Consider the following 113,640-nt stretch of genomic DNA (forward strand, 5'->3'; position numbering starts at 1 on the left):
TGGGGTGATGAACTGCGCCAACGCCAAGCCCATCCCCAGTTGACCGGCCAGTTGGGAACTTCCCCCGCCAGAGCCCAGCATCCAAAGTGAAGGCATCGACTTGACCGGCAAATCGAAGGTAAGGACGTCATAGCCGTGCCCAATGGGGAAGCCGCCTCGCAGAAATGCACACAGCATGGCAGCCTGAGCAGGGAACTGATCGACATCCGGCACGCGCCCTGGCATGGCCAGCGCGTGGCTGCTCATGGTGCCGCCGCCAGGTGCGCGTCCGATGCCAAGATCCACCCGACCAGGAAAAAGTCCGCCAAGCAATGCAAAGGTCTCCGCCACTTTATAGGGGCTGTAATGGCTCAGCATTACACCGCCGCTCCCAACGCGCATGCTGCGAGTAGCGCTGGCGATACGGGTGAGGAGGATCTCCGGCGCCGTGCCACTGAACTGGATACTGTTGTGGTGCTCTGCCAGCCAGTGCTCATCATGAGGTCATTAAATTGTTAACTATTCTGCCGTTTTGAAGGCAGAATGTTAAGAAGTTATCGAATTCATCTCACCTGACGGAGCACAGATGTTGAGTAACCCTGGTCGCCTGATCGTCCTGCTCGCAGCCCTTGTGGCGTTCGCCCCCCTATCAATCGACACGTACCTGCCGAGTCTGCCGACCATTGCGGCTGATCTGGGAGCAAGCGCCAGTAGCGTCCAGCTCACCATTGGCGCGTTTCTCGCCGGCTTGTGCATCGGAATGCTGTTTCATGGACCCTGTTCGGATCGCTTCGGACGGCGGCCGGTCCTAATTTGGGGGATGGCACTGTATCTGGGGGCAACAGTTGGTTGTATGTTCGCCGAAAATATCGAAGCACTGGTCGGATGGCGCTTTTTGCAGGCACTGGGTGGAGCTGCTGCGTCGGTGCTGGCCCGAACGATAGTGCGTGATGTTTTTTCGATCGGTCAGGCAGCACGTACGTTATCGCTCATGCACCTAGTAACAATGTTAGCGACACTCGTCGCACCCTTGGTAGGTGGGGTATTGATGCAGTTGCACAGCTGGCGAAGCATCTTTGCCGCGTTATTCGCTTTTGCCGCCGTATGCCTGCTTGCCAGCTTTCGCTATATAACCGAGACTCATCCTGCCGAGCGACGAGCTGGAACGCTCGGTATCGCCCTGGCAGGTTATTGGCAGATCGCGCGGAGTTCCCAGGCGCTCGCATACATCCTGTGCATGGGCTTGTCGTTTGGCGGTATGTTCGCCTTCATCACTGCGTCGCCGTATGTGTATGTTGAGTACTTTGAAGTCTCCCCTCAAGGCTACGGCTGGCTCTTCGGGCTTAACATTTTCGGAGTGATCATAGTGACGCTCATTAACGCGCGTCTGGTGACTCGTTTCGGCCCGCAGGCAATGCTTGGCGTTGGTGCAACGATCGTCAGCGTCGCTTCTATCGGGCTGGGGGTGATGTCAAGTACCGAGGCGCCTGGTTTGGCCGGAATCGTGCTGCTGGTCGTGCTGTTTGTCAGTGTCACTGGCTTGACGGGCGCCAACTGTGTGGCAAGTTTGCTGAAGCTATTCCCAGCCAACGCTGGTGCCGCAGCTGGGCTTGCGGTAGCTAGCCAATTTGCACTCGGTGCGGCATTTAGCGCATTGGTAGGGAGTTTGGCCGACGGCTCGCCCCGCCCCATGTGCTTGGTAATTGCAGCGGCAGGGGCGGGTTCGGTTTTCTGCTATCTGTGGCTCAGAGCGCGCTCAATGACAGGTGAGCAAAGCCGAACGGCATAATTACCAGGCTCAAACCTTAAACCGGCCGAGTAGTGTCTGCTGACCAACGGCAAGATGATTTAATTGCTGGCTGACGGCAGATGATTGCTCGGCTTGGTCTGACAATGCGCTTACCACCTGGTTGACTGCTTCGACATTTCGGCTGATTTCCTCAGCAACGCTGCTCTGTTGCTCAGCGGCGCAGGCGATCTGTGTATTCATGTCGGTAATGGTACAGACTGCCTGGTGAATCTGGTCAAGCGCATCGAGTGCCTGGAGCGTTTGTTCGACATTGCTGTGCGCCTGGTCATTGCTCTGCTGCATGGCTTGGGTCAGGTCATGCGTACCTTCGCGGAGGTTGTCGATAAACCCGGCAATCTCACCCACTGAGGCCTGTGTGCGCAGGGCCAATGCCCGAACCTCGTCCGCAACTACAGCGAAGCCTCGTCCGGCATCGCCAGCCCGGGCTGCCTCGATCGCTGCATTCAGCGCGAGCAGATTGGTTTGCCGGGCGATTGACAGAATCACTTCAAGCACTGACCCGATTCGCTCGCTGCTGGCCGCCAAGCATTGCAAACGCTGCATGGCTTCGGTCATCCCTGTGGCCAGCGCATTGATATCCTGCGCCGATTGCTCGATCACCTCTGCGCCATTACCAGTGGCACACTCGGCATAACGCGCAGCGTCTGCCGCTTGTGCCGCACTTTCAGCCGCAGCCTGAGCGGTCGCCGACATTTCCTGAAGTGCAGAAGCCATCTGCTCGATCTCTGCGGCCTGTTGTTGCATGCGACGGCTGGTTTCTGCTGCGATGCTCTGCGTTTCGTTGGAGGAGGGCGAAGCATAGTTAGCCGCCACTCGGTGAGGTTGTCCCGCGCTGCACTCGCAGCTGTCTGGCGTAAGTTGGACGCGCCAGTTTCCGTAAAGGCAACTGCGTCAGCAGACAAGTGGTTCCTGGCCAAGCTGTTAAAACAGCAAATGCATTGCACACATGGCCATCCTCGACGTCGGGAAACTTCATGGCGCCATTGGACGATTGTTGAAACTACTTGGTAAGAGGAAATTCCATGCAGTTGAGAGACAAGGTTGCCGTGGTGTTGGGGGCTTCGGCGGAGGCAGGGACCGGTTGGGCCATCGCCCAGCGGTTCGCTGGCGAGGGCGCAAAGGTGATAGTTCCTGCGCGGCGAGAGGCGCCACTCATCCAGCTCGCTCAGCGAATAGGCGGTGTGGCGCAGATCTGCGATCTAGTGTGGTGTTTCGCAAGTAACGCTCATATTTTTCGGCCTGGCAGCCTCGGCTGCACGGCCGACGCTCGCTAAGATGTCATCGGCCTTTCGATGCCAGTGAAAGAGGCGTTTCCAGGTTAGGCTTGAGCCAGAAGGCATGCCATATTCGCATGACGCGGGCGCGAGAAATCCCGGTTGCCTGACTCATCGAGCGAGAGCCCCAGTGACTGGCATCTTCGGGTTTGGATTGCAGTGCCTGATTGACCACGGCCTGTACTTGTTCATCGGTAATGCTGCGAGGCCGGCCTGAACGATGTTCATCATTTAAACCATCTAGCCGCAGCCGACTGAATCGCACTCGCCAGCGCGAGACCATGTGTACGCCGATGCCGAGCCTGCGGGCGATCGAGGTACCTGACTCTCTACCTGCGCACGCCAAGATGATTTCAGCGCGAATGCGGGATTCAGCAGGGCCTTTACGCTGTCGGGAGCGACGAATCAGTTCGATGTACTCATCGTCGCTCAGCTCAATCGGGGGCAGGTCGGCCGGTTTTCATATGTTGCTCCAGGGCACTTTTGATACTGAAAGCCTAGATCGAAATATGAGCGTTACTTGCGAAACACCACACTAGGCGCTGCGCAATATCCTTGAAGGTCATTCCGTGCAAGCGATGCATGACGAAGGCGTGGCGTGAGCGTATTGACAGGCGTGCCAGAGCGGCTTCCAGGCGCTGCAGTTCATCGCTGTACAACGCTTCGCATTCTGGCGAGGGTGCTTCAGAAGGCAACCCCTGCAGCGTTTCCTCGTTCGCCGGATGACGATTTTCCGCTGTGAAACGGCGGTTCAGGTCGAAGGACAGGTTGCGCACGATGCGGTACAGGTAGCCCACTGGCTGTGGCAGCGCGACGCGGCCGACGTTGGCATCGTTGAAGCGCGCAACCAGGCCTCCTGGACCATATCCTCGGCGAGGTAGAGTTTCAGCTTCTGACTGCGTGTCGGCACGACAATCACGCTCGCGACCACGATAAAAAGGGCAGGAAGCGTGGCACTATATCGTTGTTGAGAATTACTGCCAAATGTGATCTCGATGCATTTGTAGAGCGACCCCGGAGGTCTACAGCCATGGCGTGCAGCTTGTGATAGCGCTCTGGATTGTAACGGAAACGGTAAGGATGTTTAGGTGAGCGTGTAAAGACTGTAACCGCTCGCCATTCTGGTATTTTCCCTGTAGATCGACGGAAATCTTGCCGATATCTGAAGCAGCATACTGGTTCCTTTTTGACATTCTTAGTTCACTTTCGGATCAACATTGAGGCCCTCCCGGATTTGCTCAGAAAAAGATTGTAGGGCTGGCAAATAACGCTGCGCAGCTTGTTCGATGCTCATGGCCTTGGCGATGTAGATCAGGCTGACACAGCCCAGTAGTCGTTGGCTGTCATGGTCGTACAGGGGCACCGCAATGGAGGCTATGTTGGCTTCCTGGTTCCAACCCATGTAGTTCTCGCCGTAACCACGATGGCGTGCCTTGCGCAGGATATTGTCCAGCGCCAGACGGTCGCGGGCCAGCTGACATTCGGGCTCGTCGCGGGTGGCCAGCAGCGCCAGGATCTGCTCACGTTCCGCCTCGCCGCAGAATGCCAGGTAGGCCAGGCCGGTTGCCGTTTGCAACACCGGTAGGCGACGTCCGACCATCGAACGGTGGAACGACAGGCGGCTGAAGCGGTGCGTCGTCTCGCGCACCACCATCTCGTCCACGTCCAGCGTGCAGATATCGGTCGGCCACACCACACGTTGCAACAGGTCGCCGAGCAACGGTGCGGCGATGGCGGAGATCCACTGTTCGTCGCGAAACCCTTCGCTCAACTCACGCACCTTGAGGGCCAGACGGAAGCTGTCGTCGGATTCGCTGCGGCGCACGTAGCCTTCGTCCTGCAAGGTCTCGAGCAGGCGCCGAACGGTCGTGCGATGCAGGCCGGTGATTTCGGCCAGGCGCGTTGGGCTGGCACCTCCGTCCAGACGGTTGAGGGCGTTGAGCAGGGCCAGGCCACGGCTCAGCCCACGTACGGTCTTGTACTCGGAGTCTCGATCAATATTCAAGAAAAATCCTTATAAAACAATGATGTGCACTTAGTGCACAACAAGGCGGTTTTTCATTGTAGGGCAATCGGCATCATTTCTATACTCGCCGCAACAACTACAAATGCCCTGACAGGGGAATACAACATGCGCCATGCCTGCCTGCCGTCCCTATCCATTGCCTGCGCCTTCCTCCTTCGAAGCGTGGTGACATTCCGCTAGACCCCGTACCAGTCAAAACGCCCCTTCATCCCTCTTGCGCCTGCCTGCGCGAGGACGGTCGCGGCTTGCCTGGAATATGCCGGGGACGCCGTGGGGCAGTGTCGAGGATTACACCAATGAACAAGCCGCATCCAGATCATTTTCAGACCGACTACACCGCAGACGTAGTGATCATCGGTGCCGGCCCGGTAGGGCTGGCCATCGCCAACTATCTCGGCCAGGCTGGGGTGCAGGTGCTGCAGATCGAGAAGCTCGACCAGCTGATCGACTACCCTCGCGCCATCGGCATCGACGACGAGTCGCTGCGGACCGTGCAGGCCATTGGCCTGGTCGAGCAGGTACTGCCGCACACCACACCTTGGCACGCGATGCGCTTCCTGACGCCGAAGGGGCGCTGCTTCGCCGATATCCAGCCAACCACCGACGAATTTGGCTGGTCGCGACGCAATGCCTTCATCCAGCCACAGGTCGATGCTGTGCTACATAGGGGGCTGGCGCGTTTTGCCAATGTGCGCACGCTGTTTTCACGCGATGTGGTGGAGTTCCAGCAGGACGAGCAGGGCGTGAGCCTGCGCATGAATGGCCCGGAAGGCTGCCAGGAAAGCGTGCGTGCCCGCTACCTGGTGGCATGCGACGGTGGCAACAGCCTGATCCGCCGCACCCTGGACATTGCCTTTGAAGGCAAGACCGCCCCCAATCAGTGGATCGTCATCGACATTGCCAACGATCCGCTGGGCACCCCCAACGTCTACCTGTGCTGCGACCCGGTGCGGCCGTATGTGTCGGCGGCGCTGCCGCACGGCGTGCGCCGCTTCGAGTTCATGGTGATGCCGGGTGAGACCGAAGAACAGCTGGGCAAGCCTGAGAACATGCGCAAGCTGTTGGCCAAGGTGCTGCCGGACCCGGACCGCGTCGAGCTGATCCGCAAGCGCGTGTACACCCACAACGCCCGCCTGGCGAGCCAGTTCCGAGTCAAGCGGGTGCTGCTGGCCGGCGACGCTGCGCACATCATGCCGGTGTGGCAGGGTCAGGGCTACAACAGTGGCATGCGTGACGCCAGCAACCTGGGCTGGAAGCTAGCCCTGGTGGTCAAGGGCCTGGCTGGCGAAGCGCTGCTTGACACCTACGAGCAGGAACGCCGTGACCACGCCAAGGCGATGATCGATTTGTCGGTGCTGGCTGGCCACGTGCTGGCGCCGCCCAAGCGCTGGCAAGGTGCTTTGCGCGACGGTATTTCCTGGATGCTGAACTACCTGCCGGCGGTCAAGCGGTACTTCCTGGAAATGCGCTTCAAGCCCATGCCGCAGTACACCAAAGGCGCACTGGTGACCGAGCCGGACAACAAGAGCAAGGCCTCGCCGGTGGGGCGTATGTTCATCCAGCCCAAGGTGCTCACCGAGTCGGGTGACATCCGCCTGTTGGATGACGTGATCGGTAGCAACTTCGCCTTCATCGCCTGGGGCAACGATCCGCTATGGGGCTTGAGCAGCGCCCAGGTGCAGGCCTGGCGTGCACTGGGTGCCTGCTTCATCCAGGTGCTACCGGAAGTCCAGCTCAAGGCAGGGCTTGAAGTGCCGGACGGGGTCGTTCGCGTGGGTGATTGCACCGGCCGCCTCAAGGATTGGTTCGGCCGCTACCCGCTATCGATTGCGCTGTTGCGCCCGGACCGTTTCGTCGGTGCGGTGGCCATTCCACAGACCATCGGCCAGGCCAGCGACACGTTGCTGCGCGCATTGGCTGCCCAGCCCCAGGCTGGCCAACAGGCGCCACTGGCGTCCAAGGTGGCTTGAGATGAGCGCTTATCTGCATTGCCTGTCGCATACCCCGTTGGTGGGTTACGTCGATCCGGAGCAAGCCGTGCTGGCCGAAGTGGATGAGGTGATCGGCGCCGCCCGTGCGCGCATCGCCGCGTTCGACCCGGAACTGGTGTTCCTGTTCGCCCCGGATCACTTCAACGGCTTCTTCTATGACGTCATGCCGGCCTTCTGCATCGGTATGGGCGCCACCGCCATCGGCGACTTCCAGAGCGCCGCCGGCCCGCTCGACGTACCGCGCGACCTCGCCGATGCCTGTGCCGACGCGGTGTTGGCAGCCGGGGTGGACGCCGCCGTGTCCTACTGCATGCAGGTCGACCATGGGTTTGCCCAGCCGTTGGAGTTTCTGCTCGGTGGCCTGGCTGAAAAACCGGTGATCCCGGTATTCATCAACAGTGTCGCAGTGCCACTGCCAGGCTTCGCTCGCGCCCGTCTGCTCGGCGAGGCCATCGGCCGCTTCGCCCGGGGCACCGGCAAACGTGTGCTGTTCCTCGGCTCCGGTGGCCTGTCGCACCAGCCGCCGGTGCCGGAGCTGGCCCATGTCGATGCGCGCATGGCCGATCGCCTGATGGGCAGCGGCCGCGACCTGCCGGCCAACGAACGCCAGGCCCGGCAGGAGCGTGTGATCAGCGCCGCCGAAGGTTTCGTGCGCGATCAGCACACGTTGCATCCGCTCAACCCGACTTGGGACAACCACTTCCTCGACCTGCTGGAGCAACGCCGTTTCGGCGAGCTCGACGCCATGGCCAATGTCGAGCTGTCGGCGCTGGCCGGCAAGTCCACCCACGAGGTCAAGACCTGGGTAGCGGCCTTCGCTGCGCTCTCTGCGTTCGGCGACTACCAGGCCAGCGAGCGCTACTACCGGCCGATCCCGGAGTGGATCGCCGGCTTCGGCTCGCTCAGCGCCCATTCCATTACCTGATGAACGGAGGATCCATCATGACCAACATCTCTCTCAGTGAAAACGCCAGCAGCCGTTTCGCCCGCATCCGTGAAGGCGATCTCGACCTGCAACTGCACTACAACGACCTCGGCGAAGGCGCCGAGACCGTGGTCATGCTGCACGGTTCCGGTCCGGGTGCCAGTGGCTGGGCCAACTTCAACCGTAACATCCAGCCGCTGCTGGCTGCCGGTTACCGCGTGGTGCTGATGGACTGCCCGGGCTGGAGCAAGAGCGACCCGATCGTCAACCGTGGCTCGCGCTCGGACCTCAACGCCACTGCACTCAAGGGCCTGCTCGACGTACTGGGCCTGGAGCGCGTGCACATCCTCGGCAACTCCATGGGCGGCCACAGCGCCGTGGCCTTCACCCTGAGCTACCCCGAGCGCGTCGGCAAACTGGTGCTGATGGGCGGAGGCACCGGTGGCGCCAGCCCGTTCGTGCCGATGCCCACCGAAGGCATCAAGTTAATCAACGGCCTGTACCGCGAGCCGACCATCGACAACCTGAAGAAGATGATGAACGTCTTCGTCTACGACCCAAGCGATCTCACCGAGGAACTGTTCCAGACCCGCCTGGACAACATGCTCAGCCGCCGCGACCACCTGGAGAACTTCGTCGCCAGCCTGGCCGCCAACCCCAAGCAGTTCCCCGACTTCAGTGCGCGCCTGGGCGAAATCAAGGCCAAGACCCTAGTGGTCTGGGGCCGCAACGACCGCTTCGTGCCGATGGATGTAGGCCTGCGCCTGATCGCCGGTATTGCCAATTCCGAACTGCACGTGTTCAACAACTGCGGCCACTGGGCGCAGTGGGAGCACGCCGACACGTTCAACCGCTTGGTGCTGGACTTCCTTCAGCACTGATTTGAGGTACATCCCATGACCATCGATTCGCAAACCCTTGAGCGCCTGGCCGCCGACCTGCGCCGCGCCCAACAGCAGGGTGAGGCCATCGCCCCGTTGCGTGATGCCATCGGCGCGGAAAACGCCGAGGCGGCCTACGCCATCCAGCGCCTGAACGTTGCCCACGCCCTGGCCGAAGGCCGCCGTCTGGTGGGGCGCAAGATCGGCCTGACCAACCCCAAGGTGCAGGCGCAACTGGGTGTCGACCAGCCGGACTTCGGCAGCCTGTTCGCCGATATGTGCTACGGCGACAACGAAAGCGTGCCGTATGCCAGCGTCATGCAGCCGAAGATCGAGGCCGAGATCGCCCTGGTGCTCGCCCACGACCTGCCCAGTGCCCAGACCACCTTCGCCGACGTGATCGCGGCAACCGGCCATGTGTTGCCGGCGTTGGAGATCGTCGGTAGCCGCGTGCAGGGCTGGAACATCCGCTTCGCCGATACCGTGGCCGACAACGCTTCCAGTGGCTGTTTCGTGCTCGGTGGCCCGGCGCGCCAACTGCATGACCTCGACCTGCGTGGCGCGGCCATGCGCATGACCCGCAACGGTGAGCTGGTGTCCAGTGGCACTGGCGCCGAGTGCCTGGGCCACCCGCTCAACGCCGCTGTGTGGCTCGCCCGTACCATGGCGCGCCTGGGCGAGCCACTGCGGGCCGGCGACATCATCCTCACCGGCGCCCTAGGGCCGATGGTGGCGGTGGCACCGGGCGACCACTTCGAAGCCGAAATCGACGGCCTGGGCCGTGTCGGCGTGACCTTCAGCGGCGAGTGACGGAGAACAACATGAGCCACAAACGCAAAGTCGCCATCATCGGTTCCGGCAACATCGGCACCGACCTCATGATCAAGATCCTGCGCAATGCCAAGCACCTGGAAATGGCGGCGATGGTCGGCATCGACCCGGCCTCCGACGGCCTTGCCCGCGCTGCCCGCATGGGCGTGGCCACCACCCATGAAGGCGTGCAAGGCTTGACTCGCCTGCCGGTGTTCAACGACATCGATTTCGTCTTCGACGCCACCAGCGCCGGTGCCCACGTGAAGAACGACGCCTTGCTGCGCCAGCACAAGGCCGACCTGCGCATGATCGACCTGACTCCGGCGGCCATTGGCCCGTACTGCGTGCCCGTGGTCAACCTGGAGCAGCATCTGCAGGCGACCAACGTCAACATGGTCACCTGCGGCGGCCAGGCCACCATCCCCATGGTCGCGGCGGTATCGCGCGTGGCCAAGGTGCACTATGCCGAGATCGTTGCCTCGATCGCTTCGAAGTCTGCAGGCCCCGGTACCCGTGCCAACATCGACGAATTCACCGAAACCACCAGCAAGGCCATCGAAGTGATCGGCGGTGCGACCAAGGGCAAGGCGATCATCATCATGAACCCCGCCGAGCCGCCGTTGATGATGCGCGACACGGTGTACGTACTGAGCGAGGTCGCCGACCAGCAGCAGGTGGCGGCGAGCATCGAGGAAATGGCCGCTGCGGTGCAGGCCTACGTACCGGGCTACCGCCTCAAGCAGCAGGTGCAGTTCGAAGAAGTGCGCGACCTCAAGCTGCCGGGGCAGGGGACCTTCACCGGGTTGAAAACCTCGGTGTTCCTCGAAGTCGAAGGCGCCGCCCATTACCTGCCGGCCTACGCCGGCAATCTCGACATCATGACCTCTGCCGCGCTGGCTACCGCCGAGCGTATGGCGCAAGCAATGGAGGCCTCGGCATGAACGGCAAGAAACTCTACATCTCCGACGTGACCCTGCGCGATGGCATGCACGCCATCCGCCACCAGTATTCGCTGGATGACGTGCGCGCCATCGCCACGGCACTGGACCGGGCCAAGGTGGACTCCATCGAGGTCGCCCATGGCGATGGTTTGCAGGGCTCCAGTTTCAACTACGGCTTCGGTGCCCACACCGACCTCGAATGGATCGAAGCAGCCGCCGACGCGGTCAGCCACGCCAAGATCGCCACGCTGCTGCTGCCAGGGATCGGCACTATCCACGACCTGAAGAACGCCTACGATGCCGGCGCCCGCATCGTGCGCGTGGCCACCCACTGCACCGAGGCGGACGTCTCGCGCCAGCATATCGAGCATGCCCGTGAGCTGGGCATGGACACCGTCGGCTTCCTGATGATGAGCCACATGCAAACGCCTGAAGGGCTGGCGCAACAGGCCAAGCTGATGGAGGGCTACGGCGCCACCTGCATCTACGTGGTGGATTCCGGCGGGGCGATGAACATGGACGACATCCGTGCGCGTTTCCGTGCGGTGAAGGCCGTGCTCGACCCGGCCACCCACACCGGCATTCATGCCCACCATAACCTCAGCCTGGGCGTTGCCAACTCCATAGCCGCGGTGGAGGAGGGCTGCGATCGCATCGACGCCAGCCTTGCCGGCATGGGCGCCGGCGCCGGCAACGCGCCGCTGGAGGTGTTCATCGCGGCCGCCGACAAGCTGGGCTGGAACCACGGCACCGACCTGTATGCGCTGATGGATGCTGCCGACGACCTGGTGCGCCCGCTGCAGGACCGCCCGGTGCGTGTCGACCGCGAAACCCTGGCGTTGGGTTATGCCGGGGTCTACTCGAGCTTCCTGCGCCATGCCGAGTTGGCCGCTGTCCGCTACGGCATCAAGGCGGTGGACATCCTCGTCGAGCTGGGCAAGCGCAGGATGGTAGGGGGTCAGGAAGACATGATCGTGGACGTGGCGCTGGATTTGCTCAAGCGCTGACCCGAGAAACAGGGCTGCTGCACGGCCCATCGCGAGGCAAGCCCGCTCCACAAGGACGATGCAGCGCCTGTGGGAGCGGGCTTGTCCCGCGAATGGGTGCACAGCGCTCCGTTGCCAACTCAACCCAACACAAAAACAACATGGGTGATTCATGACATCTGCCAATAACCCGCCTCGCGTGGCCTTTACCATCGGCCTGTGTTTCCTCGTCGCCCTGCTCGAAGGTCTCGACCTGCAAGCTGCCGGCATCGCCGCCCCAGGCATGGCCAGTGCCTTCGGCTTGGACAAGCTGAAAATGGGCTGGGTTTTCAGTGCCGGCATCCTCGGCCTGCTGCCTGGCGCCCTGGTCGGCGGCTGGCTGGCCGACCGTTTTGGGCGCAAGCGCATCCTGATCGGCTCGGTGGCGCTGTTTGGCCTGTTCTCGCTGGCCACGGCCCATGCCTGGAGCCTGCCCAGCCTGTTGCTGGCGCGGCTGTTCACCGGTGTCGGGCTGGGCGCCGCATTGCCCAACCTGATCGCCCTGTGCAGCGAAACCGCCGGCCAGCGCCTGCGTGGCAGCGCGGTCAGCCTGATGTACTGCGGCGTGCCATTGGGCGCGGCGATGGCTGCCGGCATCGGCATCGCCGGCTACAGCGGCGAGTGGCAAACGGTGTTCCATGTCGGTGGCGCTGGGCCGCTGCTGATCCTGCCGCTGCTGGTGGCCTACCTGCCCGAATCGGGCCAGTTCCGCGCCACCGGCCAGGCCGAGGATACGCCGAGCCTGCGTCGCGAGCTGTTCGGTCAACGCGCCACCTGGCTGCTGTGGCTGAGCTACTTCTTCACCCTGATGGTGGTGTATATCCTGATCAACTGGCTGCCGAGCCTGCTGGTCGGGCAGGGCTTCAGCAGCCATGACGCCAGCTGGGTGATGTTCGCCCTGCAGATCGGCGCGGCCATCGGCACGTTGATCCTCGGCCAGGTACTCGAGCGCCTGTCGGCCGGGGTAACCGCCGCCCTGGTATACGTCGGCCTGCTCGCCGCCCTGGCGGGCCTGGGGTTGGCCAGCGTGCTGGCGACTATGCTGGTCGCCGGTTTCTTCGCCGGCTTCTTCGCCACTGGCGGGCAGGGCGTGCTGTATGCCCTGGCGCCGCACTTCTACCCGGTCCGCGTGCGCGCCACCGGCGTTGGTGCAGCGGTGGCGGTCGGGCGCCTGGGGGCCATGAGCGGCCCGCTGGTAGCCGGGCAGATGCTCGCCCTCGGCGCCGGTTCGGCCGGGGTGCTGATGGCTTCGGCACCGGGGGTGGTGATCGCCGGCCTGGCGCTGTTCCGCCTGATCGGCCGTCGCCCGGCCTGACCCCGCCCGCCGTCCAACCTTGCTTGCTCCCCTGCTGCTCACGCGGCAGGGCACCCTACAACTACAAGAAAGTGAAGTGACCATGTACAAGGCCCCAAAAACCTGCCTGGCCCTGGCCATCGGCCTGCTCTGCGCCAACCCCTCCCACGCCGCTGGCTTCGTCGATGACAGCCATGCCGAGCTGGTGCTGCGTAACTACTACTTCGATCGCAACTACGTGGGCCAGACCCCGCAAGCGGCTGCTCGCGAATGGGCCCAGGGCTTGATCCTCAACGCGAGCTCCGGTTTCACCGAGGGCCCGGTGGGCTTCGGCCTGGACGCCAAGGGCATGCTCGGGGTCAAGCTCGACTCCTCGCCCGATCGCGTCGGTACCGGCCTGCTGCCCTACGACCCGGTCACCCGAGAGCCTGCCGACGACTATTCCGAACTCGGCCTGACTGGCAAGATGCGCATCTCGCGTACCGAGCTGCAAGGCGGCACCATCAGCACCTTCCTGCCGATCGCCTTCGCCAGCCCGACCCGGCTGCTGCCGCAGACCTTCCGCGGCGCCTACCTGCGCTCCAGCGACATCGACCGCCTGAGCCTGCATGCCGGTTGGCTCGACCGCATCAATCTGCGCGACTCCACCGACTACCAGAAGATGAGCGTCGCCGCGCCCAACGGCCGTTTCAACGGCGCAGCCACCTCCGATCGCTTCACCTTCCTCGGTGGCGACTACGCCTGGTCCGACACCTTGACCCTGCGCTACTACCACGCCGAGCTCGACCAGCTGTACCGCAAGGACTACTTCGGGTTCGTCGACGATCGCCCGCTCGGCGCGGGCCGCCTGAAGAGTGATTTGCGCCTGTTCGTCACCGGCGAGGACGGCACCGCCAAGGCCGGCCCGGTCGACAACCGCAACACCGCGCTGATGCTCACCTACGCCTGGGCCAGCCACAGCCTGGGCGTTGGCTACATGCAGCTCGAGGGCGACACTGCGATGCCCTACCTGTACGGTACCGAGCCGCTGGTGATCACCGAAGGTACGCTCAGCTCCGAGTTCATCAACCCCAAGGAGCGCAGCTGGCAGGTCAAGTTCGACCAGGACTTCGCCCCATTTGGCGTGCCTGGGCTCAAGGGCATGCTGCGCTATGTGCGTGGCGACAACATTGAGCTGGCGCGCTTCGGTGGCGGCGGCCTGAGCGAGAGCGAGAAAGACGTCGAGCTGTCGTATGTCGTGCAGCAGGGCACGTTCAAGGGCGTGGCGCTGCGTTTGCGCCACGCCTGGTACCGCAACGACTTCCTGCCCGGCGCCACGCACCGGGACGACAACGAGTTGCGGGTCAATGTGGATTACACGGTCAAGCTCTGGTAGGTGCCGGTCGGACGTCCGGGGTCAGGACGCCTTTGCCAGCTGGCGAAGGGCGACGGTTGGGTCGCGCAACAGCGCCTCATCCACCTGCGCGCGCCTGGCGATCAGTTCCTTCGCCGGGCGCATGTCCTTGCCGGCGTTGACCGTGACCGCGCCGACGATGGCGCCATCGGCCAGGCCGAGCGCCACGAAGGGCCCCTGGCCCGGGGTACCGCGCAGCAACCAGTGCGGCGCCGCCATATCGCCGGCGAACTGCACGTTGTAGCCGCACTGGTCGGTCCAGAACCACGGCACCGTGGGTGGGGCAAGGTCCTGGTCGAGCATGTCGGACACTGCGGCGGCGGCTTGCAGGTTGGCATTCTCCCAGCTTTCGATGCGAGAGCGCTGGCCGTCGGCGTCAATCTGCATCACGGCATCGCCGGCGGCGTAGATACCGGTTTGCGAGGTACGGCAGCGCTCGTCGACCACGATTGCCCCTTGTTCGCAGCGCAGGCCGGCGCTGTCGGCCAGGGTGGTGTCCACGCTCACGCCGATGCCGTAGACCAATAGGTCGCCTTGCAGTTGCGTGCCATTGTCCAGGATGAGATGGATGGCATCGCCGCGTCGCTCGGCAGCCCGGACACCGGTTGCGAAGTGAAAGCGCACGCCGCGAGCCTCATGGGTCGCTTGCAGGAAAGCCCCTATCGGTTCCGGCGAATTGCGCAGCATGGCACGCCGCGCCGGGTCGACCACGGCTACCTGCAGCCCAAGTTCGCTCAGGCTGGAGGCAAGCTCCAGCCCGATCACCCCAGCGCCGACCAGCAGGGCTCGCTTGCCGGCCTGTGCCTGGGCCCGTATCTGCTGGGCATCCTCCAAGGTACGCAGCACATGGGTGCACTCGCCCAGGGCGTCCAGTGCCGGCAGACGCCGGGGTTGAGCGCCGATGGTCAGCAGCAGCTTGTCGTAGGCCAGCGTCTCGCCGTTGGCCAGGCTGACGGTGCCGGTCTGGCTGTCGATGGCGGTGGCGCGCAGGCCGAGTTTCAAGGTGATGTCCTGCTCGGCGAATTGCTCGTGCGTGTACAGGGCCAGTTTGCCTTGCTGCGGCTGCAGCAAGGCGTCCTTGGACAGCGGCGGGCGCTCGTAGGGCAGGTGCACTTCCTCGCCGACCAGCACCACGGGCCCGGCATGGCCCTGGCGCCGCAAGGCCATGGCTGCGTTGGCGCCGGCCTGGCCGGCACCGATGATCACGATGCGCGTGTTCATAGTGCCAGCCCTCCGGCGACATTACGGATGCCGCGAATGCCCAGGCCTGCGTCGGCGTTGATCATCACGCCGCTCAAGGTCTGGTTGTTCTGCCGCGAGGCCAGTAGTACGAACGGCCCGGTGAATTCGCTGGCATCGGGGAAGAACTGCAGCGGCAGGATCGCTTTGATCGTATCCGGCGAGCGCGAATCCATGATGCGGGTGTCCTGCTGGCCCAGCGCGGTGGGGCCACGCAGGTCGGTGTTCATGCCGCACGGCCCTACGCCGTTGACCCGTACCTTGGGCGCCAGCTCGAAGGCCAGCTCGCGGATCAGGCCGACCGCCGCGTGCTTGCTGGCGGTGTACAGCGGCCCGCCGCCTTCGGGGTAGAACGCCGAGTTGCTGAGGGTGAAGATCATGCTGCCGCACGACTTGACCAGTTCGGCGGCAGCGGCCTTGGCGCCCAGCAGGTAGCCCTTGACGTTGATTGCGAACAGCTCGTCGAAGCCCTGGGCGAGTTTCTCCGCATTGGTGTCGAGCAGGCGCACGCCGTGATCCCACACGCCGGCGTTGCCGACGAAGCAATCGAGTTTGCCGAAGCGCGCCACGGCGGCATCCACCGCACGCTGGTTGTCGGCGCTACTGCACACGTCGCCCTGGGTGACGACCACATCACCGGCGAAGTGTGCCTGCAAAATCGCGCATTTTTCTGGGGAACGCTCCAGCACCGCGAGTTTCGCCCCTTCGGCCAGGAAGCGTTCCACCAGCGCCAGGCCCAGGCCCGAGCCGCCACCGGTGATCAGCACCACTTCATCCTGCAACCAGCCGCTCATGCCGCGTCCTCCAGCACCACGTGGATGATGTCGTCGACGATGCTGACCGGGTAGGTGCGCAGTGGCTCGGTGGCGGGCTGGCACAGGGCCGCACCGCTCTTGAGGCAGAACCGCGCAGCATGCAGCGGGCATTCGACGGTAGCATCGTCTTCGATGTAGCCCTCGGACATGGAGGCGTTGCCGTGGCTGCAACGATCGTCCAGGGCATAGAATTCGCCGCCGACGTTGAACACGGCGATCAGCCGGTCGGCAGCTTGCACGGTCACGGCTTCGCCATCGGCGAGCGCGTGGGTTTCACAGACGCTGAAAGTGGTCATGGTAGGGGTACCGGTATTCGGGAGAGTCTGGATGCGGGGCAGGAGCCCCGCGTTTCAGAACAGCACGCTGAGGTTGTGCGAGGTGATCACCACCTGGTCGAGGGCGATGTCGCGGTGGTAGATCTCGAAGCCGAAGCTGTTGTCGGCGCGGCGCAGGCGGTCGATGCGCATGCCGTGATAGCTGACATTGTCCTTTTCCTTCTGCGAACGGTGCAGGAGGTAGTTGCTGCGCACCTCGAAACCCTTGCCGTCTTCGGTTGCGCGGATGCGCAGGTTGCTGACGAAGTGGCGGGTGCGGCTAGGGGGCTCTTCGGCCCAGGCCATGCCGGTTTCCAGGCGTGCGACACGGCGCTCGAGCTGGTGCCAGTTGTCGTTGAAGATCCATGTGGTGGGCGGACCGACCTTGCGCCGGCGGTCGCGGGTTTGTGCGTTGGCACCGGTGCGCATGGTGTAGCTGATGTCCTGGGCAACGACGATCAGCCAGTCGCGAAAGCGCCAGTCATCCAGCAACTCGGCCTCCTGGAAGATGAAGTCGGCGATTTCATGGTGGGTCTGGGCATCGACGATCGGTTGCGTGTTGGGCGCGAGCGGGTCGCGGATCGCGGCGTCGTTCATTTCACCAGCTCCTGTTCATAGGCTTCGGTGCGACGCTTCACTTCGTCCCAGGACGGCGACAACAGCAGGTCCACCCAATACTGGTAGAGGCCGCGTGCCGCGGTTTCGCTGAAGATGTAGTTGGTGATGCCAGGCATGTCTTCGCGCAGCTTCTCGTTGCCCAGGCCCATTTCCATGCACAGGGTGGCGTTGCGGGCACGTTTACCACGCAAGACCTTCTGGATTTCGGTCCAGTTCTCCGAATCGTCCTGCTCGAGGAACCCGGCCGGCCCGAAGGCGCGGGTTTCGCTGCGTTCGAAGGCAGCCTTGACGTCGTCCGGTGCCGCAGCGTCGGCGATGCAGAAGTTCCACACCTCCACCTGGTTCGGCCCACGCGGGTGCCACACGCGGATCGTCGCGGTGCCGTTGAGCCAGCTCAGGGTCGGGAACATGTTGTTGTGGCCGGCCAGGCGCAGTGCGCGGATTTCGCCCAGGCGCGCCTTGGCCTCGTCGAAGGTGTCACGGAAATAGCGCGATACCTCGCCGTCTACCCACACGTTGGCGTCGGGCTTTTCGGTGAAGAAGAACCCGCTGCCATGACCGCGTTGGCCGTACTGGACGGCGTCCTTGGCGGTTTCCCAGACCGGGCGCGCCGTCTGGTCAGAGCCCAGGGCCTTTTCCGTGTTGCCGGGCGCCTGCCCCAGCACCTGCACCGCCGAGGCGTGTGAGTAGAGGGCGTGGTACTGGTCGGAGGCGAACTGTTCGGCGGGCAGTTTCCAATTGCAGTCGATGGTCCACTTCTGCACGCCGCCGATGATTTCGGTACCGCCTTCGCGGCGGTCGAGCACGCCGTCCAGGTACCAGGCGATGTCGCCCATGTAGTCTTCGAGTTCAGGTGCCTCGGCGTCCCAGTTGCCGAATACCAGGCCCTTGTATTCGCGCACGCGGGTCACCGCCTGCAGGCCCCATTGCTTCTTGCACAGCCCCTGCGGGTAGGCACGCGGCTCCTGCGGCACGTCGATCAGTTCGCCGTCGGTGCCGTAGCTCCAGCCGTGGTAGGGGCAGGTGAACGCCTTGGTGTTGCCCGAGTCGGCGTAGGACACGCGCATCGAACGATGCCGACACTGGTTGAGGAAGGCATTGATCGAGCGGTCTTTCTGACGCACGACCACGATCGGGTCTTCGCCCATGTAGGTATTGAAAAAGTCACCGGGCTTGGGGATCTGACTGACATGGCAGAGGAACAGCCAGGTGCGACCAAAGATGCGTTCGAGCTCGAGCTCATAGATCTGCGGGTCGGTATAGATAGCAGGGGTGATACGTCCGTTACGGGCGTCGACCAAAGCCTCGAATTGTTCTGGGGTGATAGCCACTCTTATTCTCCTCACCGCTTACAAGAAGGGTGTGTTTTTATTGTCGAATGAGCTGTTGGCGCCAACAGATTCGGTAAATCTAGGGGAGTGAGGGCGAATGCAGAAATACTTTCTTTGGATCTATTTATCGGTTAGACCTATAACTGGTTGACCGGCCCTGCGCCCTGTCTGAACGATTCCAAGGAAAACCAAATGGAACTGCGCCACTTGCGCTTCTTCGTCGCCGTCGCCGAAGAACTCAGCTTCACTCGCGCCGCCACTCGCCTGTTTACCTCGCAGCCGTCGTTGAGCGAGCAGATTCGCAACCTGGAGCTGGAGATCGGCTTTGCCTTGCTCACCCGTACCCGGCGCAAGGTCGAGCTGACGCCGGCCGGGGTAGTATTCTTGGATGAGGCCCGGCAGATCCTCGGGCACGTCGAGATGGCCGTGGCGCGTGCCGCCAAGGCCGCTTCCCAGCGCGAGCGCATCACCATCGGCTTCGTGCCGGCCGCCGAAGTGCGCATTTTCCCCAGCGTTTTGCCGATATTCCGGGTGTCGTTTCCCGAGGTGGATATCGTCCTGCGCAGCCTGACTTCCGAAGAGCAGGAGGTGGCGCTGGCGCGTGGTGAAATCGAGCTGGGCTTCATGCGCGGCCCGGTACGCGCCGCCAACCTGCACAGCGAAGTGGTATTGGTGGAGCAGTTTCGCGTCTACCTGCCACACGATCACCCGCTGGTGGCGGCTCCCAGCATCACGCCCAGTCAGTTGGACAACTTGCCGGCGATCAACATCGATCCGGGCTACGGGCGTTCGATCCACGATGCACTGGCGCAGTACCTAGCTCGCCATGACGTCACATCGGGGCATGTCTACCCGTCGTCCAATCCACTGATGAGCATTAACCTGGTGGCTGCCGGGCTGGGCTATACGTTGCTGCCGGCCTATGCCGAAAACTTCATGCCCAAGGATGTTGTTTCTCGCTCATTGCCAAGCGATGCGCCAACGAGTGAACTGCTGATGGTTAGTCTACATGATATTGATGCCAACTCAGGCGCCTTGAACTATCTGAAACATATAGTTCGAGAGGCGGGGAGAAAGTGATAGAGGGAGCATTGGTTGCAGCGTACAAATCTATCGCTATGTAGTGGTCTAATAAAACCGGACACCCATTTAGGGAAACTCCGAACAAGTTGTCCATCAGCCGGAAATGGACGGATTGTGGATGCCGAAAAGCCTGATTTTCAGCCGCTGATTACTGGATAACCAAGGCACGGTCTTGGTTTTCTGCCCTCACGGGCCCACCTCTCCCGCAGCAGGCAATTATTGACCACTGCAGGAGAGGTACGCCTGTAGCGCGCAAGAGCCAGGGCAAAGCCCTGGCTTTGAGCTGATTGAGGGCTGAAAATGGTCGGGCGGCGTCAAAACGCCGCTCATTACGCGTTCAAGGCAACTTGTTCGGAGTTCCCTTAGCGAACGCCGGTTCAGATGAGACGCTCTCGTATAGGGGAATCTCGCTCCATGTTACCGAGTCTTAAAGTCCTCAGGATAACGCTGGCACATAGACAACCTGGTCACGTCCCCCGTGTTTGGCCGCATAGAGACCGCCGTCAGCGCGTTTTATTGCATCATCAACCTGCTCACCATTAGTGAGCAGGGCGCATCCGATGCTAATGGTCATCTTCCGAGGGCCGCCGGGCAACAAAAATGGCGCGCTGCCGATTGACTGACGCAAGCGCTCCGCAATCTGCGTTAATTCTTGGCTGTCTTTAACCCGTAGCAGGGCCACGAACTCCTCTCCGCCCTGGCGTACCAGCAGGTCATCTGGTCGCAGCGTAGCCCGCAGTCGGCGGGCGCACTCGCAGAGCACTTTATCGCCGGCATCGTGGCCATGCTCGTCATTGACGGATTTGAAACGGTCGAGGTCTGCGTATACGGCACCTAGCTGTAAACCTCGCTCCTCAGCCAAACGAAGTTCTCGGTTCTGAAATGCTGCCAACGCCCCGCGGTTCCATAGTTGTGTCAAAGGATCAAGCAAAGCCCTGCGCTGCCCGCGATCCATTTCAACACGCAGAGCGCGATTGACCTGAGCTAGGCTCCGCAGTTGCAAATAACCCTCGGTGAGCGTGGCTAAGTCCCGAAAGTTAGCCTGTTGCGCTTCGCTGAGCTTCCGCGGCCGAGGATCGAACATGCACAGGGTGCCAATGGCTTTGCCATTTGAGGCACGTAACGGGTGGCCCGCATAGAACCGGATATAGGGTGGGTTCAGCACGAGGGGATTGTCCTCGAAGCGTGTATCGCACCTGGCGTCGGAAACCATCAAGGTATCTTCGCCGAGAATCGCGTAGCCGCAAAAGGACACATTGCGCTTCGTCTCGCTTACCTCGATGCCGATTCGAGCCTTGAACCACTGCCGATCCTGATCGATTAGGCTGATCAGAACGGTCTCCACCTGGGCTAGTTCTTGGGTGAGTCGTACCAAGGTATCAAGATAATGCTCGGCCGGCGTATCGACCAAGTCCATGTCATCAAGTGTGCGCTGACGAAGTGCTTCATCAGAGGGTAGGGGACAAGCTGGCATGTCTGTTACTCCACTCCTTGGTTCGATTTTTTCCACAAACGCGGATAGAAAACTCTCAAGCATCTTGACCAATGCCGCACACGCTCGGCGCCTTCAGGCCAGGTCAGCCGGAATAGAGAGCATAGCAAACCGGTTGGCTCTATCCCGGATCCTCCAGTGGGTATACCTGCGGCGTTGATCGACGCGGCTCGGTCGGTCGCCCAAGACCTCGGCAAACTTCTCAGACCTACAGACGGCTTGAACGAACGGTTGAGGTTGTCGCCCCAGGCAGCCTTATTGGAAAACCGGTATTGACCTCGAGTTAAGTCAAGGTTTTAGAGTGGCGTCCGGACGCTCTCGCTGCTTTCGGAAACGAACTCACAAAGGACCAGGAATGGACACTCCGACTTCACTGCTGATTTTCCAGATCACCTGCTGCATTGGCTTGAGCCTGTGGCTGAGTATCAGCCTGATCAACAACCTGCAGGCCTTTGCCAGCTCAGCCGGGGCGATCGGGGAGACCATGTCGATGGCGCCGCTGGCCCAACCTCCCGCAATCAGCCTCCCTCTGCTGGTGCGAGCGATGACCTCTCACGCCATCCATCGCTTGGCCTTGTCGATCATAGTGCTGACACAGGCAGCCGCCGCTCTCGCGGCCTGGGTCGGGTGCTATGAACTGCTGCTTGGCGCCGGCCTGGAGGTGGCGCGGCCCTGGTTGAACCTGGCCTTGAGCGCAGCGCTCGGGTTCCTGCTCGCGATGCTGCTGGGCGGGATATGGTTCGGCTACTGGATCCGCCAGGAAGGGTTGCAACTGACCCATCTGCTTTTGATGGTCTGGATCCTGCTGCACTTCGTCGTACTGAATGTCCGGTTGAGTTGAACGGCCCAGGGAAGCTTGGAGCATTTCAGTTAAAAGGAGCAACAGATGAAGATGATGATCGTAGGCGCCGGCAGAGGGTTGGGCCGGGCTTTGCTCGAAGGGCTCGGCAAGCCAGGGGACACGCTGATCGGCGTATCACGCAAACAGCCGTCAGACTTGGCCCTTGCCCCGGGCATCGACCTGCAGTGGGTCGATGCCGACCTTGCCAAGCCAACGGCGGCTGTAGCACAGATCGCGGATCGGGCACCTGCCGATCTGGATGTCCTGATCTACAACGTTGGCATCTGGGAAGAACACGCCTTCAGCGAGCACTATGCATTCCTTGACGACAGCGACGAATCGATCACCAGGCTGGTCGAGGTGAACATCACGGCCACGCTGCTTCTGCTCAAGCGCCTGGTGCCCAAGTTGCTTGGTGCGTCCCGGCCGCAGTTGATCCTCACCGGTTCGACCTCAGCTCTTCGCCAGAGTGGGCGCCCGGAGGTAGCGTTCGGCGCCTCAAAGTTCGCTCTCAACGGCATGGCTGATGCGCTGCGCGAAGGTTTTAGGGATGACAACCTGGCGGTGACCGTGCTCCAACTGGGTTATCTGAATACCGACGACTCCCTGAACACGCCATTGGCACAAGCCGCGGCACGTGGCGAGCGGCGCCAGGTACCGGTGCATGATGTGGTCACCATGGTCGACGCGCTGTTGCGCTTGTCCGGGGCTTCGTTCGTACGGGAGCTGATCTTGCCGGCTATCGGTGATGAGCGCTTCTGACGCCAAAGCTGCCATCAGCCCTCAAGTTTACTGGCTGTCGACTCAGGGCAATGCCGGCGGGGGTGCTCACGGCCAACGCCGCCGCCATCGAAGCCAGCACCAGGACCAGGTGCGCTTGCAGGTAGAAAGCCAGATCGTCGCGGTAGCGGGCGATCGTATCGATGCCGATCCAGTGGACCAGCAGGCCCAGGATGACGAGCACGGCGGCCCATCCCAACAGCCCTTTTCCGTAGCGTGCAGCCACAGGCGGACTCCTTCTTGCCGTCGGCGCTCGCACTCCCGTGTGGCCGGCCATTCCTGGCGGCGGGCAGTGTGAACGCGAGTAGCTGCCCGATGCGCGCCAAAGGCGCCAATCAGGCCATGAGCCGAACCCCGCCAGGTCCGAGATGCAGGTGTAACCAGCCCTGAACCAAAGCGGGTTGCAAGGGAGTGACGTCTCCATGGAGGCAAAGATTCCCATCTGATGCGGCTTTTGGCCAGTGTTAATCACTGGCACTAGCGGAATTCGGCGCAAAAAAATAGCGATTTACTGCGTTGAAGGCGTTGAAAAACCTGCCCTACGGCCCTGTGCAGAGTTGCCCGCGAAGGGCCGCAGGCGGCCCGGGTTTCACGCGATGCGGCCGCCGCCATCGACATAGAGGGTCGAACCGGTGGTGTAGCCGTTGTCGATGAGGAAGCAGACAGCCTTGGCGACATCCTCCGCCAGCCCGATGCGGCCGACCGGCAGGCGGTTGGCCACGCTGTCGAACAGCGAGGCGCGCTTGTCCTGCGCTAGGCCGTCCCACAGCTCGGTCGCCAACAAGCCGGGCGATACGGTATTGACGCGCACAGGCGCCAGCTCCAGCGCCAGGGCCCGGCCCAATGCCTCGAGGGCCGCGTTGATCGCCGACTGCAAGGCGCTGGCCTTGCCAGGGCGCACCGACAGGTAGCCGGCGACGAAGGTGAGCGAGCCCTGGGCGCGCAGCGGGATGTACTTCGCCGCGCTGTAGGCGCCTCAGAACTTGCTGTCCATGGCCTGGCGCGCGGCGGCGTCGGGCAGTGCCGCGATGCTGCCCATGGGCGTGTCGGCGGCGCTGATCACCACATGGTCCCAGCGCGGGCCGTCAGCCAGGGCCTGGAGCTGCGCGGTATCGGTGATGTCGAGTTGCAGGTGCCTGGCGCCAGCGCCGAGCTGTTGCCGGGCTGCCTGGAGTTTTTCCAGGTTGCGCGAGGCGATGGTCACCTGGGCGCCCAGGCGGTCGAGCAGTTTCGCCGTGGCAAGGCCGACGCCGGACGAACCGCCGATCACCAGCACCGATGTTACTTTGAAGTCGAACATCAGGCGTTCTCCACCAGGTCGCTGGAGCGCACACGGGCATAGCTTTCCCGTTCCAGCTCGGTGATCTGCACGGCTATGTCGCAGTTACCAAGGGTCAGCGCCTGGTGGAAGTGCTCGGACAACACCCGCAGGGCGACCTGTGACATGGCCTTCTTCTGCTGTGCGCTCTTGCCGAAGAACGTCTCGATGTTCAACCGCACGAACGAGGCGTCGCCGTCGCCCAGGCCGATATGGAAGGTGTCGACCGGGAAGATCCGGGACTTGAAGTCCTGGGTGCGAAACTCACCGGCCTGGGCCAGTTGCACATGCAGGGCGTTGAACAGCCGTTGGCTGTCGGGGGCGGGGCCGGCGTTGGTGGAGTACTCGAGGGTCAGGTGAGGCATGCTGAGATTCCTTGCTTAGGAGGTGGCTTTGGAAACGAGGACTTGGGGTTTGCTGAAGCCAGTTAGCACCAGGCCGACACACAGCAGCAGCGCCAGCGAAGCGATGATCAAGGCCGGGCCCATACCCTGGTCGAACGACTCCGCTGCGAAGTCGCCGAGTACCAGGCCCATGAACGCCACCCCGATCAGCCCACCGATCTGCCGCGAGGCGTTGAGCACGCCGGAGGCGACACCGATATGCTGGCTGTCGGCACTGGACACCATGGCGTTGGTCACCGAAGGCACGGCCAGGCCGATGCCGAAGCCCGCCACGACGATCTGCACGACCATAGCCCCATACCCATGACCGCCCAGCAGCGGCACGATGCAGGCGTATCCCAACGCCGCCAGGCCGGTGCCGATCAGCAGGGTCTTGCGAAAGCCGCTGCGCACCATCAGTTTGGCAGAGTAGAGGTTGGCGAGCATGATAGCGCCGGTCATCGGCAGCAGCGCCAGGCCGGTCTGCAGCGGCGAGTAGTGCCAGCTGTACTGGAAGTACAGGCTGAACAGGAACACCAGGCCGTAGAAGGCGAAATTGACCAGAATGCCGATCACGGCGGAGGTGGCGAACTGCTTGTTGGCGAACAGGTACAACGGCAGCATCGGCGCTGCGACGCGGCGTTCGACCACGATGAACAGGGCGCTGGCGCCGATGAAGCCCGCGGCGCTGAGCAGAACCTCCTGGGACTGCAGGCCATAGCTGTTCACCTGGATCAACGCATAGGTCAGGCAGCCCAGCGCCGCGACCGCGAGCACCTGCCCGGCGATGTCGATATTGCGTTCGACCAGCGTGGTTTTCTCCTGCACGAACACATAGGCGATGGTGATGCCCAGGGCCGCGATCGGAATGTTGACGTAGAAGATCGAGCGCCAGCCGAACATCGAGATCAGCACGCCGCCGAACACCGGTCCCAGCGCCAGGGCCATGCCACCGGCCGCGGCCCACAGGCCGATGGCGCGGCTGCGCTCGTTGGCGTCCGGAAAAGTCTGGTTGACGATCGCCAGCGACGCCGGCACCACCAGCGCCGCGCCGATGCCTTGCAGCAGGCGGAACGCGATCAGCAGGGTCAGGCTGTCCGCGGTGCCGCACAGCCAGGAGGCCAGGGCGAACAGGGCGAACCCGACCAGGAACACGCGCTTGGGGCCGAAGCGGTCACCCAGGGAGCCGGTGGTCAGCAGGAAGGAGGCGAAGGTCAGGGTGTAGCCGTTGACTACCCATTCCAGGTGCGCGAGGCTGCCCTCGAACTGCGTGTAGATCTGTTGCAAGGCGACGTTGACGACGCTCACGTCGAGAATGACGATGACGAAGGCCAGGCAGGCGGACGCCAGGCTCAGCTTTCTTCTTAGCAAGGTATTCATTGTGCAACCCTCAGCCCTGCAGGTCGAAGCCGAACTTGGTCGCGATCACGGCCTTTTCACGAACGCCTTTGAGTGCCTTGCCGATCAGCACTTCGTTGGTGAAGGGCCCGTAGGCTTCTGCGCTGTCGAAGAAGTTCACACCGATGTCCAGGGCCCTGCGCAGGGTTTCGCCGGACTCGACATCATCGGGCTCGCCGTACCATTGGCTCATGCCCATGCAGCCCAGGCCCAGACGCGACACCGTCAAACCTTGTGAACCGAGTTTTACCTGTTTCATATGTTCTTCCTGAAGGTGAGTTGTTGAGCAGCCATCTGCTTGATCTTGATCAAGGCAAAGTCATGCACTTCGTTGCTGTCGAGGTCGGTGCAGCGCAGCAGCCACTGCGCCGTGGTGTGGTACTCAGTGCTGCCGAAGTGGAGGTACTCCACTTGTATGTTTCTTTCCCGTTCCAGGCCTTGCCAGTTTTCGTAAATGACTTTCATCGGTGTTCTCCGGGGGCTGTTCCCATAACGCCGGCCGATAGTCTGCCCTTTGCAAAATTTCGTAAAGCATTTACAATTTAAAACACTTTTTAGCCTGGTTAAAAAATGGATAGTTGGTTGCTATGGATAAATTAAAGGCCATGCAGGCATTTGTTCAGGTCGTTGACAGTGCCAGCCTCACCAAAGCCGCGCAGAAACTTAATATTTCAGTGGCGATGGTCAGTAATTATTTGAAATTCCTTGAAGGCGAGTTGGGCGCGGTATTATTACTGAGAACGACCCGAAAGATATCCATCACGGATTATGGCGCGTACTACTACAAGACCTGCCGGAATATATACGACCTGATGCGCGAAAGTGAGGATGTTGCTTCCCATTTCATTGAGAACCCTGAAGGTGTTCTCAATGTATCGCTGCCACGTTCATTCGGCATTTTTGGTTTTCTGCCGGCGCTCGACAAGTTTTATCAGGCGCATCCGAAGATTCGGGTCGACGTTTCGATCAGCGACGCCCTGGTGGATTTTTCCGAAAATCGCTTCGATGCCGCAGTGCGCCTGGGCGCGCTTTCGGACTCGTCACTGGTGGCGCGGCCGCTGCGGCCCTACAAGTTGATCCTGTGTGCCGCGCCGGGCTATGTGGACAGGCGTGGCGCACCGTCGACGCCGCAGGAGTTGATCCTGCACGACTGTATCGCGACCTATTTCGACGAGCACAAGACCGCGTGGAATACCTTGCAAAACACCTGGGAGTTTTTGAGCGACGATGCCGAGTTCATCAAGGTGTCTGTTCCTGCCAAGATGCAGGTCAACGATGCCCAAGGCGTCTGCATCATAGTGTTGAGCGGGCAAGGCATCGCCCTGCTGCCGGAAGTGGTGGTGAGCGGTTACCTGGCGACGGGCCAGTTGGTGGCGTTGCTGCCGGGCTACCAGATCCCGTCACGGCCCATGCACTTGGTGTACCGCAAGAACTCCCACATGCCGTTCAAGTTGAAAGCATTCATCGGTTTTCTCATGGAGGAGTTCAGCTGAGCGCGGGCACTGGAGGCGCTTGCGCGGGAAAGGCCTTGGCCTGCCGGCCGCCGGAAAGGTATTTTGCCTTGGGCGTTCATGAGCGTTTTTTGGTGGAATGCGCGGCTCTCTGTGTTGGCCTTTGAAATCGGCCAAAGGCTTCCAGCTGCGTGTATACCCGCGTGCACGATCGAGATTCCCAGTGGTGCCCTACAGCAAAATCGTCAATGAAGTCAACGCCCGGCGCACGTTTGCCATCATTTCCCACCCCAACATTACCCTCTAAGTCAGGCTGAGACAGCCCCCGCCATATTCTCAAATAATCGTAAGCGATCCATGAACCCCACCTACCGCAAGGTGAGGCCATCGTTTACCGTGGCATCTCCGGTGAACAGTTCCACGGCAACAGCGCTTCATAATCTGCCACCGACTGCGCATGGGGCAGCCGCTCCAGTACGTGGCGCAGCCACGTATAGGGCTCTTGGCCGTTGATCTTGGCGGTCTCGACTAAACTGTAGAGCTGAGCACTGGCGGCGGCACCCTTGGGCGTGTCGCTGAACAGCCAGGCTTTGCGGCCAATCACAAATGGCTTTATTGCACGCTCTGCCGGGTTATTGTCGATCGGCAAAGACCCAGCCTCCACATAACGCTCCAGCCGACTCCAATTGCTCGCCAGGTAATTCACCGCCTTGCCGAGCACACTTTGCGACGTCACATGTGGCTGCGTTTTGTCCAGCCAACTTTTCAACTGCCCCAGGATCGGCAGACTCTTCTCCTGCCGGCCAGTCAATCGCTGCTCATCACTGGCGTCCTTCAGTTCACGCTCGATGCCATATAGCTTATTGATCAATGACAGCGCCATATCCGCGCGTCCGGCTTTGCCCTTGGGCTGCACTTTCTGAGCTTCAACAAACTTGCGACGCGCATGCGCCATGCACGCCAATCGTTCGACACCCGGCTGCAACGCCAGGGCGTTGTAGCCGGCGTAATCGTCCGTCATCACATAGCCGCGATAACTTTCCAGCAAGCGCAACGGCACCTCCTGCGCACGGCTGGAGGTGTAGTCGAACAGCACGACTTTCCGATCCGGTGGCCCACTGGCTTGCACCCACATCCAGGATTGGCTGGTCGGGTCTCGATCCGGTTCTTTAAGAACTTGGACGCGGGTTTCATCGCAATGGATGACCGGGCTTTCCAGCAACCGGTCGCGCATCAGATTCAGCAGTGGTTGCAGGTGCTCACCGCACTGAATCACCCAGCGCGCCAAAGTCTGACGCGGAATCTCGATACCGTGTCGGCTCAGCACCGTTTCAAAACGGTGCAGCGGCAAGCCATCGACATACTTGGTGGCCAACAGCATGGCCAGCACGCTCGGGCTGGCCATGCTCTTCTCGATCAACTGTGCGGGTTTGTCAGCGGTGACCGGAGCGGCTTCACAACCACGGCAACCGTAAATTTTACGGATGTGTTTGAGCACCCGGATCTGCATCGGCACGATATCCAGCTGTTCGCTGGTTTCTTCACCGATCACGTGTTTGCAGCAACCACAGGCACAGGCCTGCTCGTGTTCGGGCAGTTCGTGGATGACTTCAATGCGCGGCAGGTCAGCGGACAGCGGTTTGCGCTTGCCACGACGCAGTGTTGGCGCGACCACTTCTTCGTCGTCATCGACCGGAGGTATCGACAGGCTTTCCGGCTCGTTGAACAACGCGAGTTGCGGCGTGTTGGTTTCAACGGTCTGCTCGGACTTGCGACTGAACAGACGGTCGCGCAGTAGCTTGACCTGCTCTTTGAGATCGACGATCTGGCCCTTATCGACCGTGCGCTCCATCAATAACTGCGCAAGCATCTGCTTGAGCAGTACGGGGTCATCGGGAAGGTCTTCGGGCATGGAAATCATGCCCCGGATTATACCGAATCAGGCGACGAATCGCGGCGTCAAAACCTGATGCGGGCGATTGCGCCAGAGGTCAAAACCGTCGAGTAACCAGTTCAGTTCCTGGACGGTGAGGACAATCGCTTCGTCGGTGGCGTCAGGTGATGTTTTGAATCGCTCGGATTCCAGGCGCTTGAGCCAAAGACAGAAGCCGTTGCGCTCCCAGTACAAGATCTTCACACCGTTGCGGGATCTGTTGAGAAATACGAAGAGCACGGGGTCGAACACCGCCACCTTGATGTCCAACTCGACCAGCGCCGCCAAGCCATCAAAGGATTTTCGGAAGTCGACGGGCTTGGGGTAGAGATAGACTTTTTCGACTTTGGCGTCGGGACGCATCATGGCGTGCGGGCTCCGATGCCTTGCTGGCTTGATTTCGCGTAGGAAAAAGCTGAGAGTTGCAGAGAAGATTGCCGCAAGGACGCATAGTTAGTGACTCAGCTTTCCCTTCTGAAAAGCCCCGCCGCTGTACAGGCTGCAATGGACGAATTTTCGCATTTGGGACGAGCGGCGTTTCTCAAGCGATACGGCTTCGGTAAGTCCAGAGATTACATGGTCCGCAACCCTCGAACTGGCGAACCATGCGATTCCAAGGCGATCGTGGCTGTTGCCTTTGGTAAGCAGTTTCCTAACCTAGGCGTGCTTGGCGCGGGCGATTTCTCTGGCGGTGAAACCACCGTGGTTCCGTTGCTTCGGAGCTTGGGTTTTGAGGTTATACGGATCGGGGAGGATTGGACGGAAGATGAGGTCCACGCCACCGTCTTGGACTATTTTGAAATGCTACGCTTGGAAGCTGATAGCGTGGCCTTCAACAAGTCCCGGCACAACGAAATCTTGCGAAAGCAGTTGAGAGGGCGAAGCAAAGCCTCCGTAGAGCTCAAACATCAGAACATCAGCGGCGTTCTCGCGGGCATGGGCCTGCCTTTCATTCAGGGCTACAAACCGCGCGGCAACAGCCAACTGTTATTGCGCAAGGCTGTCCAAGATTATGTGCTTCGATATTCCGCAGATGTAAGCAACATCATAGATGTGCTGGAGGAGGTAAAGACACCGACACAGAAATCCTACTCGGCTGTGCTAGTTGAGTCACCGATTATGGAGGAGCGGCAAAAGCTCGGTGTACCTTCTCGTTCTCGAGAGCGCCTACCGCGCAAGCTTGACTACGCCGCTCGGGACGAAGCGAATCGTAAACTTGGGCGATTGGGGGAGGATTGGGTGATTGGTTATGAGCAGCATCGGCTGACGGAGATAGGTCATCCTGAGCTTTTCCAGAAGCTGGAATGGATCTCGGACACTCAGGGTGATGGCGCTGGCTACGACATTCTTTCGTTTGAAAGTGATGTTCTGCATCGCTATATCGAAGTAAAGGCTACCAATGGAGGGATCGCGTCCTCGTTTGTTGTAAGTCACAATGAGCTAGAGTTCTCTGGAGAAGCAGGGGGGCAGTTTTATCTCTACAGGGTTTTCCAGCTTAGTACCGAGCCAAAGCTTTTTATTTTGCGAGGTGACTTGTCGAGCCAGTTGTACTTAAAACCACTGGATTTCAGGGCGAGCTTTCGCGAGCACTTTCGCTAGGGCTTGCCAAGTTTATTACCTAGTCAGAAGGGCTTGTGTGTCTGATTTGATATCGACAGGTGAATTGGCATTGGCCTAGGCCAATCTCGAAAGTCATGTAGGGAAAATGGCAGTGTCGATTGAGCATACGATAAAAATTTTAGAATTGTTAAATGGCTGTGAGCCGCGAAAAGTTGGTCGTACCGATTTGGAGGCTAAGGCTCAAGCAATCGCAAATTGGTCCCTGGTCTGCTCGTTTTTTTGCTTTTCGATAAACGTGTTGTTCGTGCTTTTATATGATGTTAAGCCCCCGACTGTAGTCGCTACTATATTAGTTACAGTGCTTTTTATATTCACTACGGTACTAGCTTTGGCTGCTCTACTAATTCCAATGATAGCCTCGTTAATGCTACTGGTGAAGTGGAAGATTCTTGCTCTCGATAGTTTGTGTGAAGACGTCCGGCATGAGCAGAAATTGGCTAGTAAATTGGAAGCTTACGGAATGTTCGAGTTAAAGGATGCACGGTTTTGGTTGGAACGGAGGGTAAATCGAATAAGTGCCAGTTCAGGGCGATTTTTTGGTGAGAAAACGGCTGTTGTTGGATTGCTAGCAACCTCATACTCGTTTGTCGGCGAATTTGGTGGTTTGGATTGGGTCGCCCAGACACTCTCAGCAGGTTTCAAGCTAGATAACCTTGCCAATACCCTGTTACTTTGGGTTGGAGCATTTCTGTTTGGTATCTCAATAGGCTCGATATTGCTTGGGTATCTTGCAGCCCGTTACCGTTACCAGATTGAAATCCTTGATGTGGCACTGAGAAACAATAGCATAGATAATGCGGAATTGGATAGCTGTCGAGATTTGTGATTACTGGTGTCGGCTATGCGTAACACGGCATGACTCTCTATCGAGCTGAGCTGTTGAGTTGTCGACGAGGTGAGGCAAGGAATGCAACTTGGTGACCAAAACTGCGGGGTGCGGTGCTCAAGTATTTTTTCATTGGAGTGCTAGTTATCCGCTGGAATATTCGATGCAACAATCAATTTGATAATTGGCCAGTCTCTTGCCCAATAGGTTACGGGGCCGCTTCGCGGCCCTTTCGCAACGCAAGGCGGCTTCCACATTGTGCGAATTTTTACCGTGAGTTGTCCGAGTCTTTCATCATGCCCAACTCGGCATCATCCATCAGCGCCTTGGCCAAGGCGCAGAGATAGTGCGAAGCCCAGATCAGCTGGGGCTTGTCTTCCATCAGGCCGTCCAACGTCATATCCCGAGCGTAACCCATCAGCTCTGATGCCTGTTCCCGCGCACTCTGACAAGGGATGCCGGCTTCTATGCGGAACAGCGGATGGGTCTGGTTTTCACCTTGGTAGAAGGTGGTTTTGCCGACGGTGAATTTGGTTTCTTCTGTGGACATTGTTCAGTTTCCCCAAGATTGCTTCAGCCTGTACGGGCCTATTCGCGGGTGAACCGCTCCTACAGGAGCACGGCAGTCTTCAAGGCTGAGGGAGTGCCTGGGAGGGGGTATCCGCAGAGAGGCCGGCCCAGGCAGTACATCAGCGACACGTCAATGCATAGTCCGAGGCTCACTGGGCATCTGCACTTGGGCTATTGCGGACTCGAGCAAAGCTCTCAAGGTCTCCAGTTCATGCATCGAGGTCATCATCAGAATCGACGCGGGTGACTTGGGCTGCAGCAGCATTGCCTGATGCACGACGGTCGCCGCGCATAACGCGTAGTCCGTAGCCTGAATCAGGGTGTCTTCCAGGGAAAGAACGTTGTGCGGTGGATCAGGTACTATTTTCAGCATAAACCCTCTCAGTGCCTTACAGGGCTGCCGCAGTACCGCTGTCAAACGGAAGGGTGGCAGCTGTTTGTGGGTTGACAGACCGGGGGCACTGAGAATCCCGGCGCACACGAAGGTGCCCCACGCACAGCTGCCATAACTGGCATTGCACATGCTCTCAGTGAACCACGGTCTGTCAAAACCGTGCCGCCAATGGGTAGCGACAGGCCGAGACTAGGGCTGACTATTTCCATGTGCAACGAAAATCAGGCGCGAGGAGTATCTTTGGGAAATGGCCTACAAGGAAGGGGTTATTTCTGATTTTTCGACCCGCTCCCGTTCCTCAAAAACCTAAACAGGAAACAGGCGGGCAAAAGAAAGCCCGCCGAGGCGGGCAAAGTACTATCACGTAGGGATAGCTTCATCCTGCCCAAGCCACTGTGAAAATTGGGTGAAAGAAAAGTCCCCATAACGTGATCACCCACTGACGTTAGCAATGCCTCGCGCCCTTTAAAGCTGGGCTTTCTGCCGCTGGTGGCGCTGAAAGCGGGTAACCGCGATCTGGACGATAGCTGCCACGAGGCACAGCAGGCCGACTTTCCAGCTGCCCTCCAGGCCGTAATGCTCGGCGATCTTCCCAGTGATGATGACGCTAACGAAGATAGCGAAAGGCAGAATCAGTTTGTTCATCAGGTCTTCCAGCAGGCTGCAAAGGGCTCGAGTGAATACGCAGTTCACCCAGCGGAATGCCGCGATCTTAGCAAATCCGATTCCGGCTTTGTGGTAAGGCCTGCATGTGCAGCCCCCGGGCGAGCAGTACTCGCGGCAGGCATTGTTTGTATCAAAATGCCGGTCCGCCTGGCTGCCGTCGCCGAAAGCTGTCACGCCCATTGCGAATTTCCGTGTTTCAGCTAACTTGTACAAAAAACCTGTACAAGAATGAGGCTTTGTACATGTATTGCCAGTGGCCCTTTACGCTGTACTTTGACGGCGCCTGCCCCTTGTGCGCTCGGGAGATCGCCTTCCTGCGCAGGCAATCGACCGGGGGAAAGCTCATCCTGGTTGACATCAGTGCTGATGATTTCGATGCAGGGGCGTTGGGCTTGGCAGTCGAGCAACTGAGGTCGTGCCTGCATGGAAGGTTCACGAGCGGGCACTGGGTTACAGGCTTGGACGCCACCTTGTGGAGTTGGCGTGCTGCGGATGTGGGCCTGTGGGTCGCGCCACTGGCCTGGCGTCCGCTACGTCCCCTGTTTTCGGTTCTTTACAGGCTGTTCTGTCGATTGAGGCCACACTTGGCCTGGCTACCACATCCCGATGGCGGGCACCGTTGTAGCGGTGAGGAGTCCAAATGTCACATTCGTTAGCCGAGCACTTTCATGAAATCCTCGTCGGCATTGGTGAAAACCCGCAGCGCGAAGGGCTCCTGGACACACCCCAGCGTGCGGCAAAAGCGATGCAGTACTTGTGCAATGGGTATGCCCAGGATCTTCACGAGGTCGTAAACGGTGCTCTGTTCGAGAGCGAAAACGATGAAATGATAGTGGTGCGTGACATTGAGCTCTACTCATTGTGCGAACACCATATGCTGCCGTTCATTGGCAAGGCTCATGTCGCGTACCTGCCAACAGGGCGTGTGTTAGGCCTTTCCAAGGTTGCACGCGTGGTGGATATGTTCGCCCGTCGTTTACAGATACAGGAAAACCTCACGCGGCAAATTGCGTATGCCGTGCAGGAAGTCACGGATGCCGCAGGGGTGGCGGTCGTGATCGAAGCCCAGCATATGTGCATGATGATGCGCGGTGTGGAGAAGCAAAACTCGGTGATGATTTCATCCGTGATGTTAGGTGCATTTCGCGACGCCCCCTCGACGCGGCACGAATTCCTGAACCTCATTGGACGACACAGTTGACGTCCGGTCCTGAACCGTCGCGAAGGGGCGCCCAGATGAATACCGATGCTACTGCGTTATCTCCAAGCCGCTTCGCTGTCCTGGGTTACGGCGGTCTGCTGCCGTTTATTGGTGTGACGCTGCTCATCCTTTTTTGGGCTGAATATCGAGCGTTTTTCTCGATGATGCTGGTTGGCTATGGCGCGGTGATATTGAGCTTCGTCGGTGCCCTGCACTGGGGGTTTGCCATGACGTTGCAGGGTTTGCCCGCGAAGCAGCGTCAAGAGCGACTGGTGTGGAGCGTTATACCGGCCCTGACCGGTTGGGTTGGCACGTTGCTGCCTGTGCCATTGGGGTGTCTGGTGTTGACCTTTGGTTTTGTCGGCCATCTTTGGCAGGATCGCAAACTGGCGCAAGCGATGCCTGGGTGGTATCTGCCGATGCGCGTGCATCTCACAGCTGTCGCGAGCCTCTGTTTGCTGCTCAGTGCGCTCGCCGTATTCATTGATTTTTGAAACCCCAATCCACGCTTCGATCCGTTCTACCCTGCCAGGGTGAGCGCTACGGATAACCCAGTCGCGGGGCTGCGCGGCTTGCTTTTCGTTCCATGAATAGACGCTCTCCCACTCAACACTATGCATCCGTCTGTGTCTCTGCTCCCTGATGCGCTTGAGCGGCTGAGCGCTGGGCGGCAAGCACTTGTTGCGCTGTCAGCTCGATATAGTCGAACACCGCCTCAGGGACCCTGTACAGGTACTGCTTACGCCGATTGTTTGACACGCTCCCGCCATTGCTCAGGCACATCATGACCAGGTTTGCGAGGTCGCTGCCGCGAACATCGAATCGCTCATCAACGGCCCTGTAGACGGCGTCATAGTTTTCCAGAAAGGCCGTCTCATCGCGCAGCTCGACCTCCAGCGCCCGCTTTGCCATCAGGCAGGTGAATACAACGCACTGCGTGGCATCCCAGAATCGGTAGATCGCGTCAGCTCCGATGAACTCAAATGTAAACTGCTCGTGATCGATCCATTGCACTTGCCAGTATTCTCGCACGGGCCCGGAATATCCCTGAAGTGTCTCCAGATACAGGCGTTCTTCGCGTTTCATGGCAACCGAAACAGGAAGCAACAGGCCGTTTTCAAGCGCCCCGGACTGGCAAAGAGCTTGGTGGATCAAAAAGCGCGACAAGCGCCCGTTCCCATCCATGAACGGGTGGAGGAACACGAACCCGAATGAAATGATGCTTGCCGCCACAAGCGGATCGATTTGGGTAGGGCCTTCATTGGCGAAGCGCATCAGGCTTTCCATCAACTCGCGGCACAGGCCTGGGGGAGGGGGGACATAGGTCACCCCGGCTGCTCCATGCATGCCATTGCTAAGGTGGTTCTGCTCGTGTCGAAATGCCGCCGCAAGATCCAGAGGGTTTGCCACAGTGGCATTCTGTAAAGTAACCAGATAATCCTCAGTCAGTGGGTGGCGCTCATGGGCCTGGCGCAGGAGTTTGATGAAGCGGCGGGATTTATCTTCGGTGGGGGCTTCTTTCTCTATTGCAAACGAGTCCTGGGTCTCGTGCAGATACGCCCAATTGATAGCCCGGTCCATCATCAGCGGTGGAAGTGAAGCGATGAAGTTCTTCGCCTTGCCGAGAATGTCATGCTCAAGAAGCTCTGTAACTTGCGCAGTGCGCTCTACGGTCGCGCAGTAAGTCAGATCTCCGAGTCCGTTGAATTCCACCCGCCACTTCGAATTCCGCTCACCTGGTCGAGTAATGTACTGTTCTGGGTCGAATAGCTGCACGAAGGCGCCGCGTACAGGTGAAGGCTGCCCAATGTCTTCACCGGTGAAGGCTTCCCGGAGATAGCAGGCCTTACGGATATAGGCGCCATTGGGCAATGCTTCCAGCGCTTGTGAAAAACGTTCAGCAGGTATTTGTGGCAGAGCTTGGGCGAGAATCGAAAGGTTGATACCTTCATGCTTGAGCGCAAACAGCACATTTCCAAGCAGATCGTCCGCTGAGGGGGCCATTCGATGGGGCACCGCGAGCGTGTTCCCGATTTTCTCAATCCGGGTGACCGGTTGTACGATTGCAGGGCGCTTGAGTGCAACCGCAGAGATCTGCAGCCTATCGAGTAGTAGCGAATATCCCGCTGCCCGCATGTATCTTTCCTTCAGTTTGGGCGTGAGCGCTGTGCTTTTTTTAAGTTGGCTCACAAAATCTTCAGAATTCGCGATTATGCCGTTTTTTTCTTCACTTTCCACAGGCATGTGAGGCTTGTGGATTATCGCTGACCGCCTCGTAAGCCTCCAACTACATGTAGCGTCTGAGCAGGCATCACTCGTCGTTCTGTTCCAACAGCATCGACCCAGCCAGCCGCGTGATGGCCGGATCGTTGGGGAAATTCCCACAACATCGGTGCGGCGCGTGGCCGGCCCTCGCAGCTTTTTACAGCTGCCTTCACGGCCGTAACGCGCGGCGATCTTCCTGGCGATGACGACGCTTACGGTGATTTGTTTCTGAATGTGTGATCTCTCCCGCTCGGTCTTCGTCAAGGAGAGTGCCCCTCGCCGTCGTATGGGGATTGATACAGGGCCTTCCATGCAAACGCTGTTGAACGAGATTCTCGAAGAAGTACGTCCCTTGATCGGCAAGGGCAAAGTCGCTGACTACATTCCCGCGCTGGCGGACGTGCCGGCGAACCAACTGGGTATCGCTGTCTATGGCAACGATGGCAGTTACCACTGCGCAGGTGATGCGCAGGTGCCATTCTCGGTGCAGAGCATTTCCAAGGTGTTCAGCCTGGTTCAGGCCATTGGCCATTCGGGGGAAGCCATTTGGGAGCGGCTGGGGCATGAGCCTTCGGGGCAGCCGTTCAACTCGTTGGTGCAGCTGGAGTTCGAGCGCGGGCGGCCGCGTAACCCGTTCATCAATGCCGGGGCATTGGTGATCTGCGATATCAATCAGTCGCGCTTCGCGGCCCCCACGTTGTCGATGCGCGATTTTGTCCGACGGCTTTCAGGCAACCCTCACATCTCGATCAATACCCGGGTCGCTGATTCGGAATATCAGTTTCGCGCGCGCAACGCTGCCATGGCGTACCTGATGCAGTCATTTGGCAACTTCCATAACGAGGTCGAGACGGTGCTGCGCAGTTACTTCAGTTACTGCGCACTGCAAATGAACTGCCTGGACCTGGCGCGGGCATTCTGCTTCCTGGCCAATGATGGGTTCTGCAAGCACAGCGGTGAGCAGATCCTGACACGGCGCCAGACCCAACAAGTGAACTCGATCATGGCCACCAGCGGGCTATATGACGAGGCGGGGAATTTCGCCTTCAGGGTGGGTTTGCCTGGCAAGAGTGGTGTGGGTGGCGGGATCGTGGCGATCGTGCCGGGTCAATTTACCGTATGCGTGTGGTCGCCAGAGCTGAATGCGGCGGGCAACTCCCTGGCCGGGATGGCGGCGCTTGAGCTGCTCAGTTCGCGGATCGGATGGTCGGTGTTCTGATCTGCGAACTCAGGGGCCATCAGGCGTCGCCTTGGCGGGTCAGAACGCGTACACCAACGTGGCCGTGGCTCTGCGTGGGCTGCCATACCAGCCGCGCGCGCCAATCGCCGTGTAGTAGGTTTTGTCAAACACGTTGTTGAGGTTCAGTGAAACGCTGGTCTGCGGCGTGAAGGCATATTGAGCCATCAGGTCGACCACGCTGTAGGGGTCCTGGGTGAACGTTTCGTTGTTGGGCCCGGCGCTCTTGTAATATTCGGTACCCTGCCAGCGCACACCACCCCCCACCTTCAACTGTGGCAGGGTCGCCAGGCGGTAGCTGGTGAACAGTTTCAAGGTGTCTCGCGGTATTTCAGTGTTCAGGCGGTCGCCATCCGAATCCTTGCTTACCGCATAGGTGTAGCTGGCCGAGACCTGCCAATCAGGCAAAATCTCGCCCGCCATTTCCATCTCGAAACCACGTGTCTTGGTACCCGATTCGGCACGGTAGGCCTGGTTGCCGTCTGGCGCCAGGTTGCTTCCGTCGGCTACCGCCAGGTTGTCCTGGTGTACCTCGAATACGCTGAAAGCCGTGGTCAGGCGCTGGTCCCAGAACTCACTCTTCAGACCGAGCTCGTAGTTAACGCCTTCCAACGGGTCCAGGTAGGTCCCGTTGATATCCTTGTTGCTCTGCGGTTTGAAAATGGTGGTGTAACTGGCATAGGCCGACCAGTTCTCGTTGAGGTCATACACCAGGCCAAGGTAGGGCGTGACGACCCCGGTTTCGCTACGCGAAGTGCGGCTTGTAGCGCCGGACGACAGGGTGGTAGAGGTTTCGTCGCGTTTCCAGTCGATCAGCCGCGCCCCGGTAATCAGCGACAGGTCATCCGCCAGGCTCCAGCGTACCGAAGCTACCAGGCCGTCCTGGGTTTCATCCAGTGCGTCTTCCGAGGATTTGGCATGGATGGCGTCCGGTATCGCCAGCGAACCGTCCCAGGTGTAAATGTTGTCGATGGTCTGGATCGTCCACAGTGGGTAACCGTCGTTGCGGTAGTAGGCGCGGTAGTGACTGGCCCCGAGGTAAGCCTGGTGCTCGCGTGAAAACAGCTCGAACGGGCCCGACGCCGACAGGTCGAACGAGGTCTGCCGGGGCTCGCCGGCCCAACGCCCCGTCCAGGTGCTGATGCCACTGCCATCGGGCTTGACGGTGCCGCTGGCAGCGGTGGCAAAGGTGTCGTCATAGCTGCGACGGCTGTGTTCGGCATTCAGTTTCAACTGCCAGCCGTTGTCCAGTTGATGCTCCAGCGTAGTGAATACCGTCTTGGTGCGACGCTTGTGATAGCTCCAGTCCGAAGCTGAATTGAACGTGCGGGAGGGGCTGAAGTGACTGCCATCTGAATTGAACATCGGGAAGCCGTGGTTGCCTGCCCCGTCGTTGTCCATCTCCTGATATTCCGCACCTGCTGTCAGCATCGTGCTGTCGGTGATGTCCCACTCCAGTACCCCATAGGCCACCTGCCGTTCCAGCGATTGGCGGTCGACGTAGCTCTGGCTGTCGGTATTGGAGGCGACAAAGCGCCCGCGGACATTGCCGCTTTGCGTCAACTTGCCAGAAACGTCCAGTTCGGTGCGGTAGTTGTCCCACGAGCCCGCTTTCAAGGTCAGCTTGCGTTGTGTTTCCAGGGTCGGCTTCTTGCGGATCAGGTTGACGGTGGCGCCCGGGTCGCCAGTGCCTGACATCAGGCCCGTGGCACCGCGCACTACCTCTACCCGGTCGTAGGACACCATGTCGGAGAGGTCATCCCTGAAGCCAAAGGTATCGGGGCGGTTGATGCCGTCCACCTGGATGCTGCCGACCTCGAAGCCGCGCACGTAGATATGGTTGGCGTCGCTGCCGGCGGGCCCCATGCTGTCAACGACCACGCCCGGTGTCTGTTCAAGCACCTGGGCGACATCGTTCAGGTTCTGGTCTTCAATCTGCTGGCGGGTGACCACGCTGACCGATTGGGGTGTCTCGCGTGCCGACAGCCGCAGCCCGGTTGCGGTATTGACCGAGCCGGTGGTGTAGCTGCCGGTGCCTTCGGTGGTGGCACCCAGGGCCATGCTGGAGACGGTGGTTGCCGCAAGCTCCATGGCGCCATCCTGTTCAGCGCTAATCAGCATGAAGCGTTTTTCGCCCGCTGCCTGCACCTGCAAGCCACTGCCTTGCAGCAGTTCTGCCAACGCCTGATGCAGCGCGTAATTGCCGTGCAGCCCTTTGCTGTGCAAGCCTGCGACTTCTTCATGGCTGAAACTGATGACTGCCCCGCTGGCGTCGGCAAACTGGTCGAGTGCGTGAGCCAATGACCCTGCCGGGATACTGTAACCCACAGGCTCGGCCCAGGCATGTGCAGTGCCCAGCAGCGAGCCCGCGAAGCTGACCGCTAGTGCGGTTTGGCGAATACGGGTGGCGGGGGAGGAAAAGCGAGCGGACATCCATTGACTCCTTGCTGATCGAATACAAGTGCTCCCAGTAACAAACGTGTTGTTGACGGAAATACTTAGTAGCAAGGTGCTGATAGGGCTGAGGATCTACTTTGGCAGTAACATCCTCATCGCAGCACAAGGCTGCTCCTGCCAGTGCTGTACAGGCTTTGAAATTGACATGCATGCTCTCGGTACTTGCCCAGGGCAGCGTCCGGACGGCGCCCGTGAACCCGTGCATTCACCGGAAATGGAACCTACCGAAGATGACCCGCGAAGCGTTTGCCCCTTATCAGTCTCTTGCCACTGACTTGCTGAAGTATCTGCCGTCCGACCAGAGTGATGGCTCCCACGACTTGGCCCATATTCATCGCGTGTGGGTCAATGCGCAGCGGATCCAGCGGGTAGAGGGTGGCGACCTTGAAATCTTGCTTGCGGCGACGGTGCTGCACGACTGTGTGGCAGTGGAAAAGCATTCGCCGTTACGTGGGCAGGCCTCGACGTTGTCGGCGAACAAGGCTGCATCAGCCCTTGCAGAGATGGGCTGGCCGAGTGTGCGTGTTGAGCAGGTAGTGCATGCGATCAAAACCCACAGTTACTCGGCGGGGTTCGAACCGCTGACAGGTGAGGCCTGCATCCTTCAGGACAGTGACCGGCTTGACGCCATAGGCGCGGTGGGTATTGCCCGGTGTTTTTACGTCTCCGGGCGAATGGGGTCGGCGCTCTATGACTTCGAGAATCCTGCCGCGCAGCAGAGGGCGTACCAGGACGGGGCGTATGCCATCGAGCACTTCCAGACCAAACTGCTCAAGCTCGCCTCGGGCTTTAAAACCCAAGAAGGGGCTCGCCTCGCTGCCGAGCGTCATACCCGGCTTGAAACCTTTCTTACTCAGTTCATGGACGAGATTACCGGGGCAGGTTAGTCATGCCGGGTTCGTACCGTCACTTGAATTCAGTCAGCCCAGCGCCACAGCGGCTCATCCAGCAACCCAACCCCCCGCAGCTGGGTTTGCCCTTGTATTTTTTCCAGCTCTAGCACATTGCACCCGTCACAGGCTGCCAGCGCGTTGATTAATGGCGCACTGTGCGATACCACCCAAACCTGGCTACGGCGTGATGCACGAATGATCAGCCGCGCCAAGGCCGGGAGCAGGTCCGCGTGCAGACTGGTTTCCGGTTCGTTCAAGACCATCAGCGATGGCGGCCGTGGTGTGAGCAGGGCGGCCATCAGCAGAAGATAGCGCAGGGTGCCGTCCGACAATTCAGCACCCTCGAGCGGGCGCAAAAGCCCGTGCTGGTGCAGCCTTACACTGAACAGCCCGCCAGGTGGCGCATTGATCTCCAGACGGCTGCCGGGAAACGCGTCATCCAGCGCTTCCACCAGATCCTCCACGTCGCCAATTTCGATAATGGTCTGCAACGCCGAGGCAAGGTTGCGCCCGTCGTGATGCAGCACCGGCGAGCGAGTGCCCAGTTGGGGTTGACGGCAAGGCGCGTCACGGTCAATCCGGAAGTGATCATAAAACCGCCAGCTATTGATGAATGCGCGCAGGTCACCGATTTCCGGTGCCTGGCGGGGCCGGCCGACGATGTTGAAGAAGCTCTCGCCGCTGTCAGCATGCTGATCGAGCACCGCCCAGCGGTTGCCCTCGCGGGCCCGCACCAGGGCGTTCTTGCGCTCGACCAGCAAGGACGAGGGCCGATAGGCGCCAGCGCCCCAGATGGCTTCACACTTTATTTCGGGGTCGAGCATGAACGCGGTCGGATACGGCAGGGGAATTGGCAGGCCGAGGGTGATGGCAAACCCGAAGTCCTCGGTGGCAAAGCCCAAGCGCAGGCGCCTGGCTTCGCTCGGATGCTGGCCTTGGATGGGCACTTCGCCGCGCCGCATTCGTGCGCTGGTTTCCGGGCCGGCCCACCAGGTCGAATCCAGCCCGCCTTCACGGGCGAGGGCTTCGACCACACCGCCCTGTGCGGTTTCGGCCAGCAGGCGCAGTGCCTTGTACAGGTTGGATTTGCCGCTGCCATTGGCGCCGGTCACCAGGTTGAGTTGGCCCAGCGGCAGCACCAGGTGGTTGATCGAGCGGTAGTTGCCGATGGCGAGGGTAGTGAGCATGCAGTGCTTCCCAGCGTGGACCAGGCGACCGATTGTGGCCGAAGCGTGCCTGCCTTGTCAGCCTCTCTGCTGAGGCTGTTGCAAGTGAAGCAGGCGTGCGCACCGTCTATAGTGTGAGGCAACCTCTCGCGCAAAGGATGCTCACATGGCCAGATCAACAATCATGACAGCCGTTGTCACCTCATTGGCGGTGGCCTTGGCCTCTGGCCCGGCGCTCGCCGACCCGGGTAACGGCAAAGGCCAGGGCCAAGGTCAGGGGCACGGCAAGGGCCAGGCTCAGCATGCCCAGGGCCAGGGCAATCCGGGCGGCCATAAGCAGAGCGCCGGCGGCAATAACTGGCACGGCGGCCCGTCCATCGACCGTGGCGATGTACTGGGCATCCTCGGTGGCCACCGCAACTACTGGAGTCCGGGCCCGGCATTGCCTCCCGGCATTCAGAAGAACCTGGCCCGCGGCAAGCCTCTGCCGCCCGGTATCGCCAAGAAGCTGGATGGCCGTCTGTTGGGGCAGTTGCCTCACTATGACGGGTATGAATGGATGCAGGCAGGCGCAGACCTGATACTGGTCGCCGTGGCGACCGGGATCATCTATGAGGTGTTGAACGGGGCGTTCGACTAAGGCCGCGGGTGCGAGCAGTCCGCCCGGTCCCTGCAGGCGCTGGCGTGCCTGCGATGGGCTGCGCAGCAGCCCAATGGTCTATCAACGCCGTCGCAACACGGCGGCCAGTCCAATGGTCAGCACCACAGCGCACAGCATGGCCAGCCCGATGGTCACGCCAACGCCCCACGTTTCCAGCAGCCCCGCCAAGACCAGATAGAACGCAATCACCCCCACCGCGCCGATCGCATTGCCCCGCACCATCGCCGCCATTCCGGCTCGCCCGCCCTGCACATGGGCGAACACCACCAGTGGCCAGGCAATCACCGGAATCGGCGCCAGCATCCCGCTGGTGGCCGGGCCCAGCCAGCTGGCCAGGCTCGTTGTGATCATCAGCAGGGAAGTGGCAGATACCATGCGCAACGGGATTTCCCAGTGCCGGTGCCGGGGGCGGGCCAAGGTATCAGGCTTGGGCTCGCGGCCGCTGGCGCGGATCAGCACGCCGATCAGCACCAACGCCACTGCAATCGACAGGTACAGGCTGCCCCAGTGGGTAAAGGCATAGGCGGCCAGGCCATAGAACAGCAACGCCAGCAGTACGGCCACGGCGATGCCGAGTGTGCGCGTGGTCAGCAGGTAGATGGTGTAGGTGGCCTGCACCGCCGCCAGGCCGCCCAGTGCGCCGGGCAATGCGCCCAGGGCGAAGGCCGTGCCCTGTTCCAGGCACAGGAAGGTCATCACCAGCGCCGAGGTGATCGGCAGGCCGGACAGCAATCCGCCTAGCAGGCCGCCCCAGCGCCGGGAGGCGAGGGAGATGGCCCACATCAGCAGGGGGGTGATGGTGAGTTTCAGGTAAAACAGGGTCATTGCGGGTGCATCCAGGCTTGATGAAGGTGCGCCCGCCTTCGACATTGGGTCGGGCGCGGGTGAATCAGCCGCGGCTGGCCTCCAAGGCCTGGGCCAGGTCGGCGATGATGTCGTCACTGTGTTCGATGCCGATTGACAGGCGCACCATGTCCCGTGGCACGCCGGCCTTCTCCAGTTCCTCGTCGTTGAGCTGACGATGGGTAGTGGAAGCGGGGTGGCAGGCCAGTGACTTGGCGTCGCCGATATTCACCAGGCGTACCACCAACTGCAACGCGTCGATGAAGCGCGCGCCAGCCGCCTGGCCACCCTTGATACCGAACGACAGGATCGACGCCGGCTTGCCGCCGGTGTAGCGCTGGGCCAGTGCATGTTCGGGGTGGTCGGGCAGCCCGGCGAACTTCACCCAGGCCACCTGCTCGTGGGCTTGCAGGTAATGGGCAACCTTTAGCGCGTTCTCGGTATGGCGCTCCATGCGCAGGGCCAGGGTTTCCAGGCCTTGCAGGATCAGGAAGGCGTTGAACGGCGACAGCGCGGCGCCGGTGTTGCGCAAGGGCACCACACGGCAGCGGCCGATGAAGGCGGCAGGGCCGAAGGCTTCGGTGTAGGTGACGCCGTGGTAGGACGGGTCGGGGGTGTTGAGCAGGGCGAAGCGTTCCTTGTTTTCGGCCCAAGGGAATTTGCCGGAGTCGATGACGATACCGCCGATGCTGGTGCCGTGACCGCCGATGTACTTGGTCAGTGAGTGCACGACGATGTCGGCGCCGTGCTCGAACGGCCGGCACAGCACCGGGGTGGCCACGGTGTTGTCGACGATCAGCGGCACCCCGTGGCGGTGGGCGGCCTCGGCCAGCGCAGCGATATCAACGATATTGCCGGCGGGATTGCCGATGGACTCGCAGAATACCGCTTTGGTACGCGCGTCGATCAGCGCTTCGAGGGCGGCGATATCGTCATGGGCCGCGAAGCGGGTGTGGATACCCATGCGTGGCAGGGTGTGCGCCAGCAGGTTGTAGGTGCCACCGTATAGCTTGGCCACCGAGACGATATTGTCGCCGGCTTCGGCGACGGTCTGGATGGCGTAGGTGATAGCCGCCATGCCCGAGGCTACGGCCAGCGCACCAACCCCGCCTTCCAGGGCGGCCATGCGCTGCTCGAGCACGTCGTTGGTGGGGTTCATGATGCGCGAGTAGATATTGCCGGCAACCTTCAGGTCAAACAGGTCGGCGCCGTGCTGGGTGTCATCGAAGGCGAAGGAGGTGGTCTGGTAGATCGGTACGGCCACCGCCTTGGTGGTCGGGTCGGGGCTGAAGCCCGCATGGATGGCAAGCGTTTCCAGCTTCATGCAATCGTTCCTTGAGCGTGGGTGGAAGCGCTCGAGCATGCGGCGGCGAGCGTGCGTGGGTCAAGGGCGTCGCTCTGGCGGTTTATGGCTCGCGTGACAATTCGCAAATTGACAGTTGATCCTGCTGCAGGTCTGGTGCTTGAGGCGAGCGCACCCTGTTCGCCACCCCGAACGGTACATGCACCATCGGCAGGTTTCCCGCTGGCGATTGCAAGTGCGTGCGCTGGTCGTCGAAAAATACGTGCGGCTTCAAGATCGACAACACCCTGGGTTTATCCATACCGCCTAGAAAAAAGCACTCATCCGGCGATACGCCCCAATCCTTCAAGGTCGTCACTACCCGCTCATGCGAAGGCGCGTTGCGCGCCGTGACGATCGCAATGCGCAGAATCCGCTGGTACGTCGGGTCCTCGGCCAGCTTGCGGTCCTCCAGCATGCGTATCCGCGAAAGCTTGCGGTAAAGGTCTGCCAGTGGCCCGGGCGAATGCGGGGTGCCCTTGTGCACGCGCTCGTGTTCCTGAAAGTCGTCCAGGTTGTCGTTGCGCTTGTACACACTCTCTGCCTCGTCGTCGGCAATCACGCCATCGAAGTCGAAGGCCACCCGCAGCTCGGTGTCGATTTCATCATCGTAGATGCGCGTAGGCAGCACACGCCCGGCAGGGTAGTTGGCGTCGATGGCCTTTTGCACATCTTCCTCGTTGGCACTGAGGAACAGCGAAGCATTGAACGCGGGGATGTACTCGTAGGGCGAGCGGCCTGACATGAATGCCGCACGGGTGATGTCCAACTGATAGTGGCTGATGGAGCGGAATACCCGCAGGCCGGTTTCCGGCGAGTTGCGCGAAAGCAGCACCACTTCCACCGGCAACTGGTCGGGGAACGCCTTGTTGATGCTCAGGAAGCGACGAATGAACGGCAGCGCCACCCCCCTGGGAAACGGCTCGTCCAGGTTCTGTTCCTGGTGTTGGCGGTACGCCTCGACACCTTGTGTCTGGTAGATGTCATCGGAGACGGAGAGGTCGAACAGCGCACTCGAGGCAACGCCGATGACCAGTTTTTCTTCAATGGGGTAGGGCATGAAGCGGCTCCTGCGAGTGGCTTGAAGGCAAGTGTACGCGCACGCTCTGACGAAAGCCGTCAATTGCACGACTCATCAGTGGATTCGATGATGTCATTTTGATAGCTTCTCGCCCCTTACCGCAGTATCCGGATAGTGATTGATGAACCAGCTACATGAACACGGCACCCTGACTCCGCCTGCCGAGGCGAATGGGAACAGGATGCACGAGCCCCACCTTGAGGCGGACGCTTCGACCCTGCGGGCCACCGAACACGAAGCACTGCAGGCCAGTATCGAGGCGCTGAACAAAAAGCTGGTGGCAAGCACCCTGGCCCGTGTGCAGAAGGAAGGGGCGATCCACAAGAGCCTTGAGCAGTACCAGCAGCAACTGGCCGCCAGCAACCAGGCTCGGGAGGGGCTGTCCATCACGGTGACCACGGCGCTGAAGAAGCTCGTACTGGCAACCAGCGCCCAGGCAGACCGCATGGACAGTGTGGAGGCACGGTTGACCGGCCTGGCCAAGCACCAATGTGGATGTGCGTCGCAGTCAGCGCCCGGTTGGCCAGCGTATCTGGAACGTCATGCCGTGTCGTTGGTCGCCTTGGCCGTGGCGGTCTTTACGCTGGGGCTGCACCTGCTGCGATAGTGCGACCTGAAGGTGACGCCGAGCCGGCATGAATAGCTAAAGGTCAAGATGTAGTCGTTGCGCACAACTACCGGCTCATGCGCTCCTTCGACCATGTTCGCGAACTGCCCGCCGATGAACCACGCCGGCCACGCACTTCAGCACATACCCCAACACCACCGCCGCCCCTGCACTGGCAAAGATCATTTCCCGCCCGGCACTCTGTTGCTGCAAGGCCACTAACGCCGGCGCTGCCGCCGCGGCCCCCAGTTGCAGCGCACTGACCCAGGGCGTCAACGTGCCGCGTGGGTCATTGGTGGCAATTGCCCCCATGTAGTAGGTTAGCGCCAGCACCCAGCCGAAGTTCATCAGAAACAGAGCCATGCACAGCTGATCGGCATCATGCGTATAGCGCGCCAGCAGGGTGATTGACACCAGTACTACCAGCGAGCCCAGGCCGATCATCGGGCCACGGCTCACCCGTGCGCCCAGCAGGCTGGGCAGGGCGCCGCCAGGCAAGCCACCCAGTATTCCCAGCCCGAACGCCCAGCCCACATCCACTGCGTCGATACCACGTTCGCGCGCCAACTGTTCGACAAACCCCCACAACGAATAGATGGCCAGTTGCAGGCACAGCATCCCCAGCAGGGCGTAGTGCCCGATAATCGCCGAGCCGCCGCCTGGCTGCGCCAGGCGCACGGGTGTTGCATGCTGCAGCCGTACCGGAATGAACAACGCAGCCACAGCGATCAGCACGAACCAGAAACCCAGTGATGCAATCGCCGTGCGGTGACCGAACTGCTCTGCCAGTTGTGGCATGCATGTCGCGTACAGGGCAAAGACAGCGGTTTGAATCAGCAGCGACAGGCCGTACGAGCGATCCTGGCCCGGCAGCCGGCCGAGCCCGCTGATCGACCCGGCATACAGCAGACCCGCAGCGATACCACAGGCAAAACGGCACAGAATCAACGTCGTCAAAGTGTCCAGCGCAGCGCTGAGGACGTTCAACATCAGCGCTGCAAAGGCTGCCGCCAGGTACAGCCCACGGCCACCCGGGTGACGCCTGGGTATCGACAGCAGCAGGCAACCGAGCAGTGTTCCGCTCATTTCACTGGAAAGTACCCAGCCCTGTTGGCTCAGGTCCAGATGCAGCCGCTCGGCCAGCAGGCCGATGAAGATGGGTTGTACGCCAATGATGATCAGTGCCGTGGCGGCGATGTAGATCAGCGCAGCACGCAGAAGCAGGGTGTTGTTATTGTTGTGCATGGTCGGGTCCGGGGTCAGGCGCGGGGCAGGGTACCTGCATCGTGGGTGATACGGCCGTTCATCACGGTCAGCGCTACTTCGGTATTGCCGATCTGGTAGCGGTCCAGTTCGAACAGGTCCTGCTCCAGCACGATGATGTCGGCACGCTTGCCAACGGTGATCGAGCCGATTTCCCGTTCCAGGCCCAGTTGGTAGGCACCGTTGAGCGTATAGGCGGCGATCAGTTGCGGGATACTCAGGCGCTCGTCGGCATCGGGCATTACAGGGGCGTCGGGTTCGCCACTGAGCTGGCGGGTGTGGCCCGATTCGATGTGTTCCACCGGCTTGTGCTGGCATCGGCATTGGCAGACCAGGCCGTCCATGCCGATGGACACGGTCACACCCTGGTCGATGAAGCTGCGGAATTTGTACATCGACGCCCAGCGTGGGTAGCCATAGGCCTGCTGGATGGCCTCGGCGTAGGCGTCGACCACGCCCCACTGCAACTGGGTGTTGGCCATGACGCCGATGCGGCGAAAGCGCGGGATGTCGTCGGGGTGGGTGAGGAAGGCGTGAGTGATGACGTGGCGACGGTCGCGGGGCGGGTTGCTGGAGAACGTGCGCTCGAACACGTCCAGCGCCATGCGCACGGCGGCATCGCCCACTGCATGCACCATCACGTCGATACCGAGGGCGTCGGCCTTGCGCACATGGCCCTCGAACACTTCCTCGGGCATCGTCGTCGAACCGCAGCTATGTGGCTTGTCGCAATAGGGCTCGAGCAGGAATGCGGTGTGGTTCAGCTCGGTCCCGTCCAGCATCAGCTTGAGGGTCTGCGCCTTGACCAGCGGCGAGTCGTAGCGTTCGCGCAGGGCTTGCAGCCGAGTGACCGGGTCGTCTTCGGTGCCCATGTTGATGTAGCTGCCGACCACCCGCAGTTTCAGGCGCTCTTCACGCTCCAGTTGCTGCAGGGTTTCATACAGCAGCGACTGGTCGCCGGCGGGGTCGAGGAAACCGGCATCGAATACTGTGGTAATCCCGGCCGCCACCAGTTTCTCTTGCCAGAAGGGGATCGAGCGCAGGTACAGGTCGATGCCTGTCGGCAGGTAGCCGGCTTCGCTCAGGCGTTGCATCAGTAGCGAATAGGCGGCGCAGTCAATGATCACGCCTGTGGGCTCGCCGGTGATCGGGTCCTTTTCGAACCAGCTGGCGCCTTCTTCTACCGCCGGGGTGTTGCGGTCGATGCCGGCAGCGTTCAGGGCGAAGCTGTTGACCCACATGGTGTGATAGTCGGTGGACAGCAGGCACACGGGCTTGTCCGGACAGATGGCATCCAGTACTTCGCGGCGCAACATGTGCCCAGGCATCAGCGGCTGGATCCAGCCCATGCCGGTAATGGCTTTTTCAGAGGGGTTGGCCTCGACGTAGGCCTTGAGCAGGGCCAGCACCTGTTGCGGGTCTGTATGGTTGACCAGCGCCTGAAAAGCAAAGGCGGTAGAGGAAAAGTGCCAGTGAGACTCGACGAAGCCCGGCAGCACCAGTTTGCCGCCGGCATCCAGCAGCCGCGTGGCAGGGCCGGCGTACGCCATGACGCTGCCGCGGTCGCCCACGCAAACGATGCGTTCGCCGCAGATGGCCACCGCCTCAGCCCAGGGCCTGTGCGGGTCGACCGTGTAGATGCGGGCATTGTGGATAATGAGGTCTGCGGCGGTGGACATGGCAACTCCCGGGGTCAGAATAGAGTATTAGTTTTGAGTTGATTAAAACTTTTAGTCAATAAAATATTTTTGCGGCTCAGCTTTGCGTTATGCTGGGCGCCGACGTGTACGGATCGAAAAAGGTGTGAACGTGAGCGGATTGCGCGAGCAGCAGAAGGCGATGCGTCGTGAAACCATCAGCCGAACGGCGCTAGGCCTTTTTGAAACGCAGGGTTACCAGACCACCACCATGGAGCAGATCGCGCGCCTGGCCGCAGTGTCGGTGCCCACGGTGTTTGCCTACTTCGGCAGCAAGCAGGAGATTTTGCTGGAGAAGCTCCGCGAGGCCGACCACCGGGCGGTGACCGAAGCCCGGCGGCGCCTGCCGGAATTCGACGATGCGCTGGAGGCCCTGTGCTGTTACGAAGCGCACTTGACCGATTACGCATTCGAGGTGCTGCCTGCACCGCTCTGGCGCGAGATCTTGCCGCCGTTGCTGCCGTTGCTGGGGGCTGAGCAGCAGGGCGTGCCGGATGCCTACAGGCGGGTCAACGACGCGTTGGTCAATGAGTTGAAGTGCCTGCTACAGGACTTGTGCGACAGCGGCAGGCTGGCGGCTGGGCTGGACGTGGGCTATGCGGCGTTCCTGATCAACGACTACGGGCACCTTCAGTTGCTGCGCCTTTGCAGCCGCGAGCCGCTGGACATGGCGGCACACCGGGCGGATGTGCGGCGGTTCATGGGCTTTATCCTGGCCGGCATGCAAGCGTGATGAGATTGACCTGGGGCCGCATTGGCGGCCCTGTCGCGACATGAGGCCGGCCCTACAGGCCGCCAGATAGCTGCTCCACCAGAAAATCCACAAACACCCGCACCCGCGCCGGCATCGCCGGGCCGCCGACGAACACCGCATGAATCGGTTCCCGATCATCAGGGTTGTAAGCTTCCAGCAACGGCACCAGTTGCCCGTTGGCCAGGTCATCGGCCACGGTAAAGGTGCCGATACGCGTCACGCCGGCGCCCAGCCTGGCCAGCTGCGCCAGCGCCTCGCCACTGCTGCATTCGATATTCCCTTTAACCTTCAGTGAGAACGTATGCCCGTCGCGGTGAAACGGCCAGTCGGGCATCGCGCGGCGGAAGTTGAAGCGCAGGCAGTTGTGCCGGGCCAGGTCTTCAGGTTCAAGCGGGGTACCGTGGCGTTGCAGGTATTCGGGTGAGGCCACCACTACCTGGCCGGTCTCGCCAATGGCGCGGGCGCTCAACGAGCTGTCCGGCAGGTGACCGAAGCGCAGCGCCACGTCGGCCTGGCCGCCGAGAATGTCGGCCACCTCGTCACTGAGGGTCAGGTCAACCAGCACTTGCGGGTAGCGTGCGCTGAAGGCCGCCAGCAGCGGCACTACGGTCAACCGGGCATGGCCCAGCGCAGCGCTGACCCGCAAGCGCCCGCGTGGTAGGCCTTGGTCAGTGATGGCTTCTTCCACTTCGAGCATGTCCGCCAGCACCCGCCGTGCGCCGCGCAGGTAGGCCTCTCCCTCGGGGGTGAGGGTGAGCGCCCGGGTCGTGCGCAGTAGCAGGCGGGTACCCAGGCGCTGTTCGGTGCGGGCGAGAATGCGGCTGACCGCCGAGGGAGTCAGGCCCAGCGCCCGGGCGGCAGCAGACAGGCTGCCCTCTTGCGCCACCTTGGCAAAAATCTCCATCTCTCCGGATCTGCCACTGAAGTCCATTTGTGCCTCTCAAGCAAAGGTGGTTCGCAAAAATGCACTCTAGTGCGCGTTTGAAACGGATCGTAGCATTTGCGGCATAGATAAGGAGCTTGCCATGCGTATCAATCCACCGCTTGTCGCACTCGCCATCGGTGCCTTCGGCATCGGCGTTACAGAGTTCGCCCCCATGGGGATGTTGCCCAGTATCGCTACCGACCTTGGCGTTTCCATTCCTGCTGCCGGGCTGCTGGTCAGCGCCTATGCCATCGGCGTGCTGATCGGCGCGCCGCTGATGACCCTGGCCACGGTGAAGATCCCGCGCCGTTACCTGTTGATCGGGCTGATGGCCATTTTCACTTTGGGCAACCTGATGTCGGCCCTGGCCAGCGACTACGCCAGCCTGCTGGTCGCCCGCGTGGTCACTTCACTCAACCACGGCGCCTTCTTCGGCATCGGCTCGATCGTTGCGGCCAGTGTGGTGCCGCCGGCGAAGCGCGCCGGGGCCGTGGCTGCAATGTTCATGGGTTTGACCCTGGCCACCATCGGCGGGGTGCCGTTGGCGACCTGGTTGGGTGAAATGCTGGGTTGGCGCACGGCGTTCTGGGGTATTGCCGGGCTTGGCCTGGTGGCGATGACCACACTCTGGTACGCACTGCCCAATGTAGCGTCGCCCAAGGGCGAGGGGGCCATGGCCGAGATCCGTGTGCTGGCCCGCAGGCCGGTGTTGGCGGCGTTGCTGCTGACCGTGGTGGGCTCCAGTGCCATGTTCACGGTGTTCACCTACATTGCGCCGATCCTGCAGCATGAAGCGGCGGCGTCCACCCCCTTCGTGACGACCATGCTGGTGCTGTTCGGTGTCGGCCTGACCTTGGGCAACATGTGGGGCGGCAAGGCGGCGGACCGCTCGATCGATCGCACCCTGATCCTGTCGCTGGCTGGGCTGATTGCCGTGCTGCTGGTGTTCCCGCTGGTACTGGACTGGCCGCTGCCGACCGCTCTGGCGATCCTGGTCTGGGGGGCGGCCAGCTTTGCCCTGGTGCCGCCGCTGCAAATGCGGGTAATGGAAGCGGCCAAGGATGCGCCCAACCTGGCCTCGGCGGTGAACATTGGCGCGTTCAACCTGGGCAATGCGATCGGTGCGGCGCTGGGCGGCGCGGTGATCAACGCGGGGCTGGGCTACCCGGCGATTTCCCTGGCGGGGGCTGCGATGGCGGCGCTGGGGCTGGTGCTGGTGCTGCTGTTTGCCTGGCGTGGGCGAGCGGTGGTCGCCGGGGAGCAGGTTGCGCTGTAACAGGCCGGGACCTTGGGGCGCTTTGCGCCCCTCGATACTCCTTGCGGGTATTACGGGGTACCGTTTCGGCCATGCAAGTGATAGGCAGGGCGCTCGCTCAGGCGCTCGTAGTAGTCGCGCACCGCCGGCAGGTGCGGGTGCTCGAACGGCGTTTCGAACCAGCGGTTGACCGACAGGCCGATAGGGATGTCGGCCAGGGTGAACTGGCTGCCGGCCACATAGGCACCGGTGCTGGCCAGTAGGCGGTCGAGGATGTGCATGTAACGCGACCACTCGGCACAACCGGCAGCAAGGGCCTGCGGGTCCTGGTGAGCGGGCGAATGCCTGACCAGCGACATGAAAGCGTAGCTCCATGAGCGGTTCAGGTCCGAGGCCTGCCAGTCGATCCACTGGTCGATCCTGGCCCGCGCCTGGGCCTCGCCGGGATAGAACGCGGTGGCGCCGTAGCGGTTGGCCAGGTAGCGGATGATGCTGTTGGATTCCCACAAGGTGAAGTCACCGTCCTGGATCACCGGGATCATGGCGTTGGGGTTCAACGCGAGAAACTCGGCGCTGTCAGTGGCCTTGAAACCGGAGCCCCAGTCTTCGCGCTCGAACGCGATCTCGAATTCGGCGCAGGCCCACATGACTTTTCGCACATTGATGGAAGAGGCTCTTCCCAGTATCCGCAGCATGGTGTTCGTCCTTGTGTGGGGGAGGTTGATCGTCCGCCACTGCCGGGGGGCTGGTCAAGGGGGCTGAGCAGCGGCACGGCGCTCCCAGGGCAGGGTTCTTGTAGTCCATTTCCTAAAGTGACCCTTTCCACGCCTTTGTCGTTGAAATGGAGCTGGCAGCGGCCTAGCCTCGGCACGCGCCTAACCTTGAGGAATGGACATGGACAGCGAAACGCTGAAAAACAGCAGCAAGCCCACTGTCGTGCGTGCAGCGAGCCGCTTTGGCAATAGCGATGCCGAACTGGTGCAAATGAAACCGCAGCTGCCAATACGCACCGCACTGATGGAGGCATCGGGCATCATGGGCTGTATCACCGAAATCACCCGCAAGGCCATCGACAGGCCAGACGACCGCCAGGTGATGATGAAGGCCACGTACTACCTGGCAGGGATGGCCAAGTCACTGATCGACGGCCAGTTGCTGCAGATGCGTCAGGCCCGCGAAGGCGAGGGCGAAGCCTAGCCAGGCTTGCTTGGGGGGCGCGAACTTGGCACCCTTGGGCGGTTTTTATCGTCTGCAACACGACAGAAGGAAGCATGCATTGAGCTGGGACAAGGTGGGGAAGCTTCTCGTCGCCGTGCTGATCGGCCTGATGGTCCTGTTGGCCGCCTACGCGTTGCTCAGGGGCAATCCACGCCTTGAGGCGTCACTGACCTATGCCTACCTCACTTACCCCAGCCAGTTCAGCGAGCGAATCAGCAAGGCCAGCGAGCAGCTGAAGTACGAGCAGTTGCAGGGGCAAATCAACGGTATCGCTCAAGGCCAGCTGAGCCATGATCAGGTCGAGCGGCTCATCGAAATGGCGCAGGCACCTTATGCTCATTTGTTCGCCAAGCCTTTCGAGGCCGGGCTGGTCGACCACCGTACCGGCCTGCTGATCGAACTGCACAACAGTGGTGATGCACAGGTCCGGCAGGTGAAAATCCGCCTGCCAGCCAAGGGCCTGGTGCAGGTGCGCGATGCTGCCGGCAACGACACGCTGCTGGAAACCGCCATCGCCCAGGTTGATATCCCGGCCATCGAGCCAGGTGGCACCTGCAAGGTGTGGGTGTATTTCGATGCCGACTACTCGCAGATCCGCCATGGCGGGGTCAGTATCAGCCACGCCGACGGTGAAGCCCATGTGCAGGTGTACCGCGAGGTCATCGGTTTCCCGGCCATGGTAGCCCGTTACAGCCGTGAGCTGATGATACTGCTTGGCATTCTGGCAGCCAGCGTACTGGGCTTGGCCTATGCCTGCCTGGCACGTCGTGACCCGCGGTAAAACGACCTGAGCCATTCCGGCGTCGCGTTTTGGCGATGCCGTGGCGTTTCCCGGAACCTACTGACGCCGTTTGCGCTATTCCTTACAGCTCTCTCCATCATGCAGCGCCAGGCTCTGGCGCAATTGTTCTATCATGGCCCCGCGCAGCGCCTGCGGGGCCTGGATGCGGATCGACCCCGCCTGGGACAGCAGCCAGCCCATCAGCGCGCGGTTGTCGTTGACGGTGGCCACCAGCGCGGCGCCGCCGCTAGCCTGCGGCGTCAGTTGCATATCGTCGGACAGGGGTGACTGTTCCAGGCGGCGAGCCAGCGTGTCATCGACCCAGGCACACAGTACAACGTGTGTCGGGGGCGCAAGTGCGTCGGGTTGCAGCTGCTGCGCTTCGCCCAGGCTCAAGCCCGGTTGCCAGTACCAGCCATAAGGCATGCCTTTACTGTTGCACTGTAGCGGGAACAGTGCGGCGAGCTCGACCAGGTCGCGCTCGACGGTGCGTTTGCTGGTGGTATGGCCCACGGTTGTCAGGGCAGCCTGCAACTGGGTGGAGCTCATTCCCGGGTGGCGGCCGGGCAGTAACTTGAGCAGTTGCCACTGGCGGGCGATAGTATGGCGGGTCGGGTGGCTGGGCAAAGGGCTCGTCCTTGAGAGCAGGCACGAAGCCTGCTTGGATAGTGGCGTTTAGCTATTGCCAGCATACCTTTTCCCGGAATGGGATCCAAGTTCTCGGGCGTGCTCTTGGCTCGAGGCGTGTCACTCTCTTGCCACAACTACCAATCCCACAAGGGCCCGCTCCCACATGGCACGCGGACCGCTTGCGCGCTGAGTTTTCTGCGCGACTGCGCAGTCAAAGGGGCTGGGCGATGTCCCACAAAGGCCTCGTCTATCGCGTCGAAGACGAGCGTATCGTTGTAGTGGTGGTATCGGTTGGCAAGTGCGAGCTTAGCGAGGTCTATCGATCTGCTCAGAAGCGGTGAACGCCATCATGGTCATCAACCAAACGCCGCGCGCTGCCAATGCGCCTCGCTTACGATCGCAATGTTCGCACCCGCTTCCCTGATTTCCACTGCTTTCTTGATCTTCGTGCCATAACTGCTGTGCAGCCACTGCTCGTTGCCAATACTGCCAATGACCAGATAGTGGATCTTCTTGCTCACCCCCGCGGCGATTGAACCCCCACGTTCGACTACCAGTGCTTCGCATGCTTTGCGAGGCCCGTAAGCCATTGTGCCGGTAAACAGGAACATGCGGCCTGCCCACTCCAGTTTGGGTTCGGGGCTATTGAGTGGCAGTGACGTGGGTGAAGAGAATGGGTTGTCGCTGCAGCGCGGCTTGCCGGTGAGCCGCTGCAATAGCTCAAGCAGCTCAGCCGACTCAGCAGCATCCAGCATATTGTCCTTGAGCATGTCGCTCAGGCGCCGGTACAACAAATTGATGACCGGATCCTCAAGATGAACGAGTTGCTGCTCCATCCATCCTTTGAGGAACTCGGCTTCTTGTTGATTGACCTGATTGTCGGCGGTCAGGCCCGCAGCGATTCCAATCAACCCATCAACCGAGCGCTGCGTGATCCGCGCTTCGTGAAAAAAGCGGCTGTTCTGAAATTCCTGGTGAAGATCGACCATTCCCTGTCCCTCGTTTCTATTCCGTCAGGATTAAAGCGTTGGCGTATTTTTCCTGGTCCGCTGTGAAGGTGGTCAGCATGCCGGTGTGATTGCAGGTCAAGGTGAGCTCTGTTCGTGTATCGATGAACAGATCTTCGCCGCGAAGGCCCTGCCATTGCGCCAGATACTTGAGCGAACCGTACTTCATCGGTTTTTTCAAGGCGCGATCATGTCCACCTTTCCAACCTAGCACCGGGAGTGCGCCGTCGACACAGTGGCGAGCAAGTTCTGGCTGAGTCAGGGCCCGCTCCCGGCCAATCTCCCAGCACCGGATCAAGCCCTCGTCGGGCCCTTTCCATGCTTCTTCCCAGGTGATCAAGGGTCGGATGGGCTGATGAATAGGGCGTCGAATGACCCCGGTAGTTCGATCCATGACTGAGATTGTCCGTAATGTTCAGTTGGATCGGATGCTACTAATTGGCCATCATTGTGTCCAGTTCTTCGCTTCTTTGATGTCCTCATGGGGGGGCACACCTACCCTGACAGAAAGGGCCGCCTTGCAGGTGTATTACGTGCGACTCCGAATGCCTGAGGCCTGTTCAACCATAGGTTGAAACCTGACAGGGGTGTAATTGAAGTCTTTGGTTTTATAGATGTTTTATCGCAAGATTTTGATTCTTGTGTATTGTTTGTCTTGTTGTGGCTTGGGTATCGTGCTGACGGTTCCCCTATACGCTTTACGATTGTTCGGGTTATGTCTGAAAAACGTTGACCGAACGACAGTTGCCCGTCTGGTCCAGGTTCTCCAGAGTGACAAGCGATTATGTGTATTTTTTCGTAGCGCTCAAAGCTGATTTTTTGGGTGGACAGGTGTTCGTAGAGTGCATCTGCATCCATTCCGGCGACCTTGGAGTTTTTTCCGTGCGCATAGATATTGAGCGCTTTCTTTTGCCAGAATCGTTTTCTGGACGTAAATACCGCCAAGTTGTTCTCCCTCAGCAGAACCTTGCCTCGCATATGCCCCGTCGGATCAGAGGCATTTACAGGGTCCCCCGCCAGGTAGGCGTAGCAGTTGATACCACCAGCTCCGAATGGGCTCACAGAATCAGGGCCTGTGAATCTCATCAGCATTGGGTTGTAGCCGCGATAGCCGTTACCTAATAAGTAATATGAGGTAACAGGGTCGCAGTACTCTCCCTTGAATCCCGCAAGCATGCCCCCAGCGGCATGAGAATATCCCCATGGATTGAAAGCTACCGGTGCCGTGCTGTTGATGGTCAATAGCATCAAGGTCGAGCCTTTCACGTCACACGCTAGCAATTCTGTACGTTCGTTGCCCGATTTTTTATGTACAGAGAATAGAGCATGAACGTTAGCTCGCAGAATCGAAGATGCACCGTTGTCTTGCAGGGTGGTGGTGATCTCATCATTGCTATATAGATATAACATTTCAGGGGTCCATTCCTTTGTTGTCCGGTAGTAATGGAGTCCTTTATCTGATTCAAGCGTCATGCGCTACTGGTAAAAAAGCCAGGTTGGGCCTGCCCCGTGACAGCGGCGCCCCCACAGGAAGGTGTGGCCCGAAACAGATGCGGAGCGGCCTTACATCCCACTCCGGCGCACATGCTTCACCAGCACCTTCTCCAACAACTCCCACATCGCCGGGTCCGTACTGAATGCCACGTTGAACCGCATCCACCCGGTCGCCTTGGCGTCGACCATGAACAACTGCCCAGGGCCTAGCATGATGCCTTTCTCCAGCGCATCGTCCAGCAACGCGGCACTGTCTGGAATCGCCGGGTGGCGGGTCCAGATGTACATGCCTTCATCCGACTCGGTGAACAGTTCGAAGCCCAATCGATGCAGATGCCGCCCAACTTCCTGATGCGCCTCGGCCAGGCGCTGGCGCAGGCGCTTGAGGTGCTTGCGCCAGCGCCCGTCGATGATCGCCGCATACACCACGCGCTCCATCACCTGCGAGGTGGTCAGGCCTGAGCGCATCTTCAGGTGCAGCAGTTTTTGCATCAGCTCGGGGTTGGCCAGCATGTAGCCGACCCGCACGTTGGGCGAAATGCTCTTGGAATAGCTGCCTACGTACACCACCTGCTGCAGATGGTCGAGGCTGGCCAGGCATGGCTGCGGCTCGGCGACCATGTCGGCGTACAGGTTGTTCTCCACCAGGCGGAAGCCATGCTGGCTGGCAAGCTGCAGCAGGCGGTGCAACTGCGGTAGCGGGGTGCGCGAGCATGTCGGGCTGTGCAGGTGCGGCTGGGTGAAGAACGCCGTCGGGCGGTGGTGGGTGAGCAATTGCTCCAGCTGGTTCAGGTCGTAGCCGGCCGGTGTACGGGGCACGCCTACCAGGGTTGCGCCTTGGGTGCGCAGGATGCTCATGAGGTTCGGGTAGCCGGGGTCGTCCACCAGCACCACATCGCCTGGGCGCACCAGTGTGCGTGCGGCCAGGTCCAGGGCCTGGCTGGCGCCGTGGGTGAGCATCAGCTGTGCCGGGTTGGCGACGATCGACAGCTCTTGCTGCAGGTTCTGGGCGGTCAGCGCACGCAACTCCATCAGGCCCATGGGGTCGCCGTACCCCGACAACTCCAGCGGGCTGCCTGCCACTTGGCGCAGGCCGCGGCGCAGGCCGTCTTCGTACATCCAGTCGTTGGGCAGCCAGCCGCACCCCGGCTTGTAAGGCAACTGGCGGATTTCGAAGATCTGCTGCAGGTACCACTCGGAGTTGAACATTGGTCGACTGGTGTCGGCCTCGGCGTTGTGCTGCTCCAACAGGTCGCCCGCCGCACGGTTGACGAAGAACCCCGCATTGCCACGGCTCACCAGCAGCCCTTGGGCAACAAGGCGGTCGTAGGCTTCGACCACGGTGAAGGTACTCACCGAATAGCTTGCGGCAAATGCGCGGATCGACGGGACCTTGGCGCCTGGCTTGAGGGTTTGGTTGTCGATCAGCTCGCGCAGCCCATCGATGATCTGGTTGACCAGCGGGGTAGAGGAGTCTGGATGTAATTCGAACATTCGGGGCCTTCAGGGTGCGTATCGCCTGGCGTCTGCAGGGTGTACTGCATGGGCGACCTATACAGTGCAGTGCGAGATTCATGCCACTGTGCATGGCTCTCTGCGTCGGACATTTTTACATTAGGTGTCGGATATCGCCACATAAAGCATGTTCAGTTCGCCTCAGGCAGTCGTCCTGGGGCGCGTCAGCAGGCCGCCATGGAAGGTCTGCGTGTGTTCGTTCACACCATCCTGCCCGCATTAGCACTGATGTACAGGTGAAATCGCCAGCCATCGGGGTTTCACAGTTTTCCTTGGATAAAAAGAAGCACGGGGTACACAACTGATGGACGCAACATCCACAACCACCACCGCGAAAAGCGGGCATGAGAGCAAGCTCAGTGCCTCGCTGAAGTCGCGCCACCTGACGATGATGTCTATCGCCGGGGTTATTGGCGGCGCCTTGTTTGTCGGTTCCGGCAGCGTGATCCACAGTGCCGGCCCAGCCGCTGTCCTGGCCTACCTGGCAGGCGGCATCCTGGTGGTGCTGATCATGCGCATGCTGGGTGAAATGGCGACTTCCTCGCCTGACACCGGCTCGTTCTCGACCTACGCCGACCGTGCCATTGGCCGTTGGGCCGGTTTTACCATCGGCTGGCTGTACTGGTGGTACTGGGTCATCCTCATGGCCTGGGAAGCCTATGTGGCGGGCAAGATCCTGCATGGCTTCTTCCCCGACGTTAGCGTCAACGTGTTCGTGCTGGCCACGACCCTGTTGCTGATCACCGTCAACTTCTTCAACGTCAAGCACTACGGTGAGTTCGAGTTCTGGTTCGCCTTGATCAAGGTGATTGCGATCGTCTGCTTCCTGATCGTGTGTACGGCTGCCGTGATGAACATCTGGCAGTTCGGTGAAGTGCGTGGCATCAGCCACCTCACCGCCGAAGGCTTCATGCCCAATGGCATCACCACCGTGATCGGTGCCTTGCTCGGGGTGATGTTCGCCTTCCTCGGCGCCGAAATCGTCACCATCGCCGCTTCCGAAGCCAAGGACCCGGCCGCGCAGATCGTCAAGGCGACCAACTCGGTGGTCTGGCGTGTGTGCCTGTTCTACGTCGGTTCGATCTTCCTGATCGTCTGCCTGGTACCGTGGAACGACCCGCACCTGGGTGTTTCTGGCTATGGCGCTTACCGCCGTACCCTGGAACTGCTGGGCGTGCCGTATGCCGAGCTGCTGATGAACTTCGTGGTGCTGACTTCGGTGAGCAGCTGCCTGATCTCTGGCCATTACACCGCATCGCGCATGCTGTTCTCCCTGGCCCAGCGTGGTGACGCGCCGTCGTTCTTCAAGATCACCCGCGCCGGTACCGGTGTACCGGTGTACGCGATCATGGGTTCGTGCGCCGTGGCCGTGGTGTGTGCGTTGATCAACTTCAGCGAGACCCTGCGCCCGAAAGACGTGCTGGACACCCTGATGAACACCACCGGCATGATCGCCCTGCTGGTGTACCTGGTCATCGCCTTCTCGCAACTGCGCATGCGCCGCAAGCTGATTGCCGAGGGCAAGGAAGTACGCCTGAAGATGTGGCTGTTCCCATGGCTGACCTACCTGGTGATCGCGTTCATCGTGGCTGCCCTGGTCACCATGGCCTTCATGCCTGACTACCAGATTCTGGTCATTTCCACCGGTATCGCTGCGGCGGTCGTGGTGGCGATGGGTGTGGTGCACCAGATCCGCTCTGGTAGCAAGCAGCACTAAGCGTTACTCGCGTCTGGAAACGGCCGGCTCCCTTGGGGACCCGGCCGTTTCGCGTTGTTGGGCCTGGGCTTTTTCTGCGGGCATGTGGAAGCGCTGGTTCATCCACGGTGAGCCGAGCAGGGCGGCGGCGGCGATCAGGGCCAGGATGGCGAGGGCGATGTAGGTCTTCATGGGCGTGCGCATGGAAGGACTGACTCCAAGCATAGGTGATCAGTTCCGGGGTAATCCTTTTGCAACCGTCCCTCCGGGCGACAGATGGCATATGCTAGGCACATAGCCTGCCCAAAGGAGCCGCACATGGCCTGGTCCGCCACTCAGTATTCCCTGTTCGAAGACGAACGCACGCGCGCCGTACGCGACCTGATTGCCGCCATCCCGCCACGGCCGGTGCGCCACGCCACTGACTTGGGGTGCGGCCCCGGCAACTCGACCGAGGTGCTGCTGCAACGTTACCCTGACGCCCAGGTGACGGCACTGGACAGCGACCCTGACATGATCGACAAGGCCCGTGAGCGCAAGCGGCTGTGCATCCCGCGTGTGCGCACGGTCATTGCCGACATTGCTGGCTGGACTGCCCCCGAGCCGCAGGACCTGATCCTGGCCAACGCCTCGTTGCAATGGGTACCTGACCACGCCTTGCTGTATCCGCACCTGGTGCGCCAGCTCAGCGAAGGCGCCAGCCTGGCCGTGCAGACCCCGGACAACCTCGACGAACCAGCCCACCGGCAGTTGCGCGAGATCGCAAGCCAAGGCCCCTGGGCGGCGAAGTTCGCCGACTTGCAGCTGCCGCCCCGGCACAACGCGGCGTTCTACTATGACTTGCTCAGCCCGCTGTGCGCACGGGTGGACGTATGGCGTACCACCTATCATCACCCGTTGATGGGGGGCGCCGAAGCGGTAGTGGAATGGTTCAAAGGGTCGGCGCTGCGGCCTTATCTGGCCAGGCTGGATGAGCAGGAGCAGGCCGACTTCCTGCAGATGTACCTGCAGGCCATGCAGCGCGATTATCCGCCGGCCTCTGATGGCAAGGTCCTGTTGCCCTTCCCGCGGTTGTTCGTGATCGCTACCCGCTAGGGCGGCGCCAGCGCCAGGCCACGTAGCTGTAGATGCCGAGGTTCAGCGCCAGTACGAGGGTGCCCAGCAACAGCTGGATCTGCGGGGTCAGGCCGGCGGGGTAGATCAGTGGCCAGACGTAGTGCTCGACGAAGCTGCCCTGGTAACCTGCGTCACCGGCGGCATTGCGCATGTGGTTTTCCCAAGTGGTCAGCGGGCAGCCCAGGTGCAGGCACTCCACCGCCAGGCCCCAGGCCAGGACCGGCAGGTGCAGCAACAGGGCAGGGCGCCAGCGCAGCACCAGCAGCCCGCCGAACAGCACCAGCAGGATGAAGGCCAGGTGCAGCAGCACCAGGGTGTCGGCGGCAAGGCGGTAGAGCATGGGTTGGGTGCCTGGATTGGGGTTATCCCAGCATAGTTGGGTTGCCTGATCTGGCCCCTTCGCGGGCTCGCCCGCTCCTAAAACGACACAGGTTCCGGATGCTGTGCAGGACCTGTGGGAGCGGGCGAGCCCGCGAAAAGGCCAGCACAGTGCTACACCCCTTCCTCGACCATCTGCAGGAAAGTCGCCACCACCCGGCGCGTACGCTGCTCGCTCAGGCACACCAGGGTCTCGGTCAAATGCCGCTGGCAATCCACTATCGGCAACGCACACACTCGTGCATCGGCACCAAACTCTGCCGCCGATACCACGCCCACACCAATGCCTACCACCACCGCCTCTCGCGCCGCTTCCCGGCCCTCCACCTGGATCGCTGCGCGTATCCGCAACCCGGCGCGTTGCATTTCTTCCTCCAGCGTCTGCCGCGTCACCGAGCCGGGCTCGCGCAGCACCAGTGGCGTGTCATCGAGGTCGGCCAGGCTGATCGAGCCGCGGCTAGCCCATGGGTGGTGGTGGGAAACGAACGCCACCATCGGGTCACGACGCAGCGGCAGGCAATGCAGGCGCTCATCGTCGACATCCCGGCCCAGCAGGGCCAGGTCGGCCTGATAGCTGAACAGCCGCGCCAGCGATTCGTCGGTATTGCCCGTTTCGATCTTCACCTGGATCCCCGGATAGCGCTGGCAGAAGCGGGCGATCTGCGGCAGTACGTGCACCGGCGCATCCACTGCCAGCACCAGGCTGCCGGTCTGCAGCGCACGCGAGTCGTGCAGCAGTTCCTGGGCTTCGGCCTCGCAGGCGAACAGGCGCTGGCTGATGCCCAGCAGCCGCTCGCCAAGGTCGGTGAGCTGCACCGAGCGTTTGTTGCGGTGGAACAGCAAGACGCCGAAGCGCTCCTCCAGTTTGCGCACCTGGTCGGACACCGCAGGCTGGGTAAGAAACAGCTTTTCCGCAGCGCGGGTAAAGCTGCCGTGGACGGCCACCGCGTGGAAAGCCTTGAGTTGGGCGTGGGAAACCGACATGACGACCTCAGTAACAAGCTGGGCTTATTTGTGTAATACGATAAATCGATTTTATTTATCTTACAGCAACTGTTTCCATGTATTTCAGCCCGACGCTGGCACCACGAATGCCGCCAGGGCGATGGTGCCTACTCGGCGCCACCTGACCCGATGACAGCCTCGTCATCGCTGTGCGTAACACAAGAACAAGACAGGCGTTTCTTCACATTCTGCCGGCACACTTGAGCAAGAGGTCAGACTTACATGAATCATTCCCTAGCCGCGTTCAAACGCTGGCGTATCCAGATTTTCGCCATCACCTGGCTGGCCTACGCCGCCTTCTACTTCACCCGCAAAGCCTTCTCGGTGGCCAAGCTGGGCATCGCCGAAGACCCAGGCTTCATGCTCGACAAGGCCGCCATGGCCAACCTGGACGCCATCTACCTGGCCGCCTATGCCGTGGGCCAATTCACCTGGGGCATGCTTGCCGACCGCTTTGGCCCGCGCGTGGTCGTGTTGGGCGGGTTGCTGATTTCTGCGGCGGCGGCAGTCGTGATGGGCAGTTACGCAACTTTCCCGATCTTCGCTACCTGCATGCTGGTACAGGGCCTGGCGCAATCCACCGGCTGGGCCGGCTTGTGCAAGAACATCGGCAGCTTCTTCCCGGCTTCGCAGCGCGGACGGGTGCTGGGCCTGTGGAGTTCCTGCTATGCCTTCGGCGGCCTGGTGGCCTCGCCGTTCGCGGGCTGGTGGGCCTACACCTTGGTCGGTACCTGGCATGCGGCGTTCTTCTCCAGCGCGGTCGTGGTGGCGCTGGTGGCGGTGCTGTTCTTCTTCCTGCAGCGCAACAAACCCGAGGACGTCGGCTTGCCGGCGGTTGAGCCCGAGCCGCAAAGCATGGCCCCGGCCGACAACCTGTGCAGCGTGTGGGCGCCACTGCGGGAAATCCTGCGCAACCGCACGGTGTTGACCCTGGGCCTGGCGTACTTCCTGCTGAAGCCGGCGCGCTACGCCATCTTGCTGTGGGGCCCTGTGATCGTCTTCGAGCAGATGCCCTCGGTGGGCAAAGTGGGCGCGGCAATCATCCCGACTGCTTTCGAACTGGCCGGGCTGCTTGGCCCGATCATGATTGGCCTGGCCTCGGACAAACTGTTTGGCGCCCGGCGCATGCCGGCCTGCGTGATCAGCTTGGTGCTGCTGACCGTGACACTGGCGTTGTTCATGGCGGCCATGAACACCGGCAGCGTGCTGCTGGTGGTGGCCCTGCTGTTCGTCATGGGCCTGACCCTGTACGGGCCGGACTCGATGATCAGCGGCGCTGCAGCCATCGACTTCGGCACCGCCAAGGCCGGCGCCACCGCAGCAGGTTTCGTCAACGGTTGTGGGTCGGTGGGCGCGGTACTGGGCGGGTTGCTGCCGGGTTATTTCGACGGCGTCACGGTGTTCATCGTGTTCGCTGGCTGCGCGCTGTTCTCGGCGCTGGTGTTGCTGCCGCACTGGAACAGCCGGCCGGCCATCAGCCCGCAAGGCACCGACGTGGCACCGAACACCAGCATGGCAATCAAGCCAATGCGTACTTAAAGGAAAGCGAGCGAATGAGACCCTTCTGGCTGCAACAGGCCCTGGATTCGGCGCAGGAGGCGGTATGCCCGCCGCTGCAAGGCGATACCCGTTGCGATGTGTGCATTGTCGGCGGCGGCTACACCGGCCTGTGGACGGCGCTGATGCTCAAGGAGGCGGTACCGGCCCTGGATGTGGTGCTGATCGAGGCCGACATCTGCGGTGCCGGTGCCAGCGGCCGCAATGGCGGGTGTGCGTTGTCCTGGTCGGCCAAGTACTTCACCCTCGAACGCCTGTTCGGGGGGGAGGAGGCGGTGCGGCTGGTGCGCGAGTCGGAGCGCAGCATCGCAGACATCGGTGTGTTCTGCACGGCCAATGGCATCGACTGCGACTTCCGTCTGGACGGCACGCTGTACACGGCCACCAACGCAGCCCAGGTCGGTGCCACCGACGCGGTGATCGCCGCGCTGGAGCACAAGGGTATCAACTCGTTCCGCCGCTTGCCGCTGGAGCAGGTGCAGCGCCTGGCCGGTTCGGCACGGCATCTGGAAGGCTGGTTCTCGCCGGCCGCCGCCACTGTGCAGCCGGGCAAACTGGTGCGCGGCCTGCGCCGGGTGGCCTTGCAGCGCGGCGTGCGCCTCTACGAAGGCACCGCCATGACCGGCCTGGAGCACGGTGCCCCGGTGCAGGTGCGCACGGCCCACGGCACGCTGCGCGCCGACCGTGTAGTGCTGGGCCTCAATGCCTGGATGGCGCGCGTCTTCCCGCAGTTCGAGCGCAGTGTGGCGATCGTTTCCAGCGACATGGTCATTACCGAACCGTGCCCCGAGCTGCTGCGCCAGATCGGCCTGGACAGCGGGATCAGCGTGCTCGACTCGCGTATTTTCGTGCACTACTACCACAACACCTCCGATGGCCGGCTGATGCTCGGCAAGGGCGGCAACACGTTTGCCTATGGCGGGCGCATGTTGCCGGTATTCGACCAGCCGTCGCCGTATCGGCGGTTGCTGCGCGAAAGCCTTGGCGGCTTTTTCCCGGCCTTGGCCGAGGTGCCACTGGCGGCCAGCTGGAACGGGCCGTCGGATCGCTCGGTGACCGGCCTGCCATTCTTCGGCCGGCTGGACGGGCAGGGCAACGTGTTCTACGGCTTCGGTTATTCCGGCAGCGGTGTTGGCCCGTGCCACATGGGCGGGCAGATTCTTTCGTCGCTGGCGCTGGGGCTGGACAACCCGTGGACCCGGTCGCCGCTGGTCAAAGGGCCGCTGGGGCTGTTCCCGCCCGAGCCGATTCGCTACCTGGGCTCGCTGATGGTGCGCAATGCCATCCGCCGCAAGGAGCAGGCCGAAGATCGTGGTGTGCGCCCGCGAAGGCTGGACGTGCGGTTGGCGCGGTTTGCCGCGGCGGCGGGCAAAGCCGATAAAGGCTGATGAGATTTCTTGTCGATCCCATGCTCGAGGGCGTATAAAATGCACCCACTTTTGGCCGGTCGCTTCCTGAACCGGCCGCTGAAACAAGAGAGTCGACATGGGCGCACAGTGGAAAGCCAAACATAGAGAAACAGCGGCCAATGCCAAAGGCAAGATCATGGGCAAGCTGTCCAAGGAAATCCAGATCGCGGCCAAGTCGGGTGCCGATCCCGACATGAACCCGCGCCTGCGCCTGGCCATCGTGCAAGCCAAGAAGGCTTCGATGACCCGCGAGACCCTGGATCGGGCAATCCGCAAGGGCGCAGGCCTGGACGGTGATGCCGTGCAGTACCATGCGGTGAGTTATGAAGGTTTCGCCCCGCACCAGGTGCCGCTGATCGTCGAGTGCCTGACCGACAACATCAACCGCACCGTCGCGCAAATCCGCGTGCTGTTCCGCAAGGGCCAGCTGGGTGCCAGCGGTTCGGTAGCGTGGGACTTCAACCATGTAGGCCTGATCGAAGCCACGCCTGCGAGCGCTGACGCTGATCCGGAAATGGCCGCGATCGAAGCCGGTGCCCAGGACTTCGAGGAAGGTGAAGAAGAGGGCTCGACCCTGTTCATCACCGACACCACCGACCTGGACGCGGTACAGAAGGCCCTGCCGGAGCATGGTTTCACCGTGACCGCGGCGAAAATCGGCTACACCCCTAAAAACCCGGTAAGCGCGGCCAGCCTGAGTGCTGAGGCGTTGGCCGAGGTCGAAGCGTTTCTCGAGGCGATCGACGAGCACGATGACGTGCAGAACGTCTATGTTGGCCTGACCGAGTAATCGTCGGGGCCGCGTTGCGGCCTGTTCGCGGGCAAGCCCGCTCCCGCAGGTTTTTCACGATGCCGAACGATGTGAGAACCCTGTGAGAGCGGGCTTGCCCGCGAGAAGGCCCTTGAATTCCACCGCAGGGAGCCTGCATGAACCCCACCTTCGCCTCCCTCAGCCTCGCCCACCTGCGCACCCTCGACCACCTGTTGCAGCTTAAAAACCTCAGCCACGCGGCCGAGCGCCTGGGTGTCAGCCAATCGGCCCTGAGCCGCCAGTTGGCCCACCTGCGCGAAGCCTTCGATGATCCGTTGCTGGTGCGCCAAGGGCGTGGTTACGTGCTTAGCGAACACGCCGAAGCGCTGGTCGAGCCTTTGCGCCAGGTGCTCGAAGAACTGCACGCGCTGCGCCAGCCCGCCATCTTCGACCCGGCGCGTTGCGAGCGGCGGTTCTGCCTGGCTGCTTCGGATTATGTGGCCGAGCACATGCTGCCGCTGCTGGTGGCGGCGCTGGAGCGCGAAGCGCCAGGTGTGTCGCTGGAGTACCGCACCTGGCAGGCCGGCCAGTACGCCTTGCTGGCCAGCGGAGAAATCGACCTGGCGACCACCTTGTTCGACGAGTCGCCGCCCAACCTGCACGGACGTCTGTTGGGTGAGGACCGCGCGGTATGCCTGATGCGCCAGGATCACCCGCTGGCCGCGCAGGCCGCGCTCAGCCAGGCCGACTACCTGGCGTACAAGCATGTGCGCATTTCGGGTGGTGGCGACAAGGACAGCTTCATCGATCGGCACTTGCGTGCACAAGGCCTGCAGCGGCGGGTCAGCCTCGAAGTGCCGTTCTTCTGCGCCACGGTACAAGTGATTGCCAACAGTCAGGCCGTGGCCACGGTCCCCGAGCACATCGCCCGGCAGCTGAGCCGTTTGCATGACCTGACCTGGCGACCACTGGGCTTCATCGACCACAGCCAGCGGTACTGGGTTGTGTGGCACCAGCGCCTGCAGGCCTCGGCCGAGCACCGCTGGTTGCGTAACCGGGTATTCGAGTTGTGGCGCCAGTCGCAGTTTGGTGTACAGGGCGGGCATGCAGGTTCGCCATAGCAGCTATGCGGGAAGCGGGGTTATTCGGCCGGGGATAGGTGCCTAGACTGGGGGCATTGTGTTGATTGTGCGGCTTCTTCGCGGCTGTAGGAGCGGGTTTACCCGCGAAAAGGCCAGCACAGGCAATGGATAACCCCCAGGAGAGCTAGCGTGACCCCCGAACAATTTCGCCAGTACGGCCACCAACTGATCGACCTGATTGCCGACTACCGCCAGACCGTGGGCGAACGCCCGGTCATGGCCCAGGTCGAACCTGGCTACCTCAAGGCTGCCTTGCCCGCAACTGCCCCTCAACAAGGCGAACCTTTCGCGGCCATTCTCGACGACGTCAATAACCTGGTCATGCCCGGCCTGTCCCATTGGCAGCACCCGGACTTCTATGGCTATTTCCCTTCCAATGGCACCCTGTCCTCGGTGCTGGGGGACTTCCTCAGTACCGGTCTGGGCGTGCTGGGCCTGTCATGGCAATCCAGCCCGGCCCTGAGCGAACTGGAAGAAACCACCCTCGACTGGCTGCGCCAGTTGCTCGGCCTTTCTGCTCAATGGAGTGGCGTGATCCAGGACACCGCCTCGACCAGCACCCTGGTGGCGCTGATCAGTGCCCGTGAGCGCGCCACCGACTACGCCTTGGTACGCGGCGGCCTGCAGGCCGAAGCCAAGCCGTTGATCGTGTATGTCAGCGCCCACGCTCACAGCTCGGTGGACAAGGCTGCACTGCTGGCAGGTTTTGGTCGCGACAATATCCGCCTGATTCCCACCGACGAACGCTACGCCCTACGCCCAGAGGCACTGCAGGCGGCGATCGAGCAGGACCTGGCTGCCGGCAACCAGCCCTGCGCCGTGGTTGCCACCACCGGCACCACGACGACCACTGCCCTCGACCCGCTGCGCCCGGTGGGCGAAATCGCCCAGGCCAATGGGCTGTGGTTGCACGTTGACTCGGCCATGGCCGGTTCGGCGATGATCCTGCCCGAGTGCCGCTGGATGTGGGATGGCATCGAGCTGGCCGATTCGGTGGTGGTCAACGCGCACAAATGGCTGGGTGTGGCCTTCGATTGCTCGATCTACTACGTGCGCGATCCGCAGCACCTGATCCGGGTGATGAGCACCAATCCCAGCTACCTGCAGTCGGCGGTGGATGGCGAGGTGAAGAACCTGCGCGACTGGGGCATTCCGCTGGGTCGTCGGTTCCGCGCCTTGAAGCTGTGGTTCATGTTGCGCAGCGAGGGTGTAGACGCATTGCAGGCGCGGCTGCGGCGTGACCTGGACAATGCCCAGTGGCTGGCGGGGCAGGTCGAGGCGGCGGCGGAGTGGGAAGTGCTGGCGCCAGTACAGCTGCAGACCTTGTGCATTCGCCATCGACCGGCCGGGCTTGAAGGGGATGCGCTGGATGCGCATACCAAGGGCTGGGCCGAGCGGTTGAATGCGTCCGGGGATGCCTATGTGACGCCGGCTACACTGGACGGGCGATGGATGGTGCGGGTTTCGATTGGTGCGCTGCCGACCGAGCGGGGGGATGTGCAGCGGCTGTGGGCACGCCTGCAGGACGTGATCAAAGGCTGAAGCCTGTACGGTACGTGTGTGAGCGGGCTTGACCGCGAAGGGGCTGCAAAGCAGCCCCTGCAATCTATCAGTGACTCACCGCCTGAAAGCTACCTTTACGGCTGGCTTCATAGGCTGCCTTTTCCATCGGCTTGGCCTCTGGGTTGCCCAGGTCTTCCATCGCCAGGCGGTGGGTTTCCGGGGCAATGTAGGCCGCCAGGGCGCACACGCCGGTGATGAAGAAGGCCAGCCCACCGACTACCAGCGGAATGTTGTCCGAGCCGGGTGGGGCGACCATTGCGAACAGCGCGGGCAGCATGGCGGTGAGCATGGTGCCGATGTTCTGCGCGATGGCCATGGCCGTCACGCGGTAGCGGGTGTGGAACAGCTCAGGATAGAAGCTTGGGAATACCGCGTTGTAACCCTGGTAGACCATGCCCCACATGACGATCGAGGCGGCGAACGCCATTGGCACGTTCTGGATGCTGATCGCATACAGGTAGACGAAGGCCAGCAGGCCAGAGCCCAGGCAGCCAGCGATCATGGTCGGGCGACGGCCGATCTTGTCCGACAGGTTGCCCACGAACGGGATCACCAGCACCGCGACGATGTTACCGACCACCGGAATCCACAGGTACACACTCTTGTCGAAGCCGATGCCATACGCCGGCTGCACCGCGTAGGCCGCACCGAAGATGGTGGCCACGACCGGGATCACGTTCATCAGGGCCATGAACATCACCAGCACCATGTGCTTCCAGCTGTGGCGGAAGGCTTCGCTGATGGGCGATTTGACAACCTTGTCCTGTTTCTCTTCTTGAACGAACGCTGGGGTCTCGTGCACTTCCTTACGGATGATGAAGCCGGCAATCAGCACGACGGCGCTCATCAGGAACGGAATGCGCCAGCCCCATTCGGTAAAGGCTTCGCTGGGCATGAAGTAAGCCAGTGGCAGGAACACCGCTGCCGCCAGGACCTGGCCCGCTTGCACACCTTGCAGGGTGAAACTGGCGTAGTAGCCTCTTCGGCCAAACGGCGCGTGCTCCATGATCATGGAACTGGCACCGGAAATTTCCCCGGCCACGGCAAAGCCCTGGATCAGTCGCAGCACAACCAGCAAGGCCGGTGCGAGGTAGCCGATGTCGTGGTAGGTGGGTAGCAGGCCGACAGCCATGGTCGACAGGCCCATCAGGAACATGCACAGCAGCAGGACGTTCTTGCGACCGCGGGTGTCACCCCAGTGGCCCAGAACGAAGGCGCCGACCGGGCGTGCCAGGTAGCCCACGCCATAGGTGGCCAACGAGGCAATGATCGCCATCTTCGGGTCGGTGTTGGGGAAGAAAATCTGCGGGAAAATCAGCGCCGCGGCCTGGGCGTAGATGAAGAAGTCGTAGTACTCGAGTGCCGAGCCTATCCATCCACTGGCGGTCGCTTTCTTTGCTTGCGAGCTGGAGTGAGCCATCGTTGTCTCCGTTGTTATTGTTGTTTGCGCAGGTTCCGCCAGAGGTTATGCCAAGGCAGGAGGCAACGGTCGGTGTGCCTGCGTCTGTGGTCCATGTTGACCACGGGGCCGCGGTCTAGCAATTCGCTAAAACGGGTTTTGTGCGATAATCGAACGCAAAACTAACCATTCCGTACAAAGAGATTGAAGCGTCGACTTTACCTGCGAATAATCGATCGTGCCATAGACTGTGACAGGGGTTATTTGCCCGAATGGCACCGTATTCCTCCAACAACAAGGAACTCCCGCCATGCAGCGTTCGATCGCTACCGTGTCCTTGAGCGGCACTCTGCCGGAAAAGCTCGAAGCCATCGCCGCCGCCGGTTTTGACGGCGTCGAGATCTTCGAAAACGACCTGCTCTATTACGCTGGCAGCCCGCGCCAGGTGCGCCAGATGTGCGCCGACCTGGGCATTGCCATCACCTTGTTCCAGCCTTTTCGCGACTTTGAAGGCTGCCGCCGTGACCGCCTGCAGAAAAACCTCGACCGCGCCGAACGCAAGTTCGACCTGATGCAGGAACTGGGTACCGACCTGGTGCTGGTGTGCAGCAACGTCCAGGCCGATGCCCTGGGTGACGAGCAACTGTTGGTCGACGACCTGCGCCTGCTGGGCGAACATGCCGGCAAGCGCGGCCTGCGCATTGGTTACGAAGCGCTGGCCTGGGGCCGCCACGTCAACACTTACCAGCAAGTGTGGAACCTGGTGCGCCAGGCCGACCACCCGGCACTCGGGGTGATCCTCGACAGCTTCCACACCTTGTCGCTCAAAGGTGATCCAAGCGCGATCCGCGACATCCCCGGCGACAAGATCTTCTTCGTGCAAATGGCCGATGCGCCAATCCTGGCCATGGATGTGCTGGAGTGGAGCCGGCACTTTCGCTGCTTCCCGGGGCAGGGCGAAATGGACATGGCCGGTTTCCTGGCACCGATCCTCGCCACGGGCTACCGTGGCCCGCTGTCGCTGGAAATCTTCAATGACGGTTTCCGCGCCGCACCGACCCGGCAGAATGCTGCGGACGGCTTGCGTTCGTTGCTGTACCTCGAAGAGCAGACCCGCTTGCGCCTGGAGCAGGAGAACACGCCGATCGAGCCTGGCGTACTGTTCGCTCCGCCGCCGGCCAGCGCTTATGACGGCGTGGAGTTCCTGGAGTTCGCGGTCGACGAAGCCGTCGGCGCGCGCCTGGGCAACTGGTTGAAGCGCCTGGGCTTTGCCGAAGCCGGCAAGCACCGAAGCAAAGAAGTGCAACTGCTGCGCCAGGGTGATATCAACATTGTGCTGAACGCTGAACCGTATTCCTTCGGCCACAACTTCTTCGAGGCCCATGGCCCGTCGCTGTGCGCCACTGCGTTGCGGGTCAAGGACCAGCAAGCGGCCCTGAAGCGGGCCACCGCTTTCCGTGGCCAGCCGTTCCGCGGCCTGGTCGGCCCCAACGAATGCGAAGTGCCGGCGGTGCGTGCGCCCGATGGCAGCCTGCTGTACCTGGTGGAGCAGGGCACTGCCGGCCACACCCTGTACGACACCGACTTCAGCCTGGACAACAATGCAGCCGCGACCGGCGGGCTGCGCCGCATCGACCACATGGCCCTGGCCCTGCCGGCCGAGTCGTTGGACAGCTGGGTGCTGTTCTACAAGAGTTTGTTCGACTTCGCCGCCGACGACGAAGTGGTGCTGCCCGACCCGTATGGCCTGGTCAAGAGTCGCGCCCTGCGCAGCCAGTGCGGCACCTTGCGCCTGCCGCTGAACATCTCGGAAAACCGCAACACCGCAATCGCCCATGCGCTTTCAAGCTACCGTGGTTCCGGCGTACATCACATCGCCTTCGATTGTGATGACATCTTCCGCGAAGTGGCAAGGGCCAAGCTGGCAGGGGTGCCGCTGCTGGAAATCCCGCTGAACTACTACGACGACCTGGCGGCGCGTTTCGATTTCGATGACGAGTTCCTCAGCGAGCTGGCGTACTACAACGTGCTGTACGACCGCGACGCCCAAGGTGGCGAGCTGTTCCACGTCTACACCGAGCCGTTCGAGGAGCGTTTCTTCTTCGAGATCATCCAGCGCAAGGCGGGATACGCCGGTTACGGCGCTGCCAACGTAGCGGTGCGCCTGGCAGCCATGGCCAAGGCCCGCAGCGGAGCAGCGCGCAAGCCGGTGCTGTAGCCTGCCCCGGCCTGCCTTGTGGGAGCGGGGTGAACCCTGCTCCCACAGGATTGTTACGGCCCGATTCAGTGACGCTCAGCCACCATCAACAATGACTGCGGCACCGCGCTTTGCGGGTGCTGCGGCTCCTGCAAACCGACCAGTCGCAACCCTGCCATGTCCAGCGCATTCAGCCAGCTGGCCAGGGTGCGGAAATACCAAGGCATCGGTTGCCATTCCCCGGCGAACCCGGCAAAAGACTCCTCTCGCCAGCCATCCTGATAATCCCCGCCGGCCACGCTCCACGGGTGCAGGGTCTGGATCACCAGCGCACCGCCTGGCACCAGCAACGTCCGCATTGCCGACAACAGTTCAATGATGTCCTGGTGCAACAGCGCGAAGTTGGCGCAGATCAGGTCATAGTCCTTGCCCACATGCACCTTCGCCTCAGCCAGCTGCGCATAGCTGGCCAGGTGCACCTCACACGCGCCCGCAGCTCGCGCTGCATCCACCAGCGTTCTGTCGCCGTCGACACCCACCGCCTCGATACCCCGGTCGGCCAGCGCGCGCAGCAGCCAGCCCTCACCGCAGCCCAGGTCGAGCACCCGTTCGGGCTGGCGGCCAAGGATGGCCAGCAGGATGGCCTGGTCAGTGACCTGGCGACGGCTCTCGATGGCGCCGTTGCGTACGGCGTCGATCCAGGCCTGGGCGTTATGGTGCCAACTGTCTAGCAAGGCGTCTTCAGGGTTGCGCATGATCGGCTCCATCAGCGGAAAAGGTGAAGGGCGAGCCCGGCAACGGCGCAGCCGATCAACACGTGTATCACCCCGCGCTTGTAGCGGAACAGCGCCACCGCCGCCGCGAGCGCTATCACAGCCGAGGACCAGTGGAACGCGCCATCGAACCCGTCCGGCCACAGCACGTGGTAGCCGAAGAACAGCGCAAGGTTGAGTATTACGCCCACCACAGCCGCAGTTATCCCGGTCAACGGGGCGGTGAACTTCAGTTCATTGTGGGTCGATTCCACCAGCGGGCCTCCGGCGAGGATGAACAGGAACGAGGGCAGGAAGGTGAACCAGGTCACCAGCCCCGCTGCCACTGCGCCCGCGAGGAACGCCTGGTGGGCGCCGAACATCGGCTGCAGGTAGCCACCGAGGAAACCGACGAAGGCCACCACCATGATCAGCGGCCCGGGCGTGGTCTCGCCCAGTGCCAGGCCATCGATCATCTGCGTGGGCGACAGCCAGCCATAGTGACCGACAGCCCCTTGATAGACATAGGGCAGCACCGCATAGGCACCGCCGAAGGTCAGCAGCGCTGCCTTGGTGAAGAACCAGCCCATTTGCGTGAGTGTGCCGTGCCAGCCAAAGGCCGCCATCAGCAGACCCATGGGCAGAAGCCAAAGCGCCGCAACCGCCAGCAGCAAGGTCACCAGGCGGCCCCAACTGAAGCGGGCGTGCGCGGGGATCGGGGTATCGTCGTCGATCAGCGCCGGGCGCTGGCGGGTGCTGGCGGTGCTGTGGCCCCCACCGGGCGTGAACTGTGCCGGTAGCAGCCGGCCGCCGACGTAACCCAGCAGTGCGGCCGTCAGCACGATCAGCGGGAAGGGGACGTCAAGCGCGAAAATGGCCACGAACGAGGCCGCGGCAATGGCCCATAACCAGCCGTTCTTCAGCGCCCGCGTGCCAATGCGGTGGGCGGCATGCACGACGATGGCGGTCACGGCCGGCTTGATCCCTGCGAAAATCCCGGCGACCACCGGTACTTCGCTCCAGGTCAGGTACACCCACGACAGGCCGATCAGGATGAACAGCGAAGGGAGCACGAACAGAGCACCGGCAATCACCCCGCCCCAGGTGCGGTGCATCAGCCAGCCGATGTAGGTGGCCAGTTGCTGGGCCTCGGGCCCGGGCAGCAACATGCAGTAGTTGAGGGCATGCAGGAAACGCCGCTCACTGATCCAGCCGCGCCGCTCCACCAGTTCCTGGTGCATGATCGCAATCTGCCCGGCCGGGCCGCCGAAACTGATGAACCCCAGCTTCAGCCAGAACAGCAATGCCTGGGCCAAGCCGACAGAGGCGGGTGCTTGCCCGACAGTACCTTGCAGGTGTTCATCCATGCGGTGTGCCTTTGCCTTCAGCCAGTCGCAGCGCGTTGGCGCTTGATTTGGTACATGTGCCCGTCAGCATGGCGCAGTAGCATGTCGGCATCGTTGCCGTCTTCGGGAAAGCAGGCCACGCCAATACTGCAGGATGGTGCATCGATGCCGGCAAACTCGGCGTCGAGCGGTTCGGCCATGACCGCGAGAATGTGCTGTACGTGCGTGGCAATGGCCTCCGGCGACGGGCAATCGGGTAACAGCACGGTGAATTCGTCACCGCCCATCCGCGCTACCGTGCCAGCTACCCCCACGCAGCTTTCCAGGCGCCGGGCCAGTGTGCACAGTACCCGGTCGCCCACGCTGTGGCCGTGGTTGTCGTTGATCTGCTTGAAGTCATTGATATCGAGGAACAGCAAGGCCAGCCTGCGGTTGTGACGCCGGGCCGCTGCCAGGGCGGTGTCCAGCCGTTCATTGAACATGGCGCGGTTGGCCAGCCGGGTCAGTGGGTCATGATGGGCGAGGAAGCGCAGTTCGTCTTCGGCCTCGCGCTGGGCGGTAACGTCCCGCGCCACGCCGATACGCGCCTGGGCCTCATCGGACCAGCAGGCCGCCCACAGTATGTGCACCACGCTGCCATCCTTGCGAAGGTAACGGTTGCAAAAGTCGTAGTGCGGCTGGCCGTTCATTACCCGCATGATCGAGGCGCGCGTGGCCGGGAGGTCGTCAGGGTGCATGTAGCGGGTGATCGGCGTGCCGATCAGTTCGCAGGCTTCGTAGCCCAGCAGCGTCTTGCAGGCATCACTGACGAACACGATCTGGTTGTCCCTGTCGACCACGAATACCGTGTCCAGCATCAGGTGGATCAGCCTGGGGTACAACGCTTGCAGGTCTACGGGCATGGCTCAGGGTGTCCGCGGCAGGGTGACCGATCATAGCCTGAAGGAATACGTCGCAGCTACGGCAGCCTTCATGGTCAGGCGTGTCAAGGTATTCGGCGCCGCGTGCGCCAGCAGTCGGTGGGGGGAGCAACGATTGGTCATCAAGCCCCGGCGCCACGCGGTATACTCCGCGCCATTTTGCATGATGGCCGGAGTACGCTATGCGCCAGGTTTTGCTCATCGTCGATGTTCAGTCCACCTTCAGCCCGCCCGAGTGGCTGGTCGATGGCTTGCGGCGGTTGTCAGCGAACATTCCCACCATAGCCTCGGTCGAGTTGCACGATGAACAGGTTACGCCGTTCGAGCGTCAGCTCGGTTGGCACCCTGCGGCCGAGGACGAGAGCCTGGTCGAGGCCGACCAGGTGTTCGTCAAGCATGGTTACGGGCAAAGTGCCGAAGCTATCGAGTACATCCGGCAACTGGGTGTAGAGCGGGTGCTGGTGTGTGGGCTGCAGACCGAAACCTGCGTGCTGGCCGCCGGCTTTGCCCTGTTCGATGCAGGGCTGATGCCCACGCTGGTGACAGACATGACAATAGGGTCATCGCTGGACCGCTCGGGCAAGCTGGGGACCGACCTGTGGAAGCACCACTTCCGCCAGGTCACCACCTCGGCCGAGGTGCTGGCTGAACTGGCCGGACGAGAATAGTGCATGCGGTGGCGGGTCATCTTCGTTCAGGCAGAGGTGGCGCGTTCAGCTGGATCGGCTCCACGCGCCTGGTTCTGCTGCTTGCGCCTGCGGGTAAACAGCAGACGTAACAGGGTATTCCAGCAATAGCTCACCAGTACCCCTCCAGCGAGTGCCAGGGACACCTCGAACAGCGGGTGCCTGAAAACATGTTCCGCCACCGACTCGAATTGGAAATGTGTCAGGTAGATATACAAGGTAGACGAAGCGATCACCGCACCTGCCCGTGCAACCAGGGCGGGTACTGGCACCGAGCGGAACCAGACAAGTGCCAGTATCGCTGGCAGGGCGATGTCGACATAGCGTGTGAACGCTTGCCAGCCAACACCGGCAACCGCCATCAGGTCCAGCTCGGCAACCACCAGCACGGCCACCGCACTGGCCACCCATTTGCGTGAGGGCGTGTCGGCATGGTGGACGGCCATGCCCAGCACCATCACCGCCAGAAAGTGCTGGGGTACCCGGTTGAGCAGGACACTGGCGTCGAATACGAACTGGTTGAGAAGTACATCCAGCGCTACCAGCGCACAGGCAGCGATGATCAGCCAGCGAAACGGGTCGTCACGCAGCACCTGGCGCACGCGCCTGATCGACAGCACCAGGCCGATGATCACGATCATCTGCACCAACACTTCGATGTACCAGTAGTTGAACAGGCTGACCTGACTGGCGGGGAACCAGTTGGAAACCAGTAGCAGCGATTGCCAGTGCAACCGGGCGAATACCAGTTGGATCAATGCGCTGTACAGCAATGTTGGCACCACGATGGCTGCCAGTGACCTGAGCAGCGTGCGTGCATCGCCGCGCGCCTCGATGGCCTTGAGCTGAAAGCGCGCCAAGGCGATACCGGAGACCAGGAACAGCACCGAGGTTTCGCCGACGATCGGCCAGTGGTCGAAATCAACCAGGTGGCCGACCACAATCAGGATGATGGCGAGCATGCGTATGAACACCGGCATTTCCATTACCCGCCACGCGCCTTTGCGCGGCGCACTCAGCTCGGCCAACTGGCACACCGGCAGGGTTTCCCAACGTTCAGGCAGATGGCCGATGAGCGCCTCCAGCACGCGCGAGGCCTGCACGAACGACAGCGAGTCGCCGCCCAGCTCGACAAAGCTCAACCTGGCGTCCAGACGCGGCACCTGAAGGATGCGGGCCCAGGCTGTACTCAGCTTTTCGGCCAGGGGTGACAAGGGTGGGTTGATACTGTCGTCAAATGCAGCAGGCAGCGCGCGTTTGTCGACCTTGCCGTTGGGGGTGAGCGGCAGGGCATCAAGGAACACGAACAGCGCCGGTACCATGTAGTCAGGCAACTGGCCGGCGAGCGCCTGGCGCAGTTCGTCAGTTCGGGTGGCCTGCTGCGCGACGCAATAGGCCACCAGCCGGGTTGATGCAGCGTCGTGGTTGGCCAGGACCACGCATTGCCCTATGTGCGGGAGACGGCTGATGGCGTTCTCGATCTCCGCCAGCTCGATGCGATGCCCACGGATTTTCACCTGGCTGTCAGCGCGCCCCAGAAAACTGGCGCTGCCATCGGCCAGGTAGGTGCCCAGGTCGCCAGTGCGGTAACAGCGGTCGGCCGCGTCGGCGGTGAACGGGTTGGCGATGAATCTGGCTTCGGTCAGCCCTGGGTCGCCCCAGTAACCACGCGACAGGTAGGGGCTGCGGATCAGGATTTCGCCTGTCTCGCCCTCGCTGACCAGCTGGTTGGCCGGGTTTATCACCAGCAATTGTGCATCGGCAATGCCTTTGCCCAGGGGCACCCGGGCATTGTCCATTTCCGGGTCGAGGGTGTGGAAAGCCATGGCCTGTGGGGTTTCGGTGGTGCCGTAGAAGTTCACATTGGCGGCATTCGGTGCGATGGCGCGGACCTGCTGGTACTGCGTGGGGCTGAGTGCATCGCCACCCCAGAACAGGTAGCGCAGCTGGTCGAGAACCTGGCGGTTCATGTGAGCGCCTGTTTCGATCAGTTTGCCCAGCGGCGGGGTGAGGTGGATCACGCTCACGCCATGCTGGTGAAGCCAGCTGGCCAGCCGTGAGGGGTCGGTCAGGGTCGACTGGGCCGGGCAGGCAATGGTCGCGCCAAGCGACAGTGGCGTGAACACGTCGCGGTATACCGGGTCGTGGCCCAGGCCGGAAAGCAGCGAAAAGGTGTCGGCCCGGCTCAAACCATGCTGGCGCACATGCCAGTCGACGAAGTGCACCAGCGGTGCGTGGTGGGTGACGATGCCCTTGGGCTCGCCGGTGCTGCCCGAGGTGAAGGTGATGTAGGCCGGTTGCTCAGGGCTGACAGCGGGCAACGCGACAGGTTGGCGAGGGAAAGCCTGCAGCGCTTCAGTGGGGGCTTCAGGCACCGTGACGACCATGGGCTGGCCGACGTCGACGGTTGCCTCGGCGCAGCGCAGTATCACCGGAGGCTTCAGGGTGCTGACGATTTGCTTGATACGCACGGCAGGGTAAGCGGCGTCAGCCACGGTGAAGGCCAGACCGGCACGCAGGCAGCCGAGCATGGCGTATACCAGGGCGGGGCTGCGGCGGGTGACGATGACCACACGATCGGTGCCGCTGGCGGCGTTTTTTACCAGAAACGCGGCAATGCCCGCGCTGATCTGCTCCAGTTGGGAGTAGCTGCAGGTTATATGCTGGCCAATGATGGCAATGGCCTCCGGGCAACGGCTGGCCTGTTCGATAAAAGCGTGCTGAATGGGCTGTTCGGCACGGTATTCCAGGCACAGCGTCGGGTTCGGGCGCAGGTCCGGCATGATGATCGAGTGCTCCGCATGAACGTTGGGCTGGCTGGTAGCACAACGCTAGTGCAGGCTGGCTGATGGCGCCAATGTTTGATGGCTGCCTTGCGGTAGCCGGGGAGGCCCAAGGCCGCAAGCCAGCCCCCACAAGACCCTGCTGAACCGGGTTGTTCTATGGGGGCAGCCCTTCGCTGCTACATGGATTGTCGCAGGCTGGGTTATCAGGCCACATCCACAAGTACGATCTCGCTGTCCTCGATGGCGGTCACCCGCAGCACCTCTTCCTGCTCGATCGCCACGCCATCGCGCGCCTTGGCCCGCAGCCCGTTGACATCTACCAGCCCCTTGGCCGGCACCAGGTAACCCCGGCGTGCGGCATCGAAGCGGTACTCGGCGGTATCACCCGCCCGCAGGGTGGCAGCCACCAGGCGGGCATCGGTACGGATCTGCAGGCTGTCCTCGTCACCCGCGCGGCCGCTGGCCAGGGTCACGAAGCCTTCGCCGCGTTCGCCTTTGGGGAACGGCCGGCTACCCCATTGGGGGGCTTCACCGGTGCGCTCCGGCACGATCCAGATCTGGAAAATACGTGTGTCGATGTCTTCGAGGTTGTACTCGCTGTGCACGATGCCGGTACCGGCGCTCATCACCTGAACATCGCCGGCCTCGGTGCGGCCCTTGTTGTCCAGGCTATCCTGGTGGGTGATAGCGCCTTCACGCACATAAGTGATGATTTCCATGTCGCGGTGCGGGTGCGGCGGGAAGCCGCTGCCGGCCGCGATCAGGTCGTCGTTCCAAACCCGCAGGTTACCCCAGTGCATGCGTGCCGGGTCGTAGTACTCGGCAAACGAGAAATGGTGGTGGGCGTCAAGCCAGCCATGGTTGGCGTGGCCGAGGCTTTCGAAAGGTCGTAGTTGCAGCATGGTCGTGCTCCTCAAATCAGTGGAATGGGGCCATGATGCGCCAAAGAAACATCGAAAATAAGCGTAAATATCGGCTTAAAACAATCTGTTTGGTAGATGTGTTTTCTGCTGCACTTTATTCGCTTCATCGCCTAATCCACTGATCTGCAAGCATTCGCTGGCGATTTTTCGTCGATGCGGCGAACATGCCTGCTGTTTTGATTTTCAACGGAGTGACCGTGGCCCACGAGCAACCCCTGGCCCCCGCCGACCTTACCCCTCCTGCCCAGTTGCCCTGGTTTCGTCGCCTGGCCGCCCGCTTGCTGGGGCGTGGCCTGACCCGCCTGCAAGCCCAGCACCGCGACTCGTGGTTCCTCGGCCACGTCACAGGCCAGCGCACTGGCCATGCCGATGGTGTGCGTGAAGGGTTCGAGCGTGGTCGGGTGGAGGGCTATGAAGCGGGGCGCCAGGTGCTGGTGATCCGCGATACGCGCCCAGACAGCGCCGCCGTACCAGGCCAGGATGACAACTTGTTCGACGACTGGCGCCTGCCGTTGACGGCCGAGTTGAAAAAGCGCTTCAAGGCCGACGTCGCCCAGCGCCTGCCCGCCGAAGCCCAGCCCAGCGCCGCGCAATGGGAGCTGATCTTCAGTGACACCCCGTCTACCTGCGTGGTGGCAGGCGCCGGCGCAGGCAAGTCCACGTCGCTGGTGCTGCGCATTCTTTTGCTGCGTCATTACCTGGGTTACGAGCTGGATGCGATGACCGTGGTCACCTTCACCCGCGAGTCGCGCAAGGACTTCATCAAGCGCCTGCTGCAGGTGTTCGCCCTGTGGCAGATCAACCTGCAGCCTGCGCAGGCCCGCGAGCTGGTGCGCACGTTCCATTCGCGCATCCTGCCGCTGGTGCGCAGCCTGCCGGGCTTCGGCCAGGTGCGTGCATTTGAAACACTGGGCCATGAGATGCCTGCCGGGCGTGAGGCCGAGGCCGACAGCAACCCGTTCGACCTGCGCCTGAACGATGCCCAGCGCCAGCAGTTGAACCAGTGCTACAGCAGCTTGCTGGGTGAAAGCCCGCGTTTTGCCGAGCTGGTCGGGCAGTTGCGCAGCGAAGCCTTGCAACTGAAGCCGCTGGACCCGAACAACCCCGATGTGCAGAAGCGCGCACAGGTGACCCAATTGGCGGCCCAGCGCGACGAAGAACTGTGCGACGTGATCGAGGACCTGTGGTTCGCCGCTGGCGTCTGGCCGATCAAGGGTATCGAGCCCTGCCGCGAAACGGTCGACATCCGTGGCAGCCGCTTTTATGTGCATGGCCGCCTGGAAGGCCAGGGGCCTTTGGTGGTGCTGGGCTTCGACCCCGCACAAAGCGCGCAGTACCAGCGCCCCGGCGCCAAGCTGACCGTGCGTGCCGAGTGGGCGGTCAAGCGCACACTGTTGCAGGCGTTCTGCGACAGGCCGCTGATCTGGCTCGACAACTACGCCATGGCCCGGCGCCTGGCGGCATCGTTGGCAGGCGATGCCGTGGCCGGCCCCGGCTTCGAGTACAAGGTCAAGGGCGAACTGGCCCCGGCGCCGCTGCTGGATGCGTTCGTCAGTGCGGCCAATTTCATCGAAAACCTTGGGTTGGAGGTGAACAATGCGGTGGCGGCGATGAGCTTCCCGTCTGGCGATAGCGATGCACTGTTCTTCGAGGCCCTGGCGCTGTACTGGAAGGCCCTGGAAGCGCACCTGCTGGACCAGTCGCCGCCGGTGATGAGCTACAACCGCATGTTCGCCCTGTTTGGCGAGAACAACCCGGAAAACCTGCACCTGCTGCCCGACCCGTTGCTGCGGCCGCTGGCGCACCTGCTGATCGACGAATTTCAGGACGTGTCGCCGCAGATCGTCAGCTGGTTGCGTGCCAGCCTTGCTGAAATACGACGCCGTGGCCCGGCCATGCACACCGGCCGCCATGCCCAGCATTCGTCGTTGCTGTGCGTGGGGGACGACTGGCAATCGATCTACGGCTGGCGTGGCAGTTCGCCCAAGTATTTCATGGAGTTCACCAAGGCGTTCCCGTCGCCGGCCAACACGCGGGTGATGCTGGTCGACAACTACCGCTGCCAGCAACAGGTGATCGATGCAGCCGAACACCTGGTCAAAGGCACCCCGGCGATTGCCGGCAAGAAAGCCCGAGCCAGTGGCCCGGCGGCCGAGTTGCCCGGCTCGCCGGTCAAGGTGTTCGACCGTGACGAGGCTGCGTTGGGCGAAACGCTTGTCGAGCACTACCAGCGGGGTGAGACGGTCATGATGCTGTACCGCAAGGGCAGTGACCGGGCCTTGATGAACGAGCACCTGCAAAGCGTGTTGCACGCCGACGCGGCGCTACCGGCCGAGCAGCGCCGGCTGCGTCAGCTGACCTATCACAGCGCCAAGGGTTTGCAGGCCGATGCGGTGTTCATGCTGGGTGACTGCCAGTACCTGACCAGCTCACCCTACAAGAACCAGGTATACCGCCAGGCCGGGCTGGGCAAGGCAGGTGATGCCCAACCGTTCGATTCGGCACAGAAGGAAGAAGTGCAGCGCTTGGCGTACGTGGCGGTGACCCGTGCAGTGCGGCACTGCTACTGGCATGTGGAGGCCGCCAGCGGTGACGCCGCAGCGGCTCCACGGGCGTCCAGCCAGGTCGATGGCAAGCAGGCCTTCTTCGAAGACCTGCGCGGGCAGTGAGTGGGGTTTAGCGGCCGATTGTTTGCGTCTGACGGGTGAGACTGGTCAGCAGACCGGTTTCAACCTGCTGCTGCTCGGCAGTCAGCGCGTCCACGCCCTGGCGATACTGCTGCTCGTTGATCACGACGCGACGCAGAACGCCTTGAGCATCCACGGGGCTTTCAGGCATCACCCTGGCCAAGGCTCGGAGCACCGAGCTGTCCAGGGACGTTACCGGGTCGGCGGTTTCATCCAGGCAGTAATAGAGATAATCAAGGCCTGGCCGCCAAAAGTCGGTGATCAGGCTGAACTGTGCCGCATGCTCTCGTTTCAAGTACTCGACCCAGCCCGGCTGCTGGTTCAACCATTGCTCCCGGGCGGTGGCATCCCTGTCCAGGGAAAGGACCGCAGCTTGCACCCTTTCGATGACTGTATCGTTGATTCTGGCCGTATGGCGGTACAGCATGCCTCGGCTCGGCTCAGGGTAGTCCAGCGCGCTGGCCAAGGACTGGCGCAGGGCCAAGCGTACCTCGACATCGTCCACCAGCCCCGTTTGAAGTTCGCTGTCTGGAAAGGCTGAGGGGTCGTCGAGCTCATCATAGGGGGGGAGGTTTTCATCGAAGACCCCATCGAGCAGCGCCTGCTTGCGCAAGGACCTTCTCCAACTGATGCGGTCGGCCAGTTGATTGACCTGACTGCGTCGATACAGCTTGCCATACAGGCTCAGTAGATCAGCCGGTCGACTACCGGCGACGGCTGCCGCTTCATGGGCAAGCGCTTCTAACTCCAAGGCACTGAACGCGTCGGCACCTGCGTCGCCACAGGTTGGCGGGAATTCGCCGGCCACGATGGCGAGGCGCTCACGCAGCGCGGTGTCGTGGGCCGCGTCATCCAGCAGCTTCCAGACGCGTGCCCTCAGGGCCTCGCCATCACGCTGCGCTTCTGCTGACTGGGCAAGACGTTCGAGTACGCCCAGCAGCGCTGCGTTTTCACCTTGGTCGAACAGGTCGCTCCACAGTTGCTCCTCGGCACTGCTCGCCTCGCCACGGAAAATGCCTTGCCACAGTGGCACGTCTTCTGCGTGCTCGAATACGTTGACGCCGCTACTGCCCAAGCGTGCACGTGTCTGGGCTTCCAGGGTGTTGTAGTTGAACAGCCAGCGGCGCTCCGGCAAGTGCGCGGCGACATCGCGGGCAAACGGGGTACGCAGCACGCCAGGCAGGTCTGGCAGGGTACGAATGCGGTTGGACGAAAGGTTCAGATAGCGCAGTTGGTACTGGGGCTGGCTCATCAGGACTGTCAGGCTGTCGGGCCACTGCTGCAGTTCGCAACGCTCAAGCTCCAGGTGGACAAGACGGGCCATGAAGCGCAGGTCGGGCGCCCGTTGCAGTGGGTTACCTGACAGGTGCAGTACTGTGGGGTGGATCATGTCCTGAAACTGGGCGGCAAGGCTTTCGTCGAGGGTGATTTGATTGTGGCCCAGGCCGAGGGCATCCAGGGGCAAGCGCGTCAAGAAGCCCAAACTGGTGGTATCGAGTTGCAGCCGGTTACGGCTGAGCCACAGTAGCCGCAGGCCGGGCATTGCCCCGATGGCCTGTTGGGCGGTGGGTGAAAGGGTGGTCAAGCCATTGTCTGTCAGGCCCAGTTCGCGTAGCCGCGGTGCAGACCTGAGCGCCTCGAACAATGTTTCGGCATCGATGTCCGGGTTGCCGACGATTTCCAGGGTTTCCAGGTTAGGGAAGTTTGTCAGGAAGCTGCCCTCCAGGTGCCGCATCTGCAGCCCCTCGAGCCTGAGATTACGGATATGCGGCATGCGTGCAGTGAAAGCGGGTAGCGCTTCGAGTTGCATACGGTCCAGTACCAGTGTTTCGGCTTGCACGCCGCCTTCACGGCGCGAAGCACTCATCAGTCGCTCGGTGCATTGCTGGCGGTCAAAGCGCTCTTCAAGGGTGCGGGCGGTGCTTACCCAGCGGTTGAGATCTCGGTTGAGGGTACGCTGCTCGACTTCGAGCTGGTTGATGGCGCTACCCAAGTCGCCTCCTTGAGTCAGTTCGGCTTGTAGCCCGCTGATTTGCTCGCTGCTGAGTTCTGGGTAGAGCGCCCGCAGTCGACGTGCAGCTGGCAAGGCTCGTCCTTGCAAGCCACGGCCGCTAAGGGGATAGCCCAGCTGGCCGTTGGCCAATCGCAAAGGGGAGCGGAACCTGGGGTTGATGGGCTGTTGGCCAAGCAGTGAGGCACAGTGCTGGCGATCTCCAAGGGCGAGTTGCAGCAACCGGGCCGGGTCAGCCTGCGGGTGCGCGGCTTGCAGCGCCTGTTTGATGCGTAGACTGTCGTCGTTGGCCAGGCTGGGCCTGAACAGGCCGAGGAGGGCGCGGTCAAGCCGTGCTCGAGCTTGCAGAAGGCGTGCTTCCTCGGCAATGCGCAGCGGTACCCGCCCGTTTTTCAGGCGTTCCCGTTCGCCGTTGCTGATGTTGGCAAGCAATTCTTCAAGCGCGCTGTCCGGCAACCCGGGAAACTGCCGGGCGAGGGTTTGTGCGATTGGCGGGCGTGTGGGACGGCGTCTTTGGTGCAGGCTCTCGAACAGCGCCTCGCGATGCTGTTCCAGATGTTGCGCGAGCTTGTTGTTCAGTGCGGACGCTCGGCGCTCGGTCGGTGTGTCACCGAGCAATTGCTCAATGGCTTCTTCATCCATTTGATCCAGCACGGTCTGGCTCAACTGACCATTGTCCAGATCGGTACGGGTAACTTCGATTTCCACCTGGCCCAGCGTGTCAGGAGGGCCGTAGCGCACCGATTCGCCCCAGGGCTCTGGCCCTTGGTAAACCTTCAGCACCTTCCCCTCGGGCCACCCCGGTAGGCGCAGCAACTCAGGCAACGCAAAGTTCTTGTACGCAGCCAGCGGCAACCCATGGCGTACACAGTTGATGATCTGTTGTGTCTGATTGTCCAGTTGCAACCGCTGCAGCGTTTCGAGCAACAAGGCGGGTGGACGCAGGCCCGCTGCCTGGGCGCGGCGCAGTACGTCTGGATCGGTACCGGTACTGCGCATGGCATGGTCCAGTTCGCTGTCGTCCAGGCCTGCGCCATGGCTGCCGAGGCGGCGCGCGAGCTGTACGCGGTCCCATTCCAGAGGCTGTTCATGGGCCAGTTGCCAGCGGGCATCACCGTGATGCAGCAAGCGCGGGGCATAGGCCTGCGCATCCTCGGGGTGGCGCACGCGCCACTGCTGATCAGCGTCCTGAAACACCTCGTACAGGGTTCCATCCAGCTTCAGGTAGGTCTTCCCGTCGACGTGCATATGGCCGAGCAAATCGGGTTGAGCCCCCTCAGGAATAGCCACCGTGCTCGCATAGGGTTTCATGTCGGGGTGCCAGAGCACTTCCTTGTCTTCATGCCACACACTCTTCAAAGCATCTACAAAGCCAGAGGCCTGGACAACCCTGGCGCCTGCTGCAAAGCCGGCAATTACCCCCGCGTTGATGGCCAACGATTCCAGCTGTGCCAGTGCCTGCCGGGTATCACCTTCTTCCCAGGCCTCGAACCCGGTGAAAACAGAGCTCATCAGGTCGTAAGCAAAAACGCCTAGCATGACAGTGTTCAGCCCCGGCACGAAGAACGCGGCGACATTCAGCACGTTCATCCCCAGGTCGAACCAGTACTTCAGACGCTCGTGGCGGGCGTTGGCGTCGACTTCGGCGGTAGGCACAGCAATGGTTTTTGCGTCGGCCTTCATGCGCGCAAGGTGTGCGTTGTACAAGGTCGTCCAAGGGTCGGTTCTGATTGGCGAGAGCGTGAAAGGGATCACTGGCATGATTCGGGGTTTGCGTATGCCCGCTTCATCCTCTTCGAACAGCGCGATTTCCAGCTTTCCGGCGAGTTCTTTTTGCCTGTCCTTGTAGGCGAAATGCACCAAGGCTCGACGAAACTCGCTTTGCAATAGTCGACTGCGCAGGTGCTTGCCCGCTTCCTGACGAGAAGCGAACTCCCTTACCGGGTGCTCGCTGTCGCCAGGGATATACACGATGCAGGGGTTCTTGCGATAAGGGTTGTCTGGCCCGATGAACAGTACTTCGTGGACGGGGATATCGAACAGGTTGAAGTTCCAGCACTGCAACGCCTCGTTTTCATAGGTGGGCTGAGGCTTGCCGTCGCACAGTTGCGCAAGGGCATCGAGCCCGGCCTTGCTCAGCAGGCCTTTGAGCTGGGCGATCAATGCCTGGACCCTCAAGGCCTCACGGTTTGCAGCAATCGACAGGCGCTGGATTTCAGCGCGGTTGGCGCCTTCATGGGTTGCAAGCAGGTGGTCTTGATAGCGTTTGCCAAGGTCCAGCGCCCGACAGTGCCTGACGAAGTCCGCCACCGTCAGGCCTGCCAGGGGGGTGTCGCTGCCTGCGGCGTTGGTGAGCCTGCTGTAGGGGCCGACTTCGTCCAGCCCCTCGAAGTTGTGCAGGGCAGCTTCCAGCAAGCTGCGTGTTTGCGGCTGGCCTGCCGGGCGAGTAGCCAGCACATCCGCTTCCACGTTAGGGACCAAAGGTGTTTCCACATCGGGAACGCCGACCCAGATGTTGGCATCTGACTCAAAGGGCTGGAACACATACTGCGCCCTGTCTACAGGCACATTCACCTTCAACCGCTCGGTCAGCAGAGGGCTGCAGAACGCAATGATGTCCTTGAACTCGCCCAGCGCCTGTTTGACTTGCGCCAGCCGTTTGTTGCGCGCTTGCAACGCGTTGTGCAATTGCTCACGCGTTGGCTCATCTGCAGTGGCATACCACGAGTAAGGCGTGCCATCGTCATCCAGAAATTCCTTGTGCAGGCCCTGCACCACTTTGCGCGTATGCCTGGGATGGAGCGCCTTGCTCCAGTTCGGTAATGATCGTGTTATCTGGCTTTGATGTAAGGGTGTCGGGGTTGTCATGGTAACCATCTCTTTTGTGGGGGAGACAGTCCACGCTGATCAAGGCGTCGGTGTGCGGTAGATAGTTGTTTGGCAGCGGTCGGTCCTGCGCATGTGCGGGTCGGTGAGGGGCTGGCAGCGAGGGAGGATCTGCGAGAGGGTGGGGCAGGTCATGGTGCAGGCCTCAGCCAAGGAGAATTGCAATGCGTTCGCTGTGCAGCCCGAAAGACCACCTGCTAGACCTCGATGGTATTGAAATAGCGGTCCGTACCTGGGGGGAAGAAGACGGTATTCCCATATTGGCCTTGCATGGCTGGCTGGATAACGCGGCCTCGTTCGAGCGGCTGGCGCCGATGCTGGACGGCTGCTTCGTGGTAGCCCCCGACCTGATCGGCCATGGCCGTTCTGGCCATCGTCGCCACGACAGTGGCTATTACCTGTGGGAGCATGCCGAAGACATGCTGGCGGTGACCGACAGCCTGGGCCTGGCGCAATTTCATGTGCTGGCCCATGGCATGGGTACCGGTATAGCGTCGCTGCTGGCGGCCATGACCAGTGGCATTGCCAGCATGACCTTCCTCGACGGCATGGGTGCACCGTTCACGGTTGCCGAGGATGACCGCGTGCAGCACCTGGCGCGGGCCTACCGGCTCAAGCGTATGGTACAGCGCAGCCAGTTGCCGGGTTTTACCGAGCCGGATGTCGGTCGCTTCGATGACCTGGACACCGCCCTGGCGCAACGCCGCGAGCGGCTGGACACCGAACTGTCGGAAGATGCCGCTCGGCTGCTGGCGCTGCGCGACCTGCTTCAACTGGGCGATGGCTATTGCTGGCGCCACGACCCGCGGCTGGTGTTGCCCGAGCCCATGCCACTGACCGAGCGCGAAGCCTGCGACCTGCTCAGCCAGATCCGCTGCCCGTTGTACCTGCTGTTCGGCCGCCAGGGAGCATTCACCGGCGAGGCTTTCACCCGGCGTCAGGCCGCCTTGCCCAGCCAGGCGAAAGTCTCCTGGCATCCAGGCGGGCACCACTTCCATCTGGATGCGCCGGACCGGGCGCTGGTCGACCAACTGCTGCGAATCCTGACGCGCCATGAAGGGGGCGTACTGCAACGCTTGGTGAACGAGTAGCTGATTCTGGTCACGCCGCGGGAACCTGCGCTATGGTGGCGAACGTTTTCGCAAACACGCCACAAGGAGTCCCGGCATGCGACCTTTCACCATCAAGCACATCGACCACCTTGTGTTGCGGGTCCGCGACCTGTCGCGCAGTGTTGCCTTTTACACCGAGCTGCTCGGCTGCACGGTCAGCCGCGTGCGCGAGGATCTGGGCATGGTGCACCTGGCCACGGGCACGGCAATGATCGACCTGGTGACCCTGGATGGCCCGCTGGGGCAGCCAGGCGGAGCTGCACCGGGGGTGGAAGGGCGCAACCTGCACCATTTCTGCCTGCGCATCGAGCCGTTCGACGAGGCCGCGTTGACGGCCTATCTGGAAGCCGCCGGGGTAAAGGTGGAGCCTGCAGAGAAGCGGTATGGTGCCGAAGGCGAGGGGCTTTCGCTGTACTGCTACGACCCGGATGGTAATCAGGTCGAGTTGAAGGGGCCAGTAGTGCCTGGCGGGTGAAGTGGCGTTTGCCATGGTGGCAGCGACCGGGGATATCAATCACACCTGAAGGTCGAGTTCGGCTGTGCTGGCCTCTTCGCGGGTGAACCCGCTTCTACACAGCTTTCGAAGCCTGTGAAGCAACCGCGAAGAGGCCAGCACAGGCGATCAATCAGTCGAAGTAGCCACGTAGCCCGAATGCATACCCGGTATCCACAGCTGTCGCCTCACCCCGGCTCCAGCGCTTCTTCAACACGAACTCGAACGCCGGCTCGTACAACCCATCGCGCACCAGTGCCCCCGCCAACACCTCCACGTCATACCAGCCATTGTCCAACTCGATGATCGGCCGTCCTGGCACTTGGTAACGCCCCATCAGGTCACCCAGGGTCTTGGGCGTGAAGTGCTGCAGGATGCGCCAGGTGTACAGCATCAGTGCACCGTGCTCGATCCGCAGCACATAGCCATTGCGCCGGTGCTTCAGGCGGCTGCCGGCCTCGCGCAGGGCCGGTGTGTGGTTGTCGAGGGTGAACAGGATGCGGTAGGGCAGGTTGTCGACACCGGCCAGCGGCAGCACAATACCTTCGCGCACCGCTTGGTCGCCGCTGTCACCGTGAGTGAACGCGTGCGCCAGGTCGTCGGGCAGTTGATGGTCTTGCTTGAAACGCTCAAGCAACTGGATATCGCCGAGCAGAAAGTAGTCGACCAGGTCGTTGAGCACTTCGCTGAATTCGTGGCGCATCTGTTTTCCTTGTGGGTGCGCATTGGGGTAAGGGCAACCGGCTAGAGCTTCTGGGTAATCTGGATCAGGTACGCAAGGGTAGAGCACCAGAGCCTTGGCTTGATCGTCGACGAGGATACTGGTGACCACGATCTTGTAAGCGCACACCGTTTACCTGAGGCCGATGACTATCAGTAAAGACGTTCGGGCATTTTTGACCAGTGGCTGCATTGTCACTGAGGCCCGTTAACCGGGTACCAGCAGCCCCTAAGAAAAACCTGTTCAAGGCATAGGTAAATCCTTTGGCTCTCAGCGCCCGCTCAGCGATAGCCAAGGGTAAAGTGTGAGGCATGACCCAGCCTGCCCAGACCAGCGTCAGAGAGGTACCCTGTGGCTGCCTATACCTTGCGACAACTGAAGTACTTCGTCACCACCGTGGAAGCGGGTAGTGTGGCCGAAGCGTCACGCCAGCTGTACATCGCCCAGCCCTCCATCTCTACGGCCATCAAAAGCCTGGAGGAAAGTTTCGGTGTGCAGTTGTTCATCCGCCACCACGCCCAAGGCGTGTCATTGACGCCCAGCGGCAAACGCTTCTATGCCAAGACCAAGTCGCTGCTGCAGATGGCCCATGAGTTCGAACAGAACGCCCTGGCCGACAACGATACCGTCGCCGGGCAAATCGACATTGGCTGTTTCGAGACCGTGGCGCCACTTTACCTGCCGCGCCTGATCGCCGGCTTTCGCCAGCGCTACCCGGGTGTGGACATTCGCCTGCGCGACGGTGAACAGCAGGACCTGATCCAGGGCCTGACCGCCGGTACCTTCGACCTGGCGTTTCTCTATGACCACGACCTGGACGGCACCATCGAGGCCGAACCGCTGATGCCGCCGCAGAAGCCCTATGTGCTGTTACCAGAGAACCACCGCTTTGCCGGCCAGGCCCAAGTCTCGCTGCGGGACCTGTGCCCGGAGCCGATGATCCTGCTGGACGTGGCCCCTAGCCGCACCTACTTCGTCAGCTTGTTCAACGAGATGGGCCTGGCACCGAACATCGTTTTCAGTTCACCGTCGATCGAGATGGTGCGCGGTATGGTCGGTCAGGGTTTTGGCTTTTCGTTGCTGGTTACCCGCCCGCACTCGGAATACACCTATGACGGCCAGCGCCTGGCGATGCTCGACATTGCCGAGCCGGTGGCGCTGTCGGGGCTGGCTGCGGCGTGGTTGAAGCGAGTCCAGCTGACCAAGCCGGCGCAGTTGTTCGTGGAGTTTTGCCGGGAAGAGCTGGCCAAGTTCCTGAACTGAGCACGCCATGCCACCCCAGCAGGAGTGGCATGGCGTGGCGATTGCTCAGGGGTTGACCTGATAGCCGCGCCCCTGCAGGCAACCGCTGTAGGCACTGGCATGGGCCTGGGTTTTTGCCTCGTCCTGGCCGCGCCGGTCCTGGCGCCGCTCCTGACGTTGGCGCATGCCACCGACCGCGGCCCCGGCGGCGGCCACTTCGCCGGCACGGTTCTGCCGGTATTGCTGCTTGGCATCGTCACCCACCCGGTCATACACCTCGTCATGCTGGTTGCCGCGCACTTGCGCGCCTGCAGCACCGGCGGCGGCACCCACAGCCGCACCGCGAACGCGGCCACCGACATGTGGGTCGCTGGACGTCGCCACGCCATTTGCGGCATTGGTGGCGACGGTATTGCAATCGTTGATATCCAGTTGCATCTGCTGGCTGCTCTGGCCCTTGAGCGGCACCACCGACTGTGCCTGGGCGGTCGATGCTGCGCACAGTAACACCACCAGGTAACTCCACGTGAACGTACGCATGGCACACCTCCACCGGGCGGAAAGCCCGCCTCACAGGATAGTTCGCCTTTGACGCTGTGATGGAAGTTTTGCCCAGATGGTCTACACCGGATATCAGACGCCGTTCCGATTAGCCTCTTGGCCTGATCCAAGGCTACCTGTGGGCAAACCATGAGCCAGACGCAAGATCTGATCATCTGCGAGTATTGCGACACGGTGTACCACCGTGCACCGCTGCTCAAACATCAACGTGCCCTTTGCCAGCGCTGTGGCGGTGTGCTGTACCGGCACAGGTCACTGACCATCGAGCAGCGGCTGGCATTGAGTGTGACGGGCGGTGTCCTGCTGGTGTTCGCCAACTATTACCCGGTGATGACCATCGGCATGCAGGGGCTGACCCACTCGGCCACATTGTGGGACGCCGTGCAGATCCTCAGTCACGGCAGTATCACCTTCATCGCCTTGGTGATGGCGCTGTCGATCATTTTTGCGCCGCTGCTGCAAATTGCCCTGTTGTGCTGGGTGTTGAGTTTTGCTCTTGCCGGCCAGCGTGCGCCCGGCTTTGCCCTGTGCATGCGTGGCCTGGAAAGCCTGAGGCCCTGGAGCATGCTGGAGGTGTGTCTGCTGGGAGCGATGGTGGCGGTGATCAAGCTGGCGGGGCTGCTCGATGTGATCCCCGGTATCGGCCTGCTGGCCTTGGCCGCACTGAGCATGTTGATCATCCACATTGCCGGCAAGGACATCCGCGACTTGTGGGAACAGGTATGACTACTCCGGCCAATGCGCACGACCTTGGCTTGTGTCTGTGCCATGGCTGTGGCCAGGCATGCGACACAAGCAGTGGCGCGCACACCTGCAACCGTTGCGGCGCTGTCATTCACCGGCGCAAGGCCAATGCCATCAGCCGTGGCTGGGCGTTTCTGCTGGCAGCACTGATTTTCTACATCCCCGCCAACCTGCTGCCGGTGATGCACACCGAAATGCTCGGCAGCGGTACAGACAGCACCATCGGCGGTGGCGTGCTGGAGTTCTGGGAAGCCGGGGCCTGGGACATTGCGCTGATCATCTTCATTGCCAGCGTGGGTGTGCCCGCCATCAAGTTCTTGTCCCTTGGCCTGCTGCTGTTCACTGCCCAGCGTGGTTCTTCCTGGGCCTGCCGGCAGCGTTCGCAGTTGTACCGCTTCGTCGAGCTGATCGGTTATTGGTCCATGCTCGATGTGATGGTAGTGGCGCTGGTGGCTGCACTGGTGCAACTGCACGGGCTGGGCACCATCGAGCCTCGCGTGGGCATTCTGTTTTTTGGCATGGTGGTAGTGCTGACCATGTTCTCTGCGATGAGTTTTGATCCACGCCTGATCTGGGATAACCATGCCAACGAGGGGAGGCCGCATTGATGGGGCAGCAGACTGACAAGCGCGAGGGCGCGGGGCAGGTTGAAGTGCGCACCCGGCGTTGGAGTGTGTCGCTGGTATGGATCGTGCCGATCCTGGCAATCCTGATCGGCGCTTCGCTGGTGGTGCGCAACTGGATGCAGCAAGGACCGGTGATTACCATTTCTTTCCACAGCGGGGAGGGGTTGGTGGCGCACAAGACCCAGGTGAAATACCGCAGCGTGGTGATTGGCGAAGTGACCACGGTGGACTTGGCCGACGACAAGAAGAGCGTGGTGGCCAAGGTGCAGCTCTCCAACGATGCCCGATCGTTTGCCACCCGGGGCGCGCGCTTCTGGGTGGTGCGACCGCGTATCGGCGTGGGTGGGGTTTCCGGGGTGGACACGCTGCTATCGGGCAGTTTCATCGGGGCCGACTCCGGTGAATCGAACGTGCCGGAAAAGTCCTTTGTCGGATTGGAACTGCCACCGCCGATCACCTATGACGAAAAGGGTAAGCGTTTTGTTCTGGTTGCCAGCGACCTGGGCTCGCTGGATATCGGCTCTTCGATCTACTACCGCAAGATCCCGGTGGGCGAGGTGGTGTCCTTTGCCCTCCAGGACGATGGCAAGGGGGTAGAGATTGGCGTGTTCGTGCAGGCGCCCTACGACACGTTCGTCACTGCTGACACGCGTTTCTGGAATGCCAGTGGCATCGACATGCAGATCGGTGCCAATGGCCTGAAGGTCGATACCGAATCGCTGTCGTCGATTCTGGTGGGCGGGCTGGCCTTTGGCTCGCCCGATTTCGCCGCGCAAGCCGAGCCTGCTGCCGACCAGGCCCGCTTCCAGCTATTCGCCGACCGCGATAGGGCGCTGTCGCCTCCGCATGGCCAGGCGCAGTACCTGCAGTTGCGCTTCGACCAGGCCATGCGCGGCCTGTCGGTGGGCGCGCCAGTGGAGTTCAAGGGGGTGGAGTTTGGCCGGGTTACCTCGATTCAGCTCGATTACGATGCTACACGGCAGAGCTTCCCGGTCGTGGTCGATGCGGTGATCTACCCGCAGCGGCTAGGGCCGGTGCACCGCAAGATGCTGGCGGTGTTCAAGCACACCGAGGGCGATATGGAAGGTGCGCGGAAACTGATTGGCTCCTTTGTCGAGCATGGGCTGCGGGCCCAGGCACGTAGCGGCAACCTGATCACCGGGCAGATGTTCATTTCGCTGGACTTTTACCCGGATGCCCCCAAGGTGACCTTCGACATGGCTGCCAACCCCATCATGATCCCGACGTTGCCCGGCAGCCTTGAGCAGTTGCAGGAACAGTTGCAGCGGGTAGTGGAGCGCATTGCCAAGCTGCCGCTGGAAAGCATCGCTGGTAACCTGGACGGCAGCCTGCGTGAGCTGCGCGCCAGCCTCAGGCAGTTCAATGGCCAGACACTGCCGGACGTGAACGTGGCGCTGGACGAGGTGCACAAGACCCTGCGTACGGCCAACTCGGCCATTTCCGAAGACTCGCCGCAGCGCCAGCGAATGGGCGAAGCACTGGACGAGCTGGAGCGGATGTCGCGTTCGCTACGCGACCTTGCCGATTATCTTGGCCGCCACCCCGAGTCGCTGATTCGTGGCCGGCCAAAAGCGGCCGGGGCCGCAGACCTTGAACCCTGAGGAGACAACCTATGCAACGACTGCGCAATGTATGTGTGGCCAGCCTGCTGGTGTGGCTCGGGGGCTGCAGCAGTACGCCGAACAACTACCACACGCTGGTACCGAGCGAACCGGTGCGTGACAGCGGCCAGCGCATCCAGGTGGTCAGGGTGGCCATGCCGCCCCAGGTCGACCGCCCGCAGTTGGTCGTGCGGCAAGGGCAGAGCGGCCTGGCCATTCTGGAAACGGAGTGGTGGGGCGCCAACCTGGTGGATGAATTCCGCAGCGCCTTGCAGGACCGGTTGGGCGGCCCGGCGGGCGGCGGCAAGGCGTCGCTGCGGGTGGATGTGCAACGCTTCGACACGGTGCCAGGGCGCTACGCCTCGTTGGAGGCCGTGTGGCGCCTCAAGCAGGAAGGGCAGGCCGAACTGACCTGCCGTACGTCCGTGCAGACTGCCGCGGACAACAGCATCACCAGCCTGGTGAATGCGCACCAGGCCAACCTGCGCACATTGGCCGAGGCGGTGCGGGGGAGTGCCCGGCAGGGTCGCTGCCCTGCATGAACCTTGGCATGATTCACCGCATTTCCCGGCCGCCGGGGTATGATGGCGTTAGCGAAACCGTACTGACAGGCCCCGTGGACCATGAACCGTCGTAAAAAGATCAAACAGCTATTGCAGGCGCATGCCAAAAAGGCCAGTGCCAAACTGGCGCCACGCAAGCCCAAGTACATCTGCAAGGCGGACCGCTTGAAGATGGAGGCAGAGGCGGCGGGCGAGGCTCCCCAGCTGGCCGACTGACACTGCCCCTAAAACCGATCGCATGGGCTTCAACGGCGGTAATAATGATGCGCGTCATGATGACGCTGGCGCATGGCGCGCTCATGGCGGCGCTCCCAATCACGGCGCCGTTCCCAGTCGCGCCGCCGCTCCCAGTCCCGGCGGGCTTGTTCACGCCGCCACTGTTCGCGGCGCCAGTCGCTTCGGTGGTGGTGCCAGCGATTGTCATCGTGCGCCAGCAGCGTGGCCGGCTGCTCAACGGCCGCACTGGCCACCCTTGACCAAGGGTTGCCGGCTGGCTGCAACGGTGATTGAACGACCGGTGCAACGGCCTCGACGGCTTTCATTTGTGTTGCCGATGCAGTGCCCACCGCCGCGAACGAGAACAGGCCGAGCAGCACCAACCTTGCGACACGTATTTTCATGAGCGTAGCCAACCTCTGATAACAATTGAGCCATCTGGCCAGCAGGTGTGGGGCGAACCTTGTCTCGCGTTCCGCTACCTTTCTGCGCCTCACACATAGACAGGGAATAAAGAAAAAGTTCGCTGCAGCAACAACTTGAAGAACATTGCCGGGGTGGTTGGTGCTGGGCAGTACCCGCAACAGGTGCCATTGCGCTCAGTCAACTGCCTGCAAATACCTCACGCAGATGCCCCCGATAACTGTCGAACGCAGCAATCGCCCCTGCCACCACCTCTGCTTCTTCCTGTTCCTCCAGCACCAGGCTGTCCAGCCTGGCAACAAACTCGCGCCAATGCAGCGCTCGGCCATCCGGATGGGGGGCCAGGTGGCGGGCGCCCTTGTCGCCATCCAGCCCAAGACGTTGTGTGTGCCTGAACAAAAACGCCGCCCCCAGGTTCGAACCTTCACTGCAATACAGCCATCCCAGGGCCTGGGCCGAGCTGACGCAGACCGGTTGGGGGGACGTTGGCAGTGGCAGGCCCAGGTCGATCAGGTCGGCCTCTACCGCCGCGAAACGCGACAGCGCCGCCAGCCCAGGCAGTTGCTGGTTGAGCTGTTCATCCTGATACAACGCCAGCAGGCTGCCATGAAAGCGGTGCTGCACCTGCAGGAAGCGTCCATAGCGCGCGCGGTTCTCGAAAGGCCGCGCTGCCATCACCAGTTGATCAACGCTGTCATGATCCCTGCTGCTGGCCGCTTTCAGGCGTTTGCAGCGGCTTTGTTCGGTGGAGGGGGAAGTTACAGCGTTCATCGGCGTATCCGTGGCAATAGAGCAAGGCTCCCATGATGCTTGCCGTCCTTGGCAAGCAGCAAGCATCACACGCCCAACCTGAGCGAGTTCGCAATGATGGAGCGCAAGGACGATGCTCATTTATCATGGCGGCTGCCTTTACCATTGCCTAGGATACTTGCCATGAGCGCCCTCCAGTTTCGCACCCCCGTCCCCGCAGATGCCGAGCGTTGCTACGCCATCGAAATTGGCGCCTATGAAGGGGATGAGGCAGCCACGCTGGAGAAAATCCGCACGCGTATCACGCAGTACCCACAAGGCTTCCTGGTGCTGGAAGGTGACGGCGAGATCGTTGGTTTCATCAACAGTGGTTGCGCCCACGAGGTCGTGATGGCCGACGAGGCCTTCAAAGAGCTGGTCGGCCATGACCCGGCGGCAGCGAACGTGGTGATCATGTCGGTGGTTGTAGACCCGGCCCACCAAGGCAAAGGCTACGCCAAAGTGTTGATGAACGAATTCATCGAACGCATGCGTGCGGCGGGCAAGCAGACCATTCACCTGATGTGCAAGGAGCAGCATGTGGCCCTGTACCAGAAGCTGGGCTACCGATACGTGAAACCGTCGCCGTCGGACCACGGCGGCATGGCCTGGCATGAGATGGTCATGGCCCTTTGAGTGGATATGACATCGTAGTGTGCGCTACCCGCAGCTTCTCTACATGGCAGCGCAGCCCAAAGGGCTGCGCATGACCTTCATTCAACCCGGCGATGCCGAGCTGATGCCTGGCATCAAGTGCCACTGACCAACTGATGTGCCAGCTGGTTGTGGCGCTCCAGTACGCGCGGCAGGTCGACAGTGGTCAGCTGGCCGTCTTTCACCACGACGCGGCCGTTGATCACGCTGGTATGCACCTGGGTCGGGGTGCAGAACACCAGTGCCGCCAATGGGTCATGGTGGCCGCCGGCATACGCCACATGGCCCAGGTCGAAGGCGACGAAATCGGCGACCATGCCCGGGGCCAGTGCACCGATATCATTGCGGTTGAGCACTTTCGCGCCACCCAGGGTGGCAATCTCCAGTGCTTCGCGTGCGGTCATCGCGTCAGGGCCAAAGCCCACCCGTTGCAGCAGCAGCGCTTGGCGCACTTCACCGATCATGCTGGCGCCGTCGTTGGAGGCAGAGCCGTCGACCCCCAGGCCCACCGGTACGCCGTGGTCGCGCATCTTGCGCACCGGGGCGATGCCCGAGGCCAGCCGCATGTTCGAGCATGGGCAGTGGGCCACGCCGGTGCCGGTGCGGGCGAACAGCTCGATGCCGTGCTGGTCGAGCTGCACGCAGTGGGCATGCCATACATCGTGGCCGACCCAGCCAAGGTCTTCGGCGTACTCGGCAGGGGTCATGCCGAACTTCTCGCGGCTGTAGGCGATGTCGTTGACGTTCTCGGCCAGGTGGGTGTGCAGCGACACCCCATACTGGCGCGCCAGCACGGCAGCTTCGCGCATCAGGTCGCGGCTGACCGAGAACGGCGAGCATGGCGCGACCACGATGCGGCGCATCGAGCCGTGGCTGGCATCGTGGTAGTCCTCGATCAGGCGTTGCGATTCCTTGAGGATGTCGGCTTCCTTTTCCACCACCGAGTCAGGTGGCAGGCCGCCTTGGCTCTGGCCCACGCTCATGCTGCCGCGCGCGGCGTGGAAGCGCATGCCGATCTCGGCCGCCGCGTGGATGCTGTCGTCGAGCTTGCAGCCGTTGGGGTAGATATACAGGTGATCGCTGGAGGTGGTGCAGCCGGACAGGATCAGCTCGGCCATGGCGGTCTGGGTCGACACCGCGATCATCTCGGGAGTCAGGCGCGCCCAGATCGGGTACAGGTTGGTCAACCAGTTGAACAGCTCGCCGTCCTGAGCGGCCGGTACCACGCGGGTGAGGCTCTGGTACATGTGATGGTGGGTGTTGACCAGGCCTGGGATGACCACCTTGCCGGCCATGTCCAGAATCACGTCGGCGTGCTGCGGGAGGGTTTCGCTGGGGCCGACTTGCCTGATCAGGTTGTCTTCGATGAACAGGCCGCCGTTCTTGATTTCGCGGCGTTCGCCGTCCATGGTGACCAGCAGTGCGGCGTTTTTGACGAGGAGCGTTTTTGCAGGGTTTGTAGATGACATGGTGCAAGCCTGCGCAATACGCATCGGCGATTACCGATGTCATAGGCGCTCGGTATTGTAAGCAAGCTTTTTAGTGATTGTATACAGCTCGAAGCGCCAGTGCCGGCCCCTCAGCAGGTAAGACCGCGAAGCGGCCCGCACAGGTCATATCCATGAATGCTCGCACCGCCTCAGCGCCCGGCCTTGCGTTCCAGCACCGGTACCCGCGAGGCAAAGGCGCGCAAGTCGTCAGGCGTCACTCGGCCATCTGCAGCTCTGGCAGCTTCATGCGGAATGCACGGGTCAGCCCCATTAGCACCAACAGGCCCAGGCCCATCCAGCACAGACCGATGGTAAACGACAGGCTGGTCAGGCTGCTCCATAGCCACAGCGTGCTGAGAAAGCCCAGCCCGGGAATGACGCCGTACAGCAGGGCGTTGCGGCAACCGCGCAGTTTCTGGTCGACCAGGTAGTGCTTGACCACCGCCAGGTTCACCGCCGAGAAGGCGAACAGTGCACCAAAGCTGATCATGTTGGCCACGGTATCCAGGGTGATCACCAGGGCGATCAGGGACAGCAGGCTGACCACCAGGATGGCAGTGGCCGGCACGCGCTTTTTCGTCACCAGCTGGCCGAATGCCCGCGGCAATGCGCCGTCGCGGCCCATGGCGAACAGTACGCGCGACACGCTGGCCTGGGACACCATGGCCGAGGCGAAGCAGCCGGCCACGTAGGTAGCGGTGAAGGCGGTTACCAGCAGCTCGCCGCCCACCCGGCGCATCACGTCCACCGAGGCCGAATCCGGGTCGGCGAAGCTGCCCCAGTCGGGGAACACCATCTGTGCGCAGTAAGACACCACCAGAAACAGCAGCCCGCCGATCAACGACACCGCAAGAATCGCCACGGGAATGCGGTAGGTCGGGTTGCTGGTTTCCTCAGCCATGGTCGACACCGCATCGAAACCGAGGAACGACAGGCACAGTACGGCGGCACCGGTCATGATCAACGGCACGCTGAAGCCTTCGTGGTGGAAGGGGGCCAGCAGCGACACCGGCTCCGCCTGTCCGCTGAGCTTGAGAATGGACAGGGCGACGAAGACGATGATGAACACCAGTTGCACCACCACCAGTATCCAGTTGACCCGGGTGATCGACTCGATGCCGATCAGGTTGAGGAAGGTGACCAGGGCAATGGAGCCCGCGACCCACACCCAGGCATGGATGGCCGGGAAGTATTCCGACATGTAGATGCCGATCAGCAGGTAGCTGAGCAGCGGCAGGAAGATGTAGTCGAGCAGCAGTGTCCAACCGGTGATGAAGCCGATATGGCTGCCAAAGGCCTTGCGCGTGTAGGTGTAGACCGAGCCGGAGTAGGGGTGGGCCTGGACCATGCGGCCGTAACTGTAGGCGGTCAGCAGCATGGCGGCGAGCGTGAGCAGGTAGGCGGTGGGCAGGTGCCCTTTGGTCATCTGGGTGACCAGCCCGTAGGTGGTGAATACGGCCAGGGGCACCATGTAGGCCAGGCCAAATAGCACCAGGGCGGTCATGCCCATGGACTTGCGGAAGCGGCCGGTGCTGGTGCCGGGTTGCGAGGGTGCATGCGGGGCGGGGCTATGGGCTGTACTTGTTGTTGTATGCATTGCTAACTCCTGAAAAGGGATGCAGGACACCGCGGCAGGCGAGCGGGCTCGCAACCGTTGGGTGTTGTGCAAGGAGGTCGAGCGGAAAGCTCGCAGCGCTGGGGCAGGTCGATGCTCCCACACCCTGCAGGCACTCGGAATCACCCTTTGGGGTGAGCGGTCACTGCCCTTGCCCGGCTCACCCCAAAGGGTGATTCCGGTGCCAGCAGCGCCGTGGGAGTATCTGCTCAACGACGCACCGCACTGGCGGCGGTGCCACTGAAAAGAAACGGCAGGCCCACAGTGACTAATCAACTGCTTTCAGAACAATGGTTCGAGCATCAGGCCAAGGTCACCGAGGCGATCGGCCGGCCGGGCTTTGCCGCCAGCCTGTTTGCGGCACTGGGTGTGATCCGGCCGATCCAGGCGACCACGGTGTACCTGTACCCGCACGACGGCATGCCCTGTGCGCTGTTCGAGCAGGATGACAAGGCGCCTTGGCAGCCCGAGGGCAATGTCAGCCGCTACCTGTCGGGCTTCTACCTGCTCGACCCGTTCTACGGGGCGTGTGTGGAGCAGGTCGAATCGGGTTGCTATGGGTTGTTCGAAGTGGCGCCCGACCATTTCGAGGTCAGCGAATACTACCAGTCGTTCTACCGGCACTCGCACCTGGAGGATGAGCTCAACTACATCCTGCAGGTTGCGCCGGGGCAGAGCCTGGCGGTGTCGCTGGCATTCACCGACAAGCTGGATGCGCACACCCGCGAGCTGTACGGGCGTATCACGCCTTGGGCGCTGGCGGTGCTGGGCAAGCACTTCGCCGGGCTGGACAGCCGCGCCGGGCGCTTCGAGAACATCCTCGAACAACGCATCCACGCGGCGCTGAACAACTTCGGCAGCTCGCTGCTGACCGAGCGTGAGTGCCGTATCGCCCAGTTGATCCTGCGTGGCCACTCGACCAAGTCGCTGGCCGAGCGGCTGGGCGTGTCGGAAGACACCATCAAGTCGCACCGCAAGAACGTCTACGCCAAGCTCGACATCGGCACCCAGTCCGAGCTGTTTTCCCTGTTCATCGACGCGCTGGCCAATGCCCAGGGCGTGCTGGGCAAGGACCCGCTGGAAAGCTACATGGGCAAGCTGCGCTGAGCGCCAGCCGCCCTGCAACCCCACCGCAAAGGAAAACCAACAATGAACGCGCCTTTCGCCCCGCAACGCCAGACCCGTGACTACCAGGCAGCCGATGCCGCGCACCACATTCATGCCTTCCTCGACCAGAAGGCGCTGAACGCCGAAGGGCCGCGGGTGATCGTCGGTGGCGAACGCCTGCACCTGTGGGACAGCGAGGGCAAGCGCTACCTGGATGGCATGTCCGGCCTGTGGTGCACCCAGCTCGGTTATGGCCGCCGTGACCTGACCGCCGCCGCGGCCACGCAGATGGATCAGCTGGCTTACTACAACATGTTCTTCCACACCACCCACCCGGCGGTGATCGAACTGTCCGAACTGCTGTTCAGCCTGCTGCCGGGGCACTACAGCCACGCGATCTACACCAACTCCGGCTCCGAGGCCAACGAGGTACTGATCCGCACCGTACGCCGCTACTGGCAGGTGGTTGGCCAGCCATCCAAGAAAATCATGATCGGCCGCTGGAACGGCTACCACGGCTCGACCCTGGCGGCCACGGCGCTGGGCGGCATGAAGTTCATGCACGACATGGGCGGGTTGATTCCGGATGTGGCACACATCGACGAACCCTACTGGTACGCCGAGGGCGGTGAACTGACCCCGGCCGAGTTCGGCCGCCGCTGCGCCCTGCAACTGGAGGAAAAGATCCTCGAACTGGGTGCCGAAAACGTTGCCGGCTTCATTGCCGAACCCTTCCAGGGGGCGGGCGGCATGATCTTCCCGCCGGAAAGCTACTGGCCGGAAATCCAGCGTATCTGCCGCCAGTACGACGTGCTGCTGTGCGCCGATGAGGTGATCGGTGGCTTTGGCCGCACCGGCGAATGGTTCGCCCATGAATACTTCGGCTTCGAGCCCGACACCCTGTCGATCGCCAAGGGCCTGACCAGCGGCTATGTGCCCATGGGTGGCCTGGTGCTGAGCAAGCGCATTGCCGAGGCGTTGGTGGAACGTGGCGGGGTGTTTGCCCACGGCCTGACCTATTCCGGCCACCCGGTGGCGGCGGCAGTGGCCATCGCCAACCTGAAGGCGTTGCGTGACGAAGGCATCGTCACCCAGGTGAAGGATGACACCGGGCCGTACCTGCAGCGCATCCTGCGCGAGGTGTTCGCCGACCACCCGTTGATCGGCCAGGTGCAGGGCGCCGGGTTGGTGGCAGCGTTGCAGTTCGCCGAGCACAAGCCGACGCGCAAACGCTTTGCCAACGAGAACGACCTGGCCTGGCAGTGCCGCACCTTTGGTTTCGAGGAAGGGGTGATCATTCGCTCGACCCTGGGCCGGATGATCATGGCCCCGGCCTTGATCGCCAACCACAGCGAGCTGGATGAACTGGTGGAGAAGACCCGGATAGCCGTAGACCGCACTGCGCGGCTGGTCGGCAAGCTCTAAGCCGCTGACAAGGGTAACGCGCTTCCCTGTGGGAGCGGGCACGCCCGCGAACACCGGCGAAGCCGGTGCCATCCACCGTGTCGCCTGATTCGCGGGTATGCCCGCTCCCACAGAGGGAGTGCGGCGTGCTTGCGGACTGTGTGGTACCTGTTACTTGCGCAAGAAGGACCGCCACGACGGTCGTCTGGAGTACAAATGTACACGCTCGAATTCTGGCAACAACGCGCCTCGGACCTCTACCTTCCGGCCCATGCACTGATCGACGGCAAACCCGTCAACGCACAGGATGGCGCCACCTTCGCAGCCATCAACCCCGCCACCAACAACGTAATGGCACAGGTTACCGCCTGCGGCCATGCCGAGGTCGACCTGGCTGTCGCCAGCGCCCGTCGAGCCTTCGAGCAAGGCCCCTGGCCGCGCATGGCGCCGGGCGAGCGCAAGAAAGTGCTGCTGCGCCTGGCCGAGCTGATCATGGCCCATCATGAAGAACTGGCATTGCTGGACTCGCTGAACATGGGCAAGCCGGTGATGGATGCCTTCAACATCGACGTGCCGGGCTCTGCCCATGTGTTCGCCTGGTACGGCGAGGCGCTGGATAAGCTGTATGACCAGGTGGCACCCACTGCTGCCAATGCGCTGGCCACCATCACCCGCGAAGCACTCGGTGTGGTCGCGGCCGTGGTGCCGTGGAACTTCCCCCTCGACATGGCCGCCTGGAAGCTGGCTCCGGCACTGGCTGCCGGTAACAGCGTGGTACTCAAGCCTGCCGAGCAATCACCGTTCTCCGCCCTGCGCCTGGCCCAACTGGCGCTGGAAGCGGGGTTGCCGGAAGGCGTACTGAACGTGGTGCCGGGCCTGGGCGAGCAGGCCGGGCAGGCGCTGGGCCTGCACCCGGATGTGGACTGCCTGGTGTTCACAGGCTCCACCCAGGTGGGCAAGTACTTCATGCAATACTCGGCGCAGTCCAACCTCAAACAGGTGTGGCTGGAGTGCGGCGGCAAGAGCCCGAACCTGGTGTTCGACAACTGCCAGGACCTGGACTTGGCGGCGGAAAAGGCCGCCTTCGGCATTTTCTTCAACCAGGGCGAAGTGTGTTCGGCCAACTCGCGGCTGTACGTGCAGCGTGCCATTCACGATGAGTTCATCGAGCGCCTGCAGGCCAAGGCTCGCCAGTGGCTGCCCGGTAACCCGCTGGATCCGGCGAGCCGCGCCGGGGCCATCGTCGATGCCGAGCAGACCGGCCGCATCGAGGCCGCCATCGTGCGTGCCGGGCAAGAGGGCGCGCGATTGGTGTGTGGCGGCCGACGCCTTACCATCGAAGGTTCGGACAACTACATCGAACCGACCATTTTTGCCGGTGTCGAGGGGCGCATGAGCCTGGCGCGGGAGGAAGTGTTCGGCCCGGTGCTGGCAGTCAGCGCCTTCGACACGGAAGAAGAGGCGGTGCGCCTTGCCAACGACAGCATCTATGGCCTGGCTGCCTCGGTGTGGAGCGACGACTTCAACCAGGTGCACCGGGTCGCGCGAGCGTTGAAAGCCGGTACTGTGTCGGTGAACACGGTCGATGCGCTGGATGTGACGGTGCCGTTCGGTGGGGGCAAGCAGTCGGGGTTTGGCCGCGATCTGTCACTGCATTCGCTCGACAAGTATTCGCAGCTCAAGACCACCTGGTACCAGTTGCGCGGCTGATGCCCTGATCATGGCCCACGTCGCCTGTGTCGCGGTAGAAAGCCTTGCACGCTCGTCTGTAAACGTGTTGCCGGCCCGGCAGAACGCTCACGCGCACTCTACACTGCTGCAGACATCAGCCAAGGCAATGTGCCGCACATGGAGTACCTGGGATGGGCTGCGTGTCGACGGGGCGTGTTGTTGGCAATACAGGACGTGGTATTTCACTGCAGTGGCTGGTGGCGCTGGCTATCGTGCTGGGCATGCTGCTGCTCGGCGCCGCCCTGGCCTGGCAGGGTTACCGCGGAATTCGCCAAACCCTCGTGGCTGCTGCTGGCGATGCTGCCCAGCAGGTTGCCAAGACGATCGACGAGCGCGCCAGGCGCCTGATCGAGCCGGCGCAAAGCAGCATTCGCCTGCTTGCCCACAACACGACGCTTCACACCCAGGCACAGCGCATGGATCGGCTGCCACAGCTGGTGGAAATGCTGGACGCCAACCGCATGCTCAGCGCCGCCTATCTGGGTTACCCCAGCGGCGAGTTCCTGTTGGTGCGTCGCCTGCGTGACCCACAGCTGATGCAGCGTTTCGCCGCTCCACCGGGCACGGCTTTTCTGGTGCAGAGCGTCAGCCATGGCGACGGCGCCAAGGTGCAGGGCGAGTGGCGCTTTTATGATCGGGCGCTGAACTTGTTGCAGGCCCAGGCCAAACCTGACTATCGCTACGATCCACGCCTGCGTCCCTGGTTCGCTCAAGCCACGGTACAACCCGCTACTGTACTGACTCGTCCCTATGTGTTCTTCACCACCCGTGAGGTTGGCTTGACCATGGCCCAACGTAGCGTCGACGGTGGGGCCGTGATCGGCCTGGACGTTTCGGTCAACGACCTGGCCAGCGAGACTCAGGACCTGCGCATGACCCCTGGTACCGAGATTGTTGTGGTCGATGACCAGGGCAACGTTGTGGCCTATCCGGACCCGCAGCGGGCAATCGTGCACGAAGGGCAAGGCGTGCGCCTGTCGCGGGTCGCCGAGTTGGGCGCTCCCAGCCTGGCGCAGCTATACGCTGACCTGCCGAAGGGCAACCAGCCTCAGCCTTATCAGGTGGACGGCCAGACCTGGTATGGCATTCGTGTGCAGCTGACCACCCTGGCCGGGCACGACTTGCACGTGCTGATTGCCGTACCAGGCCACGAGCTGCTGGTGGGGGCACGCAAAGTCTTGTTCGAGCAGTTGCTCTGGACCGTGGCACTGATGGCCGTGTTGCTGGTGCTCGGCGGTGTGCTTGGCCGGCGCATTGGTCGCCCGCTGCGGCTGTTGCGCGAGCAGGTTCAAGGTTTGGCCAGTTTTGATTTCAGCCGTGAAGTGGGCGTGCACTCGCGGGTTTCCGAGGTGCGTGAGCTGAGCCGTGTGCTGAGCCGCATGTCCGGTACTATTCGCCACTTTCAGGCGATTACCCTTGCGCTCAGCCGCGAGCGAGACCTGGAGCGCATGCTCGATGGCGTGCTGAGCCATCTGGTAGAAGCTGCCGGGGGCGACGCCGGCGGGGTTTACCTGTACGACGCTGAACAGGCTTTGCTGCGCCTGGCCGCCTCGTGCCGCGGTGAACATTACCCAAGCGAGCTGGCAGTGGACGAAGGCGCCCGGCAGCAATTGGCTGCAACAGTGGCCCAGGCCCTCGGCCTGCACGAGCGCAGCCTGGCCGTGGTGCTGAATGACCGTAGCCAGGCACTGTTGGGCATACTGGTCCTGCAAATGGACGAAGAGCAGGCGCATGAGCGGGTAGGCGAGGCATTCCGGCGCTTTGTCGAGGAGTTGTCCGGTGTGGCTGCAGTGGCCATCGAGACCCGCCAGTTGGTCGAAGCCCAGCAACGCCTGCTGGACGCCATGATCAAGCTGTTGGCAGACGCCATCGACGCCAAGAGCCCCTATACCGGTGGCCACTGCGAGCGGGTGCCTCAGCTGGCTCAGATGCTTCTGGATGAGGCAATGGCAGCCGATAGCGGCCCGTTCGCCAGCTTCAGCATGACCGAGGCAGAGCGATACGAGTTCCGTGTGGCAGCCTGGCTGCACGATTGTGGCAAGGTCACCAGCCCCGAGTACGTGGTGGACAAGGCGACCAAGCTGGAGACCCTGTACAACCGCATTCACGAAGTACGCATGCGTTTCGAAGTGCTGTGGCGCGATGCGGAGCTGGCTTACTGGCAAGGCCTGGCCAGCGGCGCCGACCAGCAGGTGCTGAAAGCCGCACTGAGCCGAAGCCAGGCCGAGCTGCAGGACGACTTCGCTTTCGTCGCCCAGGCCAACATCGGCGGCGAGTTCATGCAGGACACCGATATCCAGCGCTTGCAGGTGATCGGCAAGCGACGCTGGCTGCGCCATTTCGATAACCGCCTGGGCATCTCCCGAGACGAGGCGGAACGCCTTGTCGGCGTGCCGCAGCCTGAACTACCGACAGAGGAGCCATTGCTGGCCGACCGCCCCGAGCACTGCGTGCCCTGGGGTACTCGCACGCCGCCGGTGGTGAAGGGCGACCCGCGTAATATCTGGGGGTTCGATATGCACCTGCCAGGCCACGCCAGCAACTACGGCGAGTTGTACAACCTGTCGATCCGCCGTGGCACGCTGACTGACGAAGAACGCTTCAAGATCAACGAACACATCGTGCAGACCATCATCATGCTCAGTGCACTGCCGCTGCCGCGCCAGCTCAAGCGGGTACCCGACATCGCCGGCAACCACCACGAAAAGATGAACGGCAGCGGCTATCCGCGCCGTCTGGACGGGCAGGACCTAGGCATTGCCGAGCGAGTGATGGCGATTGCCGACATCTTCGAAGCACTGACGGCAGCAGACCGGCCGTACAAACCTCCGAAGACGCTGTCTGAATCGGTGAAGATCCTGGTGTCCATGGCCCGCGAGGGGCACGTCGACGGGCAACTGCTACAGCTGTTCCTCAGCAGCGGGGTATTTCGCCAATATGCCGAGCGCTTCCTGCGCACCGAGCAGATCGACGAGGTGGATGTGGCCTACTGGCTGGCGCAGATTCAGGAGCGTTGCGCAGCCAGACCTGTGAGCTGAGGGACGACAACGCTGAAAAATCAGGCCGCGTGGCGCTCGATTCAAGCGCCACGGCCTTTCGCAGTGTCCTCCTGGAGACCGCCAACCACCCAGGTAGCGTGGATCAGCTCACTCATACTCCTGCACCCCTGCAATATGCCGCCCGGCGACATAGCCAAAGGTCAGCGCCGGCCCCAGGTTGATGCCACCCGACGGATACCAGCCACCCAACACGCTGGCCATGTCGGTACCTGCTGCGTACAGGCCTGCAATCGGTTGTGCGGCCTCATTCAGTACACGGGCATTGCCGTCGGTGCGCAACCCGGCAAAGGTGCCAAAACAGCCGGGCTTTACTTTCACCGCATAAAACGGCCCGTGCTCGATGGGCGCCACGCAAGGGTTGGGGCCCTTGTGCTGTGGGTCACCCTGCTTGCGGTTGAACGGCGTGGAACCGCGGCCAAACGCCGGGTCCTGGCCGTTACGGGCATGGGTATTGAAGTCAGTGACCGTGGCGCGCAGCCCGGACGGGTCAATGCCGCAGGCCTGGGCGAGCTGCTCGAGCGTGGCGCCGCGTTTCAGGTAGCCGTTGCGCACATGCGGGCCTACCGGCAGCGGTGCCGGGCGGGCATGCCCCAGGCCATAGCGGCGCAAGAAGCGATGATCGCAAACCAGCCACGAGCACACCTCCTGACCCTGCGGCACTGCAGCGATCATGGCCGACACATAGTCGTAATAGCCATGCGCTTCGTTGACGAAACGCTTGCCGTTGGCCAGCACGCCGATAACGCCCGGTTTGCCGCGCTCGATAATGTGCGGGAAGTGGCCGACGCTGCCGTCGCGATACGGCACCTGTGAAACCGGTGCCCAGGCCACTGGCGACTTCAGGTCGGTGGCAACCACGCCGCCGGCGGACTCACCCAGCCGCAGGCCATCGCCAGAACACCCCTTGGGCGGCAGCGCCAGGTTGTCGTGGCCGCTGGCATCGCGCGGGAACAGTTGCTGGCGCCGGGCGTTGTCATTGGGGAAACCACCTGCCGCCAGCACCACGGCCTTGGCGCGGATCAGTTGCTCGCCCTGTGGCGTAGCGACCCACGCCCCGCGCACCTGGCCACCCTCGATAAGCAGGCGTTTGGCCGGCGCCGACGCCTGCAGGTGTACACCCAGGTCCTGTGCGGATTTAGCCAGGCGCGCCACCAGCGCCACACCGTTGACCAGGTGCATGGCCCGACCATGGCGGGCCAGGTGGTACAGGTGGCGGCCAAAGCGCTTGCACACGTGTAGCAGGGCCTTGGGCGAGCGGGTCATGTTGAGGAAGGCGGCAAGGTCGGCACCGGCCATGATCGGCATGCCCATGAACGAGGTTTCGCGCATGGTCTTGCGCAAGCGTGGCAGCAGGGCGCCAACCTCGCGGGCATCGTAGGGCGCAGCGATCACCTGATGGCCGCCAAGGGCTGCCCCCGGCGTATCGCCATGCATGTCCGGGATGCCGTTGCCGTCGGCAAACTGCAACGCCGTGTACTTCTCGAAGAACGCTACCATGTGCGGGCACGCCTCGAGGAAGGCATCGACGCGCTCGGCATTGTAGTTTGCCCCCAGCTCATGGCGCAGATAAGTCCGCGGTTGCTCGATGTCTTCCTCGATGCCGGCCCTGCGCGCCAGCGGGTTGCGTGGCACCCAGGCCCAGCCGCCGGACCAGGCGGTGGCACCGCCAAACACCGGTTCTTTCTCCGCCACGATCACCTTCTGCCCATGCCAGGCAGCCGTGACGGCCGCCGCCAGCCCGGCGGCGCCAGAACCTATGACCAGTACATCGCATGCGGTTTCGAGAGGAGCGGAAGACATTGCGGGTTTCCTGTGTTTTTATTGGAACAATGTTCCACATTCTTATCGGCAGCGGGTGGTCCTGCAAGGTCAGGTCGGGCATGTCAGGCAAGAACTGGGCGATCATCGGACATTCGAGGTGGCCCGAGCTGCGCTGGCTGGCGACGATGTGGAATCATCTTCTAGAATCCGCAAAAAATCAGGGACCTGTGACATGGCTGGTAGTCAGATCGAACGCGCCTTCAGTCTTGTAGAAAGCCTTACCGGTGAACCCCAAGGGCTGCCGTTACAAACCCTGGCCGAGCGCCTGGACATTCCCAAAAGCGCTGCCCACCGCATGCTCACTGAGCTGGTGCGGCTGGGCTACGTGCGCCAGAACCGGGAAAGCAGCCGCTATCAGCTGTCGGCCAAGCTGGTAGCGCTGGGCTTTCGCTACCTCGCCAGCAGCGGTGCCGACATCATCCAGCCGATTCTTGACCGCCTGGCCCAGGACAGCGGCGAACTCGTTCGCCTTGGGGTGATCGACGGTGCCCGGCAAACCTGGATCGCCAAGTCCCAGGGGGCCCGCTCCGGGCTGCGCTATGACCCGGATATGGGGCGCGACGCGCCGCTGTTCTATACCGCCTCCGGGCATGCCTGGCTAGCCAGCCTGGACGATGAGCAGGCGCTGCAGATGGTGTTGCGCCAGGGTATTGCCGACCCCGACCAGTTCGGCCCCAACGCGCCACGCTCCACCGACGAGCTGCTCGCCTACCTGCACCGCGCCCGCGAGCGTGGTTATGCCTGGGTCGAGGAAACCTCCGCCATCGGCACCTCAGCCCTGGCCGCAGTGGTGCGCCGGCCGCAAAGTGACGAGGTGATCGGCGTGCTGAGCATCGCCGGGCCCAGCGCGCGGCTGGCACAGAGCCGCCTTACAGCGCTGGCACCGCTATTGCTGGCGGCGGCAGAAGAGCTGTCGGCGGCCAGTCCCGCCAGCGAGCTGTTTGCCTGAGGGGATATTCCGGTCGATTACCGCACAGTCTGTTGCACCTGTTCTTCTGAAAAGCTGAACTTGGTTCTAAATTGTCGAGTGTAAATTGTGGAACCAGGTTTCAGAATTTCATGACAACAATGACAAGAGGACAGGCTGTTGAACCCACCCCTTCGTATTGCCTTGATTGGCGCCGGCATCATGGGCCGGCAGCATTACCAGCATTTGCGCAATGTGCCGCAAGCCCAACTGTGTGCCGTGGCCGACCCCGGCCCGCAGGCCGAGGCCTTCGCTGCCGAGTGCGGCGTGCCTTGCTTTGCCGACCACCGGCAAATGCTGGAGCAGGTGCGCCCCGAGGCAGTGATCGTCGCCAATCCCAACAACCTGCATGTCGCCACCGCCCTGGATTGTGTCGAGGCCGGGGTGCCGGTGCTGCTGGAAAAACCGGTGGGCGTGCACCTGGATGAAGTGCGTGCACTGGTGGAAGCCTCACGCCGCCGAGGTGTGCCGGTGCTTGTAGGGCACCATCGCCGACACAATCCGCTGATCGCCAAGGCGCACCAGGTGATCAACGAAGGCAAACTGGGCCGTTTGATCAACGTCACCGCGCTGTGGCAGCTGCAAAAGCCCGACAACTATTTCGAAACGCCCTGGCGCCGCGAGCCAGGGGCCGGTTTCTTGCTGACCAACCTGATCCACGACCTTGACCTGTTGCGTTACCTGTGCGGCGAGGTGGTGCAGGTGCAGGCCTTCACCCGCAACGATGTCCGCGGTTTTGCCAACGAAGACAGCGCCGCGGTGCTGCTGCAGTTTGCCAACGGTGCCCTGGGCAGCCTGACCGGGTCCGACGCGGTGGCTGCACCGTGGAGCTGGGAGCTGGACGCTGGCGAAAGCCCCGTGTACCCGCGCCAGGACGGCCAGCCGTGCTATCTGCTGGCCGGCACCCAAGGAGCACTGAGCATTCCCCAGCTCAAGCGCTGGCATTACGCCGAGGCAGGCTCGGGCTGGCATACGCCCCTGTTGCAAAGCTCGGAAAGCATCCCCGCCGGCGAGGCATTGACCCTGCAACTGCAGCATTTTGTGCGGGTTGCCCGGGGTGAACAGGCGCCGCTGATCGACGCTGCCGACGGGGGGCGCACACTGGCGCTGATCGAAGCGATAAGGCAGGCAGCCCAGAGCGGTCGGGCTTGCGCGCCCGCGCACATTGGCTGATGCAACCTTACTATTGCTGGTGATGATTAATGACTGATCGAATTTTTTCCCTCGCGGCCCTGACGGTGCTCGAGCTGTCTCCACCGGACATGGTCGAGGCCGCCGCCCGAGCGGGCTACAGCCATGTCGGCCTACGGCTGGTACCCGCCACCGAACAGGAGCGGCATTTCCCGTTGGTAGCCGATGCCGAACTGCGCCGGCAAACCCAGGCGCGCCTGCGCGACACGGGTATCAAGGTGCTCGACCTGGAGATCCTGCGCCTTGAGCCGGCAACCTGTGTAGCCGATTTCGAAGCGATCCTGGCGGTGGGCGCCGGGTTGGGTGGCACTGAATTGCTGGTAGCGGGCAACGACCCCGACGAAGCGCGCCTGACCGAACGCTTTGCCGCATTGTGCGAGCTGGCGGTGCAATACGGCATTCACCCTCACCTGGAGTTCATGCCCTGGACCGACGTACGTGACCTGCGCCAGGCCATGCGGGTGGTGGCCAACGCCGACCGCGCCAATGGCTGCGTACTGGTGGATGCCTTCCACTTCAACCGCTCCGGGTCTTCGCTGGACGACCTGGCGCAGCTGAAGCCG

Annotated in this window: 103 protein-coding genes and 4 pseudogenes (2 of these 107 cut by a window edge); 53 read left to right on the forward strand and 54 right to left on the reverse strand. The window is 62.0% G+C overall.

What is annotated here, in order from left to right; translation table 11 throughout:
• Positions 1-465, reverse strand: the 5' portion of a protein-coding gene (locus J3A98_RS08105) for an MsnO8 family LLM class oxidoreductase (RefSeq protein ID WP_209969772.1). It extends 420 nt beyond the left edge of the window; the window shows 465 of its 885 coding nt (coding positions 1-465); it begins with the start codon at positions 463-465; its stop codon lies beyond the left edge, outside the window.
• Between the two features lie 100 nt (positions 466-565).
• Here J3A98_RS08105 and J3A98_RS08110 point away from each other — a divergent pair, with 100 nt between their 5' ends.
• A complete protein-coding gene (locus J3A98_RS08110) occupies positions 566-1,768 on the forward strand; it encodes a Bcr/CflA family multidrug efflux MFS transporter (protein ID WP_209965203.1) in 1,203 nt (400 codons plus the stop codon).
• A 9-nt stretch (positions 1,769-1,777) separates the two neighbouring features.
• Here the strand turns inward: J3A98_RS08110 and J3A98_RS08115 are convergent, their stop codons facing one another.
• From J3A98_RS08115 to J3A98_RS08130, 4 genes and pseudogenes are all read right to left on the reverse strand, one after another.
• On the reverse strand, positions 1,778-2,533 hold the full coding sequence (locus J3A98_RS08115; protein WP_209965205.1) for a methyl-accepting chemotaxis protein: 756 nt from the start codon (positions 2,531-2,533) through the stop codon (positions 1,778-1,780).
• Between the two features lie 567 nt (positions 2,534-3,100).
• A pseudogene (locus J3A98_RS26840) lies at positions 3,101-3,511 on the reverse strand (helix-turn-helix domain-containing protein); the annotation flags it as partial.
• Positions 3,512-3,560: 49 nt separating this feature from the next.
• On the reverse strand, positions 3,561-3,839 hold the full coding sequence (locus J3A98_RS08125; RefSeq protein WP_348635614.1) for a sigma factor-like helix-turn-helix DNA-binding protein: 279 nt from the start codon (positions 3,837-3,839) through the stop codon (positions 3,561-3,563).
• A 419-nt stretch (positions 3,840-4,258) separates the two neighbouring features.
• Positions 4,259-5,068, reverse strand: coding sequence for a DNA-binding transcriptional regulator (locus tag J3A98_RS08130; protein WP_209965210.1), 810 nt, complete (start codon positions 5,066-5,068; stop codon positions 4,259-4,261).
• Positions 5,069-5,385: 317 nt separating this feature from the next.
• Between J3A98_RS08130 and J3A98_RS08135 the strand changes: the two genes are divergently transcribed.
• From J3A98_RS08135 to J3A98_RS08170, 8 genes are all read left to right on the forward strand, one after another.
• Positions 5,386-7,059: a bifunctional 3-(3-hydroxy-phenyl)propionate/3-hydroxycinnamic acid hydroxylase gene (locus J3A98_RS08135; protein ID WP_176684715.1), complete on the forward strand. Its 1,674-nt coding sequence runs from the start codon at positions 5,386-5,388 to the stop codon at positions 7,057-7,059.
• 1 nt (position 7,060) lies between these two features.
• Positions 7,061-8,005 carry a 3-carboxyethylcatechol 2,3-dioxygenase gene (gene mhpB / locus J3A98_RS08140; RefSeq protein WP_209965213.1) on the forward strand — a complete coding sequence of 315 codons (945 nt, stop codon included), beginning with the start codon at positions 7,061-7,063 and terminating at the stop codon, positions 8,003-8,005.
• Between the two features lie 17 nt (positions 8,006-8,022).
• Positions 8,023-8,886 carry an alpha/beta fold hydrolase gene (locus J3A98_RS08145; protein ID WP_176684713.1) on the forward strand — a complete coding sequence of 288 codons (864 nt, stop codon included), beginning with the start codon at positions 8,023-8,025 and terminating at the stop codon, positions 8,884-8,886.
• Between the two features lie 15 nt (positions 8,887-8,901).
• A complete protein-coding gene (gene mhpD / locus J3A98_RS08150; RefSeq protein ID WP_209965214.1) occupies positions 8,902-9,696 on the forward strand; it encodes a 2-keto-4-pentenoate hydratase in 795 nt (264 codons plus the stop codon).
• 11 nt (positions 9,697-9,707) lie between these two features.
• Positions 9,708-10,640, forward strand: a complete 933-nt coding sequence (locus J3A98_RS08155; RefSeq protein ID WP_209965216.1) for an acetaldehyde dehydrogenase (acetylating) — start codon at positions 9,708-9,710, stop codon at positions 10,638-10,640.
• Positions 10,637-11,647 carry a 4-hydroxy-2-oxovalerate aldolase gene (mhpE, locus tag J3A98_RS08160; protein WP_209965219.1) on the forward strand — a complete coding sequence of 337 codons (1,011 nt, stop codon included), beginning with the start codon at positions 10,637-10,639 and terminating at the stop codon, positions 11,645-11,647. The genes J3A98_RS08155 and mhpE overlap by 4 nt, the downstream gene beginning before the upstream one ends.
• A 151-nt stretch (positions 11,648-11,798) precedes the next feature.
• Positions 11,799-12,980, forward strand: a complete 1,182-nt coding sequence (gene mhpT, locus J3A98_RS08165) for a 3-(3-hydroxy-phenyl)propionate transporter MhpT (RefSeq protein ID WP_176684709.1) — start codon at positions 11,799-11,801, stop codon at positions 12,978-12,980.
• Positions 12,981-13,062: 82 nt separating this feature from the next.
• Positions 13,063-14,334 carry an OprD family porin gene (locus J3A98_RS08170; protein ID WP_209965221.1) on the forward strand — a complete coding sequence of 424 codons (1,272 nt, stop codon included), beginning with the start codon at positions 13,063-13,065 and terminating at the stop codon, positions 14,332-14,334.
• Between the two features lie 21 nt (positions 14,335-14,355).
• Here J3A98_RS08170 and hcaD read toward each other — a convergent pair whose 3' ends face one another.
• From hcaD to hcaE, 5 genes are read right to left on the reverse strand one after another with little or no spacing between them, the layout of a single operon-like run.
• Complete coding sequence (gene hcaD, locus J3A98_RS08175) at positions 14,356-15,573, reverse strand: 3-phenylpropionate/cinnamic acid dioxygenase ferredoxin--NAD(+) reductase subunit (RefSeq protein ID WP_176684707.1); 1,218 nt, start codon at positions 15,571-15,573, stop codon at positions 14,356-14,358.
• Positions 15,570-16,385, reverse strand: a complete 816-nt coding sequence (gene hcaB / locus J3A98_RS08180; protein ID WP_176684706.1) for a 3-phenylpropionate-dihydrodiol/cinnamic acid-dihydrodiol dehydrogenase — start codon at positions 16,383-16,385, stop codon at positions 15,570-15,572. The genes hcaD and hcaB overlap by 4 nt, the downstream gene beginning before the upstream one ends.
• Positions 16,382-16,702, reverse strand: a complete 321-nt coding sequence (gene hcaC, locus J3A98_RS08185; RefSeq protein WP_209965223.1) for a 3-phenylpropionate/cinnamic acid dioxygenase ferredoxin subunit — start codon at positions 16,700-16,702, stop codon at positions 16,382-16,384. Before hcaC ends, hcaB begins: the two co-directional genes overlap by 4 nt.
• Positions 16,703-16,756: 54 nt before the next feature.
• Entirely contained in the window at positions 16,757-17,317 is a 561-nt protein-coding gene (gene hcaF / locus J3A98_RS08190) for a 3-phenylpropionate/cinnamic acid dioxygenase subunit beta (protein WP_209965225.1), read from the reverse strand.
• A complete protein-coding gene (gene hcaE / locus J3A98_RS08195) occupies positions 17,314-18,669 on the reverse strand; it encodes a 3-phenylpropionate/cinnamic acid dioxygenase subunit alpha (protein ID WP_176684703.1) in 1,356 nt (451 codons plus the stop codon). The genes hcaF and hcaE overlap by 4 nt, the downstream gene beginning before the upstream one ends.
• 192 nt (positions 18,670-18,861) lie before the next feature.
• Here hcaE and J3A98_RS08200 point away from each other — a divergent pair, with 192 nt between their 5' ends.
• A complete protein-coding gene (locus tag J3A98_RS08200) occupies positions 18,862-19,749 on the forward strand; it encodes a LysR substrate-binding domain-containing protein (protein ID WP_209965229.1) in 888 nt (295 codons plus the stop codon).
• A 439-nt stretch (positions 19,750-20,188) separates the two neighbouring features.
• Here J3A98_RS08200 and J3A98_RS08205 read toward each other — a convergent pair whose 3' ends face one another.
• Positions 20,189-21,226, reverse strand: a complete 1,038-nt coding sequence (locus tag J3A98_RS08205) for a sensor domain-containing diguanylate cyclase (protein WP_209965231.1) — start codon at positions 21,224-21,226, stop codon at positions 20,189-20,191.
• Positions 21,227-21,599: 373 nt separating this feature from the next.
• Between J3A98_RS08205 and J3A98_RS08210 the strand changes: the two genes are divergently transcribed.
• Positions 21,600-22,085 (forward strand): DUF2165 domain-containing protein, encoded by a 486-nt coding sequence (locus J3A98_RS08210; protein WP_209965233.1) that lies wholly within the window; start codon positions 21,600-21,602, stop codon positions 22,083-22,085.
• Between the two features lie 45 nt (positions 22,086-22,130).
• On the forward strand, positions 22,131-22,847 hold the full coding sequence (locus J3A98_RS08215; protein ID WP_176684700.1) for an SDR family oxidoreductase: 717 nt from the start codon (positions 22,131-22,133) through the stop codon (positions 22,845-22,847).
• 37 nt (positions 22,848-22,884) lie between these two features.
• Here J3A98_RS08215 and J3A98_RS08220 read toward each other — a convergent pair.
• The 6 genes and pseudogenes from J3A98_RS08220 to J3A98_RS08250 all read right to left on the reverse strand — a co-directional run.
• Positions 22,885-23,091 (reverse strand): annotated as a pseudogene (locus J3A98_RS08220) (ABC transporter permease); the annotation flags it as partial.
• A gap of 363 nt (positions 23,092-23,454) precedes the next feature.
• Positions 23,455-24,165, reverse strand: a pseudogene (locus J3A98_RS26845) (SDR family oxidoreductase).
• Positions 24,165-24,548, reverse strand: coding sequence for a hypothetical protein (locus J3A98_RS08235; RefSeq protein WP_209965237.1), 384 nt, complete (start codon positions 24,546-24,548; stop codon positions 24,165-24,167). Before J3A98_RS08235 ends, J3A98_RS26845 begins: the two are co-directional and overlap by 1 nt.
• 15 nt (positions 24,549-24,563) lie before the next feature.
• Positions 24,564-25,946 (reverse strand): MFS transporter, encoded by a 1,383-nt coding sequence (locus J3A98_RS08240; protein ID WP_209965239.1) that lies wholly within the window; start codon positions 25,944-25,946, stop codon positions 24,564-24,566.
• 10 nt (positions 25,947-25,956) lie between these two features.
• Entirely contained in the window at positions 25,957-26,223 is a 267-nt protein-coding gene (locus J3A98_RS08245) for an aldo/keto reductase (RefSeq protein ID WP_245355189.1), read from the reverse strand.
• Complete coding sequence (locus J3A98_RS08250) at positions 26,220-26,429, reverse strand: hypothetical protein (RefSeq protein ID WP_209965241.1); 210 nt, start codon at positions 26,427-26,429, stop codon at positions 26,220-26,222. The genes J3A98_RS08245 and J3A98_RS08250 overlap by 4 nt, the downstream gene beginning before the upstream one ends.
• Positions 26,430-26,551: 122 nt before the next feature.
• Between J3A98_RS08250 and J3A98_RS08255 the strand changes: the two genes are divergently transcribed.
• Positions 26,552-27,457 carry a LysR family transcriptional regulator gene (locus J3A98_RS08255; RefSeq protein WP_209965244.1) on the forward strand — a complete coding sequence of 302 codons (906 nt, stop codon included), beginning with the start codon at positions 26,552-26,554 and terminating at the stop codon, positions 27,455-27,457.
• 349 nt (positions 27,458-27,806) lie between these two features.
• On the opposite strand, the gene J3A98_RS08260 is transcribed toward J3A98_RS08255, so the two are convergent.
• Together J3A98_RS08260 and tnpB are read right to left on the reverse strand one after the other, a co-directional pair.
• On the reverse strand, positions 27,807-29,336 hold the full coding sequence (locus J3A98_RS08260) for an IS66 family transposase (protein ID WP_209965246.1): 1,530 nt from the start codon (positions 29,334-29,336) through the stop codon (positions 27,807-27,809).
• 18 nt (positions 29,337-29,354) lie between these two features.
• The gene (gene tnpB, locus J3A98_RS08265; protein ID WP_245355187.1) at positions 29,355-29,714 is read right to left on the reverse strand and encodes an IS66 family insertion sequence element accessory protein TnpB; all 360 of its coding nucleotides are present in this window, start codon (positions 29,712-29,714) and stop codon (positions 29,355-29,357) included.
• Positions 29,715-29,804: 90 nt separating this feature from the next.
• On the opposite strand from tnpB, the gene J3A98_RS08270 reads away from it, so the two are divergent.
• On the forward strand, positions 29,805-30,947 hold the full coding sequence (locus tag J3A98_RS08270; RefSeq protein WP_209965248.1) for a DUF3883 domain-containing protein: 1,143 nt from the start codon (positions 29,805-29,807) through the stop codon (positions 30,945-30,947).
• 106 nt (positions 30,948-31,053) lie between these two features.
• Positions 31,054-31,794 carry a hypothetical protein gene (locus J3A98_RS08275; RefSeq protein ID WP_209965250.1) on the forward strand — a complete coding sequence of 247 codons (741 nt, stop codon included), beginning with the start codon at positions 31,054-31,056 and terminating at the stop codon, positions 31,792-31,794.
• A gap of 268 nt (positions 31,795-32,062) precedes the next feature.
• Here J3A98_RS08275 and J3A98_RS08280 read toward each other — a convergent pair whose 3' ends face one another.
• From J3A98_RS08280 to J3A98_RS27140, 3 genes are all read right to left on the reverse strand, one after another.
• Complete coding sequence (locus J3A98_RS08280) at positions 32,063-32,344, reverse strand: DUF3077 domain-containing protein (protein WP_209965252.1); 282 nt, start codon at positions 32,342-32,344, stop codon at positions 32,063-32,065.
• A gap of 150 nt (positions 32,345-32,494) precedes the next feature.
• Complete coding sequence (locus J3A98_RS08285) at positions 32,495-32,737, reverse strand: hypothetical protein (RefSeq protein ID WP_041167026.1); 243 nt, start codon at positions 32,735-32,737, stop codon at positions 32,495-32,497.
• 486 nt (positions 32,738-33,223) lie between these two features.
• On the reverse strand, positions 33,224-33,403 hold the full coding sequence (locus J3A98_RS27140; RefSeq protein ID WP_209969782.1) for a hypothetical protein: 180 nt from the start codon (positions 33,401-33,403) through the stop codon (positions 33,224-33,226).
• A gap of 263 nt (positions 33,404-33,666) precedes the next feature.
• Here J3A98_RS27140 and J3A98_RS08295 point away from each other — a divergent pair, with 263 nt between their 5' ends.
• From J3A98_RS08295 to J3A98_RS08305, 3 genes are read left to right on the forward strand one after another with little or no spacing between them, the layout of a single operon-like run.
• Complete coding sequence (locus tag J3A98_RS08295) at positions 33,667-34,080, forward strand: DUF393 domain-containing protein (protein WP_209965254.1); 414 nt, start codon at positions 33,667-33,669, stop codon at positions 34,078-34,080.
• Positions 34,065-34,625 (forward strand): GTP cyclohydrolase I FolE, encoded by a 561-nt coding sequence (gene folE, locus J3A98_RS08300; RefSeq protein WP_209965257.1) that lies wholly within the window; start codon positions 34,065-34,067, stop codon positions 34,623-34,625. The genes J3A98_RS08295 and folE overlap by 16 nt, the downstream gene beginning before the upstream one ends.
• A gap of 35 nt (positions 34,626-34,660) precedes the next feature.
• Positions 34,661-35,119, forward strand: coding sequence for a DUF3429 domain-containing protein (locus tag J3A98_RS08305; protein ID WP_209965259.1), 459 nt, complete (start codon positions 34,661-34,663; stop codon positions 35,117-35,119).
• A gap of 118 nt (positions 35,120-35,237) precedes the next feature.
• Here J3A98_RS08305 and J3A98_RS08310 read toward each other — a convergent pair whose 3' ends face one another.
• Complete coding sequence (locus J3A98_RS08310) at positions 35,238-36,761, reverse strand: Fic family protein (protein WP_209969784.1); 1,524 nt, start codon at positions 36,759-36,761, stop codon at positions 35,238-35,240.
• 439 nt (positions 36,762-37,200) lie between these two features.
• On the opposite strand from J3A98_RS08310, the gene glsB reads away from it, so the two are divergent.
• Positions 37,201-38,109, forward strand: coding sequence for a glutaminase B (glsB, locus tag J3A98_RS08320; RefSeq protein ID WP_014591518.1), 909 nt, complete (start codon positions 37,201-37,203; stop codon positions 38,107-38,109).
• Positions 38,110-38,148: 39 nt separating this feature from the next.
• Here the strand turns inward: glsB and J3A98_RS08325 are convergent, their stop codons facing one another.
• Positions 38,149-40,560, reverse strand: a complete 2,412-nt coding sequence (locus J3A98_RS08325) for a TonB-dependent siderophore receptor (RefSeq protein WP_209965261.1) — start codon at positions 40,558-40,560, stop codon at positions 38,149-38,151.
• 254 nt (positions 40,561-40,814) lie between these two features.
• Between J3A98_RS08325 and J3A98_RS08330 the strand changes: the two genes are divergently transcribed.
• Entirely contained in the window at positions 40,815-41,471 is a 657-nt protein-coding gene (locus J3A98_RS08330) for an HD domain-containing protein (protein ID WP_209965263.1), read from the forward strand.
• A gap of 29 nt (positions 41,472-41,500) precedes the next feature.
• Here J3A98_RS08330 and J3A98_RS08335 read toward each other — a convergent pair whose 3' ends face one another.
• On the reverse strand, positions 41,501-42,664 hold the full coding sequence (locus J3A98_RS08335; protein ID WP_209965265.1) for an AAA family ATPase: 1,164 nt from the start codon (positions 42,662-42,664) through the stop codon (positions 41,501-41,503).
• 145 nt (positions 42,665-42,809) lie between these two features.
• Between J3A98_RS08335 and J3A98_RS08340 the strand changes: the two genes are divergently transcribed.
• Positions 42,810-43,283, forward strand: a complete 474-nt coding sequence (locus J3A98_RS08340; protein ID WP_176684692.1) for an anti-virulence regulator CigR family protein — start codon at positions 42,810-42,812, stop codon at positions 43,281-43,283.
• An 81-nt stretch (positions 43,284-43,364) separates the two neighbouring features.
• Here J3A98_RS08340 and J3A98_RS08345 read toward each other — a convergent pair whose 3' ends face one another.
• The 3 genes from J3A98_RS08345 to J3A98_RS08355 all read right to left on the reverse strand — a co-directional run bounded on the left by J3A98_RS08345 (position 43,365) and on the right by J3A98_RS08355 (position 46,549).
• The gene (locus J3A98_RS08345; protein WP_209965267.1) at positions 43,365-44,129 is read right to left on the reverse strand and encodes a hypothetical protein; all 765 of its coding nucleotides are present in this window, start codon (positions 44,127-44,129) and stop codon (positions 43,365-43,367) included.
• A gap of 64 nt (positions 44,130-44,193) precedes the next feature.
• Positions 44,194-45,471, reverse strand: coding sequence for a bifunctional O-acetylhomoserine aminocarboxypropyltransferase/cysteine synthase (locus J3A98_RS08350; RefSeq protein WP_020189925.1), 1,278 nt, complete (start codon positions 45,469-45,471; stop codon positions 44,194-44,196).
• An 82-nt stretch (positions 45,472-45,553) separates the two neighbouring features.
• The gene (locus J3A98_RS08355; RefSeq protein WP_209965269.1) at positions 45,554-46,549 is read right to left on the reverse strand and encodes a 5'-nucleotidase; all 996 of its coding nucleotides are present in this window, start codon (positions 46,547-46,549) and stop codon (positions 45,554-45,556) included.
• Positions 46,550-46,691: 142 nt separating this feature from the next.
• Between J3A98_RS08355 and J3A98_RS08360 the strand changes: the two genes are divergently transcribed.
• Positions 46,692-47,177, forward strand: coding sequence for a hypothetical protein (locus tag J3A98_RS08360; RefSeq protein ID WP_209965271.1), 486 nt, complete (start codon positions 46,692-46,694; stop codon positions 47,175-47,177).
• A 75-nt stretch (positions 47,178-47,252) separates the two neighbouring features.
• Here J3A98_RS08360 and J3A98_RS08365 read toward each other — a convergent pair whose 3' ends face one another.
• Positions 47,253-48,422 (reverse strand): MFS transporter, encoded by a 1,170-nt coding sequence (locus J3A98_RS08365; protein ID WP_209965273.1) that lies wholly within the window; start codon positions 48,420-48,422, stop codon positions 47,253-47,255.
• A gap of 14 nt (positions 48,423-48,436) precedes the next feature.
• On the reverse strand, positions 48,437-50,119 hold the full coding sequence (locus tag J3A98_RS08370; RefSeq protein WP_209965275.1) for an amidohydrolase: 1,683 nt from the start codon (positions 50,117-50,119) through the stop codon (positions 48,437-48,439).
• A 130-nt stretch (positions 50,120-50,249) separates the two neighbouring features.
• On the opposite strand from J3A98_RS08370, the gene J3A98_RS08375 reads away from it, so the two are divergent.
• The gene (locus J3A98_RS08375; RefSeq protein WP_019438822.1) at positions 50,250-50,870 is read left to right on the forward strand and encodes a TetR/AcrR family transcriptional regulator; all 621 of its coding nucleotides are present in this window, start codon (positions 50,250-50,252) and stop codon (positions 50,868-50,870) included.
• Positions 50,871-50,922: 52 nt separating this feature from the next.
• Here J3A98_RS08375 and J3A98_RS08380 read toward each other — a convergent pair whose 3' ends face one another.
• Positions 50,923-51,822: a LysR family transcriptional regulator gene (locus J3A98_RS08380; protein WP_209965277.1), complete on the reverse strand. Its 900-nt coding sequence runs from the start codon at positions 51,820-51,822 to the stop codon at positions 50,923-50,925.
• Positions 51,823-51,916: 94 nt separating this feature from the next.
• On the opposite strand from J3A98_RS08380, the gene J3A98_RS08385 reads away from it, so the two are divergent.
• Positions 51,917-53,092, forward strand: a complete 1,176-nt coding sequence (locus tag J3A98_RS08385) for an MFS transporter (protein WP_209965279.1) — start codon at positions 51,917-51,919, stop codon at positions 53,090-53,092.
• Positions 53,093-53,142: 50 nt separating this feature from the next.
• Here the strand turns inward: J3A98_RS08385 and J3A98_RS08390 are convergent, their stop codons facing one another.
• A complete protein-coding gene (locus tag J3A98_RS08390) occupies positions 53,143-53,766 on the reverse strand; it encodes a glutathione S-transferase (RefSeq protein WP_209965281.1) in 624 nt (207 codons plus the stop codon).
• Positions 53,767-53,965: 199 nt separating this feature from the next.
• Between J3A98_RS08390 and J3A98_RS08395 the strand changes: the two genes are divergently transcribed.
• Both J3A98_RS08395 and J3A98_RS08400 read left to right on the forward strand, forming a co-directional pair.
• Entirely contained in the window at positions 53,966-54,268 is a 303-nt protein-coding gene (locus tag J3A98_RS08395; RefSeq protein WP_176684682.1) for a DUF3077 domain-containing protein, read from the forward strand.
• A gap of 79 nt (positions 54,269-54,347) precedes the next feature.
• A complete protein-coding gene (locus J3A98_RS08400; protein WP_209965283.1) occupies positions 54,348-55,070 on the forward strand; it encodes a hypothetical protein in 723 nt (240 codons plus the stop codon).
• 75 nt (positions 55,071-55,145) lie between these two features.
• Here the strand turns inward: J3A98_RS08400 and J3A98_RS08405 are convergent, their stop codons facing one another.
• Complete coding sequence (locus tag J3A98_RS08405) at positions 55,146-55,697, reverse strand: WYL domain-containing protein (protein ID WP_209965285.1); 552 nt, start codon at positions 55,695-55,697, stop codon at positions 55,146-55,148.
• A 245-nt stretch (positions 55,698-55,942) separates the two neighbouring features.
• Between J3A98_RS08405 and J3A98_RS26855 the strand changes: the two are divergent.
• Positions 55,943-56,041 (forward strand): annotated as a pseudogene (locus J3A98_RS26855) (type II toxin-antitoxin system mRNA interferase toxin, RelE/StbE family); the annotation flags it as partial.
• Between the two features lie 15 nt (positions 56,042-56,056).
• On the opposite strand, the gene J3A98_RS08410 reads toward J3A98_RS26855, so the two are convergent.
• From J3A98_RS08410 to J3A98_RS08425, 4 genes are all read right to left on the reverse strand, one after another.
• The gene (locus J3A98_RS08410; RefSeq protein WP_209965287.1) at positions 56,057-56,689 is read right to left on the reverse strand and encodes a BRCT domain-containing protein; all 633 of its coding nucleotides are present in this window, start codon (positions 56,687-56,689) and stop codon (positions 56,057-56,059) included.
• A gap of 16 nt (positions 56,690-56,705) precedes the next feature.
• Positions 56,706-57,101: a hypothetical protein gene (locus J3A98_RS08415; protein WP_176684678.1), complete on the reverse strand. Its 396-nt coding sequence runs from the start codon at positions 57,099-57,101 to the stop codon at positions 56,706-56,708.
• A gap of 101 nt (positions 57,102-57,202) precedes the next feature.
• On the reverse strand, positions 57,203-58,180 hold the full coding sequence (locus J3A98_RS08420) for an RHS repeat-associated core domain-containing protein (RefSeq protein ID WP_209965289.1): 978 nt from the start codon (positions 58,178-58,180) through the stop codon (positions 57,203-57,205).
• Positions 58,181-58,270: 90 nt separating this feature from the next.
• A complete protein-coding gene (locus J3A98_RS08425; RefSeq protein ID WP_176684677.1) occupies positions 58,271-59,695 on the reverse strand; it encodes a PLP-dependent aminotransferase family protein in 1,425 nt (474 codons plus the stop codon).
• Between the two features lie 325 nt (positions 59,696-60,020).
• Here J3A98_RS08425 and J3A98_RS08430 point away from each other — a divergent pair, with 325 nt between their 5' ends.
• On the forward strand, positions 60,021-61,433 hold the full coding sequence (locus tag J3A98_RS08430) for an amino acid permease (RefSeq protein WP_004575400.1): 1,413 nt from the start codon (positions 60,021-60,023) through the stop codon (positions 61,431-61,433).
• A 3-nt stretch (positions 61,434-61,436) separates the two neighbouring features.
• On the opposite strand, the gene J3A98_RS08435 is transcribed toward J3A98_RS08430, so the two are convergent.
• On the reverse strand, positions 61,437-61,616 hold the full coding sequence (locus tag J3A98_RS08435; RefSeq protein ID WP_028698076.1) for a hypothetical protein: 180 nt from the start codon (positions 61,614-61,616) through the stop codon (positions 61,437-61,439).
• A 114-nt stretch (positions 61,617-61,730) separates the two neighbouring features.
• Between J3A98_RS08435 and tam the strand changes: the two genes are divergently transcribed.
• Complete coding sequence (gene tam, locus J3A98_RS08440; RefSeq protein ID WP_021783153.1) at positions 61,731-62,507, forward strand: trans-aconitate 2-methyltransferase; 777 nt, start codon at positions 61,731-61,733, stop codon at positions 62,505-62,507.
• Here the strand turns inward: tam and J3A98_RS08445 are convergent.
• Both J3A98_RS08445 and J3A98_RS08450 read right to left on the reverse strand, forming a co-directional pair.
• Positions 62,497-62,868, reverse strand: coding sequence for a DUF2784 domain-containing protein (locus J3A98_RS08445; RefSeq protein WP_209965292.1), 372 nt, complete (start codon positions 62,866-62,868; stop codon positions 62,497-62,499). The two genes, tam and J3A98_RS08445, sit on opposite strands and share 11 nt — an antisense overlap.
• Positions 62,869-63,020: 152 nt before the next feature.
• Positions 63,021-63,890, reverse strand: a complete 870-nt coding sequence (locus tag J3A98_RS08450; protein ID WP_020193277.1) for a LysR substrate-binding domain-containing protein — start codon at positions 63,888-63,890, stop codon at positions 63,021-63,023.
• 243 nt (positions 63,891-64,133) lie between these two features.
• On the opposite strand from J3A98_RS08450, the gene J3A98_RS08455 reads away from it, so the two are divergent.
• The 5 genes from J3A98_RS08455 to J3A98_RS08475 all read left to right on the forward strand — a co-directional run bounded on the left by J3A98_RS08455 (position 64,134) and on the right by J3A98_RS08475 (position 70,312).
• Entirely contained in the window at positions 64,134-65,450 is a 1,317-nt protein-coding gene (locus tag J3A98_RS08455; protein WP_209965294.1) for an MFS transporter, read from the forward strand.
• A gap of 14 nt (positions 65,451-65,464) precedes the next feature.
• The gene (locus J3A98_RS08460) at positions 65,465-66,856 is read left to right on the forward strand and encodes an FAD-dependent oxidoreductase (protein WP_176684674.1); all 1,392 of its coding nucleotides are present in this window, start codon (positions 65,465-65,467) and stop codon (positions 66,854-66,856) included.
• A gap of 97 nt (positions 66,857-66,953) precedes the next feature.
• The gene (locus tag J3A98_RS08465; protein ID WP_004575404.1) at positions 66,954-67,667 is read left to right on the forward strand and encodes a YebC/PmpR family DNA-binding transcriptional regulator; all 714 of its coding nucleotides are present in this window, start codon (positions 66,954-66,956) and stop codon (positions 67,665-67,667) included.
• Between the two features lie 137 nt (positions 67,668-67,804).
• The gene (locus J3A98_RS08470; RefSeq protein WP_209965295.1) at positions 67,805-68,749 is read left to right on the forward strand and encodes a LysR family transcriptional regulator; all 945 of its coding nucleotides are present in this window, start codon (positions 67,805-67,807) and stop codon (positions 68,747-68,749) included.
• Positions 68,750-68,899: 150 nt separating this feature from the next.
• Positions 68,900-70,312, forward strand: a complete 1,413-nt coding sequence (locus J3A98_RS08475) for a pyridoxal-dependent decarboxylase (RefSeq protein ID WP_209965297.1) — start codon at positions 68,900-68,902, stop codon at positions 70,310-70,312.
• Between the two features lie 67 nt (positions 70,313-70,379).
• On the opposite strand, the gene J3A98_RS08480 is transcribed toward J3A98_RS08475, so the two are convergent.
• Entirely contained in the window at positions 70,380-71,753 is a 1,374-nt protein-coding gene (locus tag J3A98_RS08480) for an MFS transporter (RefSeq protein ID WP_176684672.1), read from the reverse strand.
• 289 nt (positions 71,754-72,042) lie between these two features.
• Here J3A98_RS08480 and quiC point away from each other — a divergent pair, with 289 nt between their 5' ends.
• Positions 72,043-73,950: a 3-dehydroshikimate dehydratase QuiC gene (quiC, locus tag J3A98_RS08485; RefSeq protein WP_176684671.1), complete on the forward strand. Its 1,908-nt coding sequence runs from the start codon at positions 72,043-72,045 to the stop codon at positions 73,948-73,950.
• Positions 73,951-74,015: 65 nt separating this feature from the next.
• Here quiC and J3A98_RS08490 read toward each other — a convergent pair whose 3' ends face one another.
• From J3A98_RS08490 to J3A98_RS08500, 3 genes are read right to left on the reverse strand one after another with little or no spacing between them, the layout of a single operon-like run.
• The gene (locus tag J3A98_RS08490) at positions 74,016-74,684 is read right to left on the reverse strand and encodes a class I SAM-dependent methyltransferase (RefSeq protein WP_209965300.1); all 669 of its coding nucleotides are present in this window, start codon (positions 74,682-74,684) and stop codon (positions 74,016-74,018) included.
• A gap of 11 nt (positions 74,685-74,695) precedes the next feature.
• Entirely contained in the window at positions 74,696-76,048 is a 1,353-nt protein-coding gene (gene chrA / locus J3A98_RS08495) for a chromate efflux transporter (RefSeq protein ID WP_176684669.1), read from the reverse strand.
• A 17-nt stretch (positions 76,049-76,065) separates the two neighbouring features.
• Positions 76,066-76,929, reverse strand: a complete 864-nt coding sequence (locus J3A98_RS08500) for a sensor domain-containing diguanylate cyclase (protein WP_176684668.1) — start codon at positions 76,927-76,929, stop codon at positions 76,066-76,068.
• A 200-nt stretch (positions 76,930-77,129) separates the two neighbouring features.
• Here J3A98_RS08500 and J3A98_RS08505 point away from each other — a divergent pair, with 200 nt between their 5' ends.
• On the forward strand, positions 77,130-77,615 hold the full coding sequence (locus J3A98_RS08505) for an isochorismatase family protein (RefSeq protein ID WP_020190308.1): 486 nt from the start codon (positions 77,130-77,132) through the stop codon (positions 77,613-77,615).
• A gap of 26 nt (positions 77,616-77,641) precedes the next feature.
• Here J3A98_RS08505 and J3A98_RS08510 read toward each other — a convergent pair whose 3' ends face one another.
• Complete coding sequence (locus J3A98_RS08510) at positions 77,642-80,416, reverse strand: amino acid adenylation domain-containing protein (RefSeq protein ID WP_209965303.1); 2,775 nt, start codon at positions 80,414-80,416, stop codon at positions 77,642-77,644.
• A gap of 206 nt (positions 80,417-80,622) precedes the next feature.
• Positions 80,623-81,321 carry a pirin family protein gene (locus J3A98_RS08515; RefSeq protein ID WP_209965305.1) on the reverse strand — a complete coding sequence of 233 codons (699 nt, stop codon included), beginning with the start codon at positions 81,319-81,321 and terminating at the stop codon, positions 80,623-80,625.
• Positions 81,322-81,506: 185 nt separating this feature from the next.
• Here J3A98_RS08515 and J3A98_RS08520 point away from each other — a divergent pair, with 185 nt between their 5' ends.
• Entirely contained in the window at positions 81,507-84,011 is a 2,505-nt protein-coding gene (locus tag J3A98_RS08520; RefSeq protein WP_209965308.1) for a UvrD-helicase domain-containing protein, read from the forward strand.
• 7 nt (positions 84,012-84,018) lie between these two features.
• Here the strand turns inward: J3A98_RS08520 and J3A98_RS08525 are convergent, their stop codons facing one another.
• Positions 84,019-88,815, reverse strand: coding sequence for an NEL-type E3 ubiquitin ligase domain-containing protein (locus tag J3A98_RS08525; RefSeq protein ID WP_348635616.1), 4,797 nt, complete (start codon positions 88,813-88,815; stop codon positions 84,019-84,021).
• Positions 88,816-89,090: 275 nt separating this feature from the next.
• Here J3A98_RS08525 and J3A98_RS08530 point away from each other — a divergent pair, with 275 nt between their 5' ends.
• Positions 89,091-90,017, forward strand: a complete 927-nt coding sequence (locus tag J3A98_RS08530; RefSeq protein WP_176684665.1) for an alpha/beta fold hydrolase — start codon at positions 89,091-89,093, stop codon at positions 90,015-90,017.
• Positions 90,018-90,093: 76 nt separating this feature from the next.
• Complete coding sequence (locus tag J3A98_RS08535) at positions 90,094-90,513, forward strand: VOC family protein (protein WP_176684664.1); 420 nt, start codon at positions 90,094-90,096, stop codon at positions 90,511-90,513.
• A 151-nt stretch (positions 90,514-90,664) separates the two neighbouring features.
• Here the strand turns inward: J3A98_RS08535 and J3A98_RS08540 are convergent, their stop codons facing one another.
• Positions 90,665-91,234 (reverse strand): hypothetical protein, encoded by a 570-nt coding sequence (locus tag J3A98_RS08540; RefSeq protein ID WP_176684663.1) that lies wholly within the window; start codon positions 91,232-91,234, stop codon positions 90,665-90,667.
• 369 nt (positions 91,235-91,603) lie between these two features.
• On the opposite strand from J3A98_RS08540, the gene J3A98_RS08545 reads away from it, so the two are divergent.
• Positions 91,604-92,515, forward strand: coding sequence for a LysR family transcriptional regulator (locus J3A98_RS08545; RefSeq protein ID WP_004575413.1), 912 nt, complete (start codon positions 91,604-91,606; stop codon positions 92,513-92,515).
• Positions 92,516-92,560: 45 nt separating this feature from the next.
• Here the strand turns inward: J3A98_RS08545 and J3A98_RS08550 are convergent, their stop codons facing one another.
• Positions 92,561-93,034 (reverse strand): YMGG-like glycine zipper-containing protein, encoded by a 474-nt coding sequence (locus tag J3A98_RS08550; protein ID WP_176684661.1) that lies wholly within the window; start codon positions 93,032-93,034, stop codon positions 92,561-92,563.
• A gap of 150 nt (positions 93,035-93,184) precedes the next feature.
• Here J3A98_RS08550 and J3A98_RS08555 point away from each other — a divergent pair, with 150 nt between their 5' ends.
• The 5 genes from J3A98_RS08555 (at position 93,185) to J3A98_RS08575 (ending at position 96,826) form a co-directional block, all read left to right on the forward strand.
• Complete coding sequence (locus J3A98_RS08555) at positions 93,185-93,781, forward strand: paraquat-inducible protein A (RefSeq protein WP_014860839.1); 597 nt, start codon at positions 93,185-93,187, stop codon at positions 93,779-93,781.
• Positions 93,778-94,407: a paraquat-inducible protein A gene (locus tag J3A98_RS08560; protein ID WP_209965313.1), complete on the forward strand. Its 630-nt coding sequence runs from the start codon at positions 93,778-93,780 to the stop codon at positions 94,405-94,407. The genes J3A98_RS08555 and J3A98_RS08560 overlap by 4 nt, the downstream gene beginning before the upstream one ends.
• On the forward strand, positions 94,407-96,047 hold the full coding sequence (locus J3A98_RS08565) for an MlaD family protein (protein ID WP_176684659.1): 1,641 nt from the start codon (positions 94,407-94,409) through the stop codon (positions 96,045-96,047). The genes J3A98_RS08560 and J3A98_RS08565 overlap by 1 nt, the downstream gene beginning before the upstream one ends.
• Before the next feature lie 11 nt (positions 96,048-96,058).
• Positions 96,059-96,589, forward strand: a complete 531-nt coding sequence (locus J3A98_RS08570; RefSeq protein ID WP_176684658.1) for a PqiC family protein — start codon at positions 96,059-96,061, stop codon at positions 96,587-96,589.
• Positions 96,590-96,670: 81 nt separating this feature from the next.
• Positions 96,671-96,826 (forward strand): DUF2986 domain-containing protein, encoded by a 156-nt coding sequence (locus tag J3A98_RS08575; RefSeq protein WP_003250831.1) that lies wholly within the window; start codon positions 96,671-96,673, stop codon positions 96,824-96,826.
• A gap of 29 nt (positions 96,827-96,855) precedes the next feature.
• Here the strand turns inward: J3A98_RS08575 and J3A98_RS08580 are convergent, their stop codons facing one another.
• Entirely contained in the window at positions 96,856-97,230 is a 375-nt protein-coding gene (locus J3A98_RS08580) for a hypothetical protein (RefSeq protein WP_209965315.1), read from the reverse strand.
• 199 nt (positions 97,231-97,429) lie between these two features.
• Entirely contained in the window at positions 97,430-98,020 is a 591-nt protein-coding gene (locus tag J3A98_RS08585; protein WP_209965317.1) for a biliverdin-producing heme oxygenase, read from the reverse strand.
• 162 nt (positions 98,021-98,182) lie between these two features.
• Between J3A98_RS08585 and J3A98_RS08590 the strand changes: the two genes are divergently transcribed.
• Entirely contained in the window at positions 98,183-98,674 is a 492-nt protein-coding gene (locus tag J3A98_RS08590; RefSeq protein WP_209965320.1) for a GNAT family N-acetyltransferase, read from the forward strand.
• 113 nt (positions 98,675-98,787) lie between these two features.
• Here the strand turns inward: J3A98_RS08590 and J3A98_RS08595 are convergent, their stop codons facing one another.
• Both J3A98_RS08595 and J3A98_RS08600 read right to left on the reverse strand, forming a co-directional pair.
• Positions 98,788-100,161, reverse strand: a complete 1,374-nt coding sequence (locus J3A98_RS08595; RefSeq protein WP_209965322.1) for an 8-oxoguanine deaminase — start codon at positions 100,159-100,161, stop codon at positions 98,788-98,790.
• 235 nt (positions 100,162-100,396) lie between these two features.
• On the reverse strand, positions 100,397-101,779 hold the full coding sequence (locus tag J3A98_RS08600; RefSeq protein ID WP_209965324.1) for an APC family permease: 1,383 nt from the start codon (positions 101,777-101,779) through the stop codon (positions 100,397-100,399).
• Positions 101,780-102,061: 282 nt separating this feature from the next.
• On the opposite strand from J3A98_RS08600, the gene J3A98_RS08605 reads away from it, so the two are divergent.
• The 4 genes from J3A98_RS08605 (at position 102,062) to J3A98_RS08620 (ending at position 109,077) form a co-directional block, all read left to right on the forward strand.
• Positions 102,062-102,904 (forward strand): helix-turn-helix transcriptional regulator, encoded by an 843-nt coding sequence (locus J3A98_RS08605; protein ID WP_209965326.1) that lies wholly within the window; start codon positions 102,062-102,064, stop codon positions 102,902-102,904.
• Positions 102,905-102,946: 42 nt separating this feature from the next.
• Positions 102,947-104,329, forward strand: coding sequence for an aspartate aminotransferase family protein (locus J3A98_RS08610; RefSeq protein WP_209965328.1), 1,383 nt, complete (start codon positions 102,947-102,949; stop codon positions 104,327-104,329).
• 195 nt (positions 104,330-104,524) lie between these two features.
• Entirely contained in the window at positions 104,525-106,018 is a 1,494-nt protein-coding gene (locus tag J3A98_RS08615) for an aldehyde dehydrogenase (protein ID WP_209965330.1), read from the forward strand.
• Positions 106,019-106,170: 152 nt separating this feature from the next.
• On the forward strand, positions 106,171-109,077 hold the full coding sequence (locus tag J3A98_RS08620) for an HD domain-containing phosphohydrolase (protein WP_209965332.1): 2,907 nt from the start codon (positions 106,171-106,173) through the stop codon (positions 109,075-109,077).
• 108 nt (positions 109,078-109,185) lie between these two features.
• Here J3A98_RS08620 and J3A98_RS08625 read toward each other — a convergent pair whose 3' ends face one another.
• Positions 109,186-110,898, reverse strand: coding sequence for an FAD-dependent oxidoreductase (locus J3A98_RS08625; protein WP_209965334.1), 1,713 nt, complete (start codon positions 110,896-110,898; stop codon positions 109,186-109,188).
• Between the two features lie 193 nt (positions 110,899-111,091).
• On the opposite strand from J3A98_RS08625, the gene J3A98_RS08630 reads away from it, so the two are divergent.
• The 3 genes from J3A98_RS08630 to J3A98_RS08640 all read left to right on the forward strand — a co-directional run.
• Positions 111,092-111,868 carry an IclR family transcriptional regulator gene (locus J3A98_RS08630; protein ID WP_020190769.1) on the forward strand — a complete coding sequence of 259 codons (777 nt, stop codon included), beginning with the start codon at positions 111,092-111,094 and terminating at the stop codon, positions 111,866-111,868.
• A gap of 138 nt (positions 111,869-112,006) precedes the next feature.
• Positions 112,007-113,059, forward strand: a complete 1,053-nt coding sequence (locus tag J3A98_RS08635) for a Gfo/Idh/MocA family oxidoreductase (protein ID WP_209965336.1) — start codon at positions 112,007-112,009, stop codon at positions 113,057-113,059.
• A 29-nt stretch (positions 113,060-113,088) separates the two neighbouring features.
• A protein-coding gene (locus J3A98_RS08640; RefSeq protein ID WP_209965338.1) for a sugar phosphate isomerase/epimerase crosses the window boundary here: on the forward strand, positions 113,089-113,640 show its 5' portion. It continues 264 nt past the right edge of the window; the window shows 552 of its 816 coding nt (coding positions 1-552); it begins with the start codon at positions 113,089-113,091; the stop codon falls past the right edge of the window.

Source organism: Pseudomonas sp. BP6, from assembly GCF_017875935.1.
GTDB lineage: Bacteria > Pseudomonadota > Gammaproteobacteria > Pseudomonadales > Pseudomonadaceae > Aquipseudomonas > Aquipseudomonas putida_Y.

Coding starts and splice junctions, on each gene's coding strand:
- J3A98_RS08110 (WP_209965203.1), top strand. CDS start 566: ATGTTGAGTAACCCTGGTCGCCTGATCGTCCTGCTCGCAGCCCTTGTG.
- J3A98_RS08115 (WP_209965205.1), bottom strand. CDS start 2,533: ATGCAACAACAGGCCGCAGAGATCGAGCAGATGGCTTCTGCACTTCAG.
- J3A98_RS08135 (WP_176684715.1), top strand. CDS start 5,386: ATGAACAAGCCGCATCCAGATCATTTTCAGACCGACTACACCGCAGAC.
- mhpB (WP_209965213.1), top strand. CDS start 7,061: ATGAGCGCTTATCTGCATTGCCTGTCGCATACCCCGTTGGTGGGTTAC.
- J3A98_RS08145 (WP_176684713.1), top strand. CDS start 8,023: ATGACCAACATCTCTCTCAGTGAAAACGCCAGCAGCCGTTTCGCCCGC.
- mhpD (WP_209965214.1), top strand. CDS start 8,902: ATGACCATCGATTCGCAAACCCTTGAGCGCCTGGCCGCCGACCTGCGC.
- J3A98_RS08155 (WP_209965216.1), top strand. CDS start 9,708: ATGAGCCACAAACGCAAAGTCGCCATCATCGGTTCCGGCAACATCGGC.
- mhpE (WP_209965219.1), top strand. CDS start 10,637: ATGAACGGCAAGAAACTCTACATCTCCGACGTGACCCTGCGCGATGGC.
- mhpT (WP_176684709.1), top strand. CDS start 11,799: ATGACATCTGCCAATAACCCGCCTCGCGTGGCCTTTACCATCGGCCTG.
- J3A98_RS08170 (WP_209965221.1), top strand. CDS start 13,063: ATGTACAAGGCCCCAAAAACCTGCCTGGCCCTGGCCATCGGCCTGCTC.
- hcaD (WP_176684707.1), bottom strand. CDS start 15,573: ATGAACACGCGCATCGTGATCATCGGTGCCGGCCAGGCCGGCGCCAAC.
- hcaB (WP_176684706.1), bottom strand. CDS start 16,385: ATGAGCGGCTGGTTGCAGGATGAAGTGGTGCTGATCACCGGTGGCGGC.
- hcaC (WP_209965223.1), bottom strand. CDS start 16,702: ATGACCACTTTCAGCGTCTGTGAAACCCACGCGCTCGCCGATGGCGAA.
- hcaF (WP_209965225.1), bottom strand. CDS start 17,317: ATGAACGACGCCGCGATCCGCGACCCGCTCGCGCCCAACACGCAACCG.
- J3A98_RS08200 (WP_209965229.1), top strand. CDS start 18,862: ATGGAACTGCGCCACTTGCGCTTCTTCGTCGCCGTCGCCGAAGAACTC.
- J3A98_RS08205 (WP_209965231.1), bottom strand. CDS start 21,226: ATGCCAGCTTGTCCCCTACCCTCTGATGAAGCACTTCGTCAGCGCACA.
- J3A98_RS08210 (WP_209965233.1), top strand. CDS start 21,600: ATGGACACTCCGACTTCACTGCTGATTTTCCAGATCACCTGCTGCATT.
- J3A98_RS08215 (WP_176684700.1), top strand. CDS start 22,131: ATGAAGATGATGATCGTAGGCGCCGGCAGAGGGTTGGGCCGGGCTTTG.
- J3A98_RS08235 (WP_209965237.1), bottom strand. CDS start 24,548: ATGCCTCACCTGACCCTCGAGTACTCCACCAACGCCGGCCCCGCCCCC.
- J3A98_RS08240 (WP_209965239.1), bottom strand. CDS start 25,946: ATGAATACCTTGCTAAGAAGAAAGCTGAGCCTGGCGTCCGCCTGCCTG.
- J3A98_RS08245 (WP_245355189.1), bottom strand. CDS start 26,223: ATGAAACAGGTAAAACTCGGTTCACAAGGTTTGACGGTGTCGCGTCTG.
- J3A98_RS08250 (WP_209965241.1), bottom strand. CDS start 26,429: ATGAAAGTCATTTACGAAAACTGGCAAGGCCTGGAACGGGAAAGAAAC.
- J3A98_RS08255 (WP_209965244.1), top strand. CDS start 26,552: ATGGATAAATTAAAGGCCATGCAGGCATTTGTTCAGGTCGTTGACAGT.
- J3A98_RS08260 (WP_209965246.1), bottom strand. CDS start 29,336: ATGATTTCCATGCCCGAAGACCTTCCCGATGACCCCGTACTGCTCAAG.
- tnpB (WP_245355187.1), bottom strand. CDS start 29,714: ATGATGCGTCCCGACGCCAAAGTCGAAAAAGTCTATCTCTACCCCAAG.
- J3A98_RS08275 (WP_209965250.1), top strand. CDS start 31,054: ATGGCAGTGTCGATTGAGCATACGATAAAAATTTTAGAATTGTTAAAT.
- J3A98_RS08280 (WP_209965252.1), bottom strand. CDS start 32,344: ATGTCCACAGAAGAAACCAAATTCACCGTCGGCAAAACCACCTTCTAC.
- J3A98_RS08285 (WP_041167026.1), bottom strand. CDS start 32,737: ATGCTGAAAATAGTACCTGATCCACCGCACAACGTTCTTTCCCTGGAA.
- J3A98_RS27140 (WP_209969782.1), bottom strand. CDS start 33,403: ATGAACAAACTGATTCTGCCTTTCGCTATCTTCGTTAGCGTCATCATC.
- J3A98_RS08295 (WP_209965254.1), top strand. CDS start 33,667: ATGTATTGCCAGTGGCCCTTTACGCTGTACTTTGACGGCGCCTGCCCC.
- folE (WP_209965257.1), top strand. CDS start 34,065: ATGTCACATTCGTTAGCCGAGCACTTTCATGAAATCCTCGTCGGCATT.
- J3A98_RS08305 (WP_209965259.1), top strand. CDS start 34,661: ATGAATACCGATGCTACTGCGTTATCTCCAAGCCGCTTCGCTGTCCTG.
- J3A98_RS08310 (WP_209969784.1), bottom strand. CDS start 36,761: ATGCGGGCAGCGGGATATTCGCTACTACTCGATAGGCTGCAGATCTCT.
- glsB (WP_014591518.1), top strand. CDS start 37,201: ATGCAAACGCTGTTGAACGAGATTCTCGAAGAAGTACGTCCCTTGATC.
- J3A98_RS08325 (WP_209965261.1), bottom strand. CDS start 40,560: ATGTCCGCTCGCTTTTCCTCCCCCGCCACCCGTATTCGCCAAACCGCA.
- J3A98_RS08330 (WP_209965263.1), top strand. CDS start 40,815: ATGACCCGCGAAGCGTTTGCCCCTTATCAGTCTCTTGCCACTGACTTG.
- J3A98_RS08335 (WP_209965265.1), bottom strand. CDS start 42,664: ATGCTCACTACCCTCGCCATCGGCAACTACCGCTCGATCAACCACCTG.
- J3A98_RS08340 (WP_176684692.1), top strand. CDS start 42,810: ATGGCCAGATCAACAATCATGACAGCCGTTGTCACCTCATTGGCGGTG.
- J3A98_RS08345 (WP_209965267.1), bottom strand. CDS start 44,129: ATGACCCTGTTTTACCTGAAACTCACCATCACCCCCCTGCTGATGTGG.
- J3A98_RS08350 (WP_020189925.1), bottom strand. CDS start 45,471: ATGAAGCTGGAAACGCTTGCCATCCATGCGGGCTTCAGCCCCGACCCG.
- J3A98_RS08355 (WP_209965269.1), bottom strand. CDS start 46,549: ATGCCCTACCCCATTGAAGAAAAACTGGTCATCGGCGTTGCCTCGAGT.
- J3A98_RS08360 (WP_209965271.1), top strand. CDS start 46,692: ATGAACCAGCTACATGAACACGGCACCCTGACTCCGCCTGCCGAGGCG.
- J3A98_RS08365 (WP_209965273.1), bottom strand. CDS start 48,422: ATGCACAACAATAACAACACCCTGCTTCTGCGTGCTGCGCTGATCTAC.
- J3A98_RS08370 (WP_209965275.1), bottom strand. CDS start 50,119: ATGTCCACCGCCGCAGACCTCATTATCCACAATGCCCGCATCTACACG.
- J3A98_RS08380 (WP_209965277.1), bottom strand. CDS start 51,822: ATGGACTTCAGTGGCAGATCCGGAGAGATGGAGATTTTTGCCAAGGTG.
- J3A98_RS08385 (WP_209965279.1), top strand. CDS start 51,917: ATGCGTATCAATCCACCGCTTGTCGCACTCGCCATCGGTGCCTTCGGC.
- J3A98_RS08390 (WP_209965281.1), bottom strand. CDS start 53,766: ATGCTGCGGATACTGGGAAGAGCCTCTTCCATCAATGTGCGAAAAGTC.
- J3A98_RS08395 (WP_176684682.1), top strand. CDS start 53,966: ATGGACAGCGAAACGCTGAAAAACAGCAGCAAGCCCACTGTCGTGCGT.
- J3A98_RS08410 (WP_209965287.1), bottom strand. CDS start 56,689: ATGGTCGATCTTCACCAGGAATTTCAGAACAGCCGCTTTTTTCACGAA.
- J3A98_RS08415 (WP_176684678.1), bottom strand. CDS start 57,101: ATGGATCGAACTACCGGGGTCATTCGACGCCCTATTCATCAGCCCATC.
- J3A98_RS08420 (WP_209965289.1), bottom strand. CDS start 58,180: ATGACGCTTGAATCAGATAAAGGACTCCATTACTACCGGACAACAAAG.
- J3A98_RS08425 (WP_176684677.1), bottom strand. CDS start 59,695: ATGTTCGAATTACATCCAGACTCCTCTACCCCGCTGGTCAACCAGATC.
- J3A98_RS08430 (WP_004575400.1), top strand. CDS start 60,021: ATGGACGCAACATCCACAACCACCACCGCGAAAAGCGGGCATGAGAGC.
- J3A98_RS08435 (WP_028698076.1), bottom strand. CDS start 61,616: ATGCGCACGCCCATGAAGACCTACATCGCCCTCGCCATCCTGGCCCTG.
- tam (WP_021783153.1), top strand. CDS start 61,731: ATGGCCTGGTCCGCCACTCAGTATTCCCTGTTCGAAGACGAACGCACG.
- J3A98_RS08445 (WP_209965292.1), bottom strand. CDS start 62,868: ATGCTCTACCGCCTTGCCGCCGACACCCTGGTGCTGCTGCACCTGGCC.
- J3A98_RS08450 (WP_020193277.1), bottom strand. CDS start 63,890: ATGTCGGTTTCCCACGCCCAACTCAAGGCTTTCCACGCGGTGGCCGTC.
- J3A98_RS08455 (WP_209965294.1), top strand. CDS start 64,134: ATGAATCATTCCCTAGCCGCGTTCAAACGCTGGCGTATCCAGATTTTC.
- J3A98_RS08460 (WP_176684674.1), top strand. CDS start 65,465: ATGAGACCCTTCTGGCTGCAACAGGCCCTGGATTCGGCGCAGGAGGCG.
- J3A98_RS08465 (WP_004575404.1), top strand. CDS start 66,954: ATGGGCGCACAGTGGAAAGCCAAACATAGAGAAACAGCGGCCAATGCC.
- J3A98_RS08470 (WP_209965295.1), top strand. CDS start 67,805: ATGAACCCCACCTTCGCCTCCCTCAGCCTCGCCCACCTGCGCACCCTC.
- J3A98_RS08480 (WP_176684672.1), bottom strand. CDS start 71,753: ATGGCTCACTCCAGCTCGCAAGCAAAGAAAGCGACCGCCAGTGGATGG.
- quiC (WP_176684671.1), top strand. CDS start 72,043: ATGCAGCGTTCGATCGCTACCGTGTCCTTGAGCGGCACTCTGCCGGAA.
- J3A98_RS08490 (WP_209965300.1), bottom strand. CDS start 74,684: ATGCGCAACCCTGAAGACGCCTTGCTAGACAGTTGGCACCATAACGCC.
- chrA (WP_176684669.1), bottom strand. CDS start 76,048: ATGGATGAACACCTGCAAGGTACTGTCGGGCAAGCACCCGCCTCTGTC.
- J3A98_RS08500 (WP_176684668.1), bottom strand. CDS start 76,929: ATGCCCGTAGACCTGCAAGCGTTGTACCCCAGGCTGATCCACCTGATG.
- J3A98_RS08505 (WP_020190308.1), top strand. CDS start 77,130: ATGCGCCAGGTTTTGCTCATCGTCGATGTTCAGTCCACCTTCAGCCCG.
- J3A98_RS08510 (WP_209965303.1), bottom strand. CDS start 80,416: ATGCCGGACCTGCGCCCGAACCCGACGCTGTGCCTGGAATACCGTGCC.
- J3A98_RS08515 (WP_209965305.1), bottom strand. CDS start 81,321: ATGCTGCAACTACGACCTTTCGAAAGCCTCGGCCACGCCAACCATGGC.
- J3A98_RS08520 (WP_209965308.1), top strand. CDS start 81,507: ATGCCTGCTGTTTTGATTTTCAACGGAGTGACCGTGGCCCACGAGCAA.
- J3A98_RS08530 (WP_176684665.1), top strand. CDS start 89,091: ATGCGTTCGCTGTGCAGCCCGAAAGACCACCTGCTAGACCTCGATGGT.
- J3A98_RS08535 (WP_176684664.1), top strand. CDS start 90,094: ATGCGACCTTTCACCATCAAGCACATCGACCACCTTGTGTTGCGGGTC.
- J3A98_RS08540 (WP_176684663.1), bottom strand. CDS start 91,234: ATGCGCCACGAATTCAGCGAAGTGCTCAACGACCTGGTCGACTACTTT.
- J3A98_RS08550 (WP_176684661.1), bottom strand. CDS start 93,034: ATGCGTACGTTCACGTGGAGTTACCTGGTGGTGTTACTGTGCGCAGCA.
- J3A98_RS08555 (WP_014860839.1), top strand. CDS start 93,185: ATGAGCCAGACGCAAGATCTGATCATCTGCGAGTATTGCGACACGGTG.
- J3A98_RS08560 (WP_209965313.1), top strand. CDS start 93,778: ATGACTACTCCGGCCAATGCGCACGACCTTGGCTTGTGTCTGTGCCAT.
- J3A98_RS08565 (WP_176684659.1), top strand. CDS start 94,407: ATGGGGCAGCAGACTGACAAGCGCGAGGGCGCGGGGCAGGTTGAAGTG.
- J3A98_RS08570 (WP_176684658.1), top strand. CDS start 96,059: ATGCAACGACTGCGCAATGTATGTGTGGCCAGCCTGCTGGTGTGGCTC.
- J3A98_RS08575 (WP_003250831.1), top strand. CDS start 96,671: ATGAACCGTCGTAAAAAGATCAAACAGCTATTGCAGGCGCATGCCAAA.
- J3A98_RS08580 (WP_209965315.1), bottom strand. CDS start 97,230: ATGAAAATACGTGTCGCAAGGTTGGTGCTGCTCGGCCTGTTCTCGTTC.
- J3A98_RS08585 (WP_209965317.1), bottom strand. CDS start 98,020: ATGAACGCTGTAACTTCCCCCTCCACCGAACAAAGCCGCTGCAAACGC.
- J3A98_RS08590 (WP_209965320.1), top strand. CDS start 98,183: ATGAGCGCCCTCCAGTTTCGCACCCCCGTCCCCGCAGATGCCGAGCGT.
- J3A98_RS08595 (WP_209965322.1), bottom strand. CDS start 100,161: ATGTCATCTACAAACCCTGCAAAAACGCTCCTCGTCAAAAACGCCGCA.
- J3A98_RS08600 (WP_209965324.1), bottom strand. CDS start 101,779: ATGCATACAACAACAAGTACAGCCCATAGCCCCGCCCCGCATGCACCC.
- J3A98_RS08610 (WP_209965328.1), top strand. CDS start 102,947: ATGAACGCGCCTTTCGCCCCGCAACGCCAGACCCGTGACTACCAGGCA.
- J3A98_RS08615 (WP_209965330.1), top strand. CDS start 104,525: ATGTACACGCTCGAATTCTGGCAACAACGCGCCTCGGACCTCTACCTT.
- J3A98_RS08620 (WP_209965332.1), top strand. CDS start 106,171: ATGGGCTGCGTGTCGACGGGGCGTGTTGTTGGCAATACAGGACGTGGT.
- J3A98_RS08625 (WP_209965334.1), bottom strand. CDS start 110,898: ATGTCTTCCGCTCCTCTCGAAACCGCATGCGATGTACTGGTCATAGGT.
- J3A98_RS08630 (WP_020190769.1), top strand. CDS start 111,092: ATGGCTGGTAGTCAGATCGAACGCGCCTTCAGTCTTGTAGAAAGCCTT.